This is a genomic window from Paenibacillus sp. J22P143 (genome assembly GCF_059692035.1).
The window spans coordinates 286,745-402,087 of sequence record NZ_JCAUAQ010000001.1; the positions used below are offsets into that span (position 1 = coordinate 286,745).

121 protein-coding genes, 1 tRNA gene and 1 pseudogene (2 of these 123 running past the window's edge) are annotated in these 115,343 nt (G+C 44.9%); 18 read left to right on the plus strand and 105 right to left on the minus strand.

Translation table 11 applies throughout. The features are described from left to right. Both leuD and leuC read right to left on the minus strand, forming a co-directional pair. Positions 1-210: the beginning of a 3-isopropylmalate dehydratase small subunit gene (gene leuD / locus AC58PQ_RS01365; protein ID WP_477593445.1), read on the minus strand. Its footprint begins 396 nt before the window's first position; 210 of the gene's 606 nt are visible here — the first part of the coding sequence; the start codon lies at positions 208-210; its stop codon lies beyond the left edge, outside the window. A gap of 45 nt (positions 211-255) precedes the next feature. Next, positions 256-1,677, minus strand: a complete 1,422-nt coding sequence (leuC, locus tag AC58PQ_RS01370; protein WP_497240202.1) for a 3-isopropylmalate dehydratase large subunit — start codon at positions 1,675-1,677, stop codon at positions 256-258. 236 nt (positions 1,678-1,913) lie between these two features. Between leuC and AC58PQ_RS01375 the strand changes: the two genes are divergently transcribed. From AC58PQ_RS01375 to AC58PQ_RS01390, 4 genes are all read left to right on the plus strand, one after another. Beyond that, positions 1,914-2,939: an ABC transporter substrate-binding protein gene (locus AC58PQ_RS01375; protein ID WP_497240203.1), complete on the plus strand. Its 1,026-nt coding sequence runs from the start codon at positions 1,914-1,916 to the stop codon at positions 2,937-2,939. Between the two features lie 11 nt (positions 2,940-2,950). Continuing rightward, positions 2,951-4,996, plus strand: a complete 2,046-nt coding sequence (fhuB, locus tag AC58PQ_RS01380) for a Fe(3+)-hydroxamate ABC transporter permease FhuB (RefSeq protein WP_497240204.1) — start codon at positions 2,951-2,953, stop codon at positions 4,994-4,996. Between the two features lie 147 nt (positions 4,997-5,143). Next, complete coding sequence (locus tag AC58PQ_RS01385) at positions 5,144-6,037, plus strand: LysR family transcriptional regulator (protein ID WP_497240205.1); 894 nt, start codon at positions 5,144-5,146, stop codon at positions 6,035-6,037. A 32-nt stretch (positions 6,038-6,069) separates the two neighbouring features. Next, the gene (locus AC58PQ_RS01390) at positions 6,070-6,381 is read left to right on the plus strand and encodes a DUF5658 family protein (RefSeq protein WP_497240206.1); all 312 of its coding nucleotides are present in this window, start codon (positions 6,070-6,072) and stop codon (positions 6,379-6,381) included. On the opposite strand, the gene AC58PQ_RS01395 is transcribed toward AC58PQ_RS01390, so the two are convergent. From AC58PQ_RS01395 to AC58PQ_RS01475, 17 genes and pseudogenes are all read right to left on the minus strand, one after another. Beyond that, positions 6,363-7,622, minus strand: coding sequence for a methyl-accepting chemotaxis protein (locus AC58PQ_RS01395; protein WP_497240207.1), 1,260 nt, complete (start codon positions 7,620-7,622; stop codon positions 6,363-6,365). The two genes, AC58PQ_RS01390 and AC58PQ_RS01395, sit on opposite strands and share 19 nt — an antisense overlap. Positions 7,623-7,655: 33 nt before the next feature. Next, positions 7,656-8,435 carry a prepilin peptidase gene (locus AC58PQ_RS01400; RefSeq protein ID WP_497240208.1) on the minus strand — a complete coding sequence of 260 codons (780 nt, stop codon included), beginning with the start codon at positions 8,433-8,435 and terminating at the stop codon, positions 7,656-7,658. A 1,304-nt stretch (positions 8,436-9,739) separates the two neighbouring features. Beyond that, positions 9,740-10,090, minus strand: a pseudogene (locus AC58PQ_RS01405) (response regulator); the annotation flags it as partial. Between the two features lie 35 nt (positions 10,091-10,125). Continuing rightward, entirely contained in the window at positions 10,126-12,027 is a 1,902-nt protein-coding gene (locus tag AC58PQ_RS01410) for a hypothetical protein (protein WP_497240209.1), read from the minus strand. A 26-nt stretch (positions 12,028-12,053) separates the two neighbouring features. Then, the gene (locus AC58PQ_RS01415; protein WP_497240210.1) at positions 12,054-12,593 is read right to left on the minus strand and encodes a PulJ/GspJ family protein; all 540 of its coding nucleotides are present in this window, start codon (positions 12,591-12,593) and stop codon (positions 12,054-12,056) included. A 6-nt stretch (positions 12,594-12,599) separates the two neighbouring features. Then, positions 12,600-13,130 carry a type IV pilus modification PilV family protein gene (locus AC58PQ_RS01420; protein WP_497240211.1) on the minus strand — a complete coding sequence of 177 codons (531 nt, stop codon included), beginning with the start codon at positions 13,128-13,130 and terminating at the stop codon, positions 12,600-12,602. A gap of 36 nt (positions 13,131-13,166) precedes the next feature. Further along, on the minus strand, positions 13,167-15,542 hold the full coding sequence (locus tag AC58PQ_RS01425) for a vWA domain-containing protein (RefSeq protein ID WP_497240212.1): 2,376 nt from the start codon (positions 15,540-15,542) through the stop codon (positions 13,167-13,169). Positions 15,543-15,558: 16 nt separating this feature from the next. Next, positions 15,559-16,758, minus strand: coding sequence for an S-layer homology domain-containing protein (locus AC58PQ_RS01430; protein WP_497240213.1), 1,200 nt, complete (start codon positions 16,756-16,758; stop codon positions 15,559-15,561). After that, positions 16,759-17,829, minus strand: coding sequence for a type IV pilus twitching motility protein PilT (locus tag AC58PQ_RS01435; RefSeq protein WP_497240214.1), 1,071 nt, complete (start codon positions 17,827-17,829; stop codon positions 16,759-16,761). A 30-nt stretch (positions 17,830-17,859) separates the two neighbouring features. Next, positions 17,860-18,579, minus strand: coding sequence for a hypothetical protein (locus tag AC58PQ_RS01440; RefSeq protein ID WP_497240215.1), 720 nt, complete (start codon positions 18,577-18,579; stop codon positions 17,860-17,862). 8 nt (positions 18,580-18,587) lie between these two features. Then, on the minus strand, positions 18,588-19,199 hold the full coding sequence (locus AC58PQ_RS01445; protein WP_497240216.1) for a PilN domain-containing protein: 612 nt from the start codon (positions 19,197-19,199) through the stop codon (positions 18,588-18,590). A 6-nt stretch (positions 19,200-19,205) separates the two neighbouring features. Next, positions 19,206-20,204, minus strand: a complete 999-nt coding sequence (pilM, locus tag AC58PQ_RS01450; protein ID WP_497240217.1) for a type IV pilus biogenesis protein PilM — start codon at positions 20,202-20,204, stop codon at positions 19,206-19,208. A gap of 75 nt (positions 20,205-20,279) precedes the next feature. Beyond that, the gene (locus tag AC58PQ_RS01455; RefSeq protein ID WP_497240218.1) at positions 20,280-20,885 is read right to left on the minus strand and encodes a prepilin-type N-terminal cleavage/methylation domain-containing protein; all 606 of its coding nucleotides are present in this window, start codon (positions 20,883-20,885) and stop codon (positions 20,280-20,282) included. Positions 20,886-20,921: 36 nt separating this feature from the next. After that, positions 20,922-22,133, minus strand: a complete 1,212-nt coding sequence (locus tag AC58PQ_RS01460) for a type II secretion system F family protein (protein WP_497240219.1) — start codon at positions 22,131-22,133, stop codon at positions 20,922-20,924. Positions 22,134-22,175: 42 nt separating this feature from the next. After that, complete coding sequence (locus tag AC58PQ_RS01465; protein WP_497240220.1) at positions 22,176-23,906, minus strand: GspE/PulE family protein; 1,731 nt, start codon at positions 23,904-23,906, stop codon at positions 22,176-22,178. Positions 23,907-23,963: 57 nt separating this feature from the next. After that, the gene (locus tag AC58PQ_RS01470; protein ID WP_497240221.1) at positions 23,964-24,968 is read right to left on the minus strand and encodes a VanW family protein; all 1,005 of its coding nucleotides are present in this window, start codon (positions 24,966-24,968) and stop codon (positions 23,964-23,966) included. A 700-nt stretch (positions 24,969-25,668) separates the two neighbouring features. Continuing rightward, positions 25,669-26,514, minus strand: a complete 846-nt coding sequence (locus tag AC58PQ_RS01475) for a helix-turn-helix transcriptional regulator (RefSeq protein WP_497240222.1) — start codon at positions 26,512-26,514, stop codon at positions 25,669-25,671. A 493-nt stretch (positions 26,515-27,007) separates the two neighbouring features. On the opposite strand from AC58PQ_RS01475, the gene AC58PQ_RS01480 reads away from it, so the two are divergent. Continuing rightward, complete coding sequence (locus tag AC58PQ_RS01480; protein ID WP_497240223.1) at positions 27,008-27,499, plus strand: cysteine dioxygenase; 492 nt, start codon at positions 27,008-27,010, stop codon at positions 27,497-27,499. 80 nt (positions 27,500-27,579) lie between these two features. On the opposite strand, the gene AC58PQ_RS01485 is transcribed toward AC58PQ_RS01480, so the two are convergent. From AC58PQ_RS01485 to AC58PQ_RS01495, 3 genes are all read right to left on the minus strand, one after another. Further along, positions 27,580-28,962, minus strand: a complete 1,383-nt coding sequence (locus AC58PQ_RS01485; RefSeq protein ID WP_497240224.1) for a glycine--tRNA ligase — start codon at positions 28,960-28,962, stop codon at positions 27,580-27,582. Between the two features lie 534 nt (positions 28,963-29,496). Continuing rightward, entirely contained in the window at positions 29,497-30,294 is a 798-nt protein-coding gene (locus AC58PQ_RS01490; protein WP_497240225.1) for a carbon-nitrogen family hydrolase, read from the minus strand. A 90-nt stretch (positions 30,295-30,384) separates the two neighbouring features. Further along, positions 30,385-30,915, minus strand: coding sequence for a DUF1572 family protein (locus AC58PQ_RS01495; protein WP_497240226.1), 531 nt, complete (start codon positions 30,913-30,915; stop codon positions 30,385-30,387). Positions 30,916-31,070: 155 nt separating this feature from the next. Here AC58PQ_RS01495 and AC58PQ_RS01500 point away from each other — a divergent pair, with 155 nt between their 5' ends. From AC58PQ_RS01500 to mtnB, 8 genes are all read left to right on the plus strand, one after another. Further along, complete coding sequence (locus AC58PQ_RS01500; RefSeq protein ID WP_497240227.1) at positions 31,071-32,270, plus strand: pyridoxal phosphate-dependent aminotransferase; 1,200 nt, start codon at positions 31,071-31,073, stop codon at positions 32,268-32,270. A 371-nt stretch (positions 32,271-32,641) separates the two neighbouring features. Continuing rightward, positions 32,642-33,742: a glutamate 5-kinase gene (gene proB, locus AC58PQ_RS01505; protein ID WP_497240228.1), complete on the plus strand. Its 1,101-nt coding sequence runs from the start codon at positions 32,642-32,644 to the stop codon at positions 33,740-33,742. Positions 33,743-33,780: 38 nt separating this feature from the next. After that, a complete protein-coding gene (locus AC58PQ_RS01510) occupies positions 33,781-35,484 on the plus strand; it encodes a proline--tRNA ligase (protein WP_497240229.1) in 1,704 nt (567 codons plus the stop codon). A gap of 11 nt (positions 35,485-35,495) precedes the next feature. Beyond that, positions 35,496-36,743 (plus strand): glutamate-5-semialdehyde dehydrogenase, encoded by a 1,248-nt coding sequence (locus AC58PQ_RS01515; protein ID WP_497240230.1) that lies wholly within the window; start codon positions 35,496-35,498, stop codon positions 36,741-36,743. A 27-nt stretch (positions 36,744-36,770) separates the two neighbouring features. After that, positions 36,771-37,640, plus strand: coding sequence for a pyrroline-5-carboxylate reductase (proC, locus tag AC58PQ_RS01520; RefSeq protein WP_497240231.1), 870 nt, complete (start codon positions 36,771-36,773; stop codon positions 37,638-37,640). Positions 37,641-37,699: 59 nt separating this feature from the next. Continuing rightward, positions 37,700-38,968 carry a 2,3-diketo-5-methylthiopentyl-1-phosphate enolase gene (locus AC58PQ_RS01525; RefSeq protein WP_497240232.1) on the plus strand — a complete coding sequence of 423 codons (1,269 nt, stop codon included), beginning with the start codon at positions 37,700-37,702 and terminating at the stop codon, positions 38,966-38,968. Further along, positions 38,965-39,627 carry a 2-hydroxy-3-keto-5-methylthiopentenyl-1-phosphate phosphatase gene (locus AC58PQ_RS01530; RefSeq protein WP_497240233.1) on the plus strand — a complete coding sequence of 221 codons (663 nt, stop codon included), beginning with the start codon at positions 38,965-38,967 and terminating at the stop codon, positions 39,625-39,627. The genes AC58PQ_RS01525 and AC58PQ_RS01530 overlap by 4 nt, the downstream gene beginning before the upstream one ends. After that, positions 39,624-40,259: a methylthioribulose 1-phosphate dehydratase gene (gene mtnB / locus AC58PQ_RS01535; RefSeq protein WP_497240234.1), complete on the plus strand. Its 636-nt coding sequence runs from the start codon at positions 39,624-39,626 to the stop codon at positions 40,257-40,259. The genes AC58PQ_RS01530 and mtnB overlap by 4 nt, the downstream gene beginning before the upstream one ends. A gap of 129 nt (positions 40,260-40,388) precedes the next feature. On the opposite strand, the gene AC58PQ_RS01540 is transcribed toward mtnB, so the two are convergent. The 8 genes from AC58PQ_RS01540 to AC58PQ_RS01575 all read right to left on the minus strand — a co-directional run bounded on the left by AC58PQ_RS01540 (position 40,389) and on the right by AC58PQ_RS01575 (position 48,706). Then, positions 40,389-41,075 (minus strand): DnaD domain-containing protein, encoded by a 687-nt coding sequence (locus AC58PQ_RS01540; protein WP_497240235.1) that lies wholly within the window; start codon positions 41,073-41,075, stop codon positions 40,389-40,391. Between the two features lie 38 nt (positions 41,076-41,113). After that, entirely contained in the window at positions 41,114-42,409 is a 1,296-nt protein-coding gene (gene asnS / locus AC58PQ_RS01545) for an asparagine--tRNA ligase (protein ID WP_497240621.1), read from the minus strand. A gap of 65 nt (positions 42,410-42,474) precedes the next feature. After that, the gene (locus tag AC58PQ_RS01550) at positions 42,475-43,683 is read right to left on the minus strand and encodes an acetate kinase (RefSeq protein ID WP_497240236.1); all 1,209 of its coding nucleotides are present in this window, start codon (positions 43,681-43,683) and stop codon (positions 42,475-42,477) included. Further along, on the minus strand, positions 43,680-44,552 hold the full coding sequence (locus tag AC58PQ_RS01555; protein ID WP_497240237.1) for a 3-hydroxyacyl-CoA dehydrogenase family protein: 873 nt from the start codon (positions 44,550-44,552) through the stop codon (positions 43,680-43,682). Before AC58PQ_RS01555 ends, AC58PQ_RS01550 begins: the two co-directional genes overlap by 4 nt. Positions 44,553-44,696: 144 nt before the next feature. Beyond that, positions 44,697-46,202 (minus strand): AAA family ATPase, encoded by a 1,506-nt coding sequence (locus AC58PQ_RS01560; protein WP_497240238.1) that lies wholly within the window; start codon positions 46,200-46,202, stop codon positions 44,697-44,699. Then, positions 46,195-46,731, minus strand: coding sequence for a hypothetical protein (locus AC58PQ_RS01565; protein WP_497240239.1), 537 nt, complete (start codon positions 46,729-46,731; stop codon positions 46,195-46,197). The genes AC58PQ_RS01560 and AC58PQ_RS01565 overlap by 8 nt, the downstream gene beginning before the upstream one ends. 147 nt (positions 46,732-46,878) lie before the next feature. Continuing rightward, positions 46,879-47,367, minus strand: a complete 489-nt coding sequence (locus AC58PQ_RS01570; protein WP_497240240.1) for a cell wall elongation regulator TseB-like domain-containing protein — start codon at positions 47,365-47,367, stop codon at positions 46,879-46,881. A gap of 43 nt (positions 47,368-47,410) precedes the next feature. Continuing rightward, positions 47,411-48,706 carry an amidohydrolase gene (locus tag AC58PQ_RS01575; RefSeq protein WP_497240241.1) on the minus strand — a complete coding sequence of 432 codons (1,296 nt, stop codon included), beginning with the start codon at positions 48,704-48,706 and terminating at the stop codon, positions 47,411-47,413. A 258-nt stretch (positions 48,707-48,964) separates the two neighbouring features. On the opposite strand from AC58PQ_RS01575, the gene AC58PQ_RS01580 reads away from it, so the two are divergent. Together AC58PQ_RS01580 and AC58PQ_RS01585 are read left to right on the plus strand one after the other, a co-directional pair. Further along, positions 48,965-49,591 carry a DUF47 domain-containing protein gene (locus AC58PQ_RS01580; RefSeq protein WP_497240242.1) on the plus strand — a complete coding sequence of 209 codons (627 nt, stop codon included), beginning with the start codon at positions 48,965-48,967 and terminating at the stop codon, positions 49,589-49,591. A 62-nt stretch (positions 49,592-49,653) separates the two neighbouring features. Further along, entirely contained in the window at positions 49,654-50,655 is a 1,002-nt protein-coding gene (locus AC58PQ_RS01585; protein WP_497240243.1) for an inorganic phosphate transporter, read from the plus strand. Positions 50,656-50,823: 168 nt separating this feature from the next. Here the strand turns inward: AC58PQ_RS01585 and AC58PQ_RS01590 are convergent, their stop codons facing one another. From AC58PQ_RS01590 to AC58PQ_RS01655, 14 genes are all read right to left on the minus strand, one after another. After that, complete coding sequence (locus AC58PQ_RS01590; RefSeq protein WP_497240244.1) at positions 50,824-51,444, minus strand: redox-sensing transcriptional repressor Rex; 621 nt, start codon at positions 51,442-51,444, stop codon at positions 50,824-50,826. Between the two features lie 4 nt (positions 51,445-51,448). Then, the gene (gene dinG, locus AC58PQ_RS01595; protein WP_497240245.1) at positions 51,449-54,307 is read right to left on the minus strand and encodes an ATP-dependent DNA helicase DinG; all 2,859 of its coding nucleotides are present in this window, start codon (positions 54,305-54,307) and stop codon (positions 51,449-51,451) included. 90 nt (positions 54,308-54,397) lie between these two features. After that, a complete protein-coding gene (locus tag AC58PQ_RS01600) occupies positions 54,398-54,991 on the minus strand; it encodes a tetratricopeptide repeat protein (RefSeq protein WP_497240246.1) in 594 nt (197 codons plus the stop codon). A gap of 89 nt (positions 54,992-55,080) precedes the next feature. Beyond that, a complete protein-coding gene (panD, locus tag AC58PQ_RS01605; RefSeq protein WP_477592011.1) occupies positions 55,081-55,464 on the minus strand; it encodes an aspartate 1-decarboxylase in 384 nt (127 codons plus the stop codon). Positions 55,465-55,470: 6 nt separating this feature from the next. Further along, the gene (panC, locus tag AC58PQ_RS01610; protein ID WP_497240622.1) at positions 55,471-56,340 is read right to left on the minus strand and encodes a pantoate--beta-alanine ligase; all 870 of its coding nucleotides are present in this window, start codon (positions 56,338-56,340) and stop codon (positions 55,471-55,473) included. A gap of 24 nt (positions 56,341-56,364) precedes the next feature. Then, entirely contained in the window at positions 56,365-57,219 is an 855-nt protein-coding gene (gene panB, locus AC58PQ_RS01615; protein WP_497240247.1) for a 3-methyl-2-oxobutanoate hydroxymethyltransferase, read from the minus strand. 236 nt (positions 57,220-57,455) lie between these two features. Then, complete coding sequence (locus AC58PQ_RS01620) at positions 57,456-58,424, minus strand: biotin--[acetyl-CoA-carboxylase] ligase (RefSeq protein ID WP_497240248.1); 969 nt, start codon at positions 58,422-58,424, stop codon at positions 57,456-57,458. A 473-nt stretch (positions 58,425-58,897) separates the two neighbouring features. Next, complete coding sequence (locus tag AC58PQ_RS01625; protein ID WP_497240249.1) at positions 58,898-60,187, minus strand: CCA tRNA nucleotidyltransferase; 1,290 nt, start codon at positions 60,185-60,187, stop codon at positions 58,898-58,900. 27 nt (positions 60,188-60,214) lie between these two features. Beyond that, complete coding sequence (gene bshA / locus AC58PQ_RS01630) at positions 60,215-61,387, minus strand: N-acetyl-alpha-D-glucosaminyl L-malate synthase BshA (protein ID WP_497240250.1); 1,173 nt, start codon at positions 61,385-61,387, stop codon at positions 60,215-60,217. Positions 61,388-61,405: 18 nt separating this feature from the next. Beyond that, positions 61,406-62,098 carry a bacillithiol biosynthesis deacetylase BshB1 gene (gene bshB1, locus AC58PQ_RS01635; RefSeq protein ID WP_497240251.1) on the minus strand — a complete coding sequence of 231 codons (693 nt, stop codon included), beginning with the start codon at positions 62,096-62,098 and terminating at the stop codon, positions 61,406-61,408. Continuing rightward, positions 62,091-62,519, minus strand: a complete 429-nt coding sequence (locus AC58PQ_RS01640) for a methylglyoxal synthase (protein WP_497240252.1) — start codon at positions 62,517-62,519, stop codon at positions 62,091-62,093. The genes bshB1 and AC58PQ_RS01640 overlap by 8 nt, the downstream gene beginning before the upstream one ends. Positions 62,520-62,544: 25 nt before the next feature. Continuing rightward, entirely contained in the window at positions 62,545-63,348 is an 804-nt protein-coding gene (dapB, locus tag AC58PQ_RS01645) for a 4-hydroxy-tetrahydrodipicolinate reductase (protein WP_497240253.1), read from the minus strand. A gap of 37 nt (positions 63,349-63,385) precedes the next feature. Beyond that, positions 63,386-63,889 (minus strand): tetratricopeptide repeat protein, encoded by a 504-nt coding sequence (locus tag AC58PQ_RS01650; RefSeq protein WP_497240254.1) that lies wholly within the window; start codon positions 63,887-63,889, stop codon positions 63,386-63,388. Between the two features lie 64 nt (positions 63,890-63,953). Continuing rightward, the gene (locus AC58PQ_RS01655; protein ID WP_477592105.1) at positions 63,954-64,292 is read right to left on the minus strand and encodes a nucleotide pyrophosphohydrolase; all 339 of its coding nucleotides are present in this window, start codon (positions 64,290-64,292) and stop codon (positions 63,954-63,956) included. Between the two features lie 117 nt (positions 64,293-64,409). Here AC58PQ_RS01655 and AC58PQ_RS01660 point away from each other — a divergent pair, with 117 nt between their 5' ends. Next, the gene (locus tag AC58PQ_RS01660; protein ID WP_497240255.1) at positions 64,410-65,282 is read left to right on the plus strand and encodes a YitT family protein; all 873 of its coding nucleotides are present in this window, start codon (positions 64,410-64,412) and stop codon (positions 65,280-65,282) included. A gap of 79 nt (positions 65,283-65,361) precedes the next feature. Here the strand turns inward: AC58PQ_RS01660 and AC58PQ_RS01665 are convergent, their stop codons facing one another. The 59 genes from AC58PQ_RS01665 to AC58PQ_RS01955 form a co-directional block, all read right to left on the minus strand. Beyond that, entirely contained in the window at positions 65,362-66,240 is an 879-nt protein-coding gene (locus AC58PQ_RS01665; RefSeq protein ID WP_497240256.1) for a sporulation protein YpjB, read from the minus strand. A 54-nt stretch (positions 66,241-66,294) separates the two neighbouring features. After that, positions 66,295-66,954, minus strand: coding sequence for a DUF1405 domain-containing protein (locus AC58PQ_RS01670; RefSeq protein ID WP_497240257.1), 660 nt, complete (start codon positions 66,952-66,954; stop codon positions 66,295-66,297). 90 nt (positions 66,955-67,044) lie between these two features. Further along, positions 67,045-67,935 (minus strand): c-type cytochrome, encoded by an 891-nt coding sequence (locus AC58PQ_RS01675; protein WP_497240258.1) that lies wholly within the window; start codon positions 67,933-67,935, stop codon positions 67,045-67,047. Between the two features lie 20 nt (positions 67,936-67,955). After that, complete coding sequence (gene qcrB, locus AC58PQ_RS01680; RefSeq protein WP_028554311.1) at positions 67,956-68,627, minus strand: menaquinol-cytochrome c reductase cytochrome b subunit; 672 nt, start codon at positions 68,625-68,627, stop codon at positions 67,956-67,958. Between the two features lie 17 nt (positions 68,628-68,644). Beyond that, positions 68,645-69,190: a QcrA and Rieske domain-containing protein gene (locus AC58PQ_RS01685; protein ID WP_497240259.1), complete on the minus strand. Its 546-nt coding sequence runs from the start codon at positions 69,188-69,190 to the stop codon at positions 68,645-68,647. Positions 69,191-69,471: 281 nt separating this feature from the next. Further along, complete coding sequence (locus AC58PQ_RS01690) at positions 69,472-69,903, minus strand: DUF2487 family protein (RefSeq protein ID WP_497240260.1); 432 nt, start codon at positions 69,901-69,903, stop codon at positions 69,472-69,474. Between the two features lie 202 nt (positions 69,904-70,105). Then, a complete protein-coding gene (locus tag AC58PQ_RS01695) occupies positions 70,106-70,294 on the minus strand; it encodes an IDEAL domain-containing protein (protein WP_497240261.1) in 189 nt (62 codons plus the stop codon). A gap of 178 nt (positions 70,295-70,472) precedes the next feature. Then, complete coding sequence (locus tag AC58PQ_RS01700) at positions 70,473-71,594, minus strand: hypothetical protein (RefSeq protein WP_497240262.1); 1,122 nt, start codon at positions 71,592-71,594, stop codon at positions 70,473-70,475. A gap of 123 nt (positions 71,595-71,717) precedes the next feature. Beyond that, positions 71,718-72,308: a histidine phosphatase family protein gene (locus AC58PQ_RS01705; protein ID WP_497240263.1), complete on the minus strand. Its 591-nt coding sequence runs from the start codon at positions 72,306-72,308 to the stop codon at positions 71,718-71,720. A gap of 46 nt (positions 72,309-72,354) precedes the next feature. Next, complete coding sequence (locus AC58PQ_RS01710; protein ID WP_497240264.1) at positions 72,355-72,984, minus strand: anti-sigma factor family protein; 630 nt, start codon at positions 72,982-72,984, stop codon at positions 72,355-72,357. 6 nt (positions 72,985-72,990) lie between these two features. Then, positions 72,991-73,572 (minus strand): RNA polymerase sigma factor, encoded by a 582-nt coding sequence (locus AC58PQ_RS01715; RefSeq protein WP_477592049.1) that lies wholly within the window; start codon positions 73,570-73,572, stop codon positions 72,991-72,993. Positions 73,573-73,978: 406 nt separating this feature from the next. After that, a complete protein-coding gene (locus AC58PQ_RS01720) occupies positions 73,979-74,902 on the minus strand; it encodes a polysaccharide deacetylase family protein (protein WP_497240265.1) in 924 nt (307 codons plus the stop codon). A 115-nt stretch (positions 74,903-75,017) separates the two neighbouring features. After that, positions 75,018-76,106: a prephenate dehydrogenase gene (locus AC58PQ_RS01725; RefSeq protein WP_497240266.1), complete on the minus strand. Its 1,089-nt coding sequence runs from the start codon at positions 76,104-76,106 to the stop codon at positions 75,018-75,020. Between the two features lie 27 nt (positions 76,107-76,133). Further along, positions 76,134-77,234 (minus strand): histidinol-phosphate transaminase, encoded by a 1,101-nt coding sequence (gene hisC / locus AC58PQ_RS01730; RefSeq protein ID WP_497240267.1) that lies wholly within the window; start codon positions 77,232-77,234, stop codon positions 76,134-76,136. A 16-nt stretch (positions 77,235-77,250) separates the two neighbouring features. Then, a complete protein-coding gene (trpA, locus tag AC58PQ_RS01735; RefSeq protein ID WP_497240268.1) occupies positions 77,251-78,066 on the minus strand; it encodes a tryptophan synthase subunit alpha in 816 nt (271 codons plus the stop codon). 3 nt (positions 78,067-78,069) lie between these two features. Beyond that, positions 78,070-79,263 carry a tryptophan synthase subunit beta gene (trpB, locus tag AC58PQ_RS01740; protein WP_497240269.1) on the minus strand — a complete coding sequence of 398 codons (1,194 nt, stop codon included), beginning with the start codon at positions 79,261-79,263 and terminating at the stop codon, positions 78,070-78,072. Continuing rightward, on the minus strand, positions 79,260-79,958 hold the full coding sequence (locus tag AC58PQ_RS01745; RefSeq protein ID WP_497240270.1) for a phosphoribosylanthranilate isomerase: 699 nt from the start codon (positions 79,956-79,958) through the stop codon (positions 79,260-79,262). Before AC58PQ_RS01745 ends, trpB begins: the two co-directional genes overlap by 4 nt. A 26-nt stretch (positions 79,959-79,984) precedes the next feature. Continuing rightward, complete coding sequence (gene trpC / locus AC58PQ_RS01750; protein ID WP_497240271.1) at positions 79,985-80,779, minus strand: indole-3-glycerol phosphate synthase TrpC; 795 nt, start codon at positions 80,777-80,779, stop codon at positions 79,985-79,987. Continuing rightward, the gene (trpD, locus tag AC58PQ_RS01755) at positions 80,769-81,809 is read right to left on the minus strand and encodes an anthranilate phosphoribosyltransferase (RefSeq protein WP_497240272.1); all 1,041 of its coding nucleotides are present in this window, start codon (positions 81,807-81,809) and stop codon (positions 80,769-80,771) included. The genes trpC and trpD overlap by 11 nt, the downstream gene beginning before the upstream one ends. Before the next feature lie 21 nt (positions 81,810-81,830). Continuing rightward, complete coding sequence (gene trpE, locus AC58PQ_RS01760; RefSeq protein WP_497240273.1) at positions 81,831-83,378, minus strand: anthranilate synthase component I; 1,548 nt, start codon at positions 83,376-83,378, stop codon at positions 81,831-81,833. A 291-nt stretch (positions 83,379-83,669) separates the two neighbouring features. Beyond that, positions 83,670-84,056: a chorismate mutase gene (gene aroH / locus AC58PQ_RS01765; protein WP_477592067.1), complete on the minus strand. Its 387-nt coding sequence runs from the start codon at positions 84,054-84,056 to the stop codon at positions 83,670-83,672. Between the two features lie 3 nt (positions 84,057-84,059). Further along, entirely contained in the window at positions 84,060-85,154 is a 1,095-nt protein-coding gene (gene aroB, locus AC58PQ_RS01770; RefSeq protein WP_497240274.1) for a 3-dehydroquinate synthase, read from the minus strand. A gap of 1 nt (position 85,155) precedes the next feature. Next, positions 85,156-86,319 (minus strand): chorismate synthase, encoded by a 1,164-nt coding sequence (gene aroC / locus AC58PQ_RS01775; protein WP_497240275.1) that lies wholly within the window; start codon positions 86,317-86,319, stop codon positions 85,156-85,158. A gap of 266 nt (positions 86,320-86,585) precedes the next feature. Then, a complete protein-coding gene (locus tag AC58PQ_RS01780) occupies positions 86,586-86,750 on the minus strand; it encodes a hypothetical protein (protein ID WP_164483568.1) in 165 nt (54 codons plus the stop codon). 92 nt (positions 86,751-86,842) lie between these two features. Further along, complete coding sequence (locus AC58PQ_RS01785) at positions 86,843-87,625, minus strand: CheR family methyltransferase (RefSeq protein WP_497240276.1); 783 nt, start codon at positions 87,623-87,625, stop codon at positions 86,843-86,845. Between the two features lie 125 nt (positions 87,626-87,750). After that, the gene (gene ndk, locus AC58PQ_RS01790) at positions 87,751-88,194 is read right to left on the minus strand and encodes a nucleoside-diphosphate kinase (RefSeq protein WP_497240277.1); all 444 of its coding nucleotides are present in this window, start codon (positions 88,192-88,194) and stop codon (positions 87,751-87,753) included. A 55-nt stretch (positions 88,195-88,249) separates the two neighbouring features. Further along, positions 88,250-89,227 (minus strand): polyprenyl synthetase family protein, encoded by a 978-nt coding sequence (locus tag AC58PQ_RS01795; RefSeq protein ID WP_497240278.1) that lies wholly within the window; start codon positions 89,225-89,227, stop codon positions 88,250-88,252. Continuing rightward, positions 89,224-90,087, minus strand: coding sequence for a menaquinone biosynthesis protein (locus AC58PQ_RS01800; RefSeq protein WP_497240279.1), 864 nt, complete (start codon positions 90,085-90,087; stop codon positions 89,224-89,226). The genes AC58PQ_RS01795 and AC58PQ_RS01800 overlap by 4 nt, the downstream gene beginning before the upstream one ends. Further along, entirely contained in the window at positions 90,068-90,682 is a 615-nt protein-coding gene (locus AC58PQ_RS01805; protein ID WP_497240280.1) for a UbiX family flavin prenyltransferase, read from the minus strand. The genes AC58PQ_RS01800 and AC58PQ_RS01805 overlap by 20 nt, the downstream gene beginning before the upstream one ends. Next, on the minus strand, positions 90,679-91,554 hold the full coding sequence (locus tag AC58PQ_RS01810) for a UbiA-like polyprenyltransferase (RefSeq protein WP_497240281.1): 876 nt from the start codon (positions 91,552-91,554) through the stop codon (positions 90,679-90,681). Before AC58PQ_RS01810 ends, AC58PQ_RS01805 begins: the two co-directional genes overlap by 4 nt. 7 nt (positions 91,555-91,561) lie before the next feature. After that, complete coding sequence (locus AC58PQ_RS01815; protein WP_497240282.1) at positions 91,562-92,317, minus strand: demethylmenaquinone methyltransferase; 756 nt, start codon at positions 92,315-92,317, stop codon at positions 91,562-91,564. Between the two features lie 13 nt (positions 92,318-92,330). Further along, positions 92,331-93,197 carry a heptaprenyl diphosphate synthase component 1 gene (locus tag AC58PQ_RS01820; RefSeq protein ID WP_497240283.1) on the minus strand — a complete coding sequence of 289 codons (867 nt, stop codon included), beginning with the start codon at positions 93,195-93,197 and terminating at the stop codon, positions 92,331-92,333. Positions 93,198-93,296: 99 nt separating this feature from the next. Beyond that, positions 93,297-93,830 (minus strand): hypothetical protein, encoded by a 534-nt coding sequence (locus AC58PQ_RS01825; RefSeq protein WP_497240284.1) that lies wholly within the window; start codon positions 93,828-93,830, stop codon positions 93,297-93,299. A 122-nt stretch (positions 93,831-93,952) separates the two neighbouring features. Continuing rightward, positions 93,953-94,207 (minus strand): trp RNA-binding attenuation protein MtrB, encoded by a 255-nt coding sequence (gene mtrB, locus AC58PQ_RS01830; RefSeq protein ID WP_497240285.1) that lies wholly within the window; start codon positions 94,205-94,207, stop codon positions 93,953-93,955. Between the two features lie 77 nt (positions 94,208-94,284). Further along, positions 94,285-95,211 carry a phosphatase PAP2 family protein gene (locus tag AC58PQ_RS01835; protein ID WP_497240286.1) on the minus strand — a complete coding sequence of 309 codons (927 nt, stop codon included), beginning with the start codon at positions 95,209-95,211 and terminating at the stop codon, positions 94,285-94,287. 108 nt (positions 95,212-95,319) lie between these two features. Further along, positions 95,320-95,393 (minus strand) — tRNA-Pro (locus AC58PQ_RS01840). A 166-nt stretch (positions 95,394-95,559) separates the two neighbouring features. After that, positions 95,560-95,832, minus strand: a complete 273-nt coding sequence (locus AC58PQ_RS01845; protein ID WP_056614405.1) for an HU family DNA-binding protein — start codon at positions 95,830-95,832, stop codon at positions 95,560-95,562. A 247-nt stretch (positions 95,833-96,079) separates the two neighbouring features. After that, a complete protein-coding gene (spoIVA, locus tag AC58PQ_RS01850) occupies positions 96,080-97,558 on the minus strand; it encodes a stage IV sporulation protein A (protein ID WP_497240287.1) in 1,479 nt (492 codons plus the stop codon). A 251-nt stretch (positions 97,559-97,809) separates the two neighbouring features. Beyond that, complete coding sequence (locus AC58PQ_RS01855) at positions 97,810-98,553, minus strand: YphF family lipoprotein (protein ID WP_497240288.1); 744 nt, start codon at positions 98,551-98,553, stop codon at positions 97,810-97,812. 21 nt (positions 98,554-98,574) lie between these two features. After that, a complete protein-coding gene (locus AC58PQ_RS01860; protein ID WP_497240289.1) occupies positions 98,575-98,925 on the minus strand; it encodes a 2Fe-2S iron-sulfur cluster-binding protein in 351 nt (116 codons plus the stop codon). After that, the gene (locus tag AC58PQ_RS01865) at positions 98,922-99,515 is read right to left on the minus strand and encodes a nucleotidyltransferase domain-containing protein (RefSeq protein ID WP_497240290.1); all 594 of its coding nucleotides are present in this window, start codon (positions 99,513-99,515) and stop codon (positions 98,922-98,924) included. Before AC58PQ_RS01865 ends, AC58PQ_RS01860 begins: the two co-directional genes overlap by 4 nt. Before the next feature lie 25 nt (positions 99,516-99,540). Then, complete coding sequence (locus tag AC58PQ_RS01870) at positions 99,541-99,834, minus strand: 2Fe-2S iron-sulfur cluster-binding protein (RefSeq protein ID WP_477595957.1); 294 nt, start codon at positions 99,832-99,834, stop codon at positions 99,541-99,543. 21 nt (positions 99,835-99,855) lie between these two features. Continuing rightward, the gene (locus tag AC58PQ_RS01875) at positions 99,856-100,035 is read right to left on the minus strand and encodes a DUF2768 family protein (RefSeq protein WP_497240291.1); all 180 of its coding nucleotides are present in this window, start codon (positions 100,033-100,035) and stop codon (positions 99,856-99,858) included. Between the two features lie 102 nt (positions 100,036-100,137). Beyond that, on the minus strand, positions 100,138-100,419 hold the full coding sequence (locus AC58PQ_RS01880) for a stage VI sporulation protein F (protein WP_314795905.1): 282 nt from the start codon (positions 100,417-100,419) through the stop codon (positions 100,138-100,140). A 97-nt stretch (positions 100,420-100,516) separates the two neighbouring features. Further along, positions 100,517-101,542 (minus strand): NAD(P)H-dependent glycerol-3-phosphate dehydrogenase, encoded by a 1,026-nt coding sequence (locus AC58PQ_RS01885; protein WP_497240292.1) that lies wholly within the window; start codon positions 101,540-101,542, stop codon positions 100,517-100,519. Between the two features lie 41 nt (positions 101,543-101,583). Further along, positions 101,584-102,186 (minus strand): glycerol-3-phosphate 1-O-acyltransferase PlsY, encoded by a 603-nt coding sequence (gene plsY / locus AC58PQ_RS01890; protein ID WP_497240293.1) that lies wholly within the window; start codon positions 102,184-102,186, stop codon positions 101,584-101,586. A gap of 13 nt (positions 102,187-102,199) precedes the next feature. Beyond that, on the minus strand, positions 102,200-103,525 hold the full coding sequence (der, locus tag AC58PQ_RS01895; RefSeq protein WP_477595951.1) for a ribosome biogenesis GTPase Der: 1,326 nt from the start codon (positions 103,523-103,525) through the stop codon (positions 102,200-102,202). 133 nt (positions 103,526-103,658) lie between these two features. Beyond that, complete coding sequence (locus AC58PQ_RS01900) at positions 103,659-104,285, minus strand: YphA family membrane protein (protein ID WP_497240294.1); 627 nt, start codon at positions 104,283-104,285, stop codon at positions 103,659-103,661. A gap of 128 nt (positions 104,286-104,413) precedes the next feature. Further along, on the minus strand, positions 104,414-105,472 hold the full coding sequence (fni, locus tag AC58PQ_RS01905; protein ID WP_497240295.1) for a type 2 isopentenyl-diphosphate Delta-isomerase: 1,059 nt from the start codon (positions 105,470-105,472) through the stop codon (positions 104,414-104,416). Between the two features lie 29 nt (positions 105,473-105,501). Then, positions 105,502-106,815, minus strand: coding sequence for a 30S ribosomal protein S1 (gene rpsA, locus AC58PQ_RS01910; RefSeq protein ID WP_497240296.1), 1,314 nt, complete (start codon positions 106,813-106,815; stop codon positions 105,502-105,504). 150 nt (positions 106,816-106,965) lie between these two features. Next, positions 106,966-107,547 carry a lysophospholipid acyltransferase family protein gene (locus tag AC58PQ_RS01915; RefSeq protein WP_497240297.1) on the minus strand — a complete coding sequence of 194 codons (582 nt, stop codon included), beginning with the start codon at positions 107,545-107,547 and terminating at the stop codon, positions 106,966-106,968. A 2-nt stretch (positions 107,548-107,549) separates the two neighbouring features. Then, positions 107,550-108,233 carry a (d)CMP kinase gene (cmk, locus tag AC58PQ_RS01920; RefSeq protein WP_497240298.1) on the minus strand — a complete coding sequence of 228 codons (684 nt, stop codon included), beginning with the start codon at positions 108,231-108,233 and terminating at the stop codon, positions 107,550-107,552. 139 nt (positions 108,234-108,372) lie between these two features. Further along, entirely contained in the window at positions 108,373-108,597 is a 225-nt protein-coding gene (locus tag AC58PQ_RS01925; RefSeq protein ID WP_497240299.1) for a hypothetical protein, read from the minus strand. 66 nt (positions 108,598-108,663) lie between these two features. Continuing rightward, on the minus strand, positions 108,664-109,326 hold the full coding sequence (locus tag AC58PQ_RS01930) for a flagellar brake protein (protein ID WP_497240300.1): 663 nt from the start codon (positions 109,324-109,326) through the stop codon (positions 108,664-108,666). 89 nt (positions 109,327-109,415) lie between these two features. Then, positions 109,416-110,786: a germination protein YpeB gene (ypeB, locus tag AC58PQ_RS01935; RefSeq protein WP_497240301.1), complete on the minus strand. Its 1,371-nt coding sequence runs from the start codon at positions 110,784-110,786 to the stop codon at positions 109,416-109,418. Between the two features lie 163 nt (positions 110,787-110,949). Next, complete coding sequence (locus tag AC58PQ_RS01940; protein WP_497240640.1) at positions 110,950-111,108, minus strand: hypothetical protein; 159 nt, start codon at positions 111,106-111,108, stop codon at positions 110,950-110,952. 69 nt (positions 111,109-111,177) lie between these two features. After that, positions 111,178-111,873, minus strand: a complete 696-nt coding sequence (gene prsW / locus AC58PQ_RS01945; RefSeq protein ID WP_497240302.1) for a glutamic-type intramembrane protease PrsW — start codon at positions 111,871-111,873, stop codon at positions 111,178-111,180. 183 nt (positions 111,874-112,056) lie between these two features. Next, the gene (locus AC58PQ_RS01950; RefSeq protein WP_477595147.1) at positions 112,057-112,662 is read right to left on the minus strand and encodes a genetic competence negative regulator; all 606 of its coding nucleotides are present in this window, start codon (positions 112,660-112,662) and stop codon (positions 112,057-112,059) included. Between the two features lie 247 nt (positions 112,663-112,909). After that, positions 112,910-113,221, minus strand: a complete 312-nt coding sequence (locus AC58PQ_RS01955; protein ID WP_497240303.1) for a hypothetical protein — start codon at positions 113,219-113,221, stop codon at positions 112,910-112,912. Positions 113,222-113,396: 175 nt separating this feature from the next. On the opposite strand from AC58PQ_RS01955, the gene AC58PQ_RS01960 reads away from it, so the two are divergent. Then, positions 113,397-114,254, plus strand: coding sequence for a polysaccharide deacetylase family protein (locus tag AC58PQ_RS01960; RefSeq protein ID WP_497240304.1), 858 nt, complete (start codon positions 113,397-113,399; stop codon positions 114,252-114,254). 63 nt (positions 114,255-114,317) lie between these two features. Here AC58PQ_RS01960 and AC58PQ_RS01965 read toward each other — a convergent pair whose 3' ends face one another. Then, a complete protein-coding gene (locus tag AC58PQ_RS01965; protein WP_497240305.1) occupies positions 114,318-114,524 on the minus strand; it encodes a hypothetical protein in 207 nt (68 codons plus the stop codon). Beyond that, a complete protein-coding gene (locus AC58PQ_RS01970) occupies positions 114,521-115,129 on the minus strand; it encodes a CPBP family intramembrane glutamic endopeptidase (RefSeq protein WP_497240306.1) in 609 nt (202 codons plus the stop codon). The genes AC58PQ_RS01965 and AC58PQ_RS01970 overlap by 4 nt, the downstream gene beginning before the upstream one ends. A gap of 89 nt (positions 115,130-115,218) precedes the next feature. Between AC58PQ_RS01970 and AC58PQ_RS01975 the strand changes: the two genes are divergently transcribed. After that, positions 115,219-115,343 carry the beginning of a hypothetical protein gene (locus AC58PQ_RS01975; RefSeq protein ID WP_497240307.1) on the plus strand. 799 nt of this gene lie beyond the right edge of the window, so only the first 125 of its 924 coding nucleotides appear in the window; the start codon lies at positions 115,219-115,221; the stop codon falls past the right edge of the window.

The window sequence follows — 115,343 nt, forward strand, 5'->3', positions numbered from 1 at the left end:
AACGGAAGCTCCTTGATAACGCTCTTGATTTAATGGGAAGTTCTCAATGACGTTGCCTGCTTCGTCCCATCTCCACTCGAAGAAAAGGAATTGTCCGAACCCGGAACGCTCAATTCTTTTAAGAAATTGTTTAGGGATAATTGCATCTGTATCTACGTTTACACGATCAACAGGGCCTACTAGACCTGTATGTTGTTTAAAAGCTTCCATGGTTTCATTCTCCTTAAAGTTTTGCTTTAGCAAAACTAGTTCAAATTAAGCTTGTTGGTATTCTTTGATTTCCCAATCACGAACGTCATAGAAATGACCTTTGATCGCTGCTGCAACAGCCATTGCTGGGGATACAAGATGTGTACGTCCGCCGCGGCCTTGACGACCTTCGAAGTTACGGTTAGACGTGGATGCACAGCGTTGACCTGGTTGTAGCACGTCAGGGTTCATAGCTAGACACATCGAGCAACCTGCATCACGCCATTCGAAACCAGCTTCGGAGAAAATTTTGTCCAAGCCTTCTTTTTCAGCTTGAATTTTAACACGACCTGAACCTGGTACTACGATTGCTGTTACGCTTGGATCTACCGTGTAGCCTTGTGCAATCTTAGCTGCTGCACGAAGATCTTCGATACGTCCATTTGTACAAGAACCGATGAATACATAATCCACTTTTAGTTCTGTCATAGGTGTTCCTGGCGTTAAATCCATATATTCAAGCGCTTTTTCAGCAGCTTTACGTTCATTCTCTGTTTCAAAGCTTTGCGGATCTGGAACCAATGCTGTGATACTTGTCCCCATGCCAGGGCTTGTTCCCCAGGTCACTTGCGGGATCAACGTATCTGCGTCGAATTCCAATACCCAATCATACGTAGCGCCTTCGTCTGTTACTAGGTTGGACCATTCTGCTACTGCTGCGTCGAAGTCAGCACCTTGCGGTACATATTCACGACCACGTAGATAGTCAAATGTCGTAGCGTCAGGAGCAATTAGACCTGCACGAGCTCCACCTTCAATAGACATGTTACAGACCGTCATACGCTCTTCCATGGAAAGACCGCGAATTGCTTCGCCTGTGTATTCAATAACATATCCTGTAGCAAAGTCAGTGCCGTATTTCGCGATAACACCAAGGATTAAATCTTTCGCAGTTACGCCTGGCTTCAAGTTACCTGTGATACGAACTTCCAGGGATTTCGCTCTGGATTGTTGAAGAGTTTGAGTCGCCATTACGTGCTCAACTTCACTTGTTCCGATACCGAAAGCAAGTGCGCCGAAAGCGCCATGAGTTGAAGTATGGCTGTCACCGCAAACGATCGTTTTGCCTGGGTGTGTAAGACCAAGCTCAGGACCCATAACGTGTACAACACCTTGATCAAGGCTATCTAGGTCAAACAATGTAACGCCGAAGTCACGGCAGTTTTGTGATAGTGTATCTATTTGTTGTTTGGAGATCGGATCTGTAATATTAAAGCGGTCTTTCGTAGGCACGTTGTGATCCATGGTTGCAAAAGTTAAATCAGGACGACGTACTTTACGACCGGACATGCGAAGTCCTTCAAAAGCTTGCGGTGAAGTTACTTCATGTACTAGATGCAAATCAATATAAATAACGCTGGGCTTGCCATCTTCCTGGTTAATAACGTGATTATCCCAAATCTTCTCGAACATTGTCTTTTTACTCATATCCAGTCACCTCTTGTCATTATCCGCATTAGTTTGCTAATGTCTTACCCTCATATAGTAATTTAGCACGGATTGCCTCATAGTTCCAAGATATAATAACTATAAGCTTGATAGTTAAATCCTATATAGGAAAATATTGTTGACATAATAACTGATAATGATTATCATTCTCCTAGTGAACTCGAATTGGCCATCGATTCAAAAAATGTAAAAAGAATGATTAGGGGGAAATTTTTGTGAAAACCATATTTAAACCACTTACTTTTTCAATCGCACTACTATCGTTAATGGTAACCGCTGCATGCGGAAATTCAACGACAACAACATCGCCTTCACCAAGCGCCGCTGCCGCTGCCGCTGCAAGTGTGGCACCAACTGCAACACCTGCTGCAGATAAGACAATTACACACGCTTTGGGAACAACGACAATTAAAGGTACACCGAAACGCATTGTTACATTGGAGTGGGCATACACAGAAGATATACTTGCACTTGGCCTTCAACCCGTAGGTTCCGCTGATAATAAAGGATATAATACAGCAGTAAATGTGAAGCCAGCACTTGATGCTTCTGTTATCGATGTAGGAACTCGTCAAGAGCCTAACTTAGAAACAATCACTGGCTTGAAGCCAGATCTGATTATTACAAGCACATTGCGTTCGAGTAAAAACTACGAAGCTCTCTCCAAGATCGCACCAACGATCGCATTTGAATCCTACCCAGCTGAAGGAAAAGGCGATCAGTACTCCGATATGATTACTACATTCAAAACAATTTCAGATATCGTTGGTAAGAAAGCTGAAGGAGACAAGATTCTTGCTGATCTAGACAAATCCTTCGCGGATACAAAAGCGAAATTAGTCGCTGCTAAAAAGGATGGCGCCGAGTTCGCTTTAACACAAGCATTCAGCAACCAAAACAATGCCGTTCTACGTATGTTCACCGACAACTCCATGGTCGTTCAAATTATGCAGCGCATCGGGTTGAAAAATGTATATAAGTCCTCTAAATTTGAGCTTTATGGCTTCGCAACTGCTTCCGTAGAAGCTTTACCTGCTGTTCAAAATGCGAACTTCTTCTACATCGTTCAAGATGCGGATAATGTATTCGACAAACAATTAAAAGACAACGCTGTATGGAAAGGTCTTTCCTTTGTAAAAGACAACAAGACATTTAAGCTTCCTGGCAACACTTGGACTTTCGGCGGACCACTATCTGCCAAATTATTTGCTGAGCTAACTGCTGCTTCATTAACGAAATGATCCAACCTGCGATGAACTCGAAATCGAATCGATTCGTTCATATCGAGTGGAAATCTCTCCTTGTATTTGGGGGTGGGGGGCTTGCACTCTGCCTCCTGCTTTTTCTCAACTTAACGCATGGAGAAGCGAACATTACCGTTCATACGGTTATTCAAGCTTTGATATCTCCACAAGATACCCCCGACCATTTAATGGTGCGGGGGATTCGCATGCCGCGAGCAGTAATAGGTATGCTTGCAGGTGCTGCACTTGCTGTAGCAGGTGCACTCTTACAGACCGTCACCCGTAATCCACTCGCATCCGCCTCAACATTAGGTTTGAATGCGGGTGCCTATTTCATCATCGTTTTGGCCGCGGTCTTTTTCCCAGCCTTGAAATCGGATCATGCCCTACTTTTAGCGTTAGTTGGGGCATGTGGCGCAGCAGTTATGGCCTATTACATGTCAGGCGGCCGCAAAAGCTCACCTCTACGCATGGCACTTGCTGGCATGATTGTAACACTCGTACTCTCTGCTTTCACAAGCGGACTACAAATCATGTATGAGGAAGCGACAAATGGCTTATTCATGTGGGGTTCAGGTGCATTAGGACAGAACGATTGGCAAGGTGTCCAGTATGCGCTCCCTTGGATTTGCATTGGGCTCGTCGTTGCTTTTCTGTACCATCAAAAGTTAGATATGCTTGCTTTAAGCGAAGAAACCGCTATTTCATTAGGTGAGAAAATCAACCTAGTTCGATTAGTTGCTCTAGCCGCAGCGATTTTGCTCGCTGGTGTGACTGTTAGCGTCGTAGGACCCATCGGTTTTATAGGCCTTATCGCACCTCATCTTGTCCGATTAATTGGCTTACAACGACATCGCTTATTGATTCCAGGAAGCGCGCTCTGGGGAGCCGCAGTTTTACTTGGTGCGGATACGATTGCTAAAATGTTCCACAGTACACTCGGCGAACTTCCTGCAGGTTCCGTAACCGCCTTACTTGGCGCACCATGGTTAATTTGGCTGGCAATCCGCGGTTCTCGAATGAAGGCTTCTGCTGAGAGCAGCTCTATGAGCGTCGGTTACGTAGGCACCAACATACCCTATCCACTTTTAGTTGTGGTATCTGCTATTGCCCTTATCGTCTTGGTGCTCTTCGGCTTAACTGCAGGTGCTTTGCATATCCCGATATCAAATGTTATTGCCGTAGTGTCTGGGCATGGCGAAGAAATGGCTCGCAATGTCATTCTGAACTTGCGCCTGCCTCGCATTCTGGTTGCGGCGCTCGCTGGCGCCTCCTTAGCCGTTGCTGGTTCAATGATGCAGGGAGCTGTGCGCAATCCGCTTGCTGACCCATCCGTCGTTGGCGTGACATCCGGTGCCGGAATGGGTGCCCTGCTCGTGTTGACGATCTGGCCAACAGCGTCTGCTACTTGGGTACCTGTAGGTGCTATTATCGGAGCACTTCTTTCCGCGGGCAGCGTCTATGCCCTAGCTTGGAAAAAGGGACTAAATCCCGTCGTTCTGATTCTTGTCGGAATTGCAGTTTCCGCAATCGGCTCCGCTGTCATTCAATTTCTCGTGATCCAATCCAAACTCGGTGCCGCCCCAGCGCTTACATGGCTGTCAGGCAGTACCTATGCTAGAGGTTGGAAAGAAGTCATCCAACTACTGATCACAACGATCATTCTGATGCCAAGTGCTTGGCTGCTTGGTCGGCGTGTAGATCTATTAGCATTTGGTGACCACGTGTCTATTGGACTAGGTCTGAAGTTGCAGAAAACAAGGCTGGTTTCTGCTGCAATCGGTGTATTTGTTGCTGCGATTGCCGTTGCCGCGGTTGGAACCGTAAGCTTCATTGGATTACTAGCGCCACATGCTGTTCGTCTCTTCATGGGACAACATCATCAGAAGTCGGTCGTGCTTTCGGCCATCTTAGGGGCTATCCTGCTTACAACGGCTGATATTATAGGGAAAACGATCCTCATTCCCAAAGAGATTCCGTCTGGCATCGTCGTCGCTGTCATCGGCGCTCCGTATTTATTGTTCTTGATGTATCGCAGTACAATTCGAAAATAACTATTTTTACCCAGAAAGGCAGTGAAAACTGGATGAATCCAGCGGTCACTGCTTTTTGAGTATTTATTCCTATATTGCTGCTTGAAACGTCCCACAAAGCTTGATATGATAGCCTTCTAGCACGATGAAAAGGAGACGCATTTTCTCATGGAATTACGTCAATTACAATACGCAATCCAAATCGCCATAGAGCGGAATTTCTCTCGGGCGGCCGAGAAACTCCATATCGCCCAGCCGTCCTTGAGCCAGCAATTATCCAAGCTGGAGAAAGAACTTGGCGTACTCTTATTTCAACGGAGCACCAATTCAGTTGAATTGACGCATGCCGGTTCCCTTTTTGTAGAGAAATCCCAAAAAATACTCGATATGATTGAAGGTCTCAAGAAGGAAATGGAAGACATTTCCCAAATGAAAAAAGGCCGACTCGTCATCGGCAGTATGCCAATTACCGGATCAACCATTTTGCCATTCGTCGTACCTGTCTTTCAAGCGGCTTATCCCGATATCGAGATTTCCCTTGTTGAAGAAACGTCTACCAACTTAGAAACTTTAACAGTTAACGGTCAGACGGATATCTCACTGTTATCTTTACCCCTTCGCGAGGAATCGCTTGTTTACGAGAATTTGCTCGAAGAAAATATCGTGCTTGCCGTTCCACCTCATCATCCGCTTGCATCGAGTCAAAAGCCTGTTCGCATCGCGGCACTAGAAAATGAAGCATTTATCGCATTAAAAAAGGGACAAGGCTTTCGTAAACTGACCCTGGACCTATGCCAAGAAGCCGGGTTTACGCCTAGAATCGTGTTTGAATCCAGTAATATGGAAACGGTTCAATCCCTCGTTGCCGCAGGAATGGGAATCGCATTCGTCCCTTACCTTATCTCTAAACGCAGTTTAAGTGAACTTTCACCTGTCAATCTTGCTATTGAAGGCAATCCGACACGTAAACTTGTTATTGCCTATCGCAAGGGCCGCTATATTTCGAAGGCTGCCGAAGCTTTTATCTCCACAATGAAAGAGGTTATGCTAACGATTCGTTAGCATAACCTACGATCTCCCAAGGAGGGAACCCTATGAGCCGAACATTAATCATTTTCCTATGTATGGCGAGTTTGTTGGATGCAGGATTAACTGATATGGGGCTCCGATTGCAACTAATCGGTGAAGCCAATCCAGTCATGAAATTTCTGTATGAACATAGCTACTTGGCTTTCTATGGGATTAAAATCATACTCCCCGTTTCACTCTTTTTCATTGCGGCGAAAGTCGGCAAGCGTGTGTTCATCCATCATTTATTCCGCTTCTCGACCGTCGTTTATATGGGTATTCTTCTCATGCATGCCTTCTGGATCTCAACTTCAATTTCTCAAAGCTTAAATATTTGAATCGTACGCTGTAATTGCGTCACCATCCGAAGCATTTGCTCGGACTGAATAACGACCGCTTTAACCGAACGTGTTTGCTGCACCATCGAAGTCGAAACTTGCTCTGTGCCGGCAGCAGATTGCTGCGTAATCGCAGAGATGTTTTCCATGGTGCCCGTGATGAATTGCGCCGCGTTCAACATCTTCTGACTTTCTCCCGTAAACTCACTCATTCGTTGGGTAATGAATTGGATACTTTCGACCATCTCACCGAATATCTTTTCTGTAGCTTCGATCGATTCTGTCTGCCTACGAGCAATTTCCTCATTGATTTGAATATTCTTCTGGGCCATTTTAATACTATTCTCGATGTTATGTACCATATGGAATACACCCTTCGCCGATTTCGACGACTCTTCAGCCAGCTTGCGTACCTCTTGTGCAACAACGGAGAATCCTCTTCCATGTTCGCCAGCACGTGCTGCTTCAATCGAAGCATTTAAGGACAGCAAGTTCGTTTGTTCGGCAATCTCAGAAATCGTACGAGTGATGGATGAGATACCAGCCGCTTCTTTCACCAGATCATCGATGGTCCCTGATACATTACTTGTTGCAAGAACAATATGAGAAACACTCTCTGATTGACTTTCGACCGCGCGCATACCTTTTTTCACCAGTTCGAGTGTTTTGCCGCAGCGATTGTTCATTTCATGCGTTGAATCTACATAATCCGTGATCTTTGTTTCAATTTCCTTTACAACGGAAAAGCTTTTGAAAACACCAGATGAGATCTCATTCGCTCCCTCTGCAAGTGAAGTTACGGATCCGGTTGCTTCAACAATCATCGTATTAATACCTTCGTTTTTGTGGTAAATATCACGGCTTGAGTCCGCCACATGCTTGGAAATCGAGGCTGTTTCATTCAGAAGCTCCTTCAATTTCACAATCATCGCATTAAAGGAACGTCCCATGTCGCCTAACGCATCCTTTGAAGAAGCATCGACCGTTTGTGTGAAATCTCCTTTTGCAATATTCATCGCCACACGTGTTACATTATCGATCGGCTCTGTTAACGCTTTTTCCAAGAACCGAACATAAGGAAAGCTGAACACCATCAGGATGAGAGACGAAGATAAAGCAAAGATCACAGAAACGTCTGACGTTAGCATCAGGATGAGGATAATAATGGTGTAAAAGGCAACTACGGTATAATAACCAAGTTGAAGCTTAGCGCGGAACGATTGAGCTAGAAACCAGTTCATAGGAGATCGACCTCTCTTTTACGAAATGTAGTGTTACTGCCATAAGATGAGGTCCATGTACCACGTCAACAATGGGTCTCCGAAGCAAAAACAGATTAAACCAGCGACAGCGATGAAAGGACCATAGGGAATTGGTGAACGCCGATCCAGTTTACCTGAGGCGATAAGAGCCACACCGATGACGCTGCCAAGCAGCGCCGACAGAAAGATGCATAACAGCACAAGCTTGATTCCCATTACAAGTCCTACTAATGCCATCAATCGAATATCCCCAAAGCCCATAGCCGGCTTCCCCATCCAAGTTGCAACAAGAGATACGATAATCAGTGTGCCTCCTCCTACCACAAAACCTATTGCATAATGCCAAATTGGCAGAGGGTGAACAAACAACCGTAAACCTGTAAAAAGAAGCATAGCTGGATAGATGATTTTATTGGGCAACAGCATGTAGGCTAAATCACTCACTGTTAGAATGAGAAGCACAGACACAAGTGGGTAGGCAATCCATAGTTCATTTACGCTAACCAGGAAGGGAAGGGCGGCAAATAATAGGCCTCCTGCCAACTCTCCAACGATATACACAGGGGATATATGTGCACCACATGTGTGACATTTCCCTCTCCGAATGAACCATCCAAAGATTGGAATCAAGTCTATCGCGTTAAGCTGACGCCGACAGCCTCCACAGCTAGATCGCGGGGTTACAACAGATACGCCTTTCGGTACCCGAAGCCCCACTACATTAAAAAACGAACCGAACAAAGCACCCACTATGAACAATACGACTGTGTAACTCCATGCTTCCCACCCCATCGCCAAACCCCCTCTTGATGACTAACCTCAGTAAACCTTATTTAGAAATCTGCTTTCTTGGCATATTCACGATTACTTACCGGGGCTGTCCCCAATTGAACCTGTAACCAGGCAGCTAATTGATTAAAGCTCTCAATCGTTACTGTAATGGATTGCTTCTGCCCGCCTGCTGTTGCCATTTCGATCTCGATCTTATTCTCGGCTTCTGTACAAACGACCAAGTATTGCGACATATCGCCGTTCATTTCCTCACTCCAATTACACATAACACTGCTTGTGAAATTTTTCATTGGTCCATTCCCCCTGAATAAGTTAATGATCTTACCGCCATTCACAGCCTTTAAGCCTCCTGTAAACATATCAGTCGATTCCTGAGACTTGTTCGTTGCGTTTGTAGATACCTGCTCGCTCGGTGTTGGAAGAGAAGGTACGGTTATCGACGCAGCTGCTTGTACCTCATTTTCCATTGTAAGTGTCATTTCATTCAGGTCATCCAAACTTAACTCACGCTCAGGAATATCAACTGTAAACTCATTCACTTCTGTTACTTCAACTGCCTGCACAACTTCTATCGGCTCAACGAATTCTTGTGCCTCGACTAGAACAACAGCTTCATCTTCTTCGATGAATTCAACCGCTTTTGCGGCTTCTACAGGTTCTGCAACTTCAACAGCTTCTAACCGATCATACATCTGTGTACCGCCGGTCTCCTGCTGCATAAGCTCCCACTCTGGCTCCACGTCTCCTTGCATCACAGCTGCAAGACGCTCCATCTCTAATGTTCGATCCACATCAGATGTGATTAAGGGTAGCTCAGGCTCTGCGTTGTCCTGAGACTCTACAACCATCGAAGTCTCTTTTGTCTCGGCCACTTCGGCAAAGGCAAGTAACACCTCTAAGGCATTGACGACTTGAGAAGGCTTCGCTGGTTTCTTCTCTTCCAGATAAGGCGCTTTCATTATTGGTTCCATTGAAGAAGAACGAAGTTCAGCAACCTCTGGTTCCTTCGTCTCTTCATAGACCAGCTTACTGCTCATCTCATGTGGAGTAGCTTGTTGTGCATCAATATGCTTCAGGACTTCATTATCCAGCTCTGTAGGCAGTAATTCGCTACGCTCAGAGTAGGCTTGATCAACAGAATTCATACGAACTGGTTCCTGGGATACCTCCATGGCAACTGCAACCTGATCTTTTGGCACGTCGTTATCCATCATCGTATGGACGACCTCAAGCTCCGTGGGAGCAACCTCTTGACGCTGCAGTTCTTGAGGAATCATTTGCCCGATCACACGGGGAACACCATATTTACGTACAATTTCATTCACGCGGTTCGGTTTAAAAGGTTTCATCACATAGCCATTCGCGCCTGCTTTGAGCGCATCCGAGATAAGATCTTGCTGACTCATCGCTGAACAGATGAGCACGACCGCGGTAGGATTCAGAAGGCGAATTTCCTTCATCGCCTCGATACCATCCATCTCAGGCATTGTAATATCCATCAGGACAATATCTGGCTGAAGCTCCTCGTACTTCTGAACAGCTTGTCTTCCATTCTCAGCTTCTCCGACTACCTCGTGACCATATTGTTTCAAGATATCCGTTAACATTTTGCGCATAAACTTCGTATCGTCAACGACCAGAATTTGAAATGACATTGCAGGTACCTCCTTCCAGAATGGTAATTCTGTCATTACTTGATGTATTTTACATTCTTCACAAATACATTGAAATGATTGGTTGTTGGAATGCCATCAGGCGGATAATCATATAAGTTATCGTCGTAGAAAATTTGAAGTCTCGATGGCTTTGTATTGTTCAATTGCACTTCAGGAACGTCTCTATTCCAGTCTAAGCTACCTTGATATCGGTTAACCGTACTACCTCCGCCTGTGGTCAAGTCACCTCGCACCGCATTGAGTTCAACACCGCCAACACCACCATGCAACCCACCTTCAATTTTCAACTTCGACATTACACCATATAAGCGAATGCCTTGTTTCGTATAGAAGAATGCACGAACATTCTCAACGCCAGCATTCGAGCTATTCCCTAGCACAATTTCCCCTGAGGCGACAATAATAAGCGGTTTTTGGAGCTTGGTTTCTGTTTCAGTCGCGTTTTCATCTTTGTTGATCGAAGTCATCTGCTTCAGCTCCACATTGCCATCCACATAGACTGTACCTTCCAGCCACACATTACCAACGATCTTCAAATCACCCTTGATATACATGGTTCCCTTCGGAAAATGAAACCCGTCATTCAAGGTTACGTTGCCATCCACGGCTAAGAATTTACCAGCTTGCAAGGAAAGTTCCCCTCGCAGATCAGCCGCAATTAGATTCGGATCTGGCGACTTTACATACACAGAGCCATTGGCAAGTGAAAGTTTAGCATCTTTGTTAGCCATGGTAAGGACACCGTAATTCACGAACAGATCCGCATCCGTTGTAGCTGAAGCTGCATCCTTCACCGTGACGTTCCCATCAACGGTCACCCATTGATCGTTATACAATTTACTTGTCGGTAAATCTTCAAACAATGTTACTTCCACAGGGCTAGCTTCAGGCACTTTATACCCACCTAAATCGGCTAACTTAGCTTCTAAATTGGTTTGTGTTTTATTCGATACATACCCTTCTACATCAACTTCTACGTCTTCATCCAGGGTAGGATCTTCTAATGGAAAATACTGTGGAGCAAAATGAACCGGTTGCACGATTTCACTTGTGTTCGTTAGGGGTGGAAACTCGCTTACACCATCAGACTGAGTAAAATTAAATTTACCAGGAGCTATTGTATCCGCATCGCCTTTGACTCGAATGAAACCACGGATCTCAGGAAGTCCTGTCTGGATGCCATATTTACTTCGGTTGGCTCCGTTTGTTAAACCAGTGAACAGAGCTTCATCTCGAATGTAAAGATGATTCGCAACAAACATATCGCCTGTAATCGATGGCGTTCCATTTAACACCAGATCACCTCCAGATGAAACTGGATAACGAAACACAGGGTTAATCGTACTCACATATACGGTCATCTGTTTCAAAACAACGGTAGAGGGTTTTCCTTCCATGATCCCGCGAGAGTTGATTATAAACTTCCGTACATAAGGAAAGTCTGGACTAGCTAGCGCCTTTACAGGTGATTCTGATTCTGGATTAATGACCGTTTTGGCTAAGAGAATATCAATTTGATACTGCCCTTTCTTGGCCTTAACCATTTCACCATTGTTATCCTTCTCGTCTCCCTCGACGCCTACTTCTTTATCAATAAAGGGGAGCATCAAGGATAATTGATTCTCAACATTCCGCATGCGGCTCCGGTAATTCGTCCCTCCAATGGATTCCCCATTAGCAACGGCTCGCCGGATTTGTGCTAGCGTGTCATCTAATCCCTTTTGTGCGATAGCTTCCGCTTGAACACTTGACTCAGACGTCGCAGCTTGTATGGCACCGCCTCGGAGTACACCCATGAGGATAAGTCCCATCATGGTCATCAATACAACAGCTAACAAGGCAATAACGAGTGCAGAGCCTTCTTCATTGTGCATCCTTGGTTGGAGGCCTTTATTGTCTTCATTCATAGAGTTCAATCCATGCCTCCTCCAATCCATTCCATTTATTCATTACGAAATAGCGGAATTTGTGAATCAATCACAAGCTTAGGACTATCAGCTATTTTAAATTGATCCGCGTTACTCCTGGCATACTCTAATGTCACTTGTACACGGTCATGCGTCTGGCTTGCTTCACTTAAGCTTCCTTCACTTATTGTAAATTTACTTCCAAGTTGGAATTCTTTCGTAACCACATTCGTCCCTGCCCGTCTAATTTCAATCTTGCCACCGGCGATTGGATTCGGAATGATCTCCATCTCATAAAGCTCAATGTACACCTTGGCATCATCACTCTTTTTGGCATATCGGATAATCTTCTTATCGATTCCCTCATCCTGGACGTAGATCGCTTCTTTCAGCTCCGAAATAATCTGACTGTAAATCCCGTCTCCTTGGTTACGCATCTGGGTTTCCATCGTGACTCGTTTATACATCGACACGCCCATTAGCATAAAGGAGTACAGGATGGAGGCTACCATACCAAAGATCATTATGGCAGCCAATAATTCAATCAAGGACATCCCTTTCTCATCGCGCTTCATGTGGCGTTACCACCTTTTAATAAGATACGTATCGAGTGTCGTGGATGATTTAGCTGATGGTGTGTCGAGCGACTCTTGACCTGACCAATATACCGTCACGTACATTTGGGCCAAATACGCATCCGCATCATTGCGGAATGGATCTGACGACTCCCACCTTGGAGAGCTTTGTTCGAGCTCAACCAAATAGTGGTACATCGTGCCATTGATATCTGTCGTTGCTAACCTTCCTTTCATCAACTCAGACCCGTTACTTGCTAGATCACCAGTGAATTTAGGTTTATCGCTCAATTCAGCAATAATGGCACTATCATAGCCATCCTTAAAGGAATCGCGAAGCTCAGCTGCTTTCAATCGCGCTAAGTTCGCTCCAATGATTTTGCGACTTTCCTGCGCTGATTTATCTACGGCAGAAGTGAAATAACCCATCAGTGTCACGCTTATAATCGACATAATCGTTACGGCAATCAAGATTTCCACGAGTGACATACCGTCTTCATTAGGTTGAATTTGCTTCACACGTACTTTGCGGCGCACCGTTAGTCCTCCTTATTCCATCACCGTTTAAGCAACCTAATTATTGTTCTGTTCGGTATCGAATTGAATGACTAGCGGTTGCTGTACCATTTCAATATTGTCCGTATCCACTAGCTTCAGGAATACATAGTAGGTACCTGACGTTGTATTCGTTTTGGTAGTTACGGTTAATCGTTTGGCCCCCAATGGCTTCCATTCACTAGCATTTGGTTCAGTTGCGGATTGTTTAATCACGTAATACATACTTTTCGTCGTGTAACCATCCTTTTTAACACTGCCAAAGGTCCGGTCAACGACGGGATACTTCTCATTCTCAACAACAACACTTACAGGTTTATCCGAAACATCACCCGTCGTATAATTCACACCACGCAATGTTGCTGACAAACCTGGATTGACGACGAAATACTCTGGCGATTGTGCCGTTGTCGTCATACCTCCCATCGAAGTCGCTTCAAATTGGATTTGATGCCAGCCCTGACGTTTCTCTACCGTTTCGAACCCGACCACATCACTTAATCGGAATGCATACGTATTCCCATTCTTCGTCATCTTCGGTGAGCTAGAGGAAATCGAGATTGATTTATTATCAAACCACACCTTGACACTTGTAACTGGACTTAATTCATCCTTCGCTGTGATATAAATAATGCCATCGTCTGTTGGGTTCACAATGGATTTACTCCAGCTAATAATGGGCCCTGTACTGTCTAAGGAAACCTTCCCAGTTGCCGCATTCCCTGCAATCGGTATCGAAGAACTGCCACTGATGGCATACGTAAATGCACGCGTTTGGAAATTCACACTATTCCCATCCGGAATGACAAAACCCGCCGATGTTTGGATTCTCCAATTTCCACCATCTACTGAATTCTCATATCCAGCGATGTAATTCAATTTGAAATCATCGTTCGCGTAGACCGTCGAACTTGGTAGCCGTGTAGCTGATCCAGAAACCGAGCGAAGCGTTCCTGGCCCCAGATGCCAGCCATTCTCATTAATCGGATTGCCCTTGGCATCAACAAGCTCATAATTAGCTGGAGCTGTTGGTTTTAAATCCAATTCTTCCGTTGTGCCATCCTTGTAATCAATCCGTACAACAGAATGCAGATCATCAACGAATCGAATATCCGAAACCGCTACATCCTTATTATCAACGGTCCATTGCTTCTGTTTATCACTGTAACGCAAGCGTTGAATTTCACCAGCACTATTCCCAATGTAGACATTGCCATATTTATCAACGATACGAATACTAACGGAGAATTGCGTACCGAAGTTAATGTTAAACTGTCGATTCGTGCTGCATGCATCACGGTAAGTCACCTTCGCGTCTTGTATGGGATAATCACCTGCAGCCGTATCAGGAATCAATTTGATCGCTAGATTGATCTTGTCTTGATTAAAAGGAAAATCAATATTTCCAACATCAACGACAACTTCATGCTTGGCAGCATCATACCGCACATTCGTAGCATTCTCGCCTTGTGCCAACACGAAGCCTTCTGGAATCGGTTGACGAAGGGTGACGTTCTTGAGTTGAGCAGGAGCTTCAATCGTAGTCGCAATGTTATCGAAGATGGTTGAAAGCTGGCTCGCAGAGCTTGCTTGATAGGCTGTTCCACCTGTCTTTGTAGCAATGTACTGTAGCAAATCAAGGTCAATTTCATCCGAACCAGGTGTCGCTAAAGCAATCGTGTAGACTTTGATCCCGAGTCCCGCAAGAACATCCGCATCTGCACGAGCTGCACTTGCTGCTGAGGTATCGCCCGTTTTCTGTTTGTTGCCATCATTCTCATCGGTCCATACGGTAGCTTTACCGTCCGTTAGCAAAATGATTTGCTTCACGGGCTTAGTTCCAGCAGCCGTTAGCATCGTTTTCGCTTTCGCTAAACCATCATCAATATTGGTGCTACCGCCAGCATCCAACTTGTTAATTTCATTTTGAACATTCGTATAGTTCGTAGATAAGTCAAGCACTTTCGAAGCTGATGTGCTGAATTTAATAAGTCCTAAGCGGTCACCCATATTTACAGTTTTAAATTTATTCGTCAAGGTCGCAGAAGCGCTCTTCAGAATATCGATACGAATCGGCGTTCTGCTGTCACTTTTGTTCATATGATAGTCCATACTGCCCGAAACGTCCGCTACGAAAGCGATATCGATCGGATCCCTCGATTGTGTGACGGTATGTGTACCACTTGGATCTAACGTGTAATTAATGGTAACGAGTTGATTGCGCTCTATGTTCGTGACCGGGACATTTCCTACCCCGCTAATGGCTAAGCACCCATTGTCTACCACATCCGCATAGGCGGCATTCGAACCGATAATAGCTGGCAGCATGCTTGTTACTAACATCCCGGTAAGCAGGACAGCGCTCTTCTTTTTCACTTTGTGGAACCAATGCATAATCAGTTGCTCCCTCCTATAACAGATGAATAATTCGTGAAATAACCTTGAAGGCCTCAGCACGTGTGAGTGACCCTTGGGGTCTAAATGAACCATCTTCATATCCGCCAACAATGCCGGCTTGAATTACGTTCTGTAGGGCCACTTTATTCGTCGCCGTTACATTCGCAATGTCATTGAAGTCAGCTGAGCCAGTTTTGAGGGTCACTGCGTATTTTTGTAAAATACGATCAACAATACCGACCATTTCAATACGTGTCATGGGAATGTTCGGCGAGAAATTCAAATCAACAGGACGTTTATCCAGTAAGCCCATCTCTTGTGCCGATGCTACCATGCCAGTCGCCCAATGCTTTGCCATGTCTTCATAACCTAATACAGGCGTTTTCACTGGTTCTATCCCAAGTGCTTTCACAACTAGGGTGACGAACTCCGCCTTGGAAAGCGTTCGATTCGGACGAATGGTGTTATCTTCATACCCATCGATAATGGACTTCTGCATCAAATCTATGATATCTTCCTTCGCCCAATGTGACTCGGCATCGCTAGGCACGGACGTTACCTTCGTTGGCTTCCAGGCTTTTAAAGTAGGTATAGCTACGGGAATATCGGTCGATTTCTTCACAGAGCCCAGTGTTGGAGCGACTGCCCGATCTGGATCTTGGAATACAATGCCATATACATTAACTAGACCATTCGAAGTCACTTTCGCTTCACCATTCTGAGCAGCTTCGGCATCCGTCGGAATATGAGCCCAAGGAATTTTCCCCAGATAAGCTTTTACACGATAGGATTCTTGGGAGGCGCTTTCAAAGTAGGAACGTGTCGTCTCTTCTACATCTGTCGCATGGAAATCAAGCGTACCTGACGGAGTAACACCGATTTCATCCCAGCATACAAGGAGGTCATTGTAATCACGGGCAATAGCGCCAGTCCAGATCTTCACATGTGCACCTGATGCATCTACTTGCGTGACGACAGCGTAAGGCTCTTTGGAAATGATCGTTCCGACTTGCCAACCTGCCAGCGCGAATTTCATGTTCTTGTACTGCTCATTCCTCGCCTCATAATCAAGTCCTAGAATCGTAGTCAGTGGGTTACTGTTCTGTACTGCAGTGACAGCGCTCGTTGGCAACTCCGCTGCATAGATCAAAGATGATGACATCAGTGACACTGCGAGCAAAGTAACAACCATCGCATGGTTTCTCTTTTTCATTTAATCCTCTCCTATACTCATCTCGTATTCTTTAATGGCATCTCGGTGGATGATTCCTTCCTCAACAAGCTGCTTGAGACTAGAAACCATCGTTTGCATCCCGATTTGTCTGTTTGTTTGGATGACCGATTTGATCTGATAAATCTTCTCTTGCCGAATTAAATTCGCTACAGCAGGTGTATTAATCAGTATTTCTAGCGCCATCGCTCGACCTCTGCCATCCATGCGCGGTACTAATCGCTGTGACAAGACGCTTATCAGTACGGAGGCAAGCTGTACGCGTATCTGTCTCTGTTGCTCGGTTGGGAATACATCGATGATCCGATCGACGGTTTGAGGCGCATCAGGGGTATGAAGCGTAGCGAGAACGAGATGCCCTGTTTCGGCAGCCGTGATCGCGGTTTTGATCGTTTCCAAATCCCGCATCTCGCCAACGAGAATGACATCGGGATCTTGACGAAGCGCAGCGCGTAACCCGTTGGAGAATGTTAACGTATCGATTCCGATTTCGCGTTGGGCAACGAGACAGTTCTTACTCGGATGAATATACTCGATTGGATCTTCCAACGTGATGATATGTTTCTTCTGCGTTTCATTAATAAAATCAATGATAGACGCTAATGTTGTTGATTTCCCGCTTCCCGTTGGGCCCGTCACTAAAACAAGGCCTTGATGCTTATGGGCAAATTGTTGCACAAGGTCTGGCAAATTAAGACTGAAAAGAGATGGTACTGTTGTCGATAATACCCGAAACACCATGTTGATGCTGCGCTTCTGTTTGAATACGTTTCCCCGATAGCGGGATAACCCAGGCAGTTCAAAGGAGAAATCGACTTCCCCTTTTTTGGATAACGTGTCATACTGCTCTTTCGTTAATATTTCTTGCGCCATCCGGAGCGTATCCTCAGGCATTAGAACGGAATCAACAACCTTCATCAATTTACCGTGCAACCTCATCAGTGGTTCTGTACCTGCATTAATGTGCAAATCGGAAGCCTTGGATTCGTACGAAACACGCAGCAGATCCTTAAGTGATAACATGTCAGAATTCGATGGTGCCAGCATACTCATCGTATCTCCTCCTATAGGTACATGACTGAATTAATAGAGTGGGTTCGTTTTTCCTGCGGGTTTACTATAGGTTGTTGGGACTGGTTCTTTGAAAAACTTCTGCAATCCTGGCGCATAGTACGAAACTAAAGATACGTTAACGGTAATCTCACGCTTTAAAGCGTTTAGCTTAACAGGCGCTCCACCCTTCACTGCGAAAGTCAGTTTATCCACCTGCATCAAGCGATTCGTTGTTTGCATCTCGTCGAGAAAGCGATGAATTTGTGCATAATCACCTTTAGCTGTCGTGTTCAGCTTAATAGGGATCGCCAGAGTTGGCATAACGGCTGCCGCAGTGGCCGTAGTTCCTTCTCCAGCTTCTGCTGTCTTGGTACTCGGTGTTGCAACTGGTTTAACAGGCGCTATAGGATCAGCCGCTTTACTAACTTCGAAATTGTAGCTTCCTACAGGCATCTTCGAAATAACTTCTAGCATCCGTACTTCGCGGATAAGACCTTCAACATCTGGCACTTCCGGGACTTGGTTGCGCGTTCTAGAGAGACTTACTTGTTCTTCTGCCCCTAAGGTATTGCCGCCATTCGTACGACTATTCAAGGCAGCCAATTCCTTTTTTTTCTGTATCAGCAGGTTGGATTTGGTTGCTTTCTCACTTTGTACCGGTGAAACGAAATTGATATATACCATCACTAGCGCCAATGCAACAATGACCGCCAAGATGATCTGATTTCTAATGCTGCTAAGCAAATTCATTCGTCCGGTCACCCTTTCTTGTTCGCATCTGTCTGGTATTGAAGTTCGAATGTCGCTTGAATGGCTGGAAGCGGCGGGTCAGTAACGACAGGTGCATTCTTATCCTCGGCCGCAGTCACAACCTTCGTCATCCCACTGGTCGATAGGATGATAAAAGAGTTGGAAGCTTTCGTTGCTTGCATGAAGGTAATCACATCTTCACTTGTCGCGAAATTCCCCGTGATCTTCAGCTTGTTACCTTCACCGAAGGATAGAGATGTTAGATTCGATGCCATCGGCATAAGAGCAGATAGCTTATCTAACACATCTGTAGCGCGAGGTTTACTAGCGATCAGTTGTTTAGGCAATGCAATGAAATCGGCAATGGCGCCTGCTGTCGGTGAATTAGCCAGCTTCTTTTGCCCTGCTTTGATCTCCGCATTGACTTGCTCTAGCGCTTTGTTCGTGCTTTTGATCTCCGATTTCGCACTTGTATACATCCAACCCATGCCACCAACAACGATAACTAACGCAGCGATGAACGCATATTTCAGAACTGGACTTGTTCCTGCTTGTTCTTCTTGCCGCATCTGCAGCAAATTAATCTCGATTGACTGTAGCTTCTGTACGGCTGTACTCATCGTACTTTAAGCCCCTTTCATCGCAAGCCCAACGGGAACCGCAAAGGCATGACAAGTTGTATCTTCATCTTTCAAGATGGACTGTAGTGGGAATGTCGCAATCTCGCCCGTGAATGCACTTTCTAGATGTTCTGGAAGCTCTGTAATCCAATCATGTGCGCCTACGAGATACACAAGCTCTACATGCTTCTGATCGTTGGAAACCGTGTATTGAAAATAATTCAATACGCGTCCTAGCTCCATCGATAGATTACGTCCGTATGCAGCTAGCTGATCGGTTCCAGTATCCAGGAAGAAGCTGGTATTGATTTGGATAGAACGGAAGAACACAGGAATCCCGTCCACGAAAATGCTAACATCCGCATGATCAGGCTCGACATGCAAGAGCATGAAGCGATCCTTCATCGCGGAGCCGGTTAACCGTGTATGACGAACCAACAAGCGATGCAAGGCTAATGGAGCCAAATCAACGGATACAGGCACCAAGCCCGATTGCTTCACCACATGGGCGTAGCTTTCAACCACTTCGCCAGGTGTTGCAAAGATAAGCACTTCCTCTTGTGCTCCCCCTTTGGAAGCTTTTACTGTACCGTCTGCTGCCACAGCTGCCTCATCCTTCGGAGCGCCTAGACGAACAAAATCGAATACAGGATTCTTGAAAGGCAATTGCTGTCCACCATGTAATTCAACATCTATCATGTTACGTAGTGCTTTATCTTTTAACGACGAGAAGACCGATTTGCGAAGCACCACATTGGATAATGGCACAGTCACATGAATGTGTGCACCTTGTAAACCAATTTGCTTCACTAGGGTTGAGATACGACCAATGACCGCGTCTTCGTCTACGAATTTTCCATGTTTTATACTGCCTCTATCCAGCGCTATTGAATGGCGCTGTGTCAGGGTAACCTGCCCATTTACGTTCATAATTTCTACTAGCTTTGCTTCTGTATCCGAAATTTGCATGCCGTATGTATATTTGCTTATTTTCTTTGCGAACATTGCGGTAACTCCTCTCGGGTATGCATGACTTAAATGGGCGCGCCGTCCGGGAACGGCGCGCTTGGTTGATTGGTGTTATGGCATTACGACAGATGCTGAGGCATCTAGATCTTTTTCTTCAATAGCTGTGATATATGTGTTACCACCGCCTGATAATGTTACTGTGTAAGTAAAGATACCACCCGTGTTTGTTACAGTTACTTTAGATGAAGCATCATACGTATTTCCTTTATTAGATGGATCTTGAGGAATAATTTGCAGGTAACCGTCAGTATTTAGCTTTGTCAAATCTAAGTCTAGTGGTGCAGTCGTTGGTACTGAGATTCCCTGACCAGTCACGTAAAGTCTTGATGCATCAACTAACATATGCGCATTGGATCTATGTGCATTAGCTTTGGTTTTGTCAAGAATTGTTCCGATGGAAGGGATCGCGATTGCAGCAATAATAGCGATGATAACGATAACGGCTAGTAACTCAATCAATGTCAGACCTTTTTCGTTTTTGTTCAATTCTTTCAAAGAAAACTTCGAAAATTTCGGTAAACGGAAACTCATTTTTCTGTTGTTGTTCATTGTCAATTCGTTCATAGCATTCCCACCTCTAGGTTTATTTTGGTTATGTACCTGATCTTGCCAATCTTGCCTTGCGATATGTTGTGATGCTGTTAAAACCGACGTCATGTTTGTGTATCACCCCCCTTCAAGCTTGATGGCATTTTAGTTTAAGAAATTATCGTACATTTTGAACATCGGACTCATGATCGCTGCTACAATCACACCGACAATGCTGGAAACAAACAGCAACATGAGAGGTTCAATCACTGCCTTCAATCGATCTACACTCTGGTCGACATCGGCTTCGAAGAAATCTGCAATCTTTGCAAGCATGTTATCCACCTGCCCCGTTTCTTCACCAATCATGAGCATTTGAACGACCATCTTAGGGAAAATACCGCTCTTTTGAATCGGTTCGGATAACATCTTACCTTGTTGCAGGCTGTCTTTGGCTTCTCGTAATACTTTAGCAATTACGCGATTTCCAACGACCTTCTCTGTTACATCAAGTGCCTGAAGTACCGGCACCGCACTGACGAATAGGGATGACATTGTACGTGCCATTCGAGCGACAGCCGCTTTTTTGAGAATGATACCGAAGACTGGTATTTTGAATTTGATCGTGTCAATCCAGAACTTTCCTTCTTCACTAGAAGCAAAGCTTCGATAGAGTACAATAACTCCGATGAGACCCGCTAAGAACATCCACCAATAATGAACAATCGCATCACTTGAACTCATTACGAATCGAGTAATAAGTGGTAATTCGGAGCCTTGATCTAGAAACATGCTTGCAAAAGTAGGGACAATTTTCAGAAGTAAGAAAATGACGACACCGACCGCGATAAAGAGGACGACGATCGGGTATGTCATCGCTGACTTTACCTTTTGAACCGTCTTATGCTCTTTCTCGTAATGCTCGGCCATTCGGTCCAAAACCTCATCTAAGTTTCCTCCGGTCTCACCTGAAGCCATCATGTTGATGAACATCGCTGGGAAAACTTTGGGATGATCGCCCATTCCCTTTGATAAGGGATGTCCACTGCGAATTTGCTCCGAAATATCCCCCAAGGCCTCTTTTAAATACTTCGAGGTCGATTGATCTTCTAGAATCGCAACCGATTGATCAATCTGAATCCCAGCACGGATCAAGGTGGCGAATTGCCGGCAGAAGATAACAAAATCTTCCAGTTTGACGGCACGACCGATATGAATATTGATATCCATCGCAGTCGCTTGCTTCTCTTGAATACTACGAATCGTCATTCCGCGACCACGAAGTTCTGTAATCGCCAACTGCTTATTCTGAGCTTTCAGCATCCCTTTCAGCTTTTTACCGCTTTCATTAACGGCTTCATACGTAAAGTTAGCCAACTTCTTGTTCACCCCCACTCATCGCTTGACTTCTGCCCACGATTACTCGTCTGCTACAGCTTTCAAAACTTCCTCAATGGTTGTATGGCCTTGCCGAATCTTGAGCATGCCATCGTAGAGCATACTTTTGAAGCCATGCTTCATTAGATGCTGCTCTAACTCGCTCACTGGACGATTCTGCACGATGAGACTGCGCAGGGCTTCATCTACGACAAGAACTTCATGTACGGCAATCCGTCCACGGTATCCCGTTTTGTTACAAGTTCCACAGCCTCGTCCTCTTGTCACCATCACTGGCTTATCTGGCGACTTCGGAGGCGTCATTGGAACGACAATGCCTGTACCTGTGCCTGCTAGTTGCTGTTCTTGGCCCGTAAGCAAACCATGTGTCGATAAGAGCTTAATTTCATCTTCTCTTGCAGGTACCTGTGCAGCACATTCGCGGCACACTCGGCGCACTAGTCGCTGCGCGACGATACAGGAGAGAGAGGAAGCAATGAGATAAGAATCAATGCCCATATCGATAAGACGGCTGATCGTACTCACCGCACTATTCGTATGGATGGTACTGAGTACGAGATGTCCTGTTAATGAAGCCCTTACCGCGATCTCAGCGGTTTCCGCATCCCGAACCTCCCCGACCATAACAATATTCGGGTCCTGTCGGAGGATGGAACGTAAGCCTGACGCGAAAGTTAAACCAATTTGAGAGTTTACCTGCACCTGTGTAACACCGTTCATCCGATACTCGACAGGATCTTCGACAGTAATGATCTTCACATCATCGCCGTTTAATTGACCTAGCGCAGAATACAATGTCGATGTTTTACCGCTTCCTGTAGGTCCCGAGATGAGCATAATGCCATTTGGCTTCTGAATCATTTTGTCGAATTTCATCAAATTCGCTTCACTAAGCCCCAAATCAGCAATTTTCTTGACCCCTGCTGATTGATCTAAAATCCGGAGAACGATACTTTCTCCGTGTACCGTCGGTAATGTCGATACCCGGATATCAATTCTGCGATTATCTACCTGCATTTGAATGCGGCCATCCTGCGGGAGCCTGCGTTCTGCGATATTAAGCTTCGCAATAATTTTGAGTCTCGCCGTGAGTACCCCCTGCATATGCTTGGGCAATGATTTCTCTGTTCGCAGGACACCATCGATCCGGTACTTCACGATCAGTTGTTTCTCTTGCGGATCAACATGAATATCAGACGCCCTCTGCTGTACAGCGGATTGAATGATTTGATTGACCAGCTTTACAATCGGTGAGCCTTGATCATTTGCTTCCGTTTCCTCGTCTTTGATCTCGATTTTATCCAAGTCGACCATCAATTCATCGACGGATTCTTTCATGCCATAGTTTTTCGTGATGGCTTGCTCGACTTCGGAGCGAATAGCAATGACGGGCTGTACACTCATATTCGTCGCCATTCGAATTTCTTCAATGGCACCGTAGTTTAGCGGATCAACCATCGCCACCTTAATTTTGCCATTCTTACGTTCGATTGGAATGACACAGTGCTTACGAGCAAGCGTTTCGGGAATTAATTGAACCGTTTGCATATCAAGCTGCGTCTCAAACATATTGACGACAGGAAACCCTAGCTGAAACTCCAGCACTTCAACCAGTTGTCTTTCTGTGATCAACCCTTTATCAATGAGAATCTCACCGATTTTCTTCCGGGTATGCACTTGCTGCTTCAGCCCTTGTTCGAGCTGATCCTCCGTGATGAGTCCGTTCATGACAAATAGTTCACCTATGCGCATTGGGGGGTCCTCCCTTCTGTTGATAGAGTACGTAACGGATCTGTGCGACTTATTGATTTACTGTGTTTTCAGTTCTTCTGCTGTCGGCGCCTTCGCGATGACAATCGGATGTGGTGCGTAGAAATCTTTATATATCAGCTCGTTCTTGCCATCATTCTTCATGTCAGCGAACACCTTGACCAGAAGCCCTGATTGACCTTCACTCCGTTTAGCATCACCTTGACCAGCCAATGTAAAATCCGTAAGAACCATGCTTTCTGGAGCGAACACTTCTTTACTCACCGTAATTTTCGGAGCTTTCCAATCGGCTTTCGGTTTCCCATTGAAAGTAACGACTGGTGTTTCACCGTTGTAAATCACGCCTACTGTAATGGGAACGCCTAACGAATTATAGAAAGTTAAATCTTTCTGCTCACCTTGAAAATCAACATCAAATCCAGCAGGTGCATAGGTGGGATTATCTTGATGAGCATAGCGCTCGCCAACTTGCATCCCAGCACGCAGTGCAGCTTCATACAATAACGAAGCTACATGTGATAACTCTTCTGCCTTCTTCTCAGGCACCTTCGCTTTGCTAGCCTCGGTCAACCATGCTTGATAGGAAAAAAGCTTCCCTGGCTCTAGCTTGATCAATCCCGCTTGCTCCAGCCACGCTTTCTCATTCGCATTCACAGTGACAATACTTTGAGCTTGCGATAAGACTTGCAAACCTGTCGTTGTTGTCTTGTCTGTTGATGCCGCCTCTGGTGTCGTTGTTGGTGAACTTATTGGTGTGCTTGCAGGTGTAGCTGCCGGCGATGTCGTTGCTGCCACACTAGCAGTCGGTGTTGGTTTAATCGATGCCTTCGCATTTTCTTTATCCACGCCAGCTGCTTGCGCTATTCCTTTTGTTGAAGCATTGTCGGTGGATTTCCAGAACATCAAACTTTCCAATTTATGTTCCGAATTCCACTCGATAAACCCTGCGGCCGATAATCCGTATACACTTCCAGAACCGACAACGCCTAGAAGAAGAATCCATTTAATAGGCTGCAGGATCAAGGCCTTTCTTCTTTGTCTCATAGCCTACCGTCCTTCAAAGCTCGACATATTCCCTCTTATTTCGGTGGGATGCCTCAAATATAGACGGTAATTTCTGTAGAGCAAATCATACATATTTATTAATTCGAATGACCTAATGCATGAACTATAATTCTTAAGCCACGATAGTCGTTCTCAGGCCATTTCATAGGCATTTCAAGCTATTTGACGCATTCTAGGAGGACAGAAGTCGGGAATTCACGCCGTACATCGTTCAAAGGAAGCGTTTTCATGTAGTTCTTTCGGAGCTCGTATATACATCATAGTGATCGTTCATTCTATATAACTCATGCATATGCATCAGCTCGTACGCGCAATTTCATCAAATTCCTTAAAAAATGGGTCTTCCTCGTATGCCGATCTACAATAATTTCACATGAATTCGTAACAAAATGTCGGTACTTCCAAGTACTCCTGGACAGTTTAGCCTTACTTGTTGAAGAAAACCAGAGTTCACTCAGGCTTTTCCTCACTTTTAACCGTATTATTTCCCCTGGTTTCTAGTGGTACGAGCGCTGAAGATGAAAAAAAAGCTTCCACCTCCACGATCATCGTGAGATAGAAGCTTTTTTTCTACAAATTGAACAATTTCTTAACCTGATTCGTCATTATGTATATAGCATGTGCTTCCTAACACTTTATTACCAATGTAACGCATATGAATGACTTTTTACTTACATCTCTATATCGCGCCAAGAACACTTAAGATCAGAGAAGCTTTGGAATTCACTTTCAGCTTACGATTGATCTTCGTTACATAGACGCGCACGGTATTTTCACTGATCCCCAAAACCTTGCCAATTTGCTTATAATCATAATCTAACAGCCAATACGTAGCGACTTCTTTCTCACGCAGCGTCAGCTTGAAGGCTTTCAACCGTTCTTCCAGCATTTCCTCCACGAACCATGTTTTACTTTGCAGCTCCGTCTTCCTTAACTCATATTCAAGTAGAAGTGCAATCGATTTGATACATGGATACATAAATGGTGCAGAAATGTACTGAAAAGCGGTCAAAACTAAGTAACCCATGATTTGATTATCAGCTATTTGTATCGGAACGCACATCGTTACCCAGTTGTGCATCGTATCCAGATAATGATCCTCCCCACTGATCCAAACCGGTCGTTGAAGATCAATGGCTGCTGATACAGCATTGGTCCCTGCACTAGAAAGAGATAAGGAAGATCCGATTCCGATATTATTTAAATTAGCTGCTTGCAAGATCGATCTTTCATCCCCATTAATTGTCAAAATGACCCCATGATTATCCGTAACCATTAATAAATTAGGAAAGTAGAAGGTGTTCGTCTTCAGATGTGCTTGCCGAAGGATGACATCCATGAGTACTTGGTTTTTAGCTAGTAGCCGTTCCATCATTTTGCCTTGCACGCGAAACCTCACTCGCGTCGAATCTCTTTGAACGCCATTAAGAAATGATTTCTCATGTAGCTTGGCAATCTCCGTTTGTGAGATGCCGACTCTCTCTGTGAATTCATGCATTTGCGTCTCTTCAGCTAATCCATTCATCAATTCCACTCCCGTTCCCTATGTAACCTTGAATTGAAATAGCATCCATGCTGTGAGTAGAATTGAAATTCATGTCGTATGCCGTTGTTTTTCCATCACTACCTTTACAAAATGTTGTATTTTTCGCGCATGTGACACTAACTATAAGGCTCAATTCGAATGCTTGAAATAGTGCAAAGGTAGTAATTATTAGAAGATAGTATACTTGCACTACAAAAAGACAGCGTTTGCATAATTGTAGCCATAAAATGGGATTTCTGACATGTGCCATTCGTAGGATATATCATAATCAAGCGTCCCTATTTAGATTTTACTGTGGAGGTTCTAAGAAGATCGTCTCACCCACGTATGCCGCCTTTTCGAGTTAAACACGCAAAAATCCTACATTTATCCCTAACCCTTTATACCTCAGAGGCATATTATATAAATAAAACTTATCCTTTCCCCAATTAATATTGATAAAGTGATAAGAATGCCTAGGAGGCGGAAGCCCATGTCGCTCATCAGAGCAATTGAACAGACATTCTGTAAGTTGCAAAACCCAACACTGGAGCAATTGCAAGAGGCACTTCAATCGATCGAGCGAAGTCTTATCTTCGTTCCTGATTTCAAAACCGAACCCAAACAGCTGCCTTATGGTAGAAATGTCGTGTATAGCAGTCCACATCTAGAAGTTATCATCATTCATATTCCCGCTTCCCGTTCAACAGCTATCCATAACCATGGCTTGTCCATTGGCGCGGCTTATCTAGTCGCAGGTTCCTTAGTGAATTCATCCTTCACGTTAGACACTAACGGTTATCCGATTGCTCAGAAGGACGATTTCATTCAAGCTGGCGAATATTTCACGGCGCCAGCGGAGCAAATTCACCAGCTTAGCAACCCTTTCCATGAGCCGGCCATCTCGATCCATGTTTATACACCGCCGATTCGTGAAGTTCGACGTTATTTACCTTACAGTGAAGTCTTAGACTATGTGATCTAAAGAAAAACCCCTTGTAGGCTTGCGTCTCTCGACGTGCTTACAAGGGGTTTGCTAGTAGCTATTAAATTGAATATCCCCAATTAGAATTGAAGGGAATTTTCGATATAGGCTTTTAATTCAGAAATCGGCATACGTGTTTGTTCCATTGTATCACGATCGCGAACTGTTACTTGACCATCCGTTTCGGATTCGAAATCGTAAGTGATACAGAACGGCGTACCGATCTCATCATGACGACGGTAACGTTTACCAATTGAACCTGTATCATCGTAATCCACCATGAAATGCTTCGCAAGATCTGCGAATACAGCTTGTGCGCCTTCACTCAATTTCTTGGAAAGTGGGAAAATCGCTGCTTTCATTGGAGCTAACGCTGGGTGGAAGTGAAGCACTGTACGGCTGTCATCACCTTCAAGCTTTTGCTCCTCGAACGCATCAATCAGAAGCGCCAATGTTACACGGTCAGCACCAAGTGAAGGCTCGATGCAATAAGGTACATAACGCTCGTTCGTTTCTTGATCGATGTAGTTGAAATCTTCACCGGAATGCGTCATATGCTGCTTCAAATCGTAGTCCGTACGATCCGCGATGCCCCAAAGCTCGCCCCAACCAAACGGGAATTTGTACTCGATATCAGTAGTAGCATTACTATAGTGGGACAATTCATCTTCGTTATGATCACGAAGACGAAGATTATCAGCTTTGGCACCTAGGGAAAGCAACCAGTTATGGCAGAAGCTTCTCCAGTATTCGAACCATTTCAAATCTTCACCTGGCTTACAGAAGAACTCTAGCTCCATTTGTTCGAATTCACGTGTACGGAACGTAAAGTTACCTGGCGTGATTTCGTTACGGAAGCTTTTACCGATTTGGCCGATACCAAATGGCAGCTTTTTACGCATGGTGCGTTGTGCATTTTTGAAGTTAACGAAGATCCCTTGTGCGGTTTCAGGACGTAGATAAACGACGTTTGAACTTGCTTCTGTTACGCCTTGGAATGTTTTGAACATCAGGTTGAACTGACGGATATCCGTGAAATCTTTGCTTCCGCAATCTGGACACACAATGTTGTGCTCCACGATCAGCTTCATCATGTCATCAAAGGTCATCCCATCAACGATGATTTCAATATCTTTCTCAGCTAGCTTGTTTTCAATCAATTTATCCGCACGGTGACGGGCTTTACAGCTTTTGCAATCGATCATCGGATCGTTGAAGTTCCCTACGTGACCTGATGCTACCCAAGCTTGCGGGTTCATCAGAATTGCCGCGTCTAACCCTACGTTGTACGGGGATTCTTGAATGAATTTTTTCCACCAAGCGCGTTTAATGTTGTTCTTCAATTCAACTCCAAGCGGGCCGTAATCCCACGTATTTGCCAAACCGCCATAAATTTCTGAACCTGGAAAAACAAATCCTCTGTGCTTCGCTAATGCGACAACTTGCTCCATCGTTACACTCATTGTTCAATCGCTCCTTAATTAAGCTTCTAGTTAGTGGGTCAACGCCCTATGACGACCGTTTGGACATGAGCAGACATCAAAAAAGCTCAACATCCAAAGGCATCAAATAATGCCTAGGGACGAGAGCTCGAGCACCCGCGGTTCCACCCTAGTTGATACATCTGGAAGAGCATGCATCCCCTTTATCGTATTGGCTCCGGATAGCCGTTTCCTTGAGCTTCATGCTGGGCTTACACCAATCCCCAACTCGCTGAATATGAAGTGTTTCAAGTACTATTCATCCTTCACAGCCACAATTGATCATTCAATTGGTTTTAGTTTACAAAATATCGCTGCAAAAATCAACTTTCCATATAATACGAGTTCTAAAAGTCGGGTTTTCAGCGCCGAGAAGGTTGTGAGAACCTGAAGAAGGAGGAGCGGAGTGTAGGCAAAACCTACATGAGCACCGGACTTCAAAGGTGAACACAAGATTCGATGTCGAATTACTGCCTGGCTTGCTTCGCGATCAAAAGACGACTTTTAGAACAACTTCTAATATAAATGGGGCCGGCGATCTTCAAAAACAGGGATCTTGCCCCGTACACGGACAACTTCTTCTAAATCGATCTGAGTGCGAAGAATCGCTTCACTCTCATCGCCTTCCACCAATACCTCGCCCCAAGGGTCGATAACCATCGAGTGACCGAAGAAATTCGTCGTACCACTCGTCCCTACACGATTACAAGAGACCACGTACATTTGATTCTCAATGGCACGTGCCATAAGAAGAGTTCGCCAGTGATGCAGGCGTGGATGCGGCCATTCTGCTGGCACGAACAAAATTCGCGCCCCGTCTAACGCTAATTTACGTGACAGCTCCGGAAAACGAATATCATAACAGATCATCGCACCTGCAGGTACGCCTTCAAGCTCAAACAAGCCCAGTTTTTCCCCGCTGTCTAGGAATTTTTCTTCATCCATGAGTCGGAATAGATGGATTTTGGAATATTCCGCGATCTCGCGACCTTCGCGATCCCAGGCATAAATCGTGTTGAGCACACGATCCTCTCTTTTATCAGCAATTGAGCCGCCAATAATATTCACGCGATGTGTACGAGCAAAACTGCTCAAAAACGCCTTCGTTCTTTCCCCATTCACATCAGCTAGTTGATGGATTTCAGTTAGGGCATAGCCCGTGTTCCACATTTCTGGAAAAATAAGAACATCTGGCTTCTGTTCAGCTTCTACAGCTTCGAGCAGCAGCTTCTCTAAGTGAGCAAAATTGCTATCTGGATCACCGATGGTAATATCCATTTGAATGAGAGCAAGGTTAAGTAATTGTGAAGACATCGAAAGGCTCCTTCCAGTTCAAGAAAAATGCTATATGTGTACATACTAGTCGAAATGTGTGCCTAACTCAACAAGGACTTGCCCCTGTAACTATATGGTTGGTTTAAAAAGCTTTGACTGACCTCTAGCAATACTCAGCGTTTGCCATTCCTGAGAGGACCAATGTTTGCAAAGAAAAACGATTTGACCGACATGATACCCATAATGGGATACTTGTCGCTGAATGGCTTGCAGTACCGTATGGTTTTCACCACGAATTCGTACATGAGATAGCACATCATCGGATGTCAGCGCGTGCAGTGTTGTGAACAGCACTTGCCAGCCTTCTTCCCAAAGGGCAATCAAATCTGCACGGGAAAAGCTATCCCCCTCAAACTCGCCATCGCGATCTCGCGTCTCTTTTTCCCCATCGGAGGTTAAAAAGTCAGTCCAACGGGACAACATATTGCCATGCATATGCTTAATGAGCACCTCAAGTGAATTCGATTCTTCATCTATTGTCCGAAAGAAAAATGAATCCGCAGTTTGAGCAAAAGCTCTGTCCGCCAACTTCTTCATACTCTGAAAAGCTCGAATCGATTCCTGCAGAAAAACATCAGCCACTTGCGTGTTATCCGTCATCCTGAATCATCTCCTTCGTTCTTGATTGCCTTCATTGTATGTCACGGGCAAAATGAAGTACAATCGAATATCTTCATCGACTATGAAAAAAAGTTTAATCATGTTACATTTAGGGTATAGTTTAAAATCCCGACCTCCGGAGTGTGAATTAAACCGTGACAAACGTAACTTCAACATCATCTCGATTTGCTATACAACCAGCTGAAAGAATGAAGGATCTGCCAACACAATTCTTCGCAACGCTCGTTGGTAAAGCAAATGCACAAATCGCCGCAGGCCATGACGTCATTAATTTGGGCCAAGGGAACCCAGACCGCCCGACGCCTCCGCATATTGTAGCTTCCATCCAAGAAGCTTCTGCGAATCCTTTGTATCATAAATATCCTCCATTCAGCGGCTTTCCCTTCTTGAAACAAGCGATCGCACAGCGCTATAAGGAAGATCACAATGTTGATCTGGATCCGGATACGGAAGTGGCAATCCTTTTTGGCGGCAAAACAGGTCTCATCGAAATTGCCCAATGCTTATTGAATCCAGGTGATGTCTGCCTTGTTCCTGACCCAGGTTATCCAGACTATTGGTCTGGGGTAGCACTTGCAGGTGCCGAGATGGCTTTCATGCCGTTGCGGGAAGAAAATAACTTTTTGCCTGACTACTCACAATTGAAGCAATCTGACCTCGACCGTGCGAAGTTGATGTTCATCAACTACCCGAACAACCCAACAGGTGCGACAGCCCCTGCTTCATTTTATGAAGAAACGGTTGCATTCGCTGAACGAAATGGCGTTGTTGTAGCCAGTGATTTCGCCTATGGTGCTATTGGCTTTGATGGTCAGAAGCCTATCTCTTTCTTGCAAACGCCGGGTGCCAAAGAAGTAGGCATTGAGTTCTATACGTTATCCAAAACGTACAACATGGCCGGCTGGCGCGTAGGCTTTGCCTTAGGTAACAAAGAAGTGATTCGCCTCATCAACTTAATGCAAGATCACTACTATTGCTCGTTGTTCGGCGGCATTCAAGTGGCTGCTGCGACAGCATTGACATCGTCCCAGGACTGTGTGTCAGAACTTCGTGATGTGTACGAAAGCCGTCGTAATGCGCTGTATACAGCACTTGCAGGCATTGGCTGGAAGGCTAAGCCATCGCAAGGATCGTTTTTCTCATGGCTGCCTGTACCGAAGGGTCATTCGTCACAAAGTCTTGCCGATTTACTATTGGAAGAAGCTAAAGTTGTTGTGGCACCAGGTGTAGGCTTCGGAACACATGGTGAAGGCTATGTTCGACTAGGACTCCTGTCTTCCGAGGAACGATTGGCTGAAGCTGTGCAGCGGATCGGGAAGATGAATTTGTTTTAGTTAAATCCTTACGAATCAAGGCTTTTGCTACTTTACAAAGTCTCGCGTACCATGCTATTCTAAATAAAATTAAAATTCCAAACAGCAATGTTATGATGGGAATAGTACGAATCGAGCCGCACGTAACCAGGGAGTAAGCTCCACCGACTGAGAGAGCTTGCCGTGAACCGAATCCGAACCCGCCCCTGAACCGTCAACGATGAGTTGAACAGAGCCCTACTGTTATACAGGGAATCTAGAGTGGAGCGCTTTGTCTTTGACGTGCGCTAATCTAAGGTGGTACCGCGGAAGCAACAGACTTTCGTCCTTATGTTTGAGGACGGGAGTCTTTTTTGTATCTACATAGTTGGAAACCGAAGGATGGGATGAATATGACTCAGCGAATCGTCGTCAAAATTGGCAGTTCCTCGTTAACCTCAGATACGGGCGGCTTGAATCCGGATAAAATACGCTTTTTTGCGTCTGAACTTGCGCAATTGCAGCGCAGCGGCAGTCAGGTGCTGCTCGTCACTTCAGGCGCAGTCGCCGCAGGCTTCACTTCCCTTGGCTACCGCACGCGGCCCAAGGTACTGCATGAAAAACAGGCCGCCGCAGCCGTCGGCCAAGCGCTCTTAATGCAAGCGTACCATGAGGCATTTGCGTCCCACGGCGTAAGCGTGGCGCAAATTCTACTGACTCGGTACGACTTCTCCAACCGCAAGCGCGTGCAGAACGCGATGATGACGATTGACGAGCTGTTGCAGCGCGGCGTCGTCCCAATCATTAACGAGAATGACACCGTCTCGGTGGATGAACTGAAATTCGGCGACAACGATACGTTGTCAGCACTCGTAGGCAATTTGGTCAAAGCGAACAAATTGATCATCATCACGGATATGGACGGCCTGTACACGGACGATCCTCGCAAAAACGCGAACGCGCAGCGCATCGATCGCGTAGACGCCATCAGCGATGAGCTGTTCAGCTTCGCTGGAGGCTCTGGGAGCGCGGTCGGCACCGGCGGCATGCGCTCCAAGGTCGAGGCCGCCCGCATCGCGATGCGCGGGGGCGTGCCGGTCTTTATCGGGCGCGTGCTGGAGCCCGATGATCTACAGCTTGCCGTGAACGGCACCGGCAAGGGCACGTACTTTGACACGGTGCTGAACAATCTGCCGGTCAAGAAGCAATGGGTCGGCTACCACTCGCTGCCCCAAGGGCAAATCATCGTTGATCAAGGCGCCAAAGCGGCCCTGATCAACGGCGGCAAGAGCCTGCTCCCCGCTGGCATCACCGCAGCGGTTGGCGACTTCCACCCCGGCGACGTCGTCGAGGTGATATGCAGTGAAGGCACGCTGCTGGGCCGCGGCGTCGTCAACTATGCGACTTGGCAAGTGCAAGCCGCGGCAGGCCTCTCTACAGACGAAGTCCAGAAACGTGTCGAGGTCTCACGCATCGAAGTCATCCACCGCGATGAATGGGTGCCTTTGACCTAACCTTTGATTCAGATAGAAAGTGAGGCTCTCCCTTAATCATGAGACAACAACGATTACTTAACCCTACTTTACGCGATGTGCCGGGAGATGCCGAAGCAGCCAGTCACCGACTGATGCTGCGAGCAGGACTCATTCGCCAGCTATCCAGCGGTATTTATTCCTACTTACCTTTGGGTCTCAAGGCCCTCCAACATATTCAAACGATCGTGCGAGAAGAAATGGACCGCGCAGGTGCGCAAGAAATGCTCATGCCTGCTCTCCATCCTGCCGAATTATGGAAAGCATCAGGAAGATGGGATGTCTATGGTCCCGAATTGATGCGACTGGAAGACCGAAATGGTCGCGAGTTTGCGTTAGGCGCCACCCATGAGGAAGTCATTACTACACTCGTAAAAGACGAAATTCATTCTTATAAAAAACTACCTGTTACGTTATATCAAATTCAAACGAAATATCGCGATGAGCGCAGACCACGATTCGGCCTGCTGCGTGGACGTGAATTTCTAATGAAGGATGCCTACTCCTTCGATCGATCAGCAAGCGGACTCGATGCCAGCTATCAAGCGATGTTCGATGCTTATGTCAACATTTTCACGCGCTGCGGCTTGCAATTCCGTGCCGTTGAAGCCGATTCCGGCGCGATTGGCGGTACGGATACGCATGAATTTATGGCACTTGCCGAGGTTGGCGAGGATACGATCGTACATTGTCCTTCCTGTCAGTATGCGGCTAATTTGGAGAAAGCATCAGGAACCATCACTAATGCATGTGCATCGTCTAGCGACATTCCCAACGCACAACCTACCAAAGTGCATACCCCTGGAGTAACAACGATCAAACAATTAAGCCAATTCCTTCACATTGAACCACAGCAAATCATCAAATCCGTCGCCGTTCAAGCGGAAGGTGCGCCTGTAATCGTGCTTGTAAGAGGTGATCTCGAAATCAATGAGATCAAGCTTAAGCAGGTTCTTGGCGGTCATGACGTCACGATGCTCTCTGAAGCCGACATCTCTGCACTGGGTTCAATCGCTGGATTTATCGGACCGATTGGTCTGTCATCCGTCAAGTTGATTGCAGACACGTCGATTAGAGGCTTAACGAACGCTGTGGTCGGCGCCAACGAAGCGGATTACCATCTTCAGCATGTGGACGTTCAGCGTGATCTGCCTGACATCACCTATGCGGATGTTCGCAATGTTGGTCAAGGCGAAAGCTGTAACCACTGCGGACATGAACTCGCGTTTGCCAAAGGCATTGAAGTCGGGCACGTATTTAAGCTCGGCACCAAATATAGCGAATCCCTCGGCGCTTCCTTTACTGATGAAAATGGGATCTCCGAGCCTATGATTATGGGTTGCTATGGAATTGGTGTCTCTCGTGTCTTGGCTGCCGTCATTGAGCAGCATCAGGATGAGCGAGGTATTATATGGCCAAACGCTATTGCGCCTTATGCGATTCATCTTTTAACCGTACATGTTGCTGATGAAGCTCAGATGAAGTTATCTGAAGAGCTGTACCAAAACTTAACTCGCGCAGGCTACTCCGTCCTCTGGGATGATCGCGAGGAACGTCCTGGCGTGAAATTTAATGATGCCGATATACTAGGCTTCCCATTGCGACTAACCGTTGGTAAGAAATCGAACGAACGCATTGTCGAATGTAAAGAACGCCGTACCGGCGCTGCCTATGAGCTTAACGTGGAACAATTGTTATCGCATTGCCAAACCTTTTTCAACTAGGAGGTCTTCCCATGAGTGAAGTTATAAGTAAATCCAAGCTTGCCAAGCAAGCTGCCCAAGCAATGGGCAATCTCACAACCGAGCAAAAAAATGCAGCCTTGCTTCTTATGGCAGATGCCCTAATTACGGAGCAGCAAGCGATCATCGAAGCTAACGCTAAGGATCTGCAGCGTGGCAAAGAGCTGGGTACCAGTGCTTCTCTTCTCGACCGTCTGGCGCTGAACGAAACGCGCATTGCGGCGATGGCAGAAGGCCTACGTCAAATCGCAGAGCTTCCTGATCCGATTGGAGATACGCTCGAGTCTATTGACCGCCCGAACGGTCTGCGGATCCGCAAAATCCGTGTACCGTTAGGCGTCATAGGTATTATTTATGAAGCTAGACCGAACGTAACGGTCGATGCCGCAGGCTTATGTCTTAAAACCGGCAACGCTGTTGTGCTGCGTGGCGGCTCTTCTGCCCTATTTTCGAATGAGAAAATTGTGGAGGTACTACATTCAGCCCTAGAGCGATCGGCCCTTCCGGCTGATGCCCTGCAGTTAATTCTTAGTGCGGATCGCAGCTCTGTCGATGAAATGCTGAAGTTGAATGGCCTAATTGATGTACTGATTCCACGTGGCGGTCACTCACTTATTCAAAATGTTGTCAATAACGCCTCTGTCCCAGTCATTGAAACAGGCGCAGGGGTATGTCATACTTTTATAGATCAAAGTGCACAACTTGATATGGCCGTTCGTATCGGGATTAATGCGAAAGCGCAGCGTCCTTCTGTTTGTAATAGTATGGAGACCTTACTTGTACACGAAGCCATTGCTGAAAAGCACTTAGCAGCGATTGCCGAAGCGTTCCAAGGCGTTCATGTTGAATTACGAGGAGACGAGCGTGCAAGAAGCTTAGTTCCAAGTATGTTAGTTGCTGAACTGGCTGATTGGGGAACAGAATACGGCGATTATATTTTATCTATTAAGGTTGTTAAAGACTTGGATGAGGCCCTCGCTCACATTCGTGACTATGGGACTATGCACTCCGAATGTATCGTGACGGAAGATACTGCCAATGCAGAGAGATTCCTACAGGAAGTAGATGCTGCAGCGGTGTACCATAATGCCTCGACGCGCTTTACTGATGGGTTTGAGTTTGGATTCGGCGCAGAGATCGGCATTTCCACACAGAAGCTTCACGCACGTGGTCCTATGGGACTTCCTGCTTTAACTTCGACCAAATACCGCATCTATGGAAGCGGACAAATACGCGAATAAGCCGTATATACTAAGGAGGAATGCCCGATGTCCACGAATATTTCACAAGCCAAAATTGCATTTGTAGGCGCAGGTTCCATGGCGGAAGCCATCGTCCGCGGTCTCATCCAGACAGAAGTTGCTAATCCGCAGAATGTATATATGATGAATCGCTCCAACCAGGACAGATTAGCATTTCTTCGTTCCGAATACGGCTTGCATGCAAGCTCGGATCCTGTAACGAAAGATGCGTTCATTCGCGAAGCAGACGTTGTTGTACTTTGCATGAAGCCTAAGGATGTCGAATCTGCCTTTGCTGAGCTTGGGCCATTATTGAACGAGGGACAGCTGCTTATTTCCGTCATTGCCGGCTTATCCATTGATAAAGCTGAACGATTATTGCAAACCAACATGCCTATCGTTCGTACGATGCCTAACACCTCTTCCACGATTGGATTAGGCGCAACAGGAATGAGCTTCTCCTCTAAGGTTAATGCTACATTCAAGCAGTTTGCTATCCAAATGTTTGAAGCTGTTGGGACCGTCACGATTGTGGACGAAGATAAGCTTGAAGTTCTTACTGGCGTTTCTGGAAGTGGTCCTGCATATGTGTACTACTTCATGGAAGCGATGATTAAAGCGGGTATTGAAGGCGGTCTATCTGAAGAAGATGCGAAGCAATTAACGCTTCAAACTTTCCTCGGTGCCGCACACATGGTACAGCATACGAAGGAAGATCCGGCTGAGCTGCGCCGCAAAGTTACATCACCTAACGGAGCAACACAAGCTTCGATTGAAGCCTTAGATCGCTATCAATTCAGCGAAGCTGTCGCCCAAGCTGTGTTCCACTCCGCTGCACGTGCGAAGGAAATGGGCGAGCAAATTGCTGCAACCAGCACAGTAGGCAAATCGGTCTAATCCACTTTTTCAGTTTACAAGTTAGTATGAATTCTACTTAAAGCAGGTGAAAGTAAGTTATGAGTTCCTATTGTTTAGCCACCTATCGGAGTTTCGATGAGAAAGCCGATTTTCATAAAAAAGCAACAAGCATTGCCGTTGGTCTTACCGTTGGCAGTTGGACGGAATTGCCAGAGGCACAGAAGGCTTCTATGGAGAAGCATCTGGGCAAAGTCGTTTCCGTTGAAGTCCACGAGCCTGCTTTTGGTGAACCTGCTTCAGGCCGCTATGCGGATATAACTATCGCTTATCCCGATGTGAACTACAGCAGGGATATTCCTGCTCTGTTAGTGACTGTATTCGGCAAGCTGTCTATGGATGGAAAAATCAAGCTGATCGACCTCGCCTTCTCTTCCGATTTCCTTGCCGGGTTCCCTGGCCCGAAATTTGGGATGCAAGGTGTTCGTGATCTGCTTGGCGTACATGACCGACCGCTGCTTATGAGCATCTTCAAGTCTGTCGTAGGGTACGAGCTGCCGGCCCTTCGCGAGCAGTTTTACTTGCAAGCCGCTGGTGGCGTCGATCTTATCAAGGACGACGAGATTTTATTCGAAAATCCGTTAACGCCGATGGAGAAACGAATTGCTATTTGTCTTGAAGCAGCCGAGCAAGCGACGAAGGAAACGGGTCAAAAGCTGCTTTATGCGGTTAATTTGACGGGATCAACATCCAAACTCGCTGCTGGGGCCAAGAAAGCAATTGCGGCTGGTGCAAATGCTTTGCTTTTCAATGTATTGGCTTACGGCTTTGATGTTCTGCATGAACTAAGCGCGGATCCAGACATTAACATTCCGATCATGGCTCATCCTGCTTTGGCTGGCGCCACTTATCCGTCACCGCATTACGGTATCTCGCCTTCTGTCCTTCTAGGCAAGCTCATGCGTCTTGCTGGTGCTGATTTGGTGTTATTCCCTTCCCCGTACGGCTCCGTTGTAATGCCGAAGGAAGAAAATTTGGCTATTAAGCACGCGCTGCTAACGCAGGATTTACGTAAAGATTACACTTATCAGGCTCCGTCTGATGTTGCATTGAAATTGGCACCAAGCTTCCCGGTTCCGTCCGCGGGAATTCATCCTGGTCTTGTTCCGCTCATTTTGCGAGATTTCGGACAGGATGTGATCGTGAACGCTGGTGGCGGTATCCACGGTCACCCGATGGGAACCATCGCAGGTGGACAAGCGTTCCGCCAAGCGATCGACGCGACTCTCAAAGGGAAAACCCTGCGCGACTACGCCCTAACACATCCAGAGCTACAATCAGCTATTGACACATGGGGGATTAGAGAATGAGCAAGGAACGTATTATCTTTTGTGACTTTGACGGTACAATCACCGTTAACGATAACATCGTAGCCATTATGAAGCACTTCAATCCAGAAGGCTGGGAAGGCATCGTCGAGCAAATTGTGACGCAGCAAATCTCCATTCGTGAAGGTGTTGGGGCGATGTTTGCCTTGCTGCCTACCTCACGTAAGGCTGAGATTGTGAATTATGCCATCCATAATGCCACGATCCGCGATGGCTTTGAAGCGTTTGTCTCCTACTGCAAGGAGCAAGGAATCACGCTTTTGATCACAAGCGGAGGCATCGATTTCTTTATTTACCCGCTGCTTCGCGCGTTCGCGATTCCTGAGGATCATATTTATTGCAATGCCAGCTCTTTCGAAGGGGAAACCATCGAGATCTTATGGCCGAATCCGTGTGATACTCATTGCGTAACCGATTGCGGCATGTGCAAAACAAGCATCATTCGGTCATACGATCCCCTACGGTATGAGCGAATTATTATCGGAGACAGCATCACCGATTTTGAAGGCGCTAAGCTTGTGGATACGATTTTTGCCAGATCACATCTTATTGAGCGTTGTGATCAACTCGGCTATGCATACCACCCCTTCGAAACATTCTTCGATATTATTAAGCAATTGGAGGCTGAACCGGTCAAATGAGTATTTTACTAGAAGAAAAACAGCGTGCATTCGCTGACTTACGTGACATCAAGGCTAATCTAGCGGCACGCGGATGGTTTCCTGCGACAAGCGGTAACTTATCTGTGCGTGTTGGCGGCTATGAGCCGACTGCTTTCACCTTCGCTATCACGTCTAGCGGTAAAGATAAATCCGTCCAAACACCTGAGGATTTCCTTCTCGTTAATGAGAAAGGCTTGCCAACAGAAGCTACGAGCCTGAAGCCTTCAGCGGAAACATTAATCCATAGTGAAATTTACCGATTAACAGGTGCAGGCGCTATTTTCCATGTGCATACCATCTTCAACAACTTAGTCTCCGAGCTTTATGGTGAGCGTGGGAGCATACCAGTTGATGGCGTTGAGTTGATCAAAGCTTTCAACATTTGGGACGAGGAAGCTCAGATTGAAATTCCGGTCCTGCCGAACTATGCGGAAATTCCGCGCATTGCTGCGCTTGTCGAAGGTGCGATTGTACCTCGTATTCCGGGTATCGTACTTCGTAAGCACGGGATCTACGCTTGGGGCGCCAATGCGTTTGAGGCGAAACGTCATCTTGAGGCATTCGAATTCCTATTCGAATATGTGTACCGCTCGCATTTGCTGCATAAATAAAGCTCGATTCTCACTAGTTAGTCGATTTTTTCGACTAATTCGATGCTGCAAATAGAAAACGTCCAACCTTCCTCCCTTTGGAGTGAAGAATTGGACGTTTTTCTTGTTTCTATTGTTTCTTGTGTCTTCTTATCTCGTCTGTCGGAACCGCTGCGAATATTCTTTGGCTTGATCCACCGTTGAAACGCGATTACGACTCCAATCGAGCAAGATCCGATCAATATATCGGAAATGGACTTTCCCGGCAAATACCGCTTCTTTCAGCGCCATCATGATGAGCTCTTCTTTGTACATATCTTTATCTAACCAATTGCTGATCGTTTCCAGTTCCATTGGCGTTAGCGGCCTAGCGAATTCATTTTCGATCGTAGTATAAATGTTTTTCACGCGATCATCGGAAGGAGCCAGCGCTTGCGCGGCCACTTCAGCTAACTCTTTAAGCTGCTGCTCCGCTACGCGTTTCGCTAATTTCTTATAGAGCGGCGTTAGGTTGTACTGCTCACTTCGAAAGCCTGTTGTTTCGTGCGTATCCTCGTCGATCGCGATAAACTGCTCTCGAATTAGCTTTTGCACACTTGCGATAACCACATCAGGCGAAGCTGACATCCGCTCTTGGATTTCATCGAGTGTCGGGAAGTTATTCTTATCCTTTTCAACAAAAGAAATGAAATGGATGAGTGTCATAACGTCAACCTCGCTCAAAAGCAGCGCACGGTAATGCTTGAGCAGCAGACTCGGTACCGCGACACTCCCCTCCAAAAAGCTGTTCACCAGGATCGCTTCAATCTTCATCTGTGTATTCGTTTGAGTACTCATGCGTCGATCCCCTTTCTCCCCATGGACAATGCCACTACTTAAGGGTATAGACGGTATAACAAACGTGGGAACGGAATCGTTTCACGCACATGATCCAAGCCGCAAATCCAAGCAACTGTACGCTCTAAGCCTAATCCGAAGCCGGAATGCGGCACAGTGCCGTATTTGCGAAGATCCAAGTACCATTGGTACGCCTCTTGGGATAGCTCATGCTCCTTGAAACGCTGCTCCATTAATTCAGGATCATCGATCCGTTGACTGCCTCCGATAATTTCGCCATAGCCTTCTGGCGCGATCATATCGGCACACAGTACGACTTCAGGACGACTAGGATCAGGCTTCATGTAGAACGCCTTAATCTCGGTTGGCCAGTGTGTGATGAATACTGGTGTCTCATACTGGGCAGCAATCGCTGTCTCATGCGGCGCCCCGAAATCCTCACCCCATGCGAATTCATGCCCATTTTTTTGCAAATAGTCAACAGCTTCATCGTACGTAATACGTGGGAAACTGCCTTTGATTTTCTCCAGCTTCGAGGTATCCCGCTCCAATGTCTCCAGCTCTGCCTGGCAATTAGCCAAAACGGTTTGCACGATATGCGATACGAATTGTTCCTGCACTTCAAGGTTTTCCACGTGATCCACGAACGCCATTTCCGGCTCGATCATCCAAAACTCGATCAAATGTCTGCGAGTCTTCGATTTCTCAGCACGGAAAGTAGGTCCAAAGGAATACACGCGGCCTAGTGCCATGGCTGCTGCTTCCATGTATAGCTGTCCACTTTGCGTTAGGAACGCATCTTCATCAAAATATTTGGTGTGGAACAAATTGGTCGTTCCTTCACAGGAGGAAGGCGTCAAGATCGGCGGATCCACCAAATGAAAGCCGCGGTCATTAAAGAATGCTTGAACGGCTTTAATAATTTCTGCGCGAATCACAAGTACCGCACGCTGACGCGGGCTCCGAATCCACAGATGACGATTGTCCATAAGGAAATCTACGCCGTGCTCCTTCGGTGTAATCGGATACTCTTCAGTAACTTGAATGATTTCTACACCTGTCACATCTAGTTCAAAACCGCCTTTACTGCGCGTATCTTCCTTCACTTTTCCCGTTATGTATAAGGAGCTCTCTTGGGTTAGCTTAGAAGCCGCTTCCCACACCTCTTCACTCACTTCACTTTTTACCACTACACCTTGTATGTATCCCGATCCATCACGAAGCTGCAAAAACTGAATTTTACCGCTTGAGCGTTTCTTGTTTAGCCAACAGCCGATGGTGACTGACTCGCCGACATGATGTTTAACTTCACCTATTGTACTTTTCATTTGGATATCCTTCCTCCCTAGAACTGAAGATCTTCTCTATTGTACACTATTTCCCGATTTCCAAGAAAGAATCAGCGGGGTTGTGAATGAACGAGACGATAGGTATCCTGAGCGATAACCCATTCCTCATTCGTTGGAATCACAAGCACTTCAACCCTTGAGCCAGCTTTTGTTATACGCTTCTCCATGCCTCTCCCTTGCGTGTTCGCTTCCCCATCCAAATTAACACCAAGGAAGCTCAATCCCTCGCATACCGCTTGACGCAGAGGCGCAGAATTCTCGCCGACACCTGCCGTAAAAACAATCGCATCGACGCCATTCATCGCTGCGGCGTAAGCCCCGATATATTTGCGCAGCCGATACGCATACATCTCAAAAGCGAGGCCAGCGTTCTTATCGCCCGCTTCCATCGCTTCTACGATCTCCCGCATATCGCTGGAGATCCCCGAGATCGCCTGCAGGCCGCTATGCTTATTCAGCATGGAGCTCACCTCGCCGATCGTCAAATCCTCCTTGCCCATCACATAGGGGACGATGGCCGGATCGAGATCGCCGCTGCGCGTGCCCATCATCAACCCCTCGAGCGGGGTCATCCCCATGCTCGTGTCAACCGACTGGCCGCCCCATACAGCGGCGCAGGAAGCTCCATTACCAATGTGACAGGTAATGAGCTTCAGCTGCTCCAGCGGGCGTCCTAGGATGGCTGCGGCACGCTCGCTGACATACTTGTGCGACGTACCGTGGAAACCGTAGCGGCGCACCTTATGCTTACGGTAGAGCGCCATCGGCACCGGATACAAGTAGGCCTTCGCCGGCATCGACTGATGGAAGGCGGTGTCGAAGACGACAGCCTGCGGCACACCAGGCATATTTGCATCCACCGCAGAGATGCCAAGCATATGCGCCGGGTTATGCAGCGGCGCCAAATCGAAGAGACGCCGGATCTCCTTCTTCACCTCGTCGGTGACGAGGACGGAGTTCTTGAACGATTCGCCGCCGTGGACGACACGGTGACCAACGGCATCGATCTGCGAAATGGCCGAAAGTACACCATGTTCGGGATGTACAAGAACATCTAGCACGCGACGGATGGCGGTTGTATGCTCCAGAATTTCATCAACCTTATGAAATTCTGGTTTGTCAGCAGGTTCATGCATGAGGATAGCCGTATCCATCCCGATGCGTTCCACTCTGCCTTTGGCAAGCACAGTCGCATTTTCCATATCATACAGCTGGTATTTCACTGATGAGCTGCCAGCATTGATCACAAGAATATTCATAATCGGTCACCATCCTTGTCATATCGGAAAAAGCCTTCTCCTGTCTTCGCGCCGAGATGCCCCGCACGAACCATTTGCTTCAGCATATATGATGGCCGATATTTGATATCGCCGTATTCACGGAACATCCCTTCGAGTGCTGCCAACACAGCATCAAGCCCGAAGCGATCGCACATCTCCAGTGGCCCATGCTTGAAGTCATAGCCAATGCGCATGGCTTGATCGATATCTTCCGCGGAGGCGACACCTTCTGATAAGGTGTGCAGCGCCTCATTAATCAAAGTGCAAATCAGTCTCGTCGTAATATAACCCGGCGATTCATTGACTTTGATACTTTTCTTTTGCAACAATTCGTCCACAAACTGACGCGAATGGTTATAAGTTTCATCGGATGTTTTCATGGCCCGAACGATTTCAACAAGATTCACCTTCGCAACCGGATGCAGAAAATGTAAACCGATCACACGCTCTGGATGCGTTGTAATGGCAGCAATCTCCGTTACACTTAACGTAGAGGTATTGGTTGCAAGAATGATATGAGGCGAGCATATTTGATTGAGTTGGAAAAAGATATGCTTTTTCGCATTCAAGTCTTCTGATATCGTTTCAATAACAAGCTCGCAAGACGCCATGTCCTGAATCGAGTGTGCTTTCTTAATTTTCGAGAGGATGGATTTCTTCTCTGCTTCTGTCAAAGCCCATCGCTCAATTTGTTTATCTAAGCTTACCGTGATCTGCTCAATTGCTCGATCCAGCTTATCTGTTGATTTTTCGGCAAGAATCACATCAAGTCCCCGGGCTGCAAGCATTTCGGAAATACCCTGCCCCATCGTTCCGCCGCCGATTACACCAATTGTTCTGAACATCATAGCCTGTTACTCCTTCTTCCATTCATTTCCCCACGGAAATTACACATGTTCATCGATCTTATGAAGTCTTCCTAATAATTATATGTATAAGTCATGCTGAAGGTAAAGACAAGAACCGCTGGCCTAATTGGCCAACGGTCATTATTATGCACTTTGTGACACCGAGGCGTCAAATAAGGTTCTAAATGTATCTCCTGAAAGCACTTCTTCCTTCATCAAAATAGCAAAAGCATGCTTGAAAATTCCCCGCTGATCCTCTAACATCTTTTTCGTACGAAGCATCAATGCATCCAGAATAGCTGCATTTTCTTTCATTAGCTGTTCCTTCGTCACCATCTCACGATCAATAATTCCTAAGCTAGTGAGTCCAGCGTCCATCATATTACGAACCATCGAAAGGGATTGCTCGAAATCGTTACGAGAACCGGTACTGCGACCGCCATAGATCATTTCTTCCGCTGCTGCACCACCAAGGGCAATCATAATCTGATCTTCGATATAATCCTTCGTATATAAATAATGATCCTGTGGCGGATTATGACGCACATACCCTAACGCTTTCCCTCGCGGACTAACGGTAACCTGTGAAACGGATCCTGGACGAACTAGCTCTGCAATAATAGCATGGCCTAATTCATGATAAGCCACACGTTCTTTCTCATCATTCGCCGTTTCTTTATCTGTTCGTTCACCCATCATAACCTTATCAATCGCCGAAGCCAAATGAGGCTGCTCAATCGCTGGCTTATCTTCACGCATGGCATAAATAGCTGCCTCATTAAGCACACCTTCCAGCTGAGCACCTGAGAATCCAAAGGTTTGATCGGCTGTTTGATCCAGTGATACACCTTCTGCAAGCGGCTTATTTTTGGCATGAATAGCTAGAATGGCTAGACGACCTTTCTTGTCTGGCAGATCAACCTCAATATGACGATCAAATCGACCTGGACGCAATAACGCGCTATCCAACATTTCCTTACGATTCGTCGCAGCAATAATGAGAATGCGCGGCGCTTCATGTGTATGAATGCCATCCATTTCGGTTAACAGTTGATTCAATGTTTGGTCATACTCACGCTGTTGTCCGCCTTCCCTTTTACCACCGATCACATCGATCTCATCAATAAAAATAATCGCATTATCCTTGCCCTCTTTGACAGCACGAGCTCTAGCTTCTTTAAATAAATCACGTACGCGGCTTGCACCGACACCCACATACATCTCGACAAACTCACTACCTGAAGCAGCCATATAAACGGAGTTCGTATAATGCGCGGATGCTTTCGCCATTAAGGTTTTCCCTGTTCCTGGAGGACCTGTTAGTAATAAACCTTTCAATGGACGAATACCTAGCTTCTTAATTTCCTCATGTTTAATCAAGAAATCAAGAGCTTCCATCAATTCTTTCTTCGCACGATCTTGCCCGCCAATTTCATCAAATGTCAAAAAAGATGGCGTCCGATTCTTGCTTTTTCGATCTCCGCCTCCTGCAGCAGTTCCAATTCCGCCGCGGGTTTTCATCATATAGAAAAACGTAATACCAAGCGCACTTACGAATATGATTGGAAGCACGTTTATACCTTGAAAGGCTAGAAATACAAGCAGCACAGGAATAAATCCAATACCAATTTCCTTATATATTTTACTCATTCGGCCACACTCCGATCTGGGAGATTCTTGGCAGCATGATAAATTTCGTCGCATCACCATCTGTTAGTCGAATGTACACGTTATGCTCATCCATTTCACTATCTACTTTTATTGTAGGTACACCATCTGCATATTTCTGTAATGTTGTTGGAATATCCGCATAATGCTTCGTTTCCATCGCCTGAGCCACCTCAAATAACGCTTTGGACCACCATTTGTCCAGCTTCTCTGACGATTGATTCTTTACATTTATATTTACAGACCGATTCCCGATAATCGAGGCGCCTTCTTCCTTTATTTGTTCAACGACATTTCGTAAATTAGCGTCAGACTTTAAACTCAATTCAATGTTCACTTGATTGGAAGAAAGCTTCATTGTTGAGCTAGTAACACCCGGAGCATTACTAATTATATGTGATAATGGATTTTCCATCGCAAAGCTTGTATAGGCGAACCAGCCTCCAAAAAGTACTCCGGCCGAAATAATCACGCTCAAAATAACAGGTAAAAGGCGCAGCTTCATCTTCATGGATTGGCGTCCACCTTTCTGTGTAGCTATATTTTTTCGCTTCTAAAGCAATACGACTAGTATAGCATAAGGTATACATTCCATGCCTTATGTAAACAGTGGAAACACGAAACAACACTACCTCCACAAAGAAAAAGCCCAGCCTTCTTATTGAAGACTGAGCCGCCAAGTATCTATGTAGGTACCCTCATTGAACTTGTAATAATCATAGAAATGCCTTGTACCCCTATCATCCGTCGTCTTATAAAACACTTCCCAGACATAGTCATTTCCTAACTTGCCTGGCATAACACGCTCAATTTGGCTGCTAGGCGTCTTTTTCACAACAGCAGCTCGTGCTTGCTCCGCTGTGAAGGCTTCCTCCGTCATTTCCGTATGAACTTCTTGGTCGGACACCCAAGCAATTAAGCTCTGTCCGAGCTTATTTTCCCCATATACAATCTGAAATGCCTCATCACCGTAGAAAAAATCTACCTTCGAAGCCTTCGTCATCATGCTGCCCGCATAGGCTTTTTCAACAGCCACACGCTTCTCATCCCAGTGTTCATTCTGCACATTGAGATAGAATCGGCTAAGCACAACACCCAGCGTTGCGACAATAAAAACGCCAAGTGTAATTGTTCGCTTCGCATTCATGAACGCCGCGCACCTCCCCAGGTCCAAATACTCAACCTATGCATTAGCCTATTAGGTTATCAAAGCATCGTTCAAATTCACGTTTAATTTTCTCTTCATCTAGTGTTAGACATTCACCTTTACGTACGATCCAATTGCCATCTACACATACATCAACGACATCCTTCGCACAAGCGGAATATACAATGTGAGAAACAAAGTCTGTTTTAGGTAAGAAATGCGGTTGATCAATATCCAGTGCAATGAAGTCTGCCTTCATGCCAGACTCAAGTAATCCAACGTCTTCCAACCAAATGGATTCTGCCCCCATACGCGTTCCGAGCAGTAAGGCTTCCCTAGCAGGAACAGCTAATGGATCGCCCGTGACTCCCTTATGAATCAGAGCAGCCAGACGCATTTCCTCAAACATGTCTAAATTATTGTTGGATGCCGCGCCATCTGTACCTAAGGAAACCTTAACTCCTGCACGCAGTAATTCTGGTAAACGGGCAACACCGCTCGCAAGTTTCAGATTACTGCCTGGGTTATGGGAAACACGAACATCATACTTGTGGAGAATGGCAATTTCTTCATCATTCAAATGAACGCCATGCGCGACAAGCGTTGGACGTGTAAACACGCCTAGCTTTTCCAAGTGAGCAACGGGTCTTGCACCGTACTGCTCCACATTACCTTCGACTTCACGTCGAGTTTCCGACATATGTGTATGAATCGGCAGATTGAGATCATGGGCAGCTTGTACAATACGCTCGATATAATCTGGCGGACATGTATATGGCGCATGCGGCGACATCATTGTCGTAATTCTACCATCCGCCTTACCATGCCAATTTTTTGCGAATTCTGTCGCTTCAATGAGCTTAGCTGTTTGTACATCTGGCGGACATAGTCCGATCACTCCGCGGGTCAATACGCCGCGCATACCAGAATCTTGAACGGCTAATGCGACTTCATTCATATGGTCGTACATATCGACAAATGTCGTTGTCCCGCCTTTGATCATTTCAAGAATCGACAAACGCGTTCCCCATTTGACATCCTGCGAAGTGAATTTACCTTCCATCGGCCACATTTTTTCCTCTAACCACACTTGCAATGCAAGATCATCACCATATCCGCGCAGTAGCGACATTGCGGCATGTCCATGCGTATTCACTAGCCCTGGCATGTACAACTTATTAGTCCCATCAATCACTTCATCATAGTTTTCAAGCCGTTCTGGAACGTCTTCACCGATGTATGTAATCTGACTGCCTTCGATAACCATGCAGCCCTTAATGGATGTTTTGTCTTCCTTATTAGAAATAAAAATACCATTCGAAATTAATGTTTTTTTCATAGTAAAAAACCCTCTCTATGCTCATTCTATAAACAACTGCTGCTCCATAAACTTTACATCTTCAAGCTTGTAAAATCAAGGAAGCTGCGCATGATCCCAATGATGTTAAGAAATTGTAAAATGTCACGGAATTTTCGTTGCTTTAGACCTAATGTATATGATACTTTAAACATTGTGAGTTTTTTCTACAATTTGGTCATTTTCGATTTACAAATTCGTTTAAAAACTTGTACATATAGTAAAAATTAGGAGGATTCTATGACAACGTTATTCAGCAGAAAGAACGAAGTCGATTTCTTGCAACTTCTCATCCGTGCTGCAGAGAATGCCTTGCAAACAGCACAATTGTTTCGCACCGCTATGATGGGTGATAAGCCGCCAATTGAATACGTTAAAGCGATTCATGATTTGGAGCATGCAGGCGACTCAATTACGCATGACATCTTTAAAGGTTTGAACAAAGTATTTATTACCCCGATCGATCGGGAAGATATTATGGTACTGGCTTCCAAAGTGGATGATGTCACAGATGGTATTGAAGCAACGATTGCTCGTTTCGACTATTTGAATGTTTCTCATACGGATACCTACATGAAAGATTTCTCAGGCGTGATTGTAGACTCCTGTCAACATATGTTAGATGCCTTCAAGCTGTTGGCTAAGAAAAAGTATATGCAAATTCCCGAGCATACCGTTGCTATAAACAAGCTTGAAAATGATGGTGATCGCTTGATGCGCGAAGGAATCCGTCAAATCTTTATCACACGTAAAGACGTGTACGAAGATTTTAAACTCAAAGAAATTTATGAGCGTCTTGAAGAAACAACCGATGCTTGCGAAGATGTCGCAAATATTCTAGATAGCGTAGTCCTTCGTTACTCATAAGATAACAAGATGTCTATGTGTACGAAGAATGTTTTCCAACTGGAAAACGCAAGGAGGAATTCATGTTAATTTATTTGATCGTTATCGTTGCACTAGCTTTACTATTCGACTTCATCAATGGATTCCATGATACGGCCAATGCAATTGCAACTTCGATATCTACACGGGCGTTAAGCCCTCGTGTTGCGATTATCATGGCAGCTACTCTAAATTTTGTGGGAGCTATGGTTTCCTCTGAAGTAGCCAAAACGGTTGGCGGAAGTATCGCCAATCCCGCTAAGATCGAGAACGGTGTTGAAGTCGTTATTGCTGCTTTACTCGCGGCTATCATTTGGAACTTGCTAACTTGGTATCTGTCCATACCATCTTCCTCCTCTCACACGCTACTTGGTGCTTTAGCTGGTGCCGTCATTGCGGGCGCAGGCTTTAACGGCGTGAATTGGAGTGGCTTTACGCAAATTATTATTATTCTTATTTTATCGCCTATCATTGCTTTCGTTCTAGGTTATCTCATCATGGTGTTGATCAAATATATCGTTATTTGGTCAGGTAATACATCTAGATCCAAGCTAAATCGTGGATTTCGTACCTTACAAATCCTATCTGCGGGATTACTTTCGTATTCCCATGGTGGTAACGATGCACAAAAGGCGATGGGTATAATCGTATTTGGTCTCGTTGCAGCCGGCGTGCAAGACGATTTAAATGTACCTCTCTGGGTTAAAATCTCTGCCGCACTTGCGATGGGACTTGGAACCTCGATTGGTGGATGGCGTATTATTAAAACCGTATCAGGTAAAATCGTGAAAATTGAACCGATTAACGGCTTTGCCGCCGACTTAACGTCATCGATCGTTATTCAATTCTCAACCTTCATTGGTAAACCATTATCAACGACGCATGTTATCTCCTCCGCGATTATCGGAACTGGCAGTGTCATGCGTTTCCATGAAGTTCAATGGGGTACTGTTGGTCGCATGTTAATCACTTGGATCATTACGATTCCTATTTCCATGGTGCTTGCGTACACGCTATACTTTACGATATTCCGCTTAATCATGTAATGAGAAAACCTCTATCGAGGCAATTCAAGGATGAGCGACCGCGTTTAGAGGAAGGTTTTATCGCCAAATAGAAAGATATTTTCGGAATCCGAAAACTTATACTTTCTATTGTGGTCAATATCAAAAGGCACGACCCGCTGAAGCTGCGCGGGTCGTGCCTTTTTCATGCTAATCGAGATAGTAGGCCAAGCTTTGTAGTTCTGTTGTAAAATCCGCGTAATGCACGCGTACATCCGGTGGTACTTTAATGATGACAGGTGCAAAATTCAAGATAGCTTCAATGCCACAAGCAACGAATTCATTGGCTACATTTTGTGCTTCGTTCGCAGGCACGGTAATAATACCGATTCGAACGCCAAGTTCAGCCAAAACTGATTTCATTTTATCCATAGGAAGTACAACTAAGTTATTAATAACTTCGCCTGTCTTAGCAGGCATCGCATCGAACAACGCTACAATTTTCATATCATTACGTAAGTACGTATTATAATTGCATAAAGCTCTGCCTAGATTTCCTGCTCCAACGAGCGCAACTTGAATATGTCGATCTAACTTAAGGATCTGCCGAATTTTCTCAACTAAATAATTAATATCATAACCGATTCCTTTTTTGCCAAACTCTCCGAAATAAGCCAAATCCTTTCGAATCTGAGCAGGATTCAGATCCAGCTTCTGACCTAAATCCTGAGAAGACACGGTTGATACATTATTTAATTGTAATTCGTTTAAATAACGCAAATAAATGGGTAATCTGCGGACAACTGCTTCCGAAATTTTTTGACTTTTCACGTATTTAGGCTCCCCCCATCCATTGCTCAATCCTCGGCAGCATTTGTTCGCACGTCATGTGCTCGATCTTCGGACCAGGCAACGAATAGAGGAAGTGCTTGCCATAATACGTTTCGATAACACGTGTATCATAGATAATAACGATCCCTTTGTCTGACGCTCTCCGAACAAGACGACCAAAGCCCTGCTTAAACCGAATAACGGCCTGCGGCACAGAAAATTTCATGAACGGATTCTCATTCCGTTTCTTAATATTTTCGCATTTGGCTTCAACAAGTGGATGATTTGGCGGTTGAAAGGGCAGACGTATAATCGCCAGACAACTAAGTGCATCACCTGGGATATCCACACCCTCCCAGAACGAGCTGGTGCCTAACAGCACGCACATTTTGTTATCTTGGAACATACGGGTCAACTTGCTGCGATTGCCGCTGTCAACACCCTGTCCGAGCACTGTGATGCCATGAGGACTCAGCTTCTCCTTCATACCTGCATGAACAAGCTTCAGCATCCGATTCGACGTACATAGGACTAACATTCTACCCTTTGTCACCTGTGCCACATCACTCAGGGAAGCGATAAGTGCTTCAATGAAAACAGGATCGCCCGCTCCTTTAATCGTTGGGAAATCACGTGGAATTACAACCAGTGCTTGCTCCCGGTAGTTAAAAGGAGATGGCAATTGAACAGTTTTCAGCTTGCCCGACTCTTCATCCGCAGGAATAGCTAACCCTAATTGCTCCGCCGAGTATTGGAACGATTTATTCACAGAGAGTGTCGCAGAAGTCAGGATGATACTATCTTTTGTTTCAAAGAAATGCTGCTGCAGCAAGCCGCTTACATCTGTTGGTACGGAATTAAGCTGGACCGATTTGGCTTTCGCATAGGTGCCGGCTTCGATCCAATACACATAACCTTCGTCTGCCATTTTCATAAAGAAATGAAGCGAATCACGATGGGCATACAGTTCCTTCACTGTACCATTCAGATCGGTCACTAACCCTTGTACACCAAGTCCGTCTTGATGCTCCTTCAATTCATTCAACAATTTATCCAAGGTTCGCAGAAGATCATTCGCATTCAGATAAATGTTATCCTCCATAATTAGCAGTTCACGCCAATTAGAAGGCAGCGTATCTGGCTTCAACCGGAGCACATATTGTGAAGTTTCCGATTGGGAAGGATCACTGCCTGAAGAAACCAACTCATACAGGGCTTCGCTTAAACGTTCCCAATCTTCTTTGATCGAGATGATTTTCGGGAATAATCCATCGATGGTTTGACTCCAACCTGCTACACGCTCTTGCGCTTCATCCGATTTCTGTAATCGGAAACGCAGCATGGGAAGCTGGCCGCTTCGGTTATCCTTATACAGCCACAATAAGGAATGATAGAATGCAGAAGCATGCAGCTCAATTCCTAGGTGCTTACTCGCTACTTCTTCAAAGTGATGCGCCTCATCAATCACGAGCTGCTTGTAGGACGGTAGAAGGCGGTTCTCAGCCTTCATATCTGTAAAGAGGAGGGAATGGTTCGTAATGATCACATCAGCCGTGTTGGCATCATTACGAGCGCGATGATAGAAGCACTTCTTATACCAAGGGCACATTCGGTTTAAGCATGAATCCGTATCACTCGCAACCGTGTACCAGAACTGGGCACCTTTGTTACCAAAATGTAATTCTTCTTCGTCTCCATGTTCCGTTTCACTTAGCCAGACCACCATTTGCGCGGCCGTTATAGGGTCTTCCCTACCATTCTCATAATCCCGCGTGGTCAGCTTCGTTTCAAATTTGCGAAGACACAGATAGTGACTTCTTCCCTTGAGGACTGCGGCTTTAAATGGCACAGGAAAGATTTCTTTTAATAAAGGAATATCTCGCTCGCGAAGCTGCTCCTGTAAATTAATCGTATGAGTCGAAACAACCACTTTCTTCTCATATTTCAAGCCGTAGTAAATCGATGGGATTAAGTATCCAAGTGATTTACCCGTGCCTGTTCCTGCTTCGATCATCAAATGCTGATCAGCCTCAAGAGATTTCTCTACTTCCAGAATCATTTGATCCTGCGATTCACGATCCTCATAGACCTCAAATCGTTGCTGGAGCGCGGATTTCAATCCCTGCTGAAATACTTGAAAAGATGCGCCCAATGCTTCTGTTACTTCGAATTCCGAGCGCAGCTCCTCTTCATCGCCCCAATCCGTCACATTCAGTGTAAATTGACGGAAGTAACGATTCGTATCCATATCTACAGCCGTCACTGACTCTTTATATAAACAAATTTCGCCCAGAAACCAACCTAAATCGGTGTTACCGTTTTCGAAAATGTTGTTCAACCTTTGTACGGTCAAGAGAGGCAGTCCCAATAAACGATTCAGGCATTGGATCCAAATCAAAGCCGTGACTTCCGCGTCACTGTCCGCTTGATGCGGTCTTTCATGGTCTATGCCAAATAGGGCAGCCACCATGCTTAGTTGAAGACTGGAGATGGACGGAAACAAGATCCGCAGCATATCCATAGTGTCCAGAACGCGTCCTGAGAATGGCGGATATCCCGTTCTCGTTAGTCCTCGTTGTAAGAAAGACAAGTCAAATGCCGCTTGATGCGCAACAAGCACACAGTCAAACAGCAAAGGAAACATGTCAGACATCACTGAATCGAGTGACGGTGCGTTAGCAACCATTCCATTCGTTATCCCCGTTAAGGTTGTAATCGAAGAAGGTATACTGATCCCTGGGTTCACCAGAGAAGTATACCTGTCTGTAATTTCAAATTGATCTATGATGACGAGTCCAACCTGAATAATTTCGTCCCCAGGCTGACTTCCTGTCGTTTCAAAATCCAAAACTGCAAATTTCATAACGTCTATCTTCAATCCCTTCGTCCTGCACTTCTCCTAGCATACCAAATCTGATTAGGAAAAGGGAATACCTTGTTTTGCCGTTTCTGGTTAGGACTCATCAAGATTGATAAACGGCTCCATACAAGAGGGGTCGGTATGATATGCTTTTTGAAAATATTCGAAAGCCTTCTCTAGGTTCTGATTCTGCACTTGAATACAGCCCATTGCATTATAGGAGATAGCTTTCATCTTTGAATTTTCCGTCAGAGGCAGAAGGAATTTGAAGTGCTGATACGCATCGCCAAACTCCCCTTTTCGCAAATGACCCATCGCTAGATAAACCCGAGCTAACAAGAAATCTGGCTGCCTTTGGATCAGCACCTCGAATTCTTTGATCGCTTGATCATACATGTACAGCTTATAATACCCTTGCCCACGCATGAATTCTTCGGTTTGCTTTCCAGACACGTCGAGTTCCATCAATTCATCATGTAAGGTTTTGGTACTGCTCGGCGCCGCCCCATAGAACTTTCCCAGCTTCTCCTCAAAAAGCAGCCACGCCTCGATAAATTCATCACTCATCGTTTTTAGCACTTGCAGTTGTTCGTCGAGCTCCGCCTTTTTCTCCACATCACTGTTCGGATATTCCTTCTGGATTTCTTCCAAAACCTCATTCATTGTGGAAAATAAATGCTTAAACATTTGGCATCCCCACCTTTGCTTCGAAAGCTTACCCTCATTCTTTGTAAACGGAGCCGATTTCATGCATGGACGATGTGACGGTGCTCTTCTTATAGGACTGTCGAATGCTCTTCTTCTTTTAAAAGCTGCGCCACTTTGTTGTTGGCCCCCATGATCGCAACTGTTGGTTGATGCTTTCTGGCTTCCTCGTCACTCATCATGGCATAAGAAACGATAATTATGGTATCCCCAGTTTGGACAAGTCTAGCTGCCGCTCCGTTCAAACAAACAACACCTGTGCCGCGCGGCCCTGGAATAATATACGTTTCAAGACGTGCACCATTGTTGTTGTTCACGATTTGCACTTTCTCATTAGGCAGCATATCCACGAGGTCGATCAAATCCTCATCAATCGTGATGCTGCCGATATAATTTAAATTCGCCTCTGTAACTGTGGCGCGGTGAATCTTTGCTTTCATCATGGTGCGGAACATAAGACGTCACTTCCTGACTTGTAGGATAAGATTATCTATTAAACGCGTATTCCCAAACTTTACAGCCAAAGCGATAATCAGAGTAGAAATAGAATGGCTATGTTCAAATGGCTCTAAAGTTGGGTATGACAGTACTTGCACGTAGTCGATAACGGCTAATGGCGCCGTTTGAATATGTGCTCGAACAAGGCTTTCTAACTCTTGTGAAGTAAAAGAGGATGTTGACTTGCTGAGGATGAACTCTTTCGCCTTCTGTAAGGACTGCGACAATACCAGTGCTTGTTGACGCTCTTCATCGGATAGATACACATTCCTTGAGCTCATCGCGAGTCCATCTGACTCTCTTAGTGTAGGACATGGGATAATCTCCACAGGGAGATTTAAATCCTGTACCATCTGCTCAATGACAGCGACTTGTTGGGCATCCTTTAAGCCGAAGAAGGCCTGATCAGGCTGTACAATATGAAACAATTTGCTTACTACCGTAGCAACACCATCAAAATGTCCAGGTCGCGAAGCACCGCATAATCTAGTCGTGACTTCCGAAACACTTACCGTGGTGCGTGTCGGTGATGGGTACATCTCGTCAACCGATGGCATGAACACCAGATCAACACCTGCGGCCTCTGCAACCGCTAAGTCCTGCTCGGTATTGCGTGGATACCGTTCAAAATCCTCACCAGGCCCGAACTGCAAAGGATTAACAAAGATACTCAACACGACTAATCCACTTTGGGATCGAGCTTTTTTAAGGAGACTGGCATGCCCTGCATGCAGAAAACCCATTGTTGGAACAAAGCCGACGGATTGATCGTTTTTGCGACGATAATCTTTGATACGTGATCTTAAATCAGCAATTGTCTGAACCACTTCCATTGTGTGGATCGCTTCCATGGCCAATCACTCCTTATCGCCGTATAGATATTGAACAACATCGTTGTCCATATGAAATGTATTTTCTTGCGCCGGGAACATCCGCGCTTTCACTTCTTTCACATATTCACCAATCCCTGCACGGATAGTTTCCCCGATATTTGCATAGGCTTTAACAAACTTTCTGGGAGCACTGTCAGAACCATACTGCAGCAGATCATGGTACACGAGTACTTGCCCATCACAATGCACGCCAGACCCGATACCGATTGTAGGAATCGAAAGCTGTTTCGTGATCCATGCCGCCAATTCATCGGTCACGAGCTCTAACACAACTGCAAAAGCTCCTGCCTCTTCAATGGCCTTCGCATCACTCAACAGCTTCTTCGCTTGCTCTGAGCTGCGCCCTTGGACACGGAAACCACCAAGTTGGTGAACTGACTGTGGGGTTAAACCCAGATGGCCCACAACAGGTACGCCTGCATCTGTAATCGCTTTGACCGTGGCCGCGATTTCTGCTCCACCTTCCAATTTAACCGCCTTAGCTCCGCCCTCACGCATCAAACGACCTACGCCTTGCAAGGTTGCGTCTAAACTGCCGTGGTAGGTTAAGAATGGCATATCAGCGACCACAAACGTATTCGCGGCACCTCGAACGGCTGCACGTGTATGATACACCATGTCATCCAGCGTTACCGGCAACGTGGAATCATACCCTAACACGACATTCCCAAGTGAATCTCCAACTAGAATGACATCGATACCCGCTTCCTCCGACAAACGTGCTGAAGGATAATCGTAAGCCGTCACCATCGTAATCGGTACGCCGTCTTGCTTCATTTTTCTCATCTTTGCTGTCGTTAGCGCCTTACGTTGTTCCACTGTAATCCCAGCTTCCTCATATAAAATAAAAAACCTTTTAGCTAAGAGCTAAAAGGAGCGCATGCAGAAAGAATCAATGATCCCTCTGTCTCGGTCCTATAAGGCTCAGAGCAGAATCCAACATCTTGTTCAAGGGTTATTCGATCATCAACTTACAAGTGCAGTTCCTTTAAGGATACCGCCTTATGCTTCTATTATACCAAAGCTTGCTCTTCTCGGATACCCTTTATATCCCACTACCTAAGCTCAATGTCACCAGAGTAAATTTTAATCCGCTCGCCAGATGGGGAAATTACCGTCAAAGCACCTGAATCATCTAAGGAATCAGCGATTCCTTCAATAAAGCCAGAAGGCGTTTGTGTACGTATCGGCCTTTTCAAAGTCACACTTAGTGCCTCCCACAGCAATCGAATCGGAGCAAAGCCCTTTTCCATGTAGAGGGTATACATCTCCTCAAATTCCAGAAGAAAAGCTTGTACTAAACCCTCACGGGAAACCTCACCACCAGACTCAATCGCTAAGGAAGTAGCAATCGAGCGCAACTCTTCCGGATAGTCCTCCGCTAACAAATTCACACTGATGCCAATGCCTGCGATTACATACTTCAAGCGCTCATCTTCACCACTGCTTTCCAGCAAAATACCACTAACCTTCTTCCCATGAATCAGAAGATCATTAGGCCATTTAATGCCGATTTCGACATGGCATATCTTTTGAATCGCACGACAAAGGGCAACAGCGCTGAGTAACGTTAGCTGCGGCATAAAATAGACAGGAATTCGCGGTGTTAAAATAAGACTTAACCATATCCCCTTACCCGACGGAGAATGCCAGCTGCGCCCCATGCGGCCTCTCCCAGCCGTCTGCCTCTCCGCAAGCACAATCGTGCCTTCAGCAGCCCCTGAAGCCACCAGCTTATGCGCGATCGTCTGCGTGGAGTCTACTTCATCATAGATATGTATTTTCTGGCCGAGCACCTTCGTTTTCATCCCGTTCATCAGCTCACTGACGTGCCACTTCGCTGGCTTACTAATCAGACGATAACCCTTGCGCGGAGCTGCTTCGAATGCATAGCCTTCCGCACGGAGCTCCTCGATGTGCTTCCAAATCGCTGTTCGGCTCACACCTATCCTCCGACTGATTTCCGCACCGGATACATAGGTTTCCGGAGATTGCTCAAAAAGCTCTAAAATTCGTTCATTCATACGATTTCACTCGCAATCTTTTAGTTTGATCTATAGCAGCGCTTCATATCGCGCTTGATTTCTGGAAAATAAAGAATCATCCTACGCATATGGGTTATACTTTAGCTACTTCAAGGCGTACTAGATACTTCTAAAAGAATAATTATTTCAAGACGTACAAGTTACCTCCATCCGCCAGCCTTTCACAAATAACTGGATTTCATACAGTTATTTGTGGTGAATCCGTAGCGAAAATTGATAATAACTGGATATTATGAAGTTATTTCTGACGAATTCTTCCTTTTTCGCATAAAAAGCATAAATTAACTGGAGGTTTTCCAGTTAATTACCATTTCAAGTGAGAATTAAGAAATATGACTGTAGTTTTTCTAGTTATTCGATGATCTGTGAGAATGCGATGGAACTTGAAGGTAAATTCTCAAGTTAACTTCAATGTCTTCAAAGCCACTCAAAAGAAAAACCGCACAGCGCTGCTATTTCGCAGCCTGCGCGGCGTGAATAAGAGCCTCGCGCTCATTCGGGATTTCCCCGAGCGCGGCACGCTCGAGCAGTTCCTGCAGCAGCAAGCCCATCCATGGGCCCGGCTGCCGATCAAGTGCCCCAGCCACATCCTGGCCGGATATGGCGAGTTCCTTCAGGCTGAAGCAGGGGACCTCCTTCAGCCAAGCCTCCCCGCGCCGCAGCAGCTCCGGCGCGGCGCTTACCAAGAAGCGCGCTAACTCGCCGCGCTTCTCATCCACCTGCGGCAGCTCGCGCAGCAGCCGCAATAACGCGCGGGCTGCGGCTTCGCCGCGGCGCACCGCGCCAAGCTTCCAGACCCGCTCCAGCGGAGCCGGGTCTTCTGCCCCCACCTGCGCGGCGACAGCCTCGCGCAGGGCAAGCATTTCCGCGACCGCTGAGCCGTCGGCGCGGGAGAAGGTCAGCTCCTGGAGCGCCACGCGGACTACGTCCGCTGGCACCTCCAGGAGCATCAGCAGCATGGCCCAGCGGTCATGCTGCTCCTCTAGCGCGCTGACTGCGTCTAGCGCGTCGTCCCAAGCGAGCCAAGCCTCAAAAGGCAGCGGCAGCTGCTTTTTGAGGTGGGCCAGCAGGCCGCTCGCCAGCAATAGCCGCACAGCCCGCGCAGGGGCTGGGCCTTCGACCATACGTTGCAGCTCGCTGCGCACGCGCTCCATGGCAATGTGGCGCAGCAATGGCGCATTCGCCAGCAGCGCTTGCCAAGTGCTAGCCTCGATCTCTAGACCGTAGGTCGAGGCGAAACGAATACAGCGAAGCATGCGCAGCGCATCTTCGCCAAACCGTTCCTCCGCTACACCAACGCAGCGGAGTACCCCAGCGGCCAGATCCTCCTGGCCGTCGAAAGGATCCTGCAGAACGCCTGTCCCATCCATGGCCATCGCGTTCATCGTGAAATCCCTTCGTTTCAAATCCTCGGTTAGATCCGAAATATATTCAACAGAGGCAGGACGGCGAAAGCCCTCGTACGCTGCCTCCTTTCGAAAGGTAGTTACCTCATAGGTTCCCTGAGCCAGCAGAACCGTCACAGTGCCGTGTTGAAGGCCAGTTGGTACCGTACGTTGGAACAACTGAATAACTTGCTCAGGCAGCGCTGAAGTGGCAATATCGATGTCTTTTATCGGACGCTTCAACACCGCGTCACGAACACAACCACCTACTAAATATGCTTCGTACCCAGCTTCAGTCAACCGTGTAACCACAGCGGATGCGCCAGCATCATTTATGTTCATTTTACTTCCGTCCAACTTAATTCTCCTATCCAACAAGCATCATTACTGACAAGAAGATGCTGAAATGCGATGTGATTCTGGGAGCTCTCTCCCTAATACGCGATAATAAATTTCTTCATACTGAAGTGTGGTAATATCGTTACAGAATGTATATCGCGCACGATTCAAACAATTTTGCGCCACTTGTTCGTACAGCACTTGATTTTTCAGCAGATTGATCGAGTAAGCGGCCATTTGCGTCGTATCTCCCACTTCAGCTAAATAGCCAGTTTCACCGTGGGTAATCAATTCAGGTATTCCGCCGGCATTCGAGCCAATAGTTGGCACACCACAAGCCATCGCTTCTAACGCGACAAGTCCAAAGCTTTCTTTCTCAGAAGGAAGCAGCATGACGTCCGCAAGCGAAATCACTTGAGCCACATCATCCTGTTTTCCACAGAATGTTACTTTATCCGAGAGACCTAGCTCCTTCACCTTTGAAATTATTTTCGAAAGATCCGGTCCTTCCCCTACAAATAAGAGTCGGGAGGGCACTTCCTTACTGACCTTTGCGAAAATATCCACAACATCATGAACGCGTTTCACAGGTCGGAAATTGGAAATATGGATGAGGATTTTCTCATCCGGTCTCGCGAATTCGCCTCTTAGCTTCGATATATCTCGCGGGTAGTACACCCGTTTATCAACAAAGTTATAGGTCAGATCAATATCACGATCAATGGCTAACAATTCACGTGTTTCTTTAATCAGATCCTTGGATACTGCTGTTACGGCATCACTTTCATTAATCGCATAACGAATAAGATCCGAAATGGATTGATCCTGTCCCAAAACCGTAATATCTGTTCCGTGGAGCGTCGTGACAACCTTCAGGTTAGAACCCACCATTTGCTTCGCAAGCAAGGCACACACCGCATGAGGAATCGCATAATGCACATGGAGTAAATCAAGCTCCTCCATTTTGGCAACCTGTGCTAATTTACTAGCTAGCGAAAGATCATAGGGCGGATAACGGAAGACATAATATTGACTGACTTCCACCTCATGATAATAAATATTTTTATGAAATTTGCCTAAACGAAACGGCATACTGTGCGTAATAAAATGAACTTCATGTCCTTTTTCAGCGAGCAGCTTCCCTAACTCTGTCGCAACAACACCTGATCCACCTAGCGTCGGATAACAGGTAATACCTATCTTTAATTTGTCTTTCATTTCCACACCTCTTTCCAATCAATCAAAATGTTCTATCACCAAAGGTAGTTTGGAAACGAACCCTTCCGCGTACGTCAGTTGACGCTTTTGACCCATGAGTCGATCACGAGCTTCTACACGTTCGACATAACCTTGATTGAGTGGCGTCGCAACGGAGTCCATACCCGTAACAAATTGTGACCGATACGCACGCAGTGCTGCCATTTTTTTATCGTAAGTATCTGCTACATCTACGATTACATTAGCTTCATACACATCATTTATAAAATAAAAAAAGAGTTGTTCAACATTCACAGCTTCTGTGTCAGGTAAATATTTACGAAGCTTCGCATTAAAAACAGCTTCCTGAACCAACGTTGAACACGCAATATGATCGGGATGGCGATCTTGCCAATACGGTGCGAAAACAATTCTAGGACGGAACTTCCTGATTTCTTGTGTAATCCGTTCGATATTAGTTGCGGTTACAAATAAGCCACGATCTGGTAATCCAAGATTCGTACGAGCAGCTACTCCTAGAATTTTCGCTGCCTCAGCGGCCTCTTCAAGTCGGGTTTCAACGGTCCCATTCGAAGACATCTCCGCATAAGTCAGCTCACAGAGTCCTACTCGCAGTCCACGTTCAGTGTGCTTGGCAATGGTTGCTCCCATCCCAATCTCGGCATCATCTGCATGGGCGCCAAATATGAGAATATCTAATCGATCAGTCATTCGAATCTACACCTGGTTTATATTTATGTACGAGTTCTCTCCACGCAAAATCTCCACGATCTAGCGCTCTTACAAGAAGCTCTGCTGATGCTATATTCGTGGCACATGGAATCCCCTGTACGTCACACAAGCGCAGTAAAGCGATAATATCAGGCTCGTGCGGTTGAGCCATTAAAGGATCGCGCAAGAAGATGATTAAATCCATTTCATTTTGAGCAACCATCGCACCAATCTGCTGATCGCCACCAAGCGGCCCAGACATAAATCGGTGAATACTTAATTGCGTATTTTCCATAATTCGCGTGCCTGTCGTCCCCGTTGCATATAGTTTGTGCCCCTCGAAAACATGCTCATAGGCAGTAACGAAATTCACCATCTCATCTTTTTTTCGATCATGGGCAATAAGTGCGATGTTTAACATCTGACTTCCACTCTCCTAGGGGTCTTTAATCTATAAAATGCTCAAATCCATAAATCATTCCGGTATATGTCATCACTTTACGTACCGCTATCGCCACACCTGGCATGTAGGCAGCACGATCATAGGAGTCATGTCGAATTTTCAGCGCTTGGCCTTGCTCTGCCATTATTACTTCTTGTTGTGCAAATATGCCTGGCAGACGCACACTATGTATTCTGAATCCATTGTAATACCCACCGCGTGAACCTTCAATTGTTTCTTCTTCTTTCGGATTACCTTGCTTCATTTCTTCACGCACTTCTGAGATAAGTTCAGCTGTTTTCACAGCTGTGCCGGAAGGTGCGTCCAGCTTCTGGTCGCCATGGTATTCGATTATTTCCAGGTTCGGGAAATATTTCGAAGCTTGGGCCGCAAATCTCATCATAAGAATAGCTCCAATGGAGAAATTCGGTGCAATTAATCCGCCTAGATTATTATCTCGGCATAGCATGTCCAAGTCAGCAATAGCCTGAGGGGTGAAACCTGTCGTCCCCATCACGGGGCGAATCCCTAGGCGAATCGCAAGATTTGTATGTGAAACCGCCGTTTGCGGTCCTGTAAAATCAACTAATACATCCGGTTTGGATTCTGTTAATACCTTTTCGATGTCATTTCCCATCAGAATACCACATTCATCCATTCCAACCATTTTCCCCAAATCGATTGGGCCGGAGGTACGGCTTACCCCTGCTACTAATTCCATATCGGATTCTCGCAGTACGGTCTTCACGACCTCGCGACCCATTCTTCCACTTGCACCGATGACTGCTACTCGTATTTTACGCTCCATATTGTGACGATCTCCTTTATCTTTGTTTCGGGCCCATCTATGTTTTCATCTTCATCTGATAAATCGTTGCTTGTTGCTTCGCTAGCTCGTGATGCGGCTCTAAACGGACTGCTTCCATGACAGTTTGATAAGCTCTTGTATAATCTTTTCGCAAGGCGAAGGCTTCTCCTAGAATAAGATACGCTTCAATCGCTAATGGATCAAGAACAATCGCTTCTTTCAGTAAGAAAATAGCTCGTTCCGCATGCGCTGACTGACTACCCAGCTGTCTTCTGGCTTGTTCAACCAACTCACGTGCATTTAACACTTGCAAATGAAAGCGATATGCCTCATTTGTCGGTTCTAATTCAATTGCTCTTGAAGCATGTTCCACCGCTTTGATAAGTTTATTACTTCTTGCGAAAGTAATGGATAATTTGTGGTGATAGGCAGCATTGTTTGGCTCTTTAGCTATCGCTTTTTCAAACCATTCAATGGCCTTTTCAAAATCATGCCCAAGTATGGATTCGTATGCTTTCTGTATTTGATTTTCTCCATTCATCTGCCCATCCTCCTTTGCCATAAGCGGTTTTCCCGATTAGTGGGGATGGTTTAGTTTATGAAGGTCAGATAGTTTCGGTGTTAATTTTAGTCCAACGCCCTGCGTCACGGGTATTGAACTTGTGCATAATTTTGTCATGAGCTTCGGTCAGATCAATGCCAAGTGAATTAGCAAAACAGATCGTGATAAACAAAATATCACCTAACTCCAGTTCGATCGAGTTGTCCGCTTCTGTACTCTTTTTCGGCTTTTCACCGTAAGAATGATTCACCTCTCGCGCCAATTCACCGACTTCTTCCGACATTCTCGCCAGCATCGACAGGGGACTGAAATATCCTTCCTTGAACTGGGAAATATAAGTATCAACCTCTTGTTGCAGGTCTTTTAGTGTACGCTCTGACATTGGCATCCTTCTTTCCATCATCTTCACAAAGGTTATCCTCCTTATGTTAAACTAAACGAGAAAAGTTGACAAATTTTTTGTTAGACAAGCAAGTATCTTAGGCATGGAGGAATAAGCATGATTTTCAAAGAAAGGTTTGCCGATCAATTCCTGAATGTGATGGGAATCCTGATTGGGACCGCGATTTATGCATTTGGTTTGCACTATTTTGTTATTTCGAATGAGCTGATGGAAGGCGGATTAACGGGGATTTCTCTTTTGCTCAAATATGTGCTCAATGTACCGCCATCCATCTCCACGCTTGTTTTTAATATCCCCTTATTTTACTTGGGATGGCGGAATTTCGGGAAAGGCCCTATGTTATACACGATCTTCGGCGTAGTATGTCTTTCCTTTTTCCTTTGGGTCATGGAATGGATGATACATATGGGGTGGATAATCCCTTTTCAGACCACACAGGACTATTTCCTGGCAACACTCTACGCGGGCCTTACACTTGGAACTGGTCTAGGCCTCGTATTCCGTTTCGGCGGAACAACCGGTGGGTCTGATATCTTAGCTCGTATCGGTCATAAAAAGAGAGGTTGGAGTGTCGGACAAGTCATTCTCGTTATTGATGTCGCGGTCATTGGATCTTCACTGTTTTATTTACCTAAGGAGAAAGTGCTATATTCACTCGTTGCCGTGTTCGTTACTTCACGGATTATTGATTACATATCGGAAGGCGCGTATGCCGCGAAAGCTTTTACCATTATTAGTGAACAACCGAATGTTCTAGCCGAGTCCATTACCAAAGTCTTAGATCGCGGAGTGACGCTCTTCCCTGCTCGAGGCGCCTACTCAGGTAACACCAAGGAAGTTGTTTATTGTGTCGTTTACCGTCATGAAACCAGGCGGATGCGGGAGATCATCCATGCGGTTGATCCACGCGCCTTCATCATTGTTGGGGATGTGCATGAGGTCATTGGTGAAGGATTCAAAACACATTAAGCACCTTCTATCTGTACATGCAAAAAAGCGGGTTAAGCAGCTCTCTCTGAGCTTACTTAACTCGCTTTTTTATATCGCGCTATCTATTTTCGCTTTCCTTTATTTGCTTAACAGGTACGATATGTCTACCCGATTGATACATACGCCAACCAACATAGGATAAAACACCTACAATAATGACACCCATGCTGAGCGACCAGATAATCGGTTGATTCGGATCTGTGAAGGGCACATAAGCCAGTGCATCTTTATGTTTCATAAAAATTTCATCCAATACCTGATTCAAATTAACGATTCCAGCTTCCAGCTGTCTTGTAGGCATTGGCTTTGCGTTCACATTTGTTCGGATAAAAACGACTAATGAATCTAACTTCTCGACGGAAGAAGGATCTCGGCTAATGATAAGTGAAGGATGAATAATGGCGATATGCTGTGTCAGATTGCCAAATTCCTCAATCGCTTCCTGCTGCTTATTTGCTTTTACGTGTTGACTTAGCATTTGAGTATCATTTTGGAGCACCTTATAATATTGCAGCCACATCGGCTGGTTTTTATGAGAGAGTGCATCAGTCGCAAGACGAATTTTGGCGACAGCAACTTGTCCTTCAGTAGGAGAGTAATTGACTGCATTATAAACCCGCTTTGCCCCAGTGACCGTTTCTGTCAAAGCATTTAAGCCCTCAACGGACGTAATTCCTTCAAAAGAAATTTTCGGAATTTGATCTGATAGTTGAATCAACTTATTTCTTGCCTCGGCAACTTGGCCAGACATGGTCAGCGTGTACATTTCTTCAGCTATTTGATTTAAAAAGTTGATCCGCTCTAATTGTGCTGGGTCTATTGGTTTACTTGCTTGTCCAACTGTACTTTGGTTTGCTCCGCAAGCCGCAAGTAAACAAAGTACAACGCCAACCAAGAAAGTTACCGCTATCTGTCTTATCGTTCTAACGAAAAACATGGGACATCCCCTCCTTCACCATCATCATATGGAGGTTCGTCCCACTTTAGACCATCAATCGTTATCTTTCAACAATCGTTTCTCTCTCACTAGCAGAGATGTTATAGCAATCCAGATGCCAATGATACTCAAGCATATAGTAAAAAACTGAATCGTACTCAAATAAGGATGTAACTCTTGCTGTAACCTTGGAAAGACACCACGTTCATAGTCCATGAAATCGTTCCAGAACGTCCAAACCGCCACAAGTACAATGGCAGGCAGTCGGAAAGAAAACCAGCGAACAAATAACAGCGCTTCCACAGCCATAGCCAGATGAGAAGCTGTTAACATCCATCCATCCCATCCAACAGCTGCTCCCTGCCAGGCTCCTGCCCATATCATTGTAACTGCCCATATCCCATACTTAAATGAAGTGATGAGTCCGAACGCTTCAATGAAGCCGCGCATCGCCTTAGAAAGCTTAGTCGATGGTCTTGCTATGGATTGATCTAAAATCAAGTAACCAACTGAAAGTGTGAAAAACAAACTTGCTGTCGGACTATCGGGTACAAAGAACACATACCATACTGGACTTTCTGCAATCGTGTCAACCATCTGTAGCCAGTACCATTCATAGCCATAAACAGTCCCTAGCAAATTGCTAATGAAAAGCAACCATAGCATTTTCTTACTAAGTAAGAAGTCCCTGCTCCACAAATAGGAAACGGACATGTAGGCTCCTCCTTAAGAATCAAGTTTGAAACGTAGACCGTCTCAAATCTTCAAAAAAAACCTGATCACTTTCGCGACCAGGTTCCGTTTTTATTGAGTTTTTTGTTTGGATAACCAATCAGCCATTTTATCAATATCGGCATCTGTTAAGCCTTTATCAATATTAGGCTTATACATGGCAGGCATGTTGCCTTTACCATTTTTGATGATACCCATAATGTCTTCCTTCGTGTGTGTATCGCCAGTTCCTAACAAAGCAGGTACACCAGAAGCAGGCATACCTTTTAGCTGCGCGCCATGACAGGATAAGCAAGTTGCTTTCGCATAAATCGCAGCACCTGGATCATCTGCAGCAACGATTGCAGCCGCTTTTTTCGTTTCTTTCTTCGCGCCTTCGCCAGCTGCGCCACCTTTATTTGCGTGCATTTCTTCTTCACGCTTGATGTGCTCTGGAATAATGTTTTTCTCTTTAAGCTCAACTTGGTAATGTGCCCAAGATGTGTACGTTAGGTATGTACAAGCAATCAAAGATAGAATCATTAGGCTTGATGCAATTGGTCTTCTATAGAAGCGACGCTCTTTACCTGTATCCAAGAATGGAGCCAGCAATAAACCGCCAAATAGTAAACCTGGTACTACAACCGCTCCAAGAACAACGTAATCACCCGATGTGTATGGATACTTCAGCAATTGATACATGAACAAGAAGTACCAGTCTGGCATCGGAATAAATGCTGTGTTCTTCGGATCCGCAGGATAACCTAACGGAGCTGGATCGGACATAACTAGTACTAGCATACCAACCAAGACAACGACACCAACCATCCACTCTTTTAACAAGAAGTTAGGAATGAAGGCTTCTGATTTACCTGGGTAAGCAGAGTAATCTCTAGGAATGAGTCGTTGCTCTTGCGTTTTCTTAATTACGCGGGAATCCCCAACGTAAACGATTTTTTCATCAGACTTATGACCATGCGCCACGCTATTCGCCCCTCCCTAAATTATAGCGGTCCGGAAATACCTTGTTTGCGAATCATGAAGAAGTGTCCGGCAAGCAAAGCGAGCAGTACGCCAGGCAGGAAGAACACATGAATAGCAAAGAACCGTGTTAGTGTTTGTGCACCAACAATGCTTCCGCCTTGCAGCAATGTTTCGATGTAAGGACCAGCGAATGGTACCGATGCTGCAATTTTCATACCTACTTGAGTTGCAAAGTAAGCTTTGTTATCCCATGGAAGCAGGTATCCCGTAAAACCAAGACCTAACATAACGAAGAAAATGAGCATGCCTACTACCCAGTTCATTTCACGTGGAGCTTTGTAAGATCCTGTGAAGAACACGCGCAGGGTATGTAAGAACATCATTACGATTACTAAACTAGCTCCCCAGTGGTGCATACCTCTTACGATAACACCGAAAGCTACTTTATGTTGTAAGTAATCAACACTTGCATAGGCGTTGATAATATCAGGTGTGTAATACATCGTTAGGAACATACCTGACAAAATTTGAATTACTGTGATGAAAAACGTCAGTCCGCCAAAACAATAAACGAATGCAGAAAAATGATGAGCAGGGTTAACGTGTTCTGGCACCTCGTGATCCGCTACATCCCTCCACATAGGCGTAATATCAAGACGTTCGTCAATCCAGTTGTATACGTTTTTAAACATCTGATCGTGACGCCCCCTTAAACTCTACTGTTAGCATGCAGTTGTCCAACATACACGAAACCATTCTCTACTTTAGTTGTGTATTCGTCTAGCGGTTTAGGTGCAACAGCAAGAGCTTTGCCGTCTTGCGTGTAATGCGCACCATGACATGGACAGAAATACTGATCTTTGTAAGCAGGGTTATCGTTCCAGTTAACCGTACAACCTAGGTGCTTACATGTCGGATTTAACGCAAAGAGAGCACCTTTACTATCTTTGGAAATCCATGCTACCAGCTCAGCATCGCTTTCGTACCAGCCATCCACCTGATGGACTTGAAACGTAAATGCTTGTGGAACATTCGTAATTTTACTTTCTTCGACAACTTTAACCCAGTCCGATGCTGCTTTTGACTGAAGGACTGGATCTACGGCAAACCGAATCATCGGTATGATAATTCCGGCTCCCATGAATCCACCAGCGCCACCAAGGGTATAAGAAAGAAATTGTCGACGAGACATTTCGCGTTTGGTCCCGGGTTTCTTCCCATGCTGTTCTTCATTGTGATTGTTATGATCACTCATTCTCAGGTCTACCCTCCTACATTGGCCGAAGTCCGAACCCTCTCGGACATCAGTTACCTCTATCACGTGTCGTTCGACATTACACTACATTACTAGGACATTTCTAATAATAGCCTACGTCTACTAGGTCGTCAAGAATTCATAACTCCTTTTATTGCATTGAAATCTTCGCTTTTGAACAAATTTTAACGAAATTGTCACAACTTTTTGCAAACCACATTCATCCATTACTACCCTTATCTTGCACATTTTTTTTCCATTAATACGCGACATCACCAAAGTTAATCTACAGGGTACCATAGTTGCTGTACTTGTTTGGAAATACCTGATTTAATTGCCTCGGATTGCAGAGCCCACTGCTCTTTATCGACAACAATCAGCAAATCCGTTTCATCTGATTTCCAAGCGATAGCTTCCGAATGTATGGAAAGCACGATTATGTAACGAAATCCAGATTTCTTCAATTGATGAGCGATTTCATTCAATTGCTCACTTGTACCTGCACTAGCTATGTAATGAAGAGCTGGATAGGTGACGACTCTGCCTTTGTACGGAACCTCGATGACTTCCATGACATCCCGGAGCTGCTCCAATGCTGAGGTCACCTGCATCGGATCTTCACATCCTGTCAATCCCGTAACCGGCAGAAGACACGTATCTAAGTAAGGTTTCAATTTCGTCCATTCTTGTGAAGCAATATCATTAAACTTCAAGGTTTAACGCCTCCCTATCATTTACCAAAACAACATCGGCTATGTAGCATTAGCTCAACTTGTACTTTAATCCGTCCTCTCTTGACTGTCAATCAAGTTGTAAGGCATTCATTTGTCATTTTGCAACGAATGTACACAGACAAAAAGACATGGGATTGAAATCCACATGTCTACGTCGTTGCTTTTTCATGCGCAGCTATGATTACCCTAGTGATTGTAAAATCCTTAGTTCAGAAGTTAGCGCCAAAAAGGATTCCTGATCTCCCTTAGCCAAAGCGCTGTCAATTTCTTTATAAAGATTTTCTTCTCTATATTTGCGTAAGGCATTATCCCAAATCATTTCCGCGAAAAGTGCCAGCAGCGCATCGTTAGATACATTCATTTTTCCCATGAGACCTACCTCCAAATGTTGTCCGCGGTTTGTCAGGAGCTTCATTTTCGCAAAAATAACTGTCTGCATTTTGGTGTACGCCAACTCGTTGTTATGCTCCTCTTACATCATATTCAGACGCTAATTCAACGCTTCATTCAAAAGCCCGTTTGAACGGGAATGTGTTAATACCTAGTTTTCAGAAGATCACCACTTTGTCTTCTTCAGCAATACTAATCCCTCGAATGACTTTGGAGCCTAATTTTGTGACCTGGATGACAGCACCATGTGTGTGATCTTCTCCAATTCGGATCAAGCCCAAGTGCATCATCATTTGTACAATACGCTGCTCCACAATCGATTCTGAGCTATCATAGTAAAATGGTTTAACTAATTTACTTAACAAATCAACGATAGAATCCATCGTCACCCATTGATCACAGAGTCGATCCATCCAAACTGATATACTTTGGATATTCGGAATCGGATTCTTGTAAAGCCTTATCCAAAACGTATACACATCCGTTAGTGAATCTTTCTTTCCCTCCATTACGCGTGACTTACCTGCCTCCGTTAAACGAAGCACCAGGTCATGTTCACTGATCAATTGGTGGTAATAGCAATAGTCATAAATAAATGAAAATCGATTTGGATATTCCTTAAACATGCGTCCGTAACCGAATCTCCAGGTCCCTTTGGACACCATTACCTCTTGAATGGATAAAATACTAAGGAGCTGCTGAAGCTGCCTTTTGTACATAAACCCTTCTGCTGTCAATGGCATTTCCTGCTGGGCAACTGCAGCTAAGAAATGAGATATGTCGTCAACTAGAAGTAATTGCTCATCACGATAGACCGTAGGCTCCTCTGTTTTCACCAAAGCTTGCTTGAATTGATTCGCCAGCACATCACTAAATCTACGTTTTAAATCTGATGGAACATGAAACAGGAATTTCGTTTGCTGTGAATACCCGTTAAATAGCCAACCTAATTTCTTGAATTTGAGAATCATATCCCGCGGATTCCAACCTTCTGACGACTCTTCCTTCTGAAATCGTGACAGCCCAACTCTAGCGATAAGTTCCTCCATACTAAAAGCATTGCGAGGATCGGAAAGTAAGGAATTGAGAAATCGAATGTTTTCCAAACTAAGACTTTGAATGTGCTTTTCGAATATGTCTTTGCGCATCGCCGTGCTCAGGATCGATTGAATCAATTCATTCTTAGAATGACCATTACACTCACACTCGTAGGTATGTGCAATTCGGCCTAATTCATGGATATCGGCATAGCTGAGCATATCCGCTAGGTTCATTTCCATCCTACATCTCCCATCTGGCGGAGCTTTCTACTCCAATGTTTCTAGTAACCATTATGGGATTTTTTCCCGAAAATATTCCGTGAAAAACAAAAAAACATGACTCTTTACGAGTCATGCTTGCTCTCACACCATCGTATCCGATGTCGTTTGCAAATGGGTTAAACAATTATATAACTGGAGTTCCCATTGATCTGCCTGACGCAACAAGAGGGTCAATGACGTATTTTGTAGAAATTCCTCTTGATTCAACTTCAAAACACGAAGCACTTGAACTATAAAGCCACCGTGAGAGATGAGTAACACTTTCTTGTTCGGGTATGCCTTCAAAATCTCCGTCTCAAGCCCTAGCCATCGAGCCCACAGCTCGCTATCCGACTCTTGACCCAGATCCTGGAGCTTCCAATCGGCTCCCCAGCGCTCTTCACGTTCTGTGACTGTAGTTCCTTCGACCAACCCGTATTTGCGCTCTCTCAAGCGCTTATCTAAGCTGAGAAGCGGAATGCCAGACAAAGTAGAGATAATTTGTGCAGTTTCACTCGCACGTTTAAGATCACTACTTATGATCCCATCCCAGCTTTCCTGTGCTAAACGCAGACCTAGCAATCTAGCTTGCTCTCTGCCTTCATCTGTCAAATCCGTTTCCAACTGCCCCTGCAGCTTGCCTAGCCGGTTCCACTCTGTGCTTCCGTGGCGTATAAACCCTATTGTTGTCATTCCTTTACCTCCAGCGCTAGAAATGCAAAATGCTCCACTAGGAGCATTAAGTTTTCGTTCGTGATAACCAATTCATGATAATAATAGTTGCTACTAAGCCAAGAAGTGATACGACTAATAAGTAATGTGGATATGAATGAATGGGCCCAACATGAAAGCGTAAAGGTTCCATGAAGCTTGGATTCAAACTAGCTACGGCATCACCAAGTTTATGACCATTCATCGATTCTGTACCGCTAGATTTTAGCGCTTGAGGTGCTTCTAGGTCGTAGAGTGAACTCTCCGCGGAAGCCATCGTTGACTGAGGCGAACCATCATATACGATTGCAAATAAAAAGCTAAAAACAAATAGAGCTAAGCAGAAAGCAATTACTGCAGTCAAGTTACGTCTTAATTTATAGGAAATCGAATACATCCGCTCCGAAACTGGTATCCGCCATGATTCATCCTCGTAAATACGACTCATCACTTTCGAGGAAACGACAGGCTCAAAATCCGTAAACTCCTCGTCTGTTGCAGCCGTCCGGATGAGAATCATGCTCTCTTCCCATATTTGAAATTCTTCTCCACAGGAGTCGCATGTCTCTAGATGCTTATCCACGGCGGCACGACGCAGGTCATCATTCGGTAAATCCCAGTAGACTCCAAATAATTCCTGGATCTCACTACACTTCATCGCTTGTCATCCCTTCGATTCTTCGAATATCGGTTCACTGAAATAAGGATCTAGGTGCAGCTTGACAGATGCTCTCGCTCTAAATAAGAGTGATTTCACTGAGCTCACGGTTTGACCTAATATGTTGGCAATTTCCTGATAATCCATTTGATCATATTCACGTAGGATCAAAGCTGACCTCTGCTTTTCAGGCAAGCTATTGATGGCATCGCGAACCATGGACACCTTTTCGTTCCTCAACATGGCCTGCTCTGGCATCGCATCAAAGGAAGCATGTGGTGTAAGACCACTTTGCTCCAACGACACCTGGACACTTTTATTTTTGCGCAGCTCACTCAATACGGTATTACGGGCAATCGTATATAACCACGTGGAAAAAGATGCCTCGATCTCTCGGAAAGAATGCAGACTGCGATACGCTTTATAAAAGGTTTCATTACATAAATCTTCCGCGATTGCTTCCATCTGCGTGCTCTTCAGCATGTGATAAATAAATGCAAGGATTTTACGCTCGTAACGACGCATAAGCTCGTCATAAAGCTGAACATTTCCATCCTTGATTTCTCTGATCAATTGGGAATCGGTCATTACGTGACGACCCTCCTAGCGTTACCGGGTACCACTCCAACTGTTCATACATGTTTTACTTGTGTTGGAGTGAAAAGTTGCGTTGTATTTGTAAAAATAATGTGAATGCCGAAATTGGCAAATAATTAACCTATTACTTATTCTTGATTGGGCACGAGATTCCTGCTAGATTCGACAAATTTTTGGATAAAGTTCCTATCTCTAGTGCTGGATGACTATCGTCGTTCTGCCGTTTTCGGTTTATATGTATGTTTGTAACAATTAGAAGACAAAAAAAAACCGCCGAATCGGCGGTTGCACTTATGGTGCGATTATCGGATAGGAGTGGAGAGAAACCATACTGTACTTTTATTATATGTATACGGTTTCATTCTGTCAACACTTTTTTGAAACCGTTTACTTGAAATCATTTGGAGCTTATAAATTGCGATTGCTCTCTCTTCGCTTGCTTAATCAAATTGCTAATGGAATGCGGTCGAACAAAGGGACTTCCTCCGTTGATTCGCGGAATTTGCATCGGATCCGTCCATTCAGAAGCCATTCCTGCTTTCGTTGTAAAAGCATATTGTATGCCTGCTTCTTGCAAGTAGGACATCGTCAAATCATCGTAACTACCGTACGGATAGGCGTAGGAATCAACATCCTTTGAAGCATTTAACTCCTTCAGCTTTGCCATACAATTGTGGGTGTCTTGTACAACCCTCTTCTTAAACTCGGCTTCGGTTTCTAGCGCTCCATTGAGGATAAGCTTGTTGGATAGCATTGGTTTCCCATCTTTCATCGCATGAAGCTCATCTGAGTGCCCTTGAAATTCAATATTGGGGTCATCTCTACGCATCTGTCTAATCTCATCTTTGGATAGAGACACCAACTTAGGCCTTGTGGGATCATCCAGATCCTTCGTGATGACAAAATTCACTGCTGGGATATGTAGTTTTTGTAGAATGGGATAAGCGTACGTATAAAAGCTTTCGTAGCCATCGTCAAATGTGACGAGCACCGCATTATCTGGTATTGCTTTTCCATTGCTCTTGAAGTCCTTAAATTGATCCAAGGTAATGAATTGAAAGCCTTTGCGCTGTAACGATACTAGTTGCCGCTCAAACAGCCTCGGCGTGATTGTGACTGAGCTCTGTTCATGCTCGTCAATGTGGTGATAGACAAGAACGGCTACCTCGCTTGAATAATACACATCTTTCGCACTTGCCAAAATAGGTGAAAAATTAAGAATGACAATCATGACCGCTAACAAGCTTACTATCAGCATTCGGTATTTCAGATCAACCGCCCCATAACAATAAATAGTATAGAAATAAACAATACGACCCATTATAGCATGAGCCTTTAGACCTGTGAATCGTTTACAAAAATAAAAGAAAAGGACCTCCTCCTCGTTGAAAGATACCAACGAACAGTAAGTCCACAAATTTGATTATTATTCGGAATTAAACATGCACCGTATATTCTTTCCCTAGCAACTCGGAAGCCCGATCTGCTTCCTCTTGGTTACGGAAAGATAATCTGAGAACGCCAGGAACATCTTCACGACTTTCGATAATTTGAATATTGCTCAAATTGATTCGTGCATTTCCTAGCAACGAAGTGATTGAGCCAATGATACCTGGATGATCGGGAATATCCACATAAATATCAAAAAGAGAAGTGAGAACACCTTTTCGACGTTCCGGTAATTTGTTGCGGAATTCACCTGCAATACGGAACTGCTCCGCAATTCCGTCCCCGTCGCTTTGCTCTATCAGCTGCACGAATCGAGAAATCTCCTCATGCCAATCCTTCAGCAGCTTAAGCAAAACATGACGATTATTGACAAGGATATCACGCCAAATCGTCGGCTCGCTTGATGCAATCCGGGTAATATCTCGGAAGCCTCCAGCGGCTAGATTTTGATACAAGGGATTACTCTCGTTATAGACTCTTACTTGGTTAACGAGCGCTACTGCGATAATATGCGGCAAATGACTGATAGCCCCAACGATATCATCATGCTCGCGAGCGTCGACTTGAACGATTTGAGCTTTAGTATGACTAAGCAGACTTGAAAGACGATCCACTTCAGCCTGTGGCGTGCCTTCAGCAGGCGTCAACACATAGAAAGCATTCTCGTACAAGTGCGAGGAAGCTGCTTCTACCCCATGCCGCTCAGAGCCCGCCATCGGATGGCCACCGATAAAAAAGTAACCTTCTTTCAAGTGTGCTGCTGCGCTTTCTGTGATCGATGCCTTCGTGCTCCCCACATCTGTGATGATGCAGCCTTGTTTCAAGGGCAGCTTCATCAGCTTCTGAACATATTCTTCCAGATTACCCACGGGTACGCATAGAAAAATATAGTCAGCCCCATCCACAGCTTCGGCCATATCTGTTGTTGCAAAATCAACAACATTCCGTTTCAGTAGCTTCTGAACCGAATTCGGATTGGGCGAATGACCGACAACGGTATACTCTGGTTTTCCTTTGAAACATAAGGCTAGTGATCCACCAATCAGCCCTACTCCGAATATTGCTATTTTCGTCATGACAGGAATCAACCTTTATCCTCTGAATTAGGCTTCAACAGGAACCTCTGCAAGAACTTCCGTTAGAGCCGCAATAAATTTTGCATTTTGTTCGCTTGAACCAATTGTGACACGCAGCGATGTAGGGAATCCAAGCATATGTCCACCGCGAACGATTAACCCTCGGCGCAATAAGCCGTTGAATACGTCTGCTGCCGGACGAGCTACGTCCACCATAATAAAGTTCCCGTGTGCAGGAAACGATTGTAGCCCAAGTTGTTTGAATTGTTCTTCTAAGTAGTGTAAACCCGCTGTATTTGCTTCACGGCAGCTCGCAATGAAATCCTGATCCTTGATCGCCGCAAGTGCAGCAGCTTGTGCGAAGCGTGTTGTATTGAAGGGCTCACGCACTTGGTTAATGGAACGAATAACATCGGGATGCCCAATGCCATAACCAATGCGAAGTGAAGCCAGTCCATAGATTTTGGAGAAGGTACGCAGGGAGATCACATTTTTGTATTGGCCGATAAGCTCAATGCTGTCCGGGAACTCACCTGTTGTGTTGTACTCGCAATAAGCTTCATCAAGAACAACGATCGTGTGTGCAGGAACTTTGGCCAGAAATGCTTTAATTTCAGCATCCGTGTTCATCGTTCCTGTTGGGTTGTTCGGATTACAAATCCAAACAATTTTCGTGCGATCTGTAATGGCAGTAGCCATTGCATCCAAATCATGTGTGCCATCCTTCAATGGAACCTCGATTGAAATGGCACCTTCGATCTCACAATTGTGCTTATATTGCGGGAACGTATGAGAAGCCATAACAGACTCATCACCTGGTACTAAGAAAGCGCGTGCTAGCATGAGAATGACTTCATCAGAGCCTGCGCCGAAGATGAGCTGATTCGTCTCTACACCAAGGGAAGCTGCTACCGCATCTGTTAACTGCACAGCGCCTCCATCTGGATAAAGACTAATATTCGCTATTTCCGCCTCAATTGCTGCCTTAGCATGCGGAGAAGACCCGAATGGGTTCTCATTGGAAGCAAGCTTAATAACTTCCGTAAGCCCAAGTTCACGCTTCACTTCCTCAATTGGCTTTCCTGGTTGGTAGACGGGTAAATGTATAATCGTTTGTTTCGGTTTCATGAAGTCACCTCATCAATTAGTTGTTCGAACGTTTCAATTGACCAACAAAGTTACCTACTTGTGCAAGGCCTTCCGGATGTGCAGCATCAGCTTCGAAATGTGGCAATGCGTTCTCAATCGTGCGTACAATCGCACTCCCGACGACAACACCATCACACAGCTTCTCAAAGCGTTCAACCTGCTCACGTGACGAAATACCGAATCCTACTACAATGGGGACAGATGCTGCTTCTCGAACAGTCGTAAGGAAATCCTCAATCCCGCCAAAAAATTCAGCACGCTCACCTGTTACACCAAGGGAAGATACACAATAAACGAAACCGCGCGCACTTGCAGCAATACGTTGAACACGTTCATTCGACGTCGGAGCAACCAGCGGAATCAAATGAACGCCATATTGCTCAGCAATTGCTCTAGTCTCACTGTCTTCTTCTAATGGAAGATCTGGAATGATAATTCCACTGATTTCATTCTCCTGCATGACCTTGAAAATGCGCTCAAGACCAATCTGCAGCACCGGATTATAATAGGTAAAAAGAATGAATGGCAGCTGTGATCCACGATTTCTTGCTTGTTTCGCGACATCGATAACATCAAAGATGGAGATCTTACGTTTCAAAGCGCGTTCCGATGAACGCTGAATAACGGGACCGTCAGCGAGCGGATCGGAGTATGGCACACCTAGCTCGATTAAATCGGCGCCTGCGCGTTCCATTTCCAAGATAAGCTCTAAAGAAGCCTCAATTGATGGGTCACCGATTGTTAGAAAGGGAATCATGGCGGTTTCGCCGCGCGCTTTGAGTTCTGCAAAACGACTATCAATACGGTTCATCGCCTATACCCCCTCGCCAAGATAACTAATAATGGATTCCACATCTTTATCACCGCGACCGGACAAGCTTACGATGATGATTTGATCCTTGGACATCGTTGGTGCTAACTTCAGCGTGTGGGCAATCGCATGTGCGCTCTCTAGGGCAGGAATGATACCTTCCGTCCGGCTCAGCAATTGAAGAGCATCCAATGCTTCCTGATCCGTGATTGGATAATAAGAGGCACGCTCTGCATCTTTAAGATACGCATGTTCTGGACCAATTCCCGGATAGTCAAGACCAGCTGAGATTGAATGCGCCGGCAATACCTGGCCATACTCATCCTGAAGCAAGTAGCTGAGTGAACCTTGGAATACGCCTGGCGTTCCTTTGGTCATGGTTGCTGCGTGCTCCTCCGTGTTTACGCCACGTCCTGCTGCTTCCACGCCAATCAATTTCACCGAAGCATCTTGAACGAATGGATAGAAAATCCCCATCGCATTGCTGCCTCCACCTACACAAGCGACAACCGCATCCGGCAATCTGCCTTCTGTTTCCAAGATTTGCTCACGGGACTCATCCCCGATCACGCGTTGGAAATCACGAACCATCATCGGATAAGGATGTGGTCCTGTAACCGATCCAAGAATATAGTACGTGTCTTGCACGTTACTTACCCAGTAGCGCAGTGTTTCGTTACAGGCATCTTTCAACGTGCGCGTTCCCGAAGTAACAGGAATAACTTCCGAACCTAACAATTTCATGCGGAATACATTTAATTGCTGACGCTTCGTGTCTTCTTCCCCCATGAACACTTTACATTCAAAGCCCATTAAAGCCGCGACCGTAGCAGAAGCCACACCATGCTGACCTGCTCCCGTTTCAGCGATGATTTTCTTTTTCCCCATACGTTTAGCGAGAACCGCTTGTCCGATGGTATTATTAATTTTGTGTGCACCTGTATGGTTTAAATCTTCACGTTTCAAATAAATCTTAGCTCCGCCTAGAAGCTCAGTTAAGCGCTCTGCATAGTAAAGCGGGGTAGGTCTGCCGGAATATTGCTTTTGCAAATAACGGACCTCAGCAATAAATTCAGGATCATCTTTATATTGTTCATAAGCTTCTTCAAGCTCATGTAGGGCATTCATCAATGTCTCGGGCACATAACGGCCACCGAACTTGCCAAATCTACCATGCTGATCAGGTACTTGTGTCACTTACGGGTCACCCTTTCCACAAACGCGGTTATTTTCGCAATATCTTTCACGCCATCTGTCTCCACGCCGCTAGATACATCAACGCCATCTGGAGCATAAGCATTCACTAATTGATCTACATTATCATGTCGAAGTCCGCCAGCAACCAGCAGTTGAATACCTGTGGTTCGAGCCCACTCTTGATAAACAGGAATACAATCCCATGCAAAAGTGGTACCAGATCCGCCCCCATATATAGGGTCAAACGTATCCAGCAAGATCGCATCTACGGTTCCAACATATGGATCTAGCTGAGCAGCCACGTTGTCTAGTGTGGGCATGGAATCTTCCGTTTTCGAAATGGATACCGATTTAAACACCTGTACCCCAAAATGCTCACGAACCCAGCCGCAAAACGCCGGCGTTTCCTGACTATGAAGTTGTACGATGTCCAAAGGAGCTACAGCTAAGATCTCCATTAACTGCTCCTGAGTTGGATTCACAAAAACACCAACAGTAAGCGGTATTGTGTGACCATTCGCTTCCTCTGATTTCAAGTAAGCAATGAGCTCAGCAGCCTTCTCCGGCGTAACCTGTCGCTTGCTCGGTGCAAAAACAAAGCCGATATGAGCTATCGGCAAATGTACGATTGATTTTAACACTTCAACGCTTTGAAGTCCACAAATTTTTACCGTTGGAATCGTTCCCACAGCCATTAAATCCGCCTCTTTCTGCCTTGTTCCTACGCCTTTTTGACCAGCTCACCCATTAGTTCATGAACAGCTTGCTCAACGATTGGTTGACGCATGAAATGCTCGCCAATCAGTACAGCTTGTGCACCTACTTGACCTAAATAAGCCATATCTTCAACGGTAGAAATGCCGCTTTCGCTCACCACTCTCTTACCTTTTGGCATATAGCTAATTAACTCTTCCGTTGTTTTTAGATTGGTTACGAAAGTTTTCAAATTCCGGTTATTTACACCGATCAGTTTCGTATCCAGCTCCAGTGCGCGTTCCAGTTCTTCACGATCATGCACTTCAACGAGTACATCTAAGCCAAGATCTTTGGCCAGCTTCAAATATCGCTTCATTTGATCCGTCGTCAAAATAGCAGCAATCAGCAGAATCGCATCTGCTCCTAGTAATCTTGCTTCATAAATTTGCTTCGGATCAATCGTAAAATCTTTGCGCAGTAAAGGTACATTAACCGCTTTACGCACAGCTTGCAGATAGTTATTGCTTCCTTGGAAAAACGAAACATCAGTTAAAACTGAAATACAATCCGCTCCTGCACGTTTATAAGCCTGCGCCAAAGCGACAGGTTCAAAATCCTCGCGAATTAAACCTTTGGAGGGTGATGCTTTCTTCACTTCCGCAATAAGCCCCATCGCGCGGTTCTTCCGCGTCGTCAGCGCCTTCTCAAAGCCTAAGCAAGGCGGAAGCTGCGAGATCTGCTTCTCAGCCTTTGCAATCGAAAAGCTGCCCATCGCTTCCACTTCTACACGCTTCGTAGCAACAATTTTATCAAGAAACATGGCATAATTCTCCTGTGTATTGGATTAAATCATTTAATTTCTGATCCGCTCGTCCTGAATCAATCACATCAGCAGCAAATTTAACGCCCTGTTGAAGCGTCCCTACATGGCCAGTTACATAAAAACAAGCTGCAGCATTCGCAAGCACGATATCACGATAAGGTCCTTTTTCACCTGCAAAAATATGACGAATAATTTCAGCGTTTAGCGCAGCATCTCCACCAGCTACATCTTTGATACTATGTGCACGAAGTCCCAAATCATCCGGTGTAATTGTATACGTGGTGATGGTATCTGTTTTCAGTTCAGTCACCTTCGTAGGTGCCGAAATACTGAATTCGTCCAAGCCATCCTCGCTAGCTACAACCAATGCACGCTTGAGTCCTAGCGCTTGAAGGGATTGTGCGAGCATTTCCGTTTTGTTGCGGTCAAATACGCCAAGAACCTGACGATCCGCACCCGCAGGGTTAGTTAACGGTCCGAGTAAATTGAATACGGTTCTAAAACCGAGCTCTCTGCGAGGTGCCGCCACATGCTTCATAGATTGATGATAAGCTTGTGCAAACATGAAGCAAATACCCGTCCGTTCCAAACACTTCGCTGCTTGCTCACCACTCAGTGTAATCTTCACGCCAAGTGCTTCTAGGACATCAGCACTTCCGCTTTTACTCGACATCGCTCTATTCCCATGCTTAGCAACGCGGATCCCACCTGCTGAAGCGACAATTGCTGCTGTCGTTGAAATGTTAAATGTATCTGCACCATCTCCGCCTGTGCCACACGTATCAAGGAGATCGCTTTGGTGTACATGTACTTGCATGGCTTTACTACGCATCGTCTCGGCAAAGCCAGTTATTTCTTCAAAGGTTTCCCCTTTGATGCGTAGCGCCGTCAATAGGCTCCCAATTTGCGCCGGAGAAGCCGCCCCATCCATAATTTCAGACATGACGTTTCGCGCTTCTTCCCGGGACAAATGACTACCGCTGATTACTTTTCCAAGTGCTTGCTGAATCGAACTCAATCCACTCATGTTCTCCCATGCCCCTTCCTTCTACGAGTTAACAAAATAATCTTTGTTAATATCACTGACAGGTCTAGGCTCTGGACTGAACATCGCTTCTGCCATTCGAATTGATTTCAGCAAAGCCGTCGCTTTGTTTACCGTTTCTTGATATTCGTTCTCTGGCACGGAATCCCATACGATCCCCGCTCCAGCTTGCACATACGCTTTCCCTTTTTTGAAAACAATCGTTCGAATCGTAATACAGGTATCCAAATTTCCGGAAAAGCCAAGATATCCAATTGCTCCCGCATAAGATCCACGAGATTCCGGCTCAAGTTCTGCGATGATCCCCATAGCTCTCAGTTTAGGTGCTCCAGACACCGTTCCTGCAGGCATACAAGAAAGGAAAGCATCAAAGAAATCCTTATCCTTCGCAATTTTACCCGAAACATTCGAAACGATATGCATAACGTGCGAATACCGTTCAATGTCCATGAAGGTATCACATTTCACTGTACCAAACTCGGATACGCGCCCGATATCATTACGACCTAAGTCAACTAACATCAGATGCTCGGCACGTTCTTTCTCGTCGGCAAGCAATTCCAGCTCAAGTGCGTGGTCTTCCTCCGGTGTTTTCCCTCTAGGTCTTGTGCCAGCAATCGGACGCGTTTCTACTTTTTCTTCTTCAACACGTACTAACAGCTCAGGAGACGTTCCAACGATAACCTCATCATCCATTTTCAGCACATACATATAAGGAGAAGGATTCATCGTACGGAGTACGCGATATACCTGTAAAGGAGAAACTGTCGTTTCCATTTCAAAACGCTGCGAGAGTACGACTTGGAAGATATCGCCGGCGCGAATGTATTCCTTCGCTTTGTTGACATTGGCAATGTACTTTTCTTTCGTGATGTTAGAGCGAATGTCGCCTAGCTCGGGCTCAGATACGATTGGATTGTGTGTCATGGTATCCGAACTCAATGGACGTTTGATCTTCTCGATTGTCGCATCGATTTTCTCACAGGTTGCTTGATAGGCTGTCGCAATATCCGCATCCGTTGCGAATTGGGGAACATGTATGTTCGCGATCACTTTAATCTGTTGTTTGAAATGATCAAACACAATGACTTGATCGCAGAACATGAATTGAATATCGTTCATTTGTAAATCATCGATTTGATGAGCGGGTAGTTTCTCATAGTATTGCAGTAAGTCATATCCGAAGAATCCAACAGCACCGCCTGTAAATCGAGGTAGATCCGCAAGCTGAGGGCTAGAGTAGGAACGAAGATAAGCCTTTAACACTTCGATCGGTTTCTCATCCGTGATTTTTTTCTCGGATTGCGTTTCGACCGTTGTTTTTCCATGCTTCGCCGTAATCATCAAGAAGGGATCACTGCCTAAGAATGAGTAACGGGCCCATTTCACTCCTCCCTCTACGCTTTCTAATAAAAATGCTCGGGGCTCTTGATATAAATGTTGGAATACACGTATAGGCGTCTCAGTATCCGCTAGTAAATGACGCACGACTGGGATTAGATTATAATCTTTGGACAAACGAATGACTTCTTGCAATTCAGGTGTATACATGGAAACATCCCCTCTCAGCTTGTGAGCTACTCGCACGTAGCGGCGCTCAAAACTCTATTCGAATACAAAAAAACCTCTACCTAGGGTAGAGGTTGACTTTAGTTTCAGTAGACGATCAGGATGAATGTGAAAAAAAGAAAATGATGGCTACGTATGAGGAAATAGACGATCCCCTGTGGGAACGAGCCTATCATCACACGACAGCTATTTACTTTTTCTCATCTCAACTGGGCTCTGCTCTACTCGACTAAACTCTGCTCTACTAACCTAAACTCATCTAATTTCACTATACTACCGGGTAGCTTCATTTGTCAATTTAACAATATCAGGACGAAGTGCTTTGGCTTCTTTTAAATACACATGGTTAATTTCCGCTTGGGTTTTGGTCGTGTTGACCTGTACCATCAAACGAATACATTTGGGCAATGCATTCTCAACCGGAACTTCTAACGAACACATGAGTGGAACGAGTTCCCAACCAACTAGGGTACGAATCGCCCTTGCAGGAAACGTCGCTGTAATATCTTCGGTTACCGTGATGAAGACCGATCCGATATCTTCTGGACGGAAATCATTTGCTTCTACAATCGCTTGAAGAAGCTCACTCGTTGCAGCAAGAATTTCATCTGCATCATTTTGTTGAACTGTTGTTGCGCCACGAATTCCCCTTAAGTACATCGGTTATTTCTCCCCTTTTAGAAGGTCAACAATCTCTCTGACTTGCTGTGCCGTTACATCCTTGCGGATCTCCACTTTGCCAATTTCGGTTGGGATGATGTACACCATCGTACCTTCTTTGAATTTCTTATCATGCATCATGGCACTCATAATGCGATCCGTATCCAAATGCGCAGGAACGCTAACTGGTAAGCCATATTTCACGAACAACCCTTTGGTCACGGTATGAATATCCTCGCTGTAGCCGAACTGCTGAGCAAGCTTCGCAGCGCCGACCATACCAATGGCAATGGCCTCACCGTGCAGCAACTCACCGTAGCCCGCTACTGCTTCTAAGGCATGACCTATCGTGTGACCCAGGTTTAGAATCGCACGGAGATCATTCTCGCGCTCATCCTGTGATACGACGATAGCCTTTACCTGACAACCTATGTATAGCGCGTAACTCAACGCTTCTGGATCTAAAGCTAACAGCTTGTCTGCGTTGTCATCACACCACTGTGTAAAGGCCGCATCCCAGATCAAGCCATGCTTGATGACCTCGGAGAGCCCTGCCTTCACATCGCGCTCTGGCAATGTTAAAAGCAAGTCGATGTCAAAGAGGACAAGCTCCGGCTGGTGAAACGCGCCGATGATGTTCTTCGCCATCGGGTGATTGACCGCTACCTTGCCGCCGACAGAACTGTCGTGGGCAAGGATGGTCGTCGGGATCTGCACGAAGCGGATCCCGCGCATGAAGCTCGCCGCAGCGAAGCCGGCAAGATCGCCGACCACGCCTCCTCCGAGGGCAACGATCGCAGAATTGCGATCAAGGCCCGCCTGGAGGGCGGCGGTGACGATTCCCTCGAGCTGCTCGAGGGATTTGGAGGTTTCGCCTGCGGGCACGACGCAGGCAGTCGCGGCGAAGCCGCCGTCACGGAGCAGCGTCAGGACGCGCTCCAAGTGCAGCGCCGCCACCGACTCGTCGGTGACGAGGAGCAGTGGCGACTTGCGGCTGAGCTTCGCGCGATCGAACAGTGCCGCGATATTGGTAAGAATGCCTTGTCCAATATAAATAGGATAAGACCGTTCTCCAAGCTCTACGGTAAGTTCTCTCATCTTAGTAGTTCTCCACTTGCTTGAGGAAATTCGTTAAGTTCGTACGAATTTCTTCGATGGAATCTCCGCCGAATTTATCTAAGAAAGCATTCGCTACTTCCCAAGCGATCACGTTCTCCATGATCACGCCTGCTGCTGGCACTGCACAGGTGTCGGAACGCTCAACCTGCGCGGTGAATACTTCCTTCGTATCAATATCAACGCTTTGCAGCGGTTTGTACAAGGTCGAGATTGGCTTCATGACACCGCGAACGATGATTTGTTCGCCTGTCGTCATTCCGCCTTCGAATCCGCCTGCACGATTCGTTCTGCGTCTGAAACCTTCTTCTTCCGTGTACAGGATTTCGTCATGAACATTAGAGCCTCTGCGCTCTGCCGCTTCAAAACCGATTCCGAACTCAACGCCTTTGAACGCTTGAATGGAAAGCACGGCTTGCGCGATTTTCCCGTCCAATTTGCGGTCCCATTGCACATGGCTTCCAAGGCCTACAGGTACGCCTTCGATGATAACTTCAACGATACCACCTAGTGTATCGCCATCTTCTTTGGCAGCGTCGATCGCGGCGATCATTTTCGCTTCTGCTTCTTTATCAACAACGCGTACTGGAGATTCTTCTGTAATCCGAATGAGTTCATCGACAGGAAGCTCTTGGCGCTCTACTTCGACATCCCCAATACGGATAACTTGTCCAGCCACTTTGATCCCGAACTCAGCTAATAATTGACGTGCGACAGCTCCAGTGGCCACTCGCATCGTCGTTTCACGAGCACTTGATCTTTCCAAAATGTTACGCAAATCTTTTTGATTATATTTAAGGCCGCCGTTCAAATCCGCATGTCCAGGACGAGGACGGTTCACACGGCGCTTGCCTTCGTTATCTTCTTCAACGGGTTCAATCCCCATAACAGATGTCCAGTGCTTCCAGTCATTGTTCACGACTACGAGTGCAATTGGAGCACCAGTTGTTTTTCCGTGACGCACGCCGCCTGCAATTGTCGCTGTATCTTTCTCAATTTGCATCCGACGACCGCGACCGTAGCCTTTTTGACGTCTATGTAATTGATGGTTTAAATCTTCAAAGTTCAGGGTTACATTACTTGGGAACCCTTCAATAATCGCAGTGAGCTGCGGTCCATGCGTTTCACCAGCTGTTAAATATCTCACAATCCGTTACCCCCTAAGAATTTTACGAAGAAAATCGAACTCCGTATTTAAACATAATAGTATGGAAAAACCGAGCATACTTACTTCGTGTGCCACGATGAAAAAGCTGCAGCACTAAGCACTTTAGCGCTTTGACGCGCGATTATCTGTTGTCATTATAGTATAGCTACTCAGGTTTGGCAACAACACAAATGCAAAAACACGCTTCACAGGTCAGGGACAATCCCTTCCGCGTAAGCGTGTCATCATCTAGACAGGAGCTAGTATTACCCGTGCATAGGCTGCTTCTGGACGACCCTCGGAGGCTCACAAAGCTGAGGATCATTCATTAGACCCGTAATTTGTGAAGAATCGACTCCTAAAATTTGAGCACATTCTTGAATAGAAATCATTCCCCTGCGATAAGCGGTAATCACCTTGCGTTTGTCCATGATAGCCCCCTAAGCGTATATGCATTGTTCAAAGCGTGGCGGTTACCTCACTTTGCATTGCTACATCTTAGTATTGGAAGATATGGAAGTTCTTATACACCCTTTTTCCGATAAAAGAATGTTTCAGATGCCTCTAGGTCATATTGACCAGGGGAGAAAATTTGCTCTGTCGAGCCAACGAAAAGGAGTCCGCCTGGTTTTAATGCTTTGGCGAATTTCTGATACAGCAAATGCTTCGCTTCTTCTGTAAAATAGATAATCACATTGCGGCAAACGATGAGATCGTAACCGCTATCAAATGTATCGACAAGCAAATTCTGCTTCTGAAATTTAATCGTTTTTTTGAGTTCATCGGAAATATGATACATAACGCCATCTTGTTTAAAATATTTCTTCAGATAATTAGGCGGCACATCACGCACCGAACGATCCAGATACATGCCTTTACGAGCTTTCTCCAAGGCACCGTCATCAATATCCGTAGCGTGTAAGTTCGTCTCACCAAGTGCACCTTGCTCAGCTAAAATCATTGCTAGCGTATACGGCTCTTCTCCTGTGGAGCAAGCTGCACTCCAAATTTTCAACCTGCGATTTCGTTGTAGCATCTCGGGAATAAATTTCTTTTCCACGAGCTCCCATCGGTTCGGATTCCGCCAAAATTCAGAAACATTGATCGTCATCCGATCCAAAAACTCATAAAATAATTCTTTATCCTTCATCATCGCTTCGAAAAAAGCAACAAACGTATTATAGCCCCGCTTCATCCGCAAGGTAGTTAATCGTCGCTTCATTTGCGCTTCCTTGTACAACGCAAGATCAATTGACGTATGTTCTTTTATTTTTTTGATAAACAATAAAAAATCTTGATCCTCCATGCTGTCCACCCACCTTGATCATTTTCTTTTCTGATACATTCTGTGTGGAATTACCAAAATCCTTCAAAAAACAACAAAAAAAGAACCCGTATCCATTCAGATACCAGATTCTTCGTTTAATAGGCTTAGATCCATTCTTGTATGTTCTTCGAATACTCAAAAATTTCGTCAGGCTGAAAGAAATTGTTAATTTCACGTTCGGCACTTTCGGGTGAATCGGAACCATGAATAAGATTGAGATTCGTATGTACGGCGTAGTCACCGCGAATCGTTCCAGGCGCGGCTTCAAGCGAATTTGTTTTGCCAATCATGGTTCTGGATAAAGCAATAACTTGATCGCCATGCCATACCATCGCAAAGACAGGTCCTGATGTAATAAAATTCACGAGTCTATCGAAAAAATCTTTTCCTTTATGCTCAGCATAATGAATTTCGGCTTGCTCGCGGGAAATGACCGTCAACTTACTGCCAATCAATTGGAAACCTTTCTGTTCAAACCGTTTTACAATCTCGCCGACAAGTCCCCGTTGTACGCCATCAGGTTTAACCATGAGAAATGTTTTTTCCATTGAAAGACTACCTCCTTAAAGTTTTCGTCAGAAAACTGACAACGTAAGCATCCACTTAATAAGATCGATTCCCGATAAAATGAGCGATTTCGATGAGATCCTTTTTCGCTTGAATATCCGGCAGCTTGTGGAGTGACGAAATCGCTTTATCAATATAGACCTGAGAAAGACGATCGGCTTCCTTAATGCCAGCACTGCCTCGTATCATTTCTAGGAATCGACTAACATCCGTTTGTCCATCCAGTTTATGTATTCGATCAAGTTCTGTCAATATCATAGGCTTTAAAGCCAGATCTTGCATGGTGAGCAACACCGGCAAGGTGATATTCCCTTGCTTGACATCACTCCCAGGCGGTTTCCCGATCTGCTTTTCAGTCCCGATTAAATCCAGAATATCATCTCTAATTTGGAAGGCCATACCTACATTATAGCCAAAATTATACAATTTAGTGCTCACCCAATCTGGTGCACCAGATGCCATCGCACCCAATTGACATGAGATCGCAATTAATAGAGCCGTTTTGCGCCGAATTCGCAGTAAATAATCTCTAATCGTTTGTTCCGATTGAAAAAAGAAACGAATTTGTTCCATCTCACCAATGGACATTTCAACAATGGCTTTTGACATAATTTGATGAACGCTCGGATTCGGAATCCGAGTAATCACACCTAAAGCTCTAGCGAAAATATAATCACCTGTAAACATAGCAATGCGATTATCCCATTTGGAACGAACCGTCAATTGACCTCGCCGCGTGTTGGCATCGTCAATCACATCATCATGGACAAGAGAGGCCATGTGAATAAGTTCCAAGGGCACAGCAACATTTTTTATTGTTTGAAGCTGATAACTTCCAAATTCACCAGAAAGCAGAACAAAAACAGGCCTGATTCGCTTTCCTCCGGCTTTAAGCAGATGTATCGACGTTTCTCTTAGTAAAGTATGATCGTTATTTACGCTCTCCTCAAGCTCTTTTTCAATTGCTGAAATATCTCTTCTTTTTCTAGAATAAATATCCATTAAGTTTTTCATTCGTTCACCCGTGCTACTTTATTCTCTTCCCATATGCCTATTTGAACTGGTTTAGGCAGGAAACCAAGCTCGTAACAGTACTGATAATACGAATTAAGCCCTTCCCACTGCTCAGCTGCAAAATCATAACACAATGTATAAAAATAATGATTCCAAAATTCAGAGGTGCCGCCAACGGCAGCTTTTGCCTCCTCTATCATGTTCTGCGGTTCCTGATGGGCTTTCTCTTTACTCGCTTTAAATGCTTCAAAAATGGACCCTACGAGCTCTGGATATGTACGAATCGTTTCTTTGCGGATCGCCCAGACAGCGAACGACATCCATTTCCCTGTCCATTTGGCCCACTCTTGACCGAGGTCCGTAATCATATACGTTTGATTCCGCCAGCTTTCCTTAATGGCATCATCCCCAATGAGAAGCGCAGCGTCCGCACCCTCCATCATTTGGTCTAAGCTTGGCTTCGCATATTCGTAAGTCGGCTTACCCTTATAAAATTTCTCTAGAATGATTTTAAGTAAATTCACGGAAGTCGCTGACGTTGTTGGAAGAATAATCTTCCCATTCATGATTTCACGCAATGGTTTGTCATGGAAAAGCAGGATCGAATTGACTTCGCCATAAGAGCTTACAGAAAGATCCGGAAATAGCATATAGTCTTCAAAAAATTGTCCATATGAAAAGGAAGAAATGGGCCCCATATCAATGCGGCCTTCAGCCATTGCTTGATTAAGTGATGTGGGTACTTGCTCAATAATATCGACGTCAGGGCTATTCATCAGCTCTGGGAAATAATAATAGATCGGCCACACATTTGTATAATTGATTCGACCTATTCGGATTTTAGGGTCTAGGTTGCTCATCAATATCTCCCCATCTACGGTACAAGGAATGTTCAATCTCCATACTATCCATCACTTTACCTACCAAAAAATCAACCATCTCATCGATTGAGCGCGGACGATTATAGAAGGCTGGCATAGCGGGTATCATTCGCACACCCATTCTTGTTAGGGTAAGCATATTTTCTAAATGTATAGCATGTAAGGGTGTTTCCCTTGGCACCAGAATTAATTTTCTTCCTTCTTTCAGCATGACATCCGCGGTACGTTCAAGCAAGTTATCGGACGAACCATGAGCAATCCCTGATAATGTGCCCATCGAGCATGGAATCACTACCATCCCTCTGGTGCGGAAAGAACCACTTGCGACTGTTGCTCCAATATTCGCAACTGGATGATATTCGAAAGAGCCTGTCCGTCCCCCGAATTGCTTCTCCAACACATCCTGACGCTTCGTTGCGTTCCAATCTAGTTCATCCTGCAGCACTCGCCAGCCAGCATCCGTAATAATAAGATGTACATCTAACCCAAGATCCAACAGCACTTCACATAATCGCACACCGTATTGAGCTCCACTAGCGCCCGAAATTCCAATGACCCAGTTTCCGCCGCTCATGAGTTTTGGCTCACTAGGACATCAAGTAATGTGAATGTGAACATGACTAAGCTTAATACACCATTCATCGTGAAGAAAGCTGTGTTTAATTTGGATAAATCCTGTGGTGAAACGAGCCTATGTTCTTTAAATAACAAGATATAAGCGATAACAAGTCCCACGAGATACAGCCAACTAAGATGCGTTATAAAAAACAGGGAAACTAAACCGATAGCTGTTAATACATGAAGCACCCGAGCTGTGTGCAAAGATGCTTTAATGCCAAATCGACTTGGAAAGGAGTGCAAACCTTCTTTACGATCAAATTCTGCATCCTGGCAAGCATAAATGAGATCGAAACCAGCACTCCAGCACGCTACGGTTAGGAAAAAGATGATGGACGACCATGTGAATTGACCAGTGACGGCAATCCAGCCGCCAAGCGGGGCAAGCCCTAGCGTCAAACCGAGCACGAAATGGCATGTCCATGTGAATCTTTTGGTATACGAATAAATCACCAAAAAGAATACGGCAATAGGCAGCAGCTTCATCGATAACGCACTTAGATGATAGGTTGCCCAAAAAAGAACTGCAAATGAGATGATGATATAGATAATAACTTGTGGGATTGAAATAAGCCCAGCAGGAATGGCCCGATTCACTGTACGTGGATTGCGTTTGTCAATGGCTTGATCAATGACACGATTCAAAGCCATCGCGGCGGTTCTTGCTCCTACCATAGCTAAAGTGATCCACCCAATCTGAGCCCAGCCAGGTAAATGGCCTTGTAAAACAACGGAGCCAAGAATTGCCCCCATGAAAGCAAATGGCAGTGCAAACACGCTGTGTTCGAATTTGATCATTTCGAGAAAAATCTTCAATTTAGTAAACATATGCTAATTACACTCCTGATTTCGTTTTACCTTTCGTGCCTACATGTAACGCGGCCACACCACCAAAGAGTGGATAAGCTTGTACTTGATCTAAGCCATTCTTCGAGAAGATAGCCGCTAACTGCTTATGATCAGGAAACGTAATTAATGATTCCGGCAACCACTTGTATTGCTCATATTTCTTTACAATTAACTTACCAAGGAACGGCATGATATGCCGGAAATACACATAGTATATCGACTTAAAAGGCTGCCAAGTTGGTTTAGATAGCTCTAAAGACACAACTAGTCCTCCGGGCTTAACGACACGTTGCATTTCTCGGATAACCTGCTCGAGATCGGGAACATTACGCAGGGCAAACCCGATTGTGGCAAAGTCAAAAGAATTGTCGTCAAACGGAAGACTCATCGCATTTCCTTGTATAAGCTCGATCTGCTGATCCAAGCGCAATTGTTTAATTTTCGCCGCACCGAAGTCAAGCATATTCTGGCTGAAATCTAGTCCAACCATTTTACCAGTCCCACTTGCTTGTGCGAGGCTAATCGTCCAATCACAGGTTCCGCAGCACAAGTCTATTGCTGTATCGCCAGGCTTTACATTCATCTTCTTCATTGCAAATTTACGCCATGCTTTATGTCTATTAAAACTAATAATATTGTTCATTAAATCATATTTAGGCGCTATACTTTCAAATACACCATGTACAAACTCTTCTTTACTCTTCGCTTTTTTGTTGTCGCTGTTTGTTTTGCTTACACTCATTGCCCAGGTCCCCTTAAATTTCTTCTAACACTTTGGGCTGCTCCCCAGTAAATCGTAAAAAGGGCTCTCCCATGTGAAAGAGTTCACTTTGTAGTTTAACCGATTCAAGCTTCTTAACACGTTCCAGCAATTGCTTCGTTTGTGCATGGAGTAACTGATACAGTTGCGAAGAGATGTTGTATTTATGTAAAAGCGTACGAACCTTCGTCGTATCTGCTTCTTCACCTTGTAACTGCTTCCGCTCGTCTCTCGTGCCATTCTGGTTAATATGCCAATATCCCCAGCTGCCTTTGAAATTTTCAGTAGTCTCCATGCGGAAGATTTCATCAAATAGGAGTTCACATCTCACGTAGCCTCTTAAAATATCAGGCCATGCTTGTTTGTAGGTCTCTGACATGACCTCTGAGAAAGACAAAAACAGCTGAGATTTGATTTCCACCGTATGGTGAATGTAATCTTCTGCCGTCAGTTTCAGCTGTTTCATTTTCATATAGCTGCTCAACTTTAAACGATTTACTTCACAGATCGCATTCGAGAGCTGCTTAATCATTTCGATCTGTCCCGTTTTAGCTAGAAGATGATAAAATCTGGCACTAAAATAGTCTCCTGCAAGCACCTTTAGCTGTCTTGACCTTGAAGCCTTTTTCTCCTTGACCTCATTAGATACTGTTACAAGATCATGGGTATCGAGTCCTAACTGCACAAGCGCTGTTGCTAAAGTAAATAATTCACTTAATGAACTCCGTTTGTTATCTTCATTCAAGAATGCAAACAACAGGCGTGTGCGCAACTCAGGAAAATCAGGCAAGTCTGTGTGAATTTGGATCATATCATACTCTGTATATTGCTTAGCGATCTCAGGGATCCGATAAGAATTCATGCAAAAGCCTCCGTAACCGTATGCCACATATCTATTTATGAACTTCAATGTCTCAATCCAAATTATTATAGCATAACCCGTTAATAGAAGCACAATTTATTATAGTGGGTATTTTTGTTGCCATTTGGAGGTGTAGGTGATGCGAAAGCGGTTCTGCAACTCTTGTTCCAATTGAATCAAGCTAAGCTCAGTTGGTTTCTTCTCCATATCTTTGCCAAATTCACGCTGAGCTACCATAGCGAGAACAAGTTGGGATGAAGTTGTTTCAGCACCGCCTGAATAATCTATGATACGTACCCACACTTGATCTACATTCTTAGTATTAACTAACATTGTCTGTGCAACGGTATACAAATCGCGATATACAGCAATGGAATCCGCATTTTTGGGCAAACTCAAATCGAGTGACAATCGAGATGAACTTAGCTCTACTTTTCGTATCCGTAGCTGCAGAGGAATTTGTACCAGAAGATCTGCCAAGTTCGTTTCTGTAAGCTGACCACCGCGATTATTGGACCATTTGTAGTCGGAACCTAAGCCTGATGAAAGATCCATCTTTGGCAGCGTGGATAGACTGATCACAACTACAACGGTAATAAGTAGCGTGATCACGATGCGTATTGACCATTTCACATTCAACACCTCCTAAACATATGCAGGAGCCAAATAACCGACAGGTTATCCATAGTAACAAGTCCTATACACCATTGTACATAGAAAAAAAGCAGGCTATGCCTGCTTTTGTCAATTTACTATTATTCTTCTGTATCAATCGTACCAAATTTGGTCATAATCAAAGCCTTACCTCTGACCTTTACCGCGGATGTATGCTCAGTGAATTGTGCAATCATGACTTCACCCTTGTCCAGCTTCTCTGTATGATGAAAACGTGTATCCTGTCCACGTGTCAATCCAATCACATGAACGCCATTGTCTTTGGCTTTAATCACGAAATACTCATTACCGTTCGAGTTCGATTGATTTGACTGATTCGATTTCGATTGTTCCATATCCATCCTCCGTTCTTCCATATCCTTCATTTCTACTTCTAATGATGCCAAAAAAAGTAACCGGAAGTCAACATGTGCTAGATGGATAATTCAGCAGAAGCTGATTTAGCGTGTTTTCGATAAAAATGTTTGAATTTTGCAGGTATTACATGATGAGAGCCTAAGCGAATTAGGAGATCCGTCAATTTAACTGTTCCATAGGCAAATAGCATTCCCGCGAAGACATCTATCACCCAATGAATTTGCAAATACATCGTTGAGAAAATAATCGCCGAACAATAGGTGACCATCATGTATTTGAAAATGCGATCCTTTTCACGTAACGCAAGTAGGAGCATCGCAAACGAAATAGAGGTGTGCATACTTGGGAAACAATTCATAACGGCCACGAGTAAGGAATTCTCATCCGCAAACGTACGATGTAATAAGTCAGGTTGCTTATTCACATACCAAACCTCATGAAGCAGGATAAGGTTATAAAAAGGCAAAATGAGCGGAAATTGCAACATATGCCCGGAAAGCGCATAAGATAACATTTTTTTGACGCTGCGTGTCCAAAAGCTTCTTACAATACAGATCCATAGTGAAAGCACGAAGCCATAGTTGTAGACCCACACCATAGCTCTATCTAGAAATGGTGTAGAAATCCACCTTGCCCATCCGCCTGTATTCAGCGGAATGGCGTTCATATAGCTATCCCAGCGCCACGGGTGTCGATTATTTTCAAACATCCAGTTCGCAATTTTCCACCAAAATCCGTTGCCTGTCCCATAAAAATAATAAAAAATACCCAAAAGAGGAATTCCTATCAAAAAGAACCGTTTCCAATCTACGTCAATCTGATCCTTCCGCACACCTAATAAACAGATACATAGCAGAATCCAACATTCTGTACTCCAGTTCCCAACCGTACCAATTCGCCAGATCAAGTAGATCGAGGCAATGATTCCGAACATCGTCCAATCCTGTGACTTCACTAGCTCATTCAATTTCAACTTATTCAACCTTGTTCCCCCTACGTATTACAAAAATTCTATCACGTGTTGAAAAGTATAGGCATAACCTTTCTATTCAACAGAAAAAGACATCGAACACCGATGTCTTTTTCATAATCGGAGTAACACGATTTGAACGTGCGACCTCACCCACCCCAAGGGTGCGCGCTACCAGGCTGCGCCATACCCCGTCATTCCCCGTTTACAGCCAAGAAGAACGCTTTCACTTTTGTAATTATAGTAGGAGTCTTTCAAATTGTAAAGCCATTTTCAGGCAAAACAAATAAAGCCGTTTCCCGCAATTAGCGGCCACGGCTTTAAAATTATGTAACGTTCAATCCTATGTATAAATACAAATTATTGAATGCCATCTTTAAGTGCTTTACCAGGTTTGAAAGCTGGGATTTTGCTTGCTGGGATATCAATTTCTCCACCAGTCTGTGGATTACGTCCTTTACGAGCAGAACGTTCACGAACTTCGAAGTTACCAAATCCAACTAATTGTACTTTATCTCCACCTTGTAATGCTTCAGAAATTGCATCAAAAACAGCATCTACTGCTTTTGTCGCGTCTTTCTTGGAAAGCTCAGAGGTTTCCGCAACCTTGTTGATCAATTCAGATTTATTCATGCCATTCACCTCCCCCCAAGATTTCTCACTTCCGTTACTTCCTGTTTTCACCGTTTTCCCAGAAATTATACATAAACCACTGAAAAATCGTTGATTCTCTAAGCAAAATGAACTTTGAAAGCAGACGAATAAATTCATAGTAATACACTCAGTGAGCAATTTCAAGTAGCTATTTCCATTTTATGTGGGACTTTCTGCTAGGAAACGACAAAAAACACTCTTTCGAGTGTCTTTTGTCCACAATTTCCTACAAAATAATCGCGATCAAGCCGCCTGAGCCTTCATTGATAATACGTCCAAGCGTTTCCTGAAGCTTATATCTTGCATTATCCGGCATTTGGGCAAGCTTGCCTTGTATGCCTTCTCGAACGATCGAGTGCAGTGATCTTCCGAAAATATCGGACTCCCAGATCTTCAGCGGATTATCCTCGAAATCTTGCATTAGATAGCGCACAAGCTCTTCACTTTGCTTCTCTGTTCCGATGATCGGTGAGAACTCAGATTCGACATCTACACGAATCATATGAATAGATGGCGCTGTTGCTCTTAATCGAACGCCGAACCTGGAGCCTTGACGGATTAACTCAGGCTCATCTAACGCCATCTCCGCTAAGGTTGGAGGCGCTATCCCGTAGCCGGTTGTTTTGACCATTTCAAGTGCCTCAGCGAATTGATCATATTCTCGCTTCGCATGCGTGAAATCCTGCATGAGCTGAAGGAGATGATCCTTCCCTCTTATTTCAACACCAACGACCTCGACGAGAATTCGATCATAGAGCTCATCTGGTGCAAACAGATCTATTTCTGCTACACCCTGCCCCATATTCAGCCCGGCTAATGCAGCCTTGTCAATAAACTCATATTCTGCAAATTGACTGACAACACGATCGACATCACGTAAGCGCCTGATATCCTGTACGGTATCGCGAACGGATGCTTCGAACTGTGTCCGCAGCCAATGATTCTCATCCAGAACCATTACCCAACTAGGCAAGTTCACATTCACTTCATGAACCGGGAATTCATACAGGACTTCACGAAGCACGGAGACCATCTCTTCTTCGCCAGCACTAGCTACACTCATCGTTACAACAGGAACATCATACCGGCTTTGCAACTCGCTGCGCAGCTCAAGTGCAGGCTCACTGTTTGGCTTCTGAGAATTAATGATCACAACAAACGGTTTCCCGACCTCTTTGAGTTCACTAATTACTCTTTCTTCAGCTAACACATACGAGGACCGCGGGATATCCGAAATCGTACCATCCGTTGTAACCACGACACCTAATGTGGAGTGCTCCTGAATGACTTTCCGTGTTCCGATCTCAGCCGCTTCTTGGAAAGGAATCGGCTCATCGAACCATGGTGTATTGATCATCCGAGGTCCGTTCTCGTCTTCATAGCCTTTGGCGCCATCGACTGCATATCCGACACAATCAACAAGGCGAATGTTTACATTCAGCCCCTCGGCCACAGAAATTTGAACCGCCGTATTCGGTACGAACTTCGGCTCCGTTGTCATAATCGTGCGGCCAGCAGCGCTCTGCGGGAGTTCATCGGTAGCCCGGATCCTATCCGCTTCGCTTTGAATGTTCGGAAGCACTACAGATTCCACAAAACGCTTAATAAAGGTTGATTTCCCTGTCCGGACTGCGCCGACAACCCCCAGGTAAATGTCCCCTCCCGTTCGTTCTGCAATGTCCTTAAAGATATCCACTTTCTCCAAGAGAATCCCTCCTACAGTTTGGTCGTCAACTGACGCTAATGACGGTAACAATTGACTACTCGTACATTCATTTGGACTAGTAAAAATATATGTACTTTCGATAGAAATATGATAGATGCGTTCCAACTTTTTTTCGCTCATATTTTATGAAGCACATACGGCTTTCGAAAGAATATATGATGAGTCGGTTGCGCTTATTCTATAAAGACAAAAAAACCTCTTCCACGCATGGGAAGAGGTTGATTATATGACTACTTTTGAGGCATCGGTTGATTATCTCTCCATGTATATGAAACGCTGCGAATCGGCACGAAATAGGATTTATCTACGAGAATCTGCCTCAAATCTTGATCTGGCTTTAACGAGTTTCCTAAAGCGTTGTTCTGAATAAACGTGTTGATATCCATTGCATAATCAATGGCTACTTCCCCTGTTTGCTTGTTTAGGATGTACGTAATCGCATTTTTTCGATTATAGACTGATTTGATATCGGGTTCTTTCATTCCAAGCAGCTTGAAATCTACATATGCAAATGCGTCATTCTGCGAAATCCCCTGAGGCATGTTCCCTCCATGCTTCGCAATGTAATCATTCACTTTTTTTTGAACATCTTCCACACTTTGAAAGGCGGATAAGTCCATCAGCTTCACAATTGGCTTCGTTTCTGCATCTACGAGTACGTAAATGAACACTCCGCCGCTCTCGAAAGCATTAGCAGGTACCGTACTCAGCAGATTCGTTTTTTTCAATTTAGGAAAATCGATCACATATTTCTCATAGAGCGGCGTCGTCATCTCACTATTTTTAATGGGAAGCACGCCAGTTTTCTCGTGGAAGGTATCTACAGCCTGTTGTACGACAGTAATAAATTCAGCAGGATTGATTTGATTCTCTTTCCTTAGTTCTTGCGGGTACGCACAGCCTGTAAGCAAAATAACCAAGATAAGCGCCAGAAGCGAGCTTCTACCTTGGGTTCGTCTTCCTTTTATATTCACAATTCAACCGTCCTATCTTATCTAAAATGAAAAATCGTCTTCCTCATTTTGTCTAGCAAGTTGAGCTCGAATAGCTGCCTTTAAAGGATCCTCGGGAATCGTTACCTGAACAGCACCCGTTACACGCGCTTGGCATGCTAATCGAATTCCCTCATCTGCTAGGGAGCCGAGCTTTAATTGTTCATTCGTATTCAAAGGCGCGAGTCCACTTTGATCGTTGACCTTTACCTTGCACATTAAACAGGCTGCCTTCGCACCACAACGCGTCCGGATATGCACTTTTGCTCTGTTCCCTGCATCCAACAACGTGGTACCAGCTCTTACTTTAATTTTTTTGTCATCCGGCCAAAAATGCACATCAAAAGTACTCATAATCGGCTCCAATCTAGCAATTCGTTCATCTTCACATGAAATTCATGTCCCCAATAATTTCGGTTCATCAAATCTGTCAACGCGGGCATATGTTTGTCTGGTTGAGCTTGCATCGTTCTTAGAATCGGTTCAAAGCGATCAGGGCGATTTCGAAGTACATTAAAGAGAAGCTCATGCGCTAACGGCATCAGCGGAACCTCTTGATCCTCAATGGTAAGAGGACAAGCATAGTTTTCTCCTAGGTATTCAACCTCAACTTGATAGACGGACCCCAATGCTTTTACTTTAAAATCGCCGACAACCTCAACCACGTGACCGTCAATGCGATAATGACTCAGCATAGAAGCATAAATAGGCGTCTCGCTAAATTCAGGCTGATCGATCGCGTAAGGCTGCAACAACGTATGCACCTTATGGACATCATTCAGATCTATATAAATATCCAAATCTCTTGGACTTCTTCCTATATCCACGTTGTGCATCAGTAGACCACAGCTTCCACCAATCAGCCATCGCACATTGTGACCTTGCTGTAACCTTGTATGAATAGTCGAAATCGACGGGAGTAGTAGCTCCAGCAGTTTCATCATGCCCACACCTTTCAGGCAGTAAATTTTAAAAATAAGGCTTATGCGTAACTGAAATCGTTCCTGCTTGCTTCACCACGCATTGACAGGCTAGTCGGTAGCCCTGTTCAAGCTCTTCAGGCTCTAAACGATCTTCTTCCGCTTCCGAGGTCTCAGAAAGCAGCTCTCGGCCTTCAGCTACATAGCAGCGACACCTTGCACAGGTACCTCGCGTGCAGGAAAATCCCCAATCCACATCTGCTTTCAGCGCATGATCTAGAATCGTTAATCCCGTTTCCGGCGTAAGCTGTATCTGTGTTTTGCGTGTTTTCAATTCTAACATGATGATTTCCCCTCCGGTCGGTTAAAACAAAGAAGATAGCATAAATAGTAAAATTGGGATAAACATTAGAAAAGCGATAAAAGATAGCACACCACGCCATAAACCTGTCGTTCTTGTTCGTGCATATGAGATTAGAAATGATGCGACAACCATCAGTCCCATGGCTACAAATGAGGCCCACATTTTGTCTAAAGGTGACATCGTATTAACTCCTTATGTAAAAATCGTTGAAATGAAACACATGTAAGTATAGCACAGAAAAAGAAAAAAGCATAAAGGGGATGAGGATCCCCTTCATGCCTCTTATTTCTTACCCATCATCATGTTCATTAATTGCTGCATGTTATTGGTGTCAAGTTTACTACTTTTAACGGCTTGAACGATATCATTAATGGTTTCTTCCGATACCTTGACGTTAACTAAACCTGAAACCTGTTTAATGAGTGCCCTTAATTGCGTTTCACTCTGCATTGTAGAAGGTTTCACACCACTTGCAATTTTTTCAATATCTTTAGATGTAACGGATTTGCCCGTCTTCTTCTTGACCACACTCAATACGTCCTTGGACATATCTTTATTCGCCAATTGTGCCGCCTCCTATACCCTAAGCTGATGAGAACTCCTGATAGGGTATAGTATGAATGCGGAGAAGATCTGGTGTAGGCTATCTCCAACCTTTTGTTTACCTTGTCATCGGTAATTCTTCCATTTCGTGCGTCCGTACGCGCCCCATGAGATCCCGTGCGGCAAGCTTTGGAGATTTCCCTTCGAATAATACATTATGTAATTCATTCGTAATCGGCATTGTGACCTCGTATCGACGAGCTAGGTCATAAGCTGCTTTCGTCGTTTTCACGCCTTCTACAACCATTCCCATCTCTGTGAGTACATCATCCAACGGGATACCCTTGGCCAATTTATTGCCAGCCCGCCAATTACGGCTATGCTTGCTTGTACAGGTTGCGATTAAATCACCAATTCCGGCTAACCCAGCAAAGGTTAGAGGGTTTGCGCCCATTGCAGTACCTAAGCGTGTAATTTCTGCGAGCCCTCTTGTAACGAGTGCCGCTTTGGCATTATCACCAAAATCCAAGCCATCCGTTAGCCCTGCACCAAGTCCGATGATATTCTTCAGTGCTCCACCTACCTCAACGCCTGTTACATCCGGATTCGTATAAACACGGAAATAGCTTGTAATAAGCAAATCTTGCGCAGCTTCTGCAGCTTGTAAGTCCTGAGCAGCGACAACGACTGTTGTGGGCATTTTGCAAATGACTTCTTCCGCATGACTTGGTCCTGAAAGGACGACAAATCGCTTCGGATCCAGTTCTGGCAGTTCATCCGCAAGCACTTCCGTCATTCGCTTTAGCGTTCCCGTTTCAAAACCTTTGGTCGCATGAATGACGAGCGCATCCTTTTTCAAAAAAGGACGTATACGTGAAGCTACCTCACGCATGCCTGAAGATGGAACAACCATGATGATGGCGTCCGCATCTTGCACGGCATCCTGCAAGGAATTCGTTGCTATAATTGAAGGAGAAAGTGATATATCTTTGAGAAAACGACTATTCGTGTGCTTCTCATTGATTTCTACCACTTGTTCTTCGTTACGAGACCATAGAAGTACTTCTTTCCCATTATCCGCCAATACCGAGGCGAGTGCCGTCCCCCAACTTCCAGCTACAAGGACCGATACTTTTTGTGTCACGGTTTCCCCTCCTATGCGTAGATGTTCTTAGAACAATTTCGTTAGGCTCTTTTCTGGCCCAGCTTGTTTTCTTTGCCTTGGATAAGCTTCACAATGTTCGTTCGATGACGTAAAAAAGCAAAAGCACATAGCAAGATACTAATCCACAAAACAGGTACAGGCCGGTCCATTCCCCAAATTAGAAAAGGTAAGAGTGCTGTAAGTATAAGGGAGCCGAGTGATACAAATCGTGTGATAGCTATGATGACGATTGCTGTTAAGCCAGCGATCAACGTAGGAATAAAGCAAAGTGTCGCCATGACCCCAATAGTAGTCGCAACTCCTTTACCACCCCTGAAGCCAAAAAATACGGGCCAATTATGTCCTACTATCGCTGCCAAACCACACAAGACGCGAATCCAGATGTCATCAGGTCCTGGAGCAGCCCAAACCCCCAGTAAGACCGCGACGACACCTTTCAAGGCATCCAGCAGAAGGACGAGGATTGCAGGCCCTTTCCCCAGTACGCGGAGCGTATTCGTTGCCCCAGCGTTCCCACTGCCATGCTTGCGGATATCAATCCCTTTAAGCCATTTTCCGAATAAATAACTAAAGCTTATGGATCCTAGTAAATAGCCCACTACAATTGTTATTATCGAAAGCAATGTACAACATCTCCTATTCTTTGTCCGAAGTTTTTCTACGGCTCAAGATGCGAATGGGCGTTCCTTCAAAGCCAAAAGCAGCACGAATCTTATTATCCAGATATCGTTCATATGAGAAATGCATGAGCTCAGGCTCATTTACGAAGAGAACGAATACTGGCGGCTTAACAGCCACTTGTGTAACATAGTTAATCCGCAGACGCTTTCCTTTATCCGTGGGTGGCGGATTGTAGGCAACCGCATCGGAAACAACGTCATTGAGAAGGTGTGTTTGTACACGTAAGGCATGATTCTCAGCTACTTGAACGATGACAGGCAGCAATTTATGAAGACGCTGTGTCGTCTTGGCTGATACAAATACAACAGGCGCGTAGCTCAAGAACAAGAAATGATCACGAATCGTAGTCGTAAAATGCTGCATCGTTTTATCATCTTTCTCTACGATGTCCCATTTGTTTACGACAATCACAATCGCTTTTCCTGCTTCATGTGCATATCCCGCAATGTGTTTATCTTGTTCAATAATGCCTTCTTGACCATCAATTACGACCAATACCACATCTGCTCGCTCAATGGCTTTCATCGCACGCATCACACTATATTTCTCTGTGTTCTCGTAAACTTTACCTCGCTTACGCATACCTGCGGTGTCAATGATAACGAACTTCTGACCATCACGTTCAAAAGGCGTATCGATTGCATCGCGCGTTGTTCCTGCAACGTCGCTTACGATAACCCGCTCTTCTCCAAGAATCGCGTTCGTCATCGACGATTTCCCTACGTTTGGACGACCAATCAGTGCAAATTTCACGACTTCATCGCCGTACTCATCATCTGTTTTATCCGGGAATAAATTACAAACAACTTCAAGCAAATCACCAATACCAATTCCGTGCGAGCCGGAGATTCCAACTGGATCGCCGAAACCAAGAGAATAGAACTCATAAATATCATCTTGACGCGCTAAGTTGTCCACTTTATTTACGGCCAAAACGACTGGTTTCTTGGAACGAAACAATAGCTGCGCTACTTCTTCATCCGACGGAGTTACCCCTGCCTTCGCGTCAACCATGAACACGATGACATCCGCTTCTTCGATCGCAAGCTCAGCTTGTACACGAACAGATTTCAGTATCGCGTCCTCGCCATCAATTTCAATACCACCGGTATCAATGACGCTGAAAGAGGTATTCAGCCATTCACCAACACCATATAAACGATCCCGTGTGACACCTGGTTTATCTTCTACAATCGCCATGCGATCGCCTACGATTCGATTAAAAATGGTGGACTTACCGACATTCGGTCGGCCTACAATTGCAAGTACGGGTCTACCCAATTTACATCTCTCCTTCGAATTCCATGACTAAACATGGAAAATTACGCAACTTACATCATAACAAAAAAGACGCGCCTTGGCTAATCTCTTTTGAGACTTGACCAAAAAAGCGCATTGGATATGGATTTTTTCGTTATTTCCATCTACTCCCTCTTCGGACTATCCAATTTCTCACGACGGTTCGGCACCCACTATACGCAGCTTGTATCATGATCGTTAAGGTTCTCGCAGTAAAGATGGAAAGCCACCATTGATCTTGAAAAGTGGCCATACCCAGCTGATGAAAACCATCTACTTCATGGATCCCCGCTTGATACATATCCCCAATTAGATAACCGATCGAAATCGCCGCAATCTGCTCCCAAGCATTGCGCTGAACAACTACGGCTACAATAGCAAGCAGCAGTGCCGTCTGCCATTCTGAGTTTCGAATAATAAGAATAGGGTCCATCTCGAGTAATTGTTGAAATAAAAAATGGAGTGAACCGATCAGAAGTCCGATGGAAAGCAGATGTAGCTTATGTATAAAGCCATGTGTGACATAAAGAATACTGAATGAAATCGTAAGTACAACAACATAAACGAGCTGAATATGTACATGTTGTATGGTTACGGTTATTCGTGTTCCTATAAGCCATGAGACAAAAAAAAGAAGCATGCCCTTATGCGAAATACTTCTGATGTACAGTTCCTTCCAACCGCTGGCGAGCAAGATCAACGTGATGCAAAGAAGAATAAGCGACAGATAACCGGCATTCATAATCAAACCACCCTAGCCTGCATAGCATTCGAGGACAAGCTACCGACATCGATGTGCTAGCGGATCTTCAGACTCCCCCTCAATGTCAAAGGGAGATCTGCCTGATCCTTAGTATGGCAATTTTTTGATTATTTACTCGGATTACTTCGCCCTGCGTATGAAGTTAAGTCAATGCCTCTTGCATAACACCATTCAGCAGTGTCTCCTACAATGACCACGGGGCATTGTGTTAAGGCATGTATGGAATTGGCGCCTAGCGCCGTCATAATTAAGATGAGTCCTTGGTGAAGCTCTTCGGCATACGCGTGAAGGGCATCTACGCCGTCTGTACGCAGTACCTTGAGAAATGAACCTGCCATACCAACCGCTGATGCTCCTAAGGTAAGTACTTTTGCTGCTTCCAAAGCATTCGTAATACCGCCTGAGGCAATGACAGAACCCGAAGGATAGACGGAAAGCGCCTCTAACAAAGTCATACTCGTCGGTGTTCCCCAATCATTGAGCCACGCTAATGCAGCAGGTCTTCTCGCATTTTCAATCGCAGCAAAATTCGTTCCGCCAGAACCACCTACATCTAGAATCTGAACACCAATGTCCTGCAATTGCTTCGCGTTATCACGTGAAATGCCAAAACCAACTTCCTTCACGATAACCGGTACAGGTACATCACGAACAATGCTCTCAATGCGTCTGAGCATACCTACGAAGCTGCGATCTCCTTCTGGCATAATCAGCTCTTGCATGACATTCAAATGAATTTGAAGCGCATTCGCTTCAATCATATCTATGGCACGTAATGCTTGATCAGTTGTGGCTTCGCTGCCCAAATTAGCAAATATGATACCGTTTGGATTCTCACGTCGCACGATTTGATAGCTGGATGCCACTTCGCTATTCTTAATAGCTGACATCTGGGAGCCAACAGCCATAGACAAGCCTTTCTCCCTAGCGAGTATCGCCAATTCGCGATTAATGCTCTCTGTCTCATGAGCGCCGCCGGTCATTGCATTAATTAAAATCGGCGAACTCATAATGAGATCGCCGATTGTTGTTGTTAAAGCAATATGATCCGTCGATGTCTCAGGAAGACAGTTATGCACAAGCTTGATATCCGACAGCCCTTGCTGACGGGTTTGACCAAGCTCCAGCGCGTAATGGACATGCTCCATTTTGCGTGAGATGCGCATTCCTTTACCCTCCTAGAAATTGGATCTATTTATTTTTTGAATTTTGCTAGTTTTTCTCCAAAACGCTCACCAAGTGTCATGGACAAGCCTTGATTGCTTAGGGATACGTTTTCGTTACCAGCAATTTCTTTTTGGTGACTAGCACTGTTACCGCGGTCACGATCGCCGCGCGGTTGTCTTTCTCTGTCTGGTTTACCAACTGATGACGGAGCTGCTGCACCAGCTGGCGCTTCAGGAGCATCTTCCGTGTCTTTAATGCTCAAGCTAACGCGTTTTTCAGCAAGGTTGATTTCCAATATTTTCACTTGAACTTCTTGACCTTCTTTCAACACTTCATGCGGAGTGCCGATGTGACGGTGAGCAATTTGAGAAATGTGAACAAGGCCTTCAACACCTGGAGCCACTTCAACGAATGCACCGAAAGCTGCAAGACGTTTTACAGTACCTGTAACGATATCGCCTGCTTTGAAATCACGCTCAACATTGGACCAAGGACCATCTTGTGTTGCTTTGATGCTCAAGCTGATTTTGTCATTGGAAGGATCAAGTTTAAGGATTTGCACCTTAACTTTGTCGCCTTCTTTAACAACATCAGAAGCTTGTTCTACGTGCTGCCAAGCAAGCTCGGAGATATGAACAAGACCGTCAATACCACCGATATCAACAAATGCACCGAATTGTGTCAAACGTTGAACTGTACCATCCAGTACTTGACCAACTTGAAGACCTTCGATGATTTTCTTTTTGTTTGTTTCGAACTCTTCATCCAAAATATCTTTTTGGGAAAGGATGACTTTGTTTTTCTCGCGATCGATTTCTTTCACACGAAGGCGCAATGTGCGACCTTTGTAAGCGGAGAAATCTTCAACGAATTGACGCTCAACCATAGATGCAGGTACGAAACCACGTACACCAATATCTACAACTAGTCCGCCTTTAACAACTTCAGCAACGGCAGCTTCGATAATTTCTTTGCTTTCTAGTTGTCCTTGCAGCGTTTCCCAAGCCTTTTCGTTGTCAACGACACGTTTGGACAAAACCAATGTTTCTTTCGCATCGTTAATGGAAACGATCTTCAATTCAACTTCTTGTCCAAGCTCAACCGCTTGCGCAGCATCATTCAAGCTTACGGATGAAAGCTCACGAACAGGGATAACACCATCGTATTTGTAACCGATATCCACGAAAGCTTGATCAGCGTCTACTTTAACGATTTTGCCTTTAACTGTAGCGCCTTTCTTCAGCACCGCAACATTGTTAAGTGCGTGCTCTGCTTCTGCTTGTGATACGGCTGTTTCTTGAGCTTCCTGTGATTGATCTTCAACTTTTACTTCATCTGACATGAGATTAGCCTCCTCTATTTACAACCAACAAAAAAAATTTATAAGTCACAAAGCAGCAGTCGAGCTCCTACTCTGTTTCAAACACGGGCAATAAGTTCAATCACTTTAAGGTTAGTATAATTCCAAGCTTTCGATTCCATACATTTCTCATTAGGCTTTACTAGTAACTGTATGTAGTCGGCGAATTTCTTTCATGATTGCATCCGTTGCCTGCTCTAGATCTTCCGAACTAGCTCCTGCAAAAGCACTCATATCAAGTGGTGCCCCATAAACGATCGTCATACGTCGGAATAGTGAATAGGTACCTACGATAGCTACCGGCACGACTGCTGCACCCGATTTCAATGCAAGACTAGCTGCGCCTTTCTTACCCATCCCACCCGCATTACTTCTAGATCCTTCTGGAAAAACCCCAAGCATATTACCATCACGAAGAAGTTGAACAGCAAGTCGGATCGACTCTCTACTTACGCCTCCGCGTTTCACAGGAAATGCGCCTACTCTTGAAATGATATACCCCAGTACAGGAATATCAAACAACTCCGCCTTGGCCATGAAATGTACCTTTCGCCGCAACGGTGTACCTAAGAATGGGGGGTCCAAGAAACTAGTATGATTACCACACAGAACAACTGCACCCTGTGTTGGGACATTCTCCATTCCGATAGCACGCATACGGAAAAATACGGTGAAAATTAATCGAAATAAGGCTCTTCCGATGCGATATAGCATCTTTATTTGCCACCTCCGACTTTGTCCTTACAAAGTCCAAGAATTTCGTCCACAACTTCTTCAATTGTCATTGACGTACTGTCCATTAACACGGCATCGTGCGCCCTGCGCAGCGGCGAAATTTCCCTCTGCTCATCGAACTGATCTCGACGTGCTATATCCTGCTCCAGCTCGGAAAGAGTCATTGTGCTCGCACCATTATTCTGTAACTCCTTGAATCGGCGCTCCGCACGTTCCTTCACACTCGCAGTTAAGAAAACCTTGATTTCCGCATCTGGCATGACATGCGTTCCAATGTCACGGCCGTCCATGACTACGCCTTTGGACACGGTCATTTGCTTCTGTAAACCAACTAACAAATGACGCACAGCACCATAGCTGGCAATTTGTGAAACATGTGCCGTAACGTCCGCCATCCGAATCGCTTTCGTCACATCAACACCATCTACAATTACCTGTTGTCCTTCATCTCCAGGAATGAGCTCAATCATCATACGATTGGAGAGCGCAGCCACTTCTGTTTCTTGATCAGGTAGCAGCCCTTCTTGCTGTACTTTCCAGGTTACTGCTCGATACATGGCTCCTGTATCCACGTAAATGAAACCAAGCGCACCAGCAACTAGCCGTGCAATGGTACTTTTACCGGCTCCAGCAGGACCATCTATGGCAATATTGAACTTATCCAAGCTGCTGTTCCTCCTAACAATACTTCACAGTACCTTACGTACAAAAAAGCAGGCACTTGCCTGCTAATTACTAGAAATTATACCACACTACATGGTCATATGCAAAACTTGGGTTCCGTTGCACCTTGATTTCATGTACCTAGGAGCGTTCTCTTAGGGGATGTTCTGGCACCATATATGGCTGTCCTTCTAGGGGCTCAACACGGGTGAAATGCTTACGGATATACGCATTTTGGAGCAAAGCTTGTACACAAACCAGCAGAATAATAACGACAAGCGCAGCTCTTATAATGACCTTCTCTACGTTGGTAGAGAATCGAATAAATAACTGCTCATAGGGTTCACTCTCTTGCTCCTTCGACATGAAATCACGCTCCTGCTTGCATCCAATATGCATAGCAGTATACCCTTAGCGCATATGTCTCAATCCTTAGCGTTTACGAAAATCCATTTGTCTCTCGAAACAAAAACGTATCAGTTTCTGCCTCTCTCTGTCTGCAATCTCTGCGAATCTGATCATGACAAGCTGCTTACCCGTTTCGGTAACTTTCACGCGTACAACTTCACCTGTAAATGGAATATGCTCGATCGTACCATTCTTGAATGGCGCAAGCACCCAGCACGAGATAATGGCATTTAAACCAATCGGGATATGACCATCGCAAATGAACGAAATACCACCACCGCCGACATCATCGGTTAGCCCAATAAATTGGATCTGGTCGTTCAGTTTCACAGCTATTTCTAATTCAGCCAAAACACGCAGGAAATTTCTGCGTTGAATTTGTGTTATCGCACTAAGCTCTGGTAGTCGTAGCTCAATTAAGCGAATGACATCCTCAGTGAAAGCCACAACCTCCGTAGTGAAATAATGCTTCACGCCGCCTTGCCCTAGGAAGTGAGCGCTGATTTCATCTCCTTGGTACATCTTCTTCAAACGTCCTGTCTTCTCATTAAGTGGGATTTCGATGATGATCGCGCTTTCTGTCACATCCGCAATTCTCGACTTATATTCGATTTTGGACTCTTCTTCGTCAATACTATTCATTTGCATATGTAATATCTGGTTGACCTTAGGAAGCAATTCCCGCACCTCCGCGAAGTAATATACCTTAATTATACCATGCCATCACTAATTAGATAGAAAAAAAAGAAGCAGGATGAAATCCTGCTTCTAACCGACTAAGTTTTAGCTTTTGCAGCTTCCACTTGATCCTGACGAATGGTCTCAATTTTCTCTTCCATGCCAACATCCGCATTCACATATATGCGATAAATGTTGTTATTTAACGTACCGATAAATTCATGGCATAACACTTCTTCATCGAGATCATTTTTGATGATCGCTAATGATTCTCCGGTAACCTTCATTTTAGAATTCAAATGCTTACGTGCTTCTTCCACAGTAAGTTTCGGTTGACCAATCACACGCTTTTTTTGTGAATAAATGTAGTCTGTAGCTTGCAGCCCTGTCACTTCGAGCGTATCTAAGGCCACTTTAACAGTAACTTGTTCAGGATATATGATGACATCCTTCTCTTTTTTGGCAAATTGAATCGTGGCCACGTTTTGATATTGGTCATAACTGATTGCACTTAAATCTTTGTATTCATGCTGATCTAGAAATTCATTCGCTATATCACGCGCTTCACGAAGATTAAATTTGGAGCCAGCCACATCACGTGACTTCATAAAATAGATCAAATGACCGCCTTTTTTGGTAAAGTCCATTTGGGTATCATTTTTGGAGTTATCGCCGCTAGGTACGACAACACTATAGCTCTGAAATTCTGGAGCACTTCCGCCATTTTCGACTACTTTAATCCCGCCTGAATCTTTAATACCAAGGAATTCCACGGCTTTTTTCTTGATTTGATCGGCCGTCATGTCATTGCCGGAAAGCATTTGGACATCATGTTTGGAGAACACATTCAAGCTTCCTGTCCCCCAATTTAACTCCTCATACCCCTGTACTTGTTTATCCACGATCTTAAATCCATCAATAATCGCATTGTCATGCATCTCATTCTCAGAAGCCAGAGCAGATTCAACATCCATCCACCTTAAATTGTTCGCAATTACTTTATCTTGCACCCCACGAATTTCTTTCGTAATGTCAGCAGAATGTGCGTAAAGTGTATTCAACGTCTTCATTTCCGCTTCAGTTAAAGGCTGCTTCGTCATATCTCGAACGGACATTCGGTAGGAGAAATTAGCCATATTCGCCAAGAAATCCTCTGTTTTATTGAATGGCAGCAGCATCAGGGGCAATTGGGTAATATCGCTTTGCGCTTGACTTGTTAGACGCCAGACATTAACCAAGCCTTTTCGATATGATGGCTCTGATGTTTCATTAACAGCCAATGTATTTCCTAGCTCCGTATGTAACTTATCCATGTGAAAGGACAGATCATGAAACGCTCTTTGGTATTGATTCTCCGCCTTAATGAGGATCGTATTTTTCTCCTGATGCTCCAAATACCCCCACACAGAAGCTCCGATTAATGCCAGCAAAAGAAATGGAAACATGACGATGCTTAATCTTTTATACACAGAACCGCTCCTTTCATACCCAATCTTGCGCTTAGTTTTTACGTGAGGAGACAGGTTTATGCAGGTTTGACATAAAATAAACGGCTACATCGTCTTCAGGTGGAGCCCTTTTATCCAGAAGATTATATGCAAAAAAAGGCCTATTCGGAAGAATGGCCTCTTGCTAGCTTTCGGTCTCTATTTCAAAATCATGCTCATTGCTGCATATACATTGACGAAATCCTGTTTCAATTTTGTCCTTTTCCTTTTTGCCTCTCAACACGAACTTCTCACCACATAATCGACATCGGATCTTCACTTTCACGCGCATCGTTAATGACATGTATACCCTCCCGGTCGTTCTCCATCCATGAAATGGAGTTCGCCATTTATACAGTCATTATGACCCAATTCAACCCATTTTAATCTTCTCATCAACGGTCATAACACGTAAGGGTGAGTGCGCATTCGCACGATCCACACGCCAAATCGAACGGATCCAAAGAAAAGTCATGAGCGGAATCATAATCCAAATCCAACCTGTTTTGAAAATGAGCAAAATATAATCAAATGCGCCATGCCAGGCAATTGGAAGCAACAGTGATATCCATAGATACCTTGTTTGCTTATGAGGAACAAATTTCGCTTTACCCATGTAATACCCCATCATAACACCAAATAGCGCGTGTCCCGATACGGGCAGGAGTGCGCGAAGCATCAAGGCAGAGAACGAAGACGCGTGTAGGAAGGTATAAATGATATTCTCCAAGGTCGCGAAACCGAGGCTTACAGCTACTGCATACACAATCCCGTCGTAAGGCTCATCGAAGGCTTCATGCCGAAATATCAGGTGATACAATAATAGCCATTTCAGAAACTCTTCGATTCCTCCAGAAAGAAAAAAGGAAGTCATAATTGTTCCGTTGCCAAACTCCTGAATGAAGGCGTTCTGCAAAACCATCGTGGGATACACGAGTAGAACACCGAAAAAAAACATCCGTATCACGAGATGGATCGGTTCCGTTTCGTAGCGATCCTTCAGATAAAAATAAGCGAGCAATGAGAGACCTGGGGCTATGGCTGCCAATAAAATAGGCACGATATGCATGTTCCAGCTCCCCCTCTTTTTTTGAAATACATACCTCTATTATAGTCGTTCTATACGGACATATCTACTTATACCAACAGATACCTCCATCGCGTATGCAGGAAAACAAAACAAGCATCCTCAAAAACGGTTGTTTTTGGAGATGCTTGTTTCATTCTACTGTGGAAGGACGCAAGCCCCTGCTTATTTGAAATGATGGCAGAGCACTTTCACAGCATCATCTGCAATAATCGTTTTCCCGTATTCCTCAAGAACGGCTAGGGTTACAGAAGAAGCTTCACCGAACTCAGATAAAACAGCGATCAATGCTTGATACTTAGTTTCCTCAAGATCAACAGGTTCTAGCTGTAAAATATATTTCCCTTTATACGAATAAAGGGTACCACCTTCCATAAGAAGGGGATTAATTACTTTGGATACACGCAGCAGATCTTCAAAATCACGGAAAGCATAGGAGATCAAATCGCTTTGCTCAAGCGTAACTTCCATTTCGTACACTTCTTCAGCTTCGTGATCGTCATATGCATCAGAACTTGCATACAAATCAAGCTTACCTCTGGTCACAATTACAACCATACCTTGCGCTGGAAGTGCGAATACCTCAACAGCAAGCGGGCCGGATGGGTCAAATCCGAGCTCGGAATATGCTTGATCCATCATTTCACTAAACAATTCGTGTACTTTCGGAATTTCTCTCCACATATCGTCTTTTTGAATTCCACGTTCAGTTAAGTCATCGAATGTTAGGAAAATCCGTATCTTATCCTGACTTAAGCGTTCTATTTTCATGATAGGATCCTCCTTTGAGCTCTCCAATGGAAAGCTTGCATCGAAAGCATGGTCACCTTATTTCAATCAGAATATGTTAGAAAAATAAAAAGGTGAGCCACTGAGCAATAAATGGACATGCATCCATCTATTGTTTTCACCTATCATGTTAACACTAAATCTGAGCAATTGCACGCGCAAGTTATGTATAAAAAGAAAAAGCACAGCCGGCCCCGTGGGTATGCCAGACTGCGCTGAGTGCTTATGTTTATTGAATTGTTGCCGTGCTTACTTTATTATCTTGCAGAATTTCATTGACTGTTGCTTTCAAATGCGGGTCTTCTTTAACAATTTTCTCCACTTGATTTAGCCCGTTTGTGCTCGTAGAAGAGAAACTTTTGGCCACTGAATCTCCAAATGATTTGCTGACGAAGGTGTCTTTGGCCTTGTCCATGACATTCCCCATCGACTCACTTGATGAACTAAACGCAGAGAAAAGCATTGATTTGCTTTTTCGATTGAGATAAATGACAGCAGCCGCTCCTGCAATACCTCCGAGCATAAATGTTCCTAATTTCATTGGATCTCCCTCCATGATCAGTAGTATGAATCCTTTATAGGTTGTACGAGTTTAGAAGTGGACATACGCCTCAGGAGAAGGAAAACATAGGAGAATTGACATCTGCGAAATGTGATTACATTTGTGGTACTATAAGTGAAGACCAACATGTAAGGATCTGAGGTGAAAACAAATTATGAATAAGAAAGCTAACACACTACTCCTGACAGTCATGCTTCTATTGGCTGCCTGCAGTGCAAATCAAACCGAAACAAGTCCCACTGCGACGACGAGCTCGGCGCCAGCAGCGCAAGTGACAACAAGCCCTAGTCCAACTCCAACACCTACCGCGACACCTACACCATCACCAACACCAACACCAACACCGACGGCACCTGTCAAGGAAGTAGTTCAGAAGACCTATCACATGAATAAGAACTATGATATCGTGCCTAACGACCCTAATGGTAATAAAAAAGTTGTCCTTCTTACCTTTGATGATGGACCGAAAGAACAAGCGATGAATCAATCTCTCATTGATATTTTAAACAAACATAAGGCTAAAGCGATCTTCTTTTTGAACGGCTATCGCATTAAGCAGAAGCCTGAGCTCGTTAAGCTTATACACGACAGTGGACATATCATTGGTAATCATGCTTGGGATCATGACAATTTGAAAGACATGCCGAATGAGAAGATCGATAAACAAGTCGATGATGTCCAGCAAATCGTGAAAGAACTCACAGGCCAGGCGCCGCAATTTTTCCGTCCTCCCTTTGGTTCGGGCAATGATTATTTGAAAACGAAAGTTAAAAACAACAAAATGCTCTATATGACTTGGTCAAATGGTTCCTTAGATTGGGACATGACAAATAAAAATAATGATTCAAATAAAGTCATAGCGAATGTGATGCAGCAGCTTCATAATGGCAGCAATATTCTCATGCATGAGCTTCCATGGACTGTGAGCGCCCTCGACACGCTGCTTACGCAATTGGAGGAAAAAGGCTATGCTTTTGTAGATCCGAACGCTATAGAGCTTGAAATGCGCTAGCAACGAAATAAGAGCCATACGACTGCCACGTTGTTTCGTGGTTGCGTATGGCTCATTTTAATCTCACAACGAGGAGTACTTAATCCCCCAAACCGTTAAACTCACCACCAAAGTAATAAATAACCAAAGCAGTGTCATATAAAAAAGATTTGTCCATTTACCTTGCTCTGAAGGATGTACGGCTCTACGCGGCGGTAAATAGGTGTCATCCTGCTGCTTCTCCTCCACTCCTGGATTCGACCGCGAAGCTACTCTTTCTCCTACACTCATGAACCTTGATCTTCCTCCTTGCTAAACCGTAATATGCATCCCATCACCATATCAATCATAAAGTGAGCAATTATTGGTGTCCATAGGCTTCCCGTATGAAGGTAGATCCAACCTAAGCCATAGCTAATACAAAAAACCATGCCAGTCATGAGCCAATGCTGTAAATAGCGAACATGAATGGCAGCAAACAAAATACTAGTCCAGTAAGGCCCCCAAGCATGCTGAATCGCGCCCCGAAATAGGACTTCTTCACAGATAGATACGATAAAAGAAATAAGTGCAATATGCCAAAGGGCCCTATTCCCAAAAATCATTTGATTAATGCCGCCATCATCTGCGACTTCTTTGGGTACCCACCTAGAAATAAGAAGGTCTATACCAAGAACAACTACCGCAAATAAACAACCCCAAATAAGGACTTTTGGGCCTCCTTGAAACGATAACGCAGAAAGAATCTTTGAATTACTCTGAAATATCAAGATGATAATTCCGATAATAAGCGTAAGCAGTTGTGTGATGTAAAGATTCAGCAATAATGTCCTGTCATTAAGTTCATTGATGTCAACCTTCCCAATACGAAGGTTCTTAAAATCAAATTTTTTCAAGGAAGCAACCTCATTTCCTTATATTATTCCTTTTTTATGCTGTTTGACCTATACTAAACAAATATAAAAGACAACAAGGAGCTTGAATTATGGAGAAGCGTCTTACCCGCACTGATTATTTATTTGCCCTCATGTTTATCTTTATGCTGGTCTGTATCCTTGGCGCCTTTTTCTATGGCTTACGATTAGGACAAACGAAATCCGATTTAAAATA

Bases quoted from the DNA above. Each gene is read 5' to 3' on its own strand.
- leuC (WP_497240202.1), bottom strand. From the start codon at position 1,677: ATGAGTAAAAAGACAATGTTCGAGAAGATTTGGGATAATCACGTTATT.
- fhuB (WP_497240204.1), top strand. From the start codon at position 2,951: ATGAACTCGAAATCGAATCGATTCGTTCATATCGAGTGGAAATCTCTC.
- AC58PQ_RS01385 (WP_497240205.1), top strand. From the start codon at position 5,144: ATGGAATTACGTCAATTACAATACGCAATCCAAATCGCCATAGAGCGG.
- AC58PQ_RS01390 (WP_497240206.1), top strand. From the start codon at position 6,070: ATGAGCCGAACATTAATCATTTTCCTATGTATGGCGAGTTTGTTGGAT.
- AC58PQ_RS01395 (WP_497240207.1), bottom strand. From the start codon at position 7,622: ATGAACTGGTTTCTAGCTCAATCGTTCCGCGCTAAGCTTCAACTTGGT.
- AC58PQ_RS01400 (WP_497240208.1), bottom strand. From the start codon at position 8,435: ATGGGGTGGGAAGCATGGAGTTACACAGTCGTATTGTTCATAGTGGGT.
- AC58PQ_RS01415 (WP_497240210.1), bottom strand. From the start codon at position 12,593: ATGAAGCGCGATGAGAAAGGGATGTCCTTGATTGAATTATTGGCTGCC.
- AC58PQ_RS01425 (WP_497240212.1), bottom strand. From the start codon at position 15,542: ATGCATTGGTTCCACAAAGTGAAAAAGAAGAGCGCTGTCCTGCTTACC.
- AC58PQ_RS01430 (WP_497240213.1), bottom strand. From the start codon at position 16,758: ATGAAAAAGAGAAACCATGCGATGGTTGTTACTTTGCTCGCAGTGTCA.
- AC58PQ_RS01435 (WP_497240214.1), bottom strand. From the start codon at position 17,829: ATGAGTATGCTGGCACCATCGAATTCTGACATGTTATCACTTAAGGAT.
- AC58PQ_RS01440 (WP_497240215.1), bottom strand. From the start codon at position 18,579: ATGAATTTGCTTAGCAGCATTAGAAATCAGATCATCTTGGCGGTCATT.
- AC58PQ_RS01445 (WP_497240216.1), bottom strand. From the start codon at position 19,199: ATGAGTACAGCCGTACAGAAGCTACAGTCAATCGAGATTAATTTGCTG.
- pilM (WP_497240217.1), bottom strand. From the start codon at position 20,204: ATGTTCGCAAAGAAAATAAGCAAATATACATACGGCATGCAAATTTCG.
- AC58PQ_RS01455 (WP_497240218.1), bottom strand. From the start codon at position 20,885: ATGACGTCGGTTTTAACAGCATCACAACATATCGCAAGGCAAGATTGG.
- AC58PQ_RS01465 (WP_497240220.1), bottom strand. From the start codon at position 23,906: ATGCGCATAGGTGAACTATTTGTCATGAACGGACTCATCACGGAGGAT.
- AC58PQ_RS01470 (WP_497240221.1), bottom strand. From the start codon at position 24,968: ATGAGACAAAGAAGAAAGGCCTTGATCCTGCAGCCTATTAAATGGATT.
- AC58PQ_RS01475 (WP_497240222.1), bottom strand. From the start codon at position 26,514: ATGAATGGATTAGCTGAAGAGACGCAAATGCATGAATTCACAGAGAGA.
- AC58PQ_RS01480 (WP_497240223.1), top strand. From the start codon at position 27,008: ATGTCGCTCATCAGAGCAATTGAACAGACATTCTGTAAGTTGCAAAAC.
- AC58PQ_RS01485 (WP_497240224.1), bottom strand. From the start codon at position 28,962: ATGAGTGTAACGATGGAGCAAGTTGTCGCATTAGCGAAGCACAGAGGA.
- AC58PQ_RS01490 (WP_497240225.1), bottom strand. From the start codon at position 30,294: ATGTCTTCACAATTACTTAACCTTGCTCTCATTCAAATGGATATTACC.
- AC58PQ_RS01495 (WP_497240226.1), bottom strand. From the start codon at position 30,915: ATGACGGATAACACGCAAGTGGCTGATGTTTTTCTGCAGGAATCGATT.
- proB (WP_497240228.1), top strand. From the start codon at position 32,642: ATGACTCAGCGAATCGTCGTCAAAATTGGCAGTTCCTCGTTAACCTCA.
- AC58PQ_RS01510 (WP_497240229.1), top strand. From the start codon at position 33,781: ATGAGACAACAACGATTACTTAACCCTACTTTACGCGATGTGCCGGGA.
- AC58PQ_RS01515 (WP_497240230.1), top strand. From the start codon at position 35,496: ATGAGTGAAGTTATAAGTAAATCCAAGCTTGCCAAGCAAGCTGCCCAA.
- proC (WP_497240231.1), top strand. From the start codon at position 36,771: ATGTCCACGAATATTTCACAAGCCAAAATTGCATTTGTAGGCGCAGGT.
- AC58PQ_RS01525 (WP_497240232.1), top strand. From the start codon at position 37,700: ATGAGTTCCTATTGTTTAGCCACCTATCGGAGTTTCGATGAGAAAGCC.
- AC58PQ_RS01530 (WP_497240233.1), top strand. From the start codon at position 38,965: ATGAGCAAGGAACGTATTATCTTTTGTGACTTTGACGGTACAATCACC.
- mtnB (WP_497240234.1), top strand. From the start codon at position 39,624: ATGAGTATTTTACTAGAAGAAAAACAGCGTGCATTCGCTGACTTACGT.
- AC58PQ_RS01540 (WP_497240235.1), bottom strand. From the start codon at position 41,075: ATGAGTACTCAAACGAATACACAGATGAAGATTGAAGCGATCCTGGTG.
- AC58PQ_RS01550 (WP_497240236.1), bottom strand. From the start codon at position 43,683: ATGAATATTCTTGTGATCAATGCTGGCAGCTCATCAGTGAAATACCAG.
- AC58PQ_RS01555 (WP_497240237.1), bottom strand. From the start codon at position 44,552: ATGATGTTCAGAACAATTGGTGTAATCGGCGGCGGAACGATGGGGCAG.
- AC58PQ_RS01560 (WP_497240238.1), bottom strand. From the start codon at position 46,202: ATGAGTAAAATATATAAGGAAATTGGTATTGGATTTATTCCTGTGCTG.
- AC58PQ_RS01565 (WP_497240239.1), bottom strand. From the start codon at position 46,731: ATGAAGATGAAGCTGCGCCTTTTACCTGTTATTTTGAGCGTGATTATT.
- AC58PQ_RS01570 (WP_497240240.1), bottom strand. From the start codon at position 47,367: ATGAATGCGAAGCGAACAATTACACTTGGCGTTTTTATTGTCGCAACG.
- AC58PQ_RS01575 (WP_497240241.1), bottom strand. From the start codon at position 48,706: ATGAAAAAAACATTAATTTCGAATGGTATTTTTATTTCTAATAAGGAA.
- AC58PQ_RS01580 (WP_497240242.1), top strand. From the start codon at position 48,965: ATGACAACGTTATTCAGCAGAAAGAACGAAGTCGATTTCTTGCAACTT.
- AC58PQ_RS01585 (WP_497240243.1), top strand. From the start codon at position 49,654: ATGTTAATTTATTTGATCGTTATCGTTGCACTAGCTTTACTATTCGAC.
- dinG (WP_497240245.1), bottom strand. From the start codon at position 54,307: ATGAAATTTGCAGTTTTGGATTTTGAAACGACAGGAAGTCAGCCTGGG.
- AC58PQ_RS01600 (WP_497240246.1), bottom strand. From the start codon at position 54,991: ATGTTTAAGCATTTATTTTCCACAATGAATGAGGTTTTGGAAGAAATC.
- panD (WP_477592011.1), bottom strand. From the start codon at position 55,464: ATGTTCCGCACCATGATGAAAGCAAAGATTCACCGCGCCACAGTTACA.
- panC (WP_497240622.1), bottom strand. From the start codon at position 56,340: ATGGAAGTGGTTCAGACAATTGCTGATTTAAGATCACGTATCAAAGAT.
- AC58PQ_RS01620 (WP_497240248.1), bottom strand. From the start codon at position 58,424: ATGAATGAACGAATTTTAGAGCTTTTTGAGCAATCTCCGGAAACCTAT.
- bshA (WP_497240250.1), bottom strand. From the start codon at position 61,387: ATGAAAGACAAATTAAAGATAGGTATTACCTGTTATCCGACGCTAGGT.
- bshB1 (WP_497240251.1), bottom strand. From the start codon at position 62,098: ATGACTGATCGATTAGATATTCTCATATTTGGCGCCCATGCAGATGAT.
- AC58PQ_RS01640 (WP_497240252.1), bottom strand. From the start codon at position 62,519: ATGTTAAACATCGCACTTATTGCCCATGATCGAAAAAAAGATGAGATG.
- dapB (WP_497240253.1), bottom strand. From the start codon at position 63,348: ATGGAGCGTAAAATACGAGTAGCAGTCATCGGTGCAAGTGGAAGAATG.
- AC58PQ_RS01650 (WP_497240254.1), bottom strand. From the start codon at position 63,889: ATGAATGGAGAAAATCAAATACAGAAAGCATACGAATCCATACTTGGG.
- AC58PQ_RS01655 (WP_477592105.1), bottom strand. From the start codon at position 64,292: ATGTCAGAGCGTACACTAAAAGACCTGCAACAAGAGGTTGATACTTAT.
- AC58PQ_RS01660 (WP_497240255.1), top strand. From the start codon at position 64,410: ATGATTTTCAAAGAAAGGTTTGCCGATCAATTCCTGAATGTGATGGGA.
- AC58PQ_RS01665 (WP_497240256.1), bottom strand. From the start codon at position 66,240: ATGTTTTTCGTTAGAACGATAAGACAGATAGCGGTAACTTTCTTGGTT.
- AC58PQ_RS01670 (WP_497240257.1), bottom strand. From the start codon at position 66,954: ATGTCCGTTTCCTATTTGTGGAGCAGGGACTTCTTACTTAGTAAGAAA.
- qcrB (WP_028554311.1), bottom strand. From the start codon at position 68,627: ATGTTTAAAAACGTATACAACTGGATTGACGAACGTCTTGATATTACG.
- AC58PQ_RS01685 (WP_497240259.1), bottom strand. From the start codon at position 69,190: ATGAGTGATCATAACAATCACAATGAAGAACAGCATGGGAAGAAACCC.
- AC58PQ_RS01695 (WP_497240261.1), bottom strand. From the start codon at position 70,294: ATGGGAAAAATGAATGTATCTAACGATGCGCTGCTGGCACTTTTCGCG.
- AC58PQ_RS01700 (WP_497240262.1), bottom strand. From the start codon at position 71,594: ATGGAAATGAACCTAGCGGATATGCTCAGCTATGCCGATATCCATGAA.
- AC58PQ_RS01705 (WP_497240263.1), bottom strand. From the start codon at position 72,308: ATGACAACAATAGGGTTTATACGCCACGGAAGCACAGAGTGGAACCGG.
- AC58PQ_RS01710 (WP_497240264.1), bottom strand. From the start codon at position 72,984: ATGAAGTGTAGTGAGATCCAGGAATTATTTGGAGTCTACTGGGATTTA.
- AC58PQ_RS01715 (WP_477592049.1), bottom strand. From the start codon at position 73,572: ATGACCGATTCCCAATTGATCAGAGAAATCAAGGATGGAAATGTTCAG.
- AC58PQ_RS01720 (WP_497240265.1), bottom strand. From the start codon at position 74,902: ATGGGTCGTATTGTTTATTTCTATACTATTTATTGTTATGGGGCGGTT.
- AC58PQ_RS01725 (WP_497240266.1), bottom strand. From the start codon at position 76,106: ATGACGAAAATAGCAATATTCGGAGTAGGGCTGATTGGTGGATCACTA.
- hisC (WP_497240267.1), bottom strand. From the start codon at position 77,234: ATGAAACCGAAACAAACGATTATACATTTACCCGTCTACCAACCAGGA.
- trpA (WP_497240268.1), bottom strand. From the start codon at position 78,066: ATGAACCGTATTGATAGTCGTTTTGCAGAACTCAAAGCGCGCGGCGAA.
- AC58PQ_RS01745 (WP_497240270.1), bottom strand. From the start codon at position 79,958: ATGGCTGTGGGAACGATTCCAACGGTAAAAATTTGTGGACTTCAAAGC.
- trpC (WP_497240271.1), bottom strand. From the start codon at position 80,779: ATGTTTCTTGATAAAATTGTTGCTACGAAGCGTGTAGAAGTGGAAGCG.
- trpD (WP_497240272.1), bottom strand. From the start codon at position 81,809: ATGAGTGGATTGAGTTCGATTCAGCAAGCACTTGGAAAAGTAATCAGC.
- trpE (WP_497240273.1), bottom strand. From the start codon at position 83,378: ATGTATACACCTGAATTGCAAGAAGTCATTCGTTTGTCCAAAGATTAT.
- aroH (WP_477592067.1), bottom strand. From the start codon at position 84,056: ATGTACTTAAGGGGAATTCGTGGCGCAACAACAGTTCAACAAAATGAT.
- aroB (WP_497240274.1), bottom strand. From the start codon at position 85,154: ATGAGAGAACTTACCGTAGAGCTTGGAGAACGGTCTTATCCTATTTAT.
- AC58PQ_RS01780 (WP_164483568.1), bottom strand. From the start codon at position 86,750: ATGGACAAACGCAAGGTGATTACCGCTTATCGCAGGGGAATGATTTCT.
- AC58PQ_RS01785 (WP_497240276.1), bottom strand. From the start codon at position 87,625: ATGGAGGATCAAGATTTTTTATTGTTTATCAAAAAAATAAAAGAACAT.
- ndk (WP_497240277.1), bottom strand. From the start codon at position 88,194: ATGGAAAAAACATTTCTCATGGTTAAACCTGATGGCGTACAACGGGGA.
- AC58PQ_RS01795 (WP_497240278.1), bottom strand. From the start codon at position 89,227: ATGAAAAACTTAATGGATATTTATTCTAGAAAAAGAAGAGATATTTCA.
- AC58PQ_RS01800 (WP_497240279.1), bottom strand. From the start codon at position 90,087: ATGAGCAACCTAGACCCTAAAATCCGAATAGGTCGAATCAATTATACA.
- AC58PQ_RS01805 (WP_497240280.1), bottom strand. From the start codon at position 90,682: ATGAGCGGCGGAAACTGGGTCATTGGAATTTCGGGCGCTAGTGGAGCT.
- AC58PQ_RS01810 (WP_497240281.1), bottom strand. From the start codon at position 91,554: ATGTTTACTAAATTGAAGATTTTTCTCGAAATGATCAAATTCGAACAC.
- AC58PQ_RS01815 (WP_497240282.1), bottom strand. From the start codon at position 92,317: ATGAGTGTAAGCAAAACAAACAGCGACAACAAAAAAGCGAAGAGTAAA.
- AC58PQ_RS01820 (WP_497240283.1), bottom strand. From the start codon at position 93,197: ATGAATTCTTATCGGATCCCTGAGATCGCTAAGCAATATACAGAGTAT.
- mtrB (WP_497240285.1), bottom strand. From the start codon at position 94,207: ATGGAACAATCGAAATCGAATCAGTCAAATCAATCGAACTCGAACGGT.
- AC58PQ_RS01845 (WP_056614405.1), bottom strand. From the start codon at position 95,832: ATGAATAAATCTGAATTGATCAACAAGGTTGCGGAAACCTCTGAGCTT.
- AC58PQ_RS01860 (WP_497240289.1), bottom strand. From the start codon at position 98,925: ATGAGTACTTTTGATGTGCATTTTTGGCCGGATGACAAAAAAATTAAA.
- AC58PQ_RS01865 (WP_497240290.1), bottom strand. From the start codon at position 99,515: ATGATGAAACTGCTGGAGCTACTACTCCCGTCGATTTCGACTATTCAT.
- AC58PQ_RS01870 (WP_477595957.1), bottom strand. From the start codon at position 99,834: ATGTTAGAATTGAAAACACGCAAAACACAGATACAGCTTACGCCGGAA.
- AC58PQ_RS01875 (WP_497240291.1), bottom strand. From the start codon at position 100,035: ATGTCACCTTTAGACAAAATGTGGGCCTCATTTGTAGCCATGGGACTG.
- AC58PQ_RS01900 (WP_497240294.1), bottom strand. From the start codon at position 104,285: ATGAATGCCGGTTATCTGTCGCTTATTCTTCTTTGCATCACGTTGATC.
- fni (WP_497240295.1), bottom strand. From the start codon at position 105,472: ATGCGCATCTCACGCAAAATGGAGCATGTCCATTACGCGCTGGAGCTT.
- rpsA (WP_497240296.1), bottom strand. From the start codon at position 106,815: ATGTCAGATGAAGTAAAAGTTGAAGATCAATCACAGGAAGCTCAAGAA.
- AC58PQ_RS01915 (WP_497240297.1), bottom strand. From the start codon at position 107,547: ATGCTATATCGCATCGGAAGAGCCTTATTTCGATTAATTTTCACCGTA.
- AC58PQ_RS01925 (WP_497240299.1), bottom strand. From the start codon at position 108,597: ATGTCGAAGGAGCAAGAGAGTGAACCCTATGAGCAGTTATTTATTCGA.
- AC58PQ_RS01940 (WP_497240640.1), bottom strand. From the start codon at position 111,108: ATGTCATTAACGATGCGCGTGAAAGTGAAGATCCGATGTCGATTATGT.
- prsW (WP_497240302.1), bottom strand. From the start codon at position 111,873: ATGCATATCGTGCCTATTTTATTGGCAGCCATAGCCCCAGGTCTCTCA.
- AC58PQ_RS01950 (WP_477595147.1), bottom strand. From the start codon at position 112,662: ATGAAAATAGAACGCTTAAGTCAGGATAAGATACGGATTTTCCTAACA.
- AC58PQ_RS01955 (WP_497240303.1), bottom strand. From the start codon at position 113,221: ATGAAATTAGGAACATTTATGCTCGGAGGTATTGCAGGAGCGGCTGCT.
- AC58PQ_RS01960 (WP_497240304.1), top strand. From the start codon at position 113,397: ATGAATAAGAAAGCTAACACACTACTCCTGACAGTCATGCTTCTATTG.
- AC58PQ_RS01965 (WP_497240305.1), bottom strand. From the start codon at position 114,524: ATGAGTGTAGGAGAAAGAGTAGCTTCGCGGTCGAATCCAGGAGTGGAG.